Origin of the sequence: Streptomyces sp. 71268, from assembly GCF_029392895.1 — a bacterium.
Classification (GTDB): domain Bacteria; phylum Actinomycetota; class Actinomycetes; order Streptomycetales; family Streptomycetaceae; genus Streptomyces.
This window is the reverse complement of the sequence record NZ_CP114200.1, coordinates 3624815-3740157: the sequence shown is the minus strand read 5'-3', so window position 1 is coordinate 3740157 and position 115343 is coordinate 3624815. Positions and strand designations below refer to the sequence as shown.

The 115343-nt window shown below is 72.6% G+C and carries 89 protein-coding genes, 1 tRNA gene, 3 rRNA genes, 2 pseudogenes and 1 riboswitch (2 of these 96 running past the window's edge); of the genes and pseudogenes, 61 read left to right on the top strand and 34 right to left on the bottom strand.

Annotated elements, in window-relative coordinates; all coding sequences use genetic code 11:
* Positions 1-35, top strand: the final stretch of a protein-coding gene (locus OYE22_RS14255; protein ID WP_277320760.1) for a DEAD/DEAH box helicase. The gene continues 2440 nt to the left of window position 1, outside the view; 35 of the gene's 2475 nt are visible here — the last part of the coding sequence; its start codon lies off the left edge, out of view; its stop codon occupies positions 33-35.
* Between the two features lie 172 nt (positions 36-207).
* Positions 208-283: transfer RNA gene (locus tag OYE22_RS14250), tRNA-Lys, on the top strand.
* Between the two features lie 81 nt (positions 284-364).
* Here OYE22_RS14250 and OYE22_RS14245 read toward each other — a convergent pair.
* From OYE22_RS14245 to OYE22_RS14220, 6 genes are all read right to left on the bottom strand, one after another.
* Positions 365-907 (bottom strand): GNAT family N-acetyltransferase, encoded by a 543-nt coding sequence (locus tag OYE22_RS14245; RefSeq protein ID WP_277320759.1) that lies wholly within the window; start codon positions 905-907, stop codon positions 365-367.
* Between the two features lie 160 nt (positions 908-1067).
* Positions 1068-1709, bottom strand: a complete 642-nt coding sequence (locus OYE22_RS14240; protein ID WP_277320758.1) for an alkaline shock response membrane anchor protein AmaP — start codon at positions 1707-1709, stop codon at positions 1068-1070.
* Positions 1710-1846: 137 nt separating this feature from the next.
* The gene (locus tag OYE22_RS14235; protein ID WP_277320757.1) at positions 1847-2503 is read right to left on the bottom strand and encodes a DUF6286 domain-containing protein; all 657 of its coding nucleotides are present in this window, start codon (positions 2501-2503) and stop codon (positions 1847-1849) included.
* On the bottom strand, positions 2503-2841 hold the full coding sequence (locus OYE22_RS14230) for a hypothetical protein (protein WP_277320756.1): 339 nt from the start codon (positions 2839-2841) through the stop codon (positions 2503-2505). Before OYE22_RS14230 ends, OYE22_RS14235 begins: the two co-directional genes overlap by 1 nt.
* On the bottom strand, positions 2838-3074 hold the full coding sequence (locus OYE22_RS14225; RefSeq protein WP_277320755.1) for a hypothetical protein: 237 nt from the start codon (positions 3072-3074) through the stop codon (positions 2838-2840). The genes OYE22_RS14230 and OYE22_RS14225 overlap by 4 nt, the downstream gene beginning before the upstream one ends.
* Positions 3075-3170: 96 nt before the next feature.
* Positions 3171-3683 (bottom strand): Asp23/Gls24 family envelope stress response protein, encoded by a 513-nt coding sequence (locus OYE22_RS14220; protein ID WP_277320754.1) that lies wholly within the window; start codon positions 3681-3683, stop codon positions 3171-3173.
* A gap of 461 nt (positions 3684-4144) precedes the next feature.
* Here OYE22_RS14220 and OYE22_RS14215 point away from each other — a divergent pair, with 461 nt between their 5' ends.
* Positions 4145-4714 (top strand): GNAT family N-acetyltransferase, encoded by a 570-nt coding sequence (locus OYE22_RS14215; protein WP_277320753.1) that lies wholly within the window; start codon positions 4145-4147, stop codon positions 4712-4714.
* A 267-nt stretch (positions 4715-4981) separates the two neighbouring features.
* Here OYE22_RS14215 and OYE22_RS14210 read toward each other — a convergent pair whose 3' ends face one another.
* Positions 4982-5362, bottom strand: coding sequence for a helix-turn-helix domain-containing protein (locus OYE22_RS14210; protein ID WP_277320752.1), 381 nt, complete (start codon positions 5360-5362; stop codon positions 4982-4984).
* A gap of 144 nt (positions 5363-5506) precedes the next feature.
* On the opposite strand from OYE22_RS14210, the gene OYE22_RS14205 reads away from it, so the two are divergent.
* The 7 genes from OYE22_RS14205 to OYE22_RS14175 all read left to right on the top strand — a co-directional run bounded on the left by OYE22_RS14205 (position 5507) and on the right by OYE22_RS14175 (position 14402).
* Positions 5507-5908 (top strand): RidA family protein, encoded by a 402-nt coding sequence (locus OYE22_RS14205; RefSeq protein WP_277320751.1) that lies wholly within the window; start codon positions 5507-5509, stop codon positions 5906-5908.
* 167 nt (positions 5909-6075) lie between these two features.
* Positions 6076-7464: an SGNH/GDSL hydrolase family protein gene (locus tag OYE22_RS14200; RefSeq protein WP_277320750.1), complete on the top strand. Its 1389-nt coding sequence runs from the start codon at positions 6076-6078 to the stop codon at positions 7462-7464.
* Positions 7465-8093: 629 nt separating this feature from the next.
* Positions 8094-9023: a DUF6227 family protein gene (locus OYE22_RS14195; RefSeq protein ID WP_277320749.1), complete on the top strand. Its 930-nt coding sequence runs from the start codon at positions 8094-8096 to the stop codon at positions 9021-9023.
* A gap of 222 nt (positions 9024-9245) precedes the next feature.
* Positions 9246-10415 carry a PP2C family protein-serine/threonine phosphatase gene (locus tag OYE22_RS14190; RefSeq protein WP_277320748.1) on the top strand — a complete coding sequence of 390 codons (1170 nt, stop codon included), beginning with the start codon at positions 9246-9248 and terminating at the stop codon, positions 10413-10415.
* A 146-nt stretch (positions 10416-10561) separates the two neighbouring features.
* Positions 10562-10730, top strand: a riboswitch (cyclic di-AMP (ydaO/yuaA leader).
* An 11-nt stretch (positions 10731-10741) separates the two neighbouring features.
* Complete coding sequence (locus OYE22_RS14185; protein ID WP_277320747.1) at positions 10742-11863, top strand: M23 family metallopeptidase; 1122 nt, start codon at positions 10742-10744, stop codon at positions 11861-11863.
* 165 nt (positions 11864-12028) lie between these two features.
* The gene (locus OYE22_RS14180; RefSeq protein WP_277320746.1) at positions 12029-12994 is read left to right on the top strand and encodes an aldo/keto reductase; all 966 of its coding nucleotides are present in this window, start codon (positions 12029-12031) and stop codon (positions 12992-12994) included.
* A gap of 778 nt (positions 12995-13772) precedes the next feature.
* Positions 13773-14402, top strand: coding sequence for a response regulator transcription factor (locus OYE22_RS14175; RefSeq protein ID WP_277320745.1), 630 nt, complete (start codon positions 13773-13775; stop codon positions 14400-14402).
* 43 nt (positions 14403-14445) lie between these two features.
* Here the strand turns inward: OYE22_RS14175 and OYE22_RS14170 are convergent, their stop codons facing one another.
* The 3 genes from OYE22_RS14170 to OYE22_RS14160 are packed head-to-tail and all read right to left on the bottom strand — an operon-like array spanning position 14446 to position 20031.
* Complete coding sequence (locus tag OYE22_RS14170; protein WP_277320744.1) at positions 14446-17412, bottom strand: Z1 domain-containing protein; 2967 nt, start codon at positions 17410-17412, stop codon at positions 14446-14448.
* 1 nt (position 17413) lies between these two features.
* Complete coding sequence (locus tag OYE22_RS14165; RefSeq protein ID WP_277320743.1) at positions 17414-18508, bottom strand: PD-(D/E)XK motif protein; 1095 nt, start codon at positions 18506-18508, stop codon at positions 17414-17416.
* Entirely contained in the window at positions 18505-20031 is a 1527-nt protein-coding gene (locus tag OYE22_RS14160) for an ATP-binding protein (RefSeq protein ID WP_277320742.1), read from the bottom strand. Before OYE22_RS14160 ends, OYE22_RS14165 begins: the two co-directional genes overlap by 4 nt.
* A 310-nt stretch (positions 20032-20341) precedes the next feature.
* On the opposite strand from OYE22_RS14160, the gene OYE22_RS14155 reads away from it, so the two are divergent.
* A complete protein-coding gene (locus OYE22_RS14155) occupies positions 20342-20866 on the top strand; it encodes a ricin-type beta-trefoil lectin domain protein (RefSeq protein ID WP_277320741.1) in 525 nt (174 codons plus the stop codon).
* A 136-nt stretch (positions 20867-21002) separates the two neighbouring features.
* Here OYE22_RS14155 and OYE22_RS14150 read toward each other — a convergent pair whose 3' ends face one another.
* Positions 21003-21953, bottom strand: a complete 951-nt coding sequence (locus tag OYE22_RS14150) for a helix-turn-helix domain-containing protein (RefSeq protein ID WP_277320740.1) — start codon at positions 21951-21953, stop codon at positions 21003-21005.
* A gap of 266 nt (positions 21954-22219) precedes the next feature.
* On the opposite strand from OYE22_RS14150, the gene OYE22_RS14145 reads away from it, so the two are divergent.
* Positions 22220-22672, top strand: coding sequence for a DUF6010 family protein (locus OYE22_RS14145; RefSeq protein ID WP_277320739.1), 453 nt, complete (start codon positions 22220-22222; stop codon positions 22670-22672).
* Between the two features lie 145 nt (positions 22673-22817).
* Here OYE22_RS14145 and OYE22_RS14140 read toward each other — a convergent pair whose 3' ends face one another.
* Positions 22818-23957 (bottom strand): helix-turn-helix transcriptional regulator, encoded by a 1140-nt coding sequence (locus OYE22_RS14140; RefSeq protein WP_277320738.1) that lies wholly within the window; start codon positions 23955-23957, stop codon positions 22818-22820.
* Between the two features lie 254 nt (positions 23958-24211).
* Here OYE22_RS14140 and OYE22_RS14135 point away from each other — a divergent pair, with 254 nt between their 5' ends.
* Together OYE22_RS14135 and OYE22_RS14130 are read left to right on the top strand one after the other, a co-directional pair.
* Positions 24212-25666, top strand: coding sequence for an FAD/NAD(P)-binding protein (locus OYE22_RS14135; protein WP_277320737.1), 1455 nt, complete (start codon positions 24212-24214; stop codon positions 25664-25666).
* A gap of 263 nt (positions 25667-25929) precedes the next feature.
* Complete coding sequence (locus OYE22_RS14130) at positions 25930-26238, top strand: ABC transporter ATPase (RefSeq protein ID WP_277320736.1); 309 nt, start codon at positions 25930-25932, stop codon at positions 26236-26238.
* Between the two features lie 130 nt (positions 26239-26368).
* Here the strand turns inward: OYE22_RS14130 and OYE22_RS14125 are convergent, their stop codons facing one another.
* Positions 26369-26950 (bottom strand): HD domain-containing protein, encoded by a 582-nt coding sequence (locus OYE22_RS14125; protein WP_277320735.1) that lies wholly within the window; start codon positions 26948-26950, stop codon positions 26369-26371.
* A gap of 226 nt (positions 26951-27176) precedes the next feature.
* Between OYE22_RS14125 and OYE22_RS14120 the strand changes: the two genes are divergently transcribed.
* From OYE22_RS14120 to OYE22_RS14085, 8 genes are all read left to right on the top strand, one after another.
* A complete protein-coding gene (locus OYE22_RS14120) occupies positions 27177-28403 on the top strand; it encodes a helix-turn-helix transcriptional regulator (protein WP_277320734.1) in 1227 nt (408 codons plus the stop codon).
* Between the two features lie 146 nt (positions 28404-28549).
* A complete protein-coding gene (locus tag OYE22_RS14115; RefSeq protein WP_277320733.1) occupies positions 28550-29782 on the top strand; it encodes a helix-turn-helix transcriptional regulator in 1233 nt (410 codons plus the stop codon).
* A 245-nt stretch (positions 29783-30027) separates the two neighbouring features.
* Positions 30028-31245 (top strand): helix-turn-helix transcriptional regulator, encoded by a 1218-nt coding sequence (locus OYE22_RS14110; RefSeq protein ID WP_277320732.1) that lies wholly within the window; start codon positions 30028-30030, stop codon positions 31243-31245.
* A gap of 262 nt (positions 31246-31507) precedes the next feature.
* Complete coding sequence (locus OYE22_RS14105) at positions 31508-31795, top strand: hypothetical protein (protein ID WP_277320731.1); 288 nt, start codon at positions 31508-31510, stop codon at positions 31793-31795.
* A 272-nt stretch (positions 31796-32067) separates the two neighbouring features.
* Positions 32068-32376, top strand: a complete 309-nt coding sequence (locus OYE22_RS14100) for a hypothetical protein (RefSeq protein ID WP_277320730.1) — start codon at positions 32068-32070, stop codon at positions 32374-32376.
* A complete protein-coding gene (locus OYE22_RS14095; RefSeq protein ID WP_277320729.1) occupies positions 32373-32687 on the top strand; it encodes a hypothetical protein in 315 nt (104 codons plus the stop codon). Before OYE22_RS14100 ends, OYE22_RS14095 begins: the two co-directional genes overlap by 4 nt.
* 77 nt (positions 32688-32764) lie before the next feature.
* A complete protein-coding gene (locus tag OYE22_RS14090) occupies positions 32765-33208 on the top strand; it encodes a hypothetical protein (protein ID WP_277320728.1) in 444 nt (147 codons plus the stop codon).
* Between the two features lie 4 nt (positions 33209-33212).
* Positions 33213-33857 (top strand): hypothetical protein, encoded by a 645-nt coding sequence (locus OYE22_RS14085; RefSeq protein WP_277320727.1) that lies wholly within the window; start codon positions 33213-33215, stop codon positions 33855-33857.
* 33 nt (positions 33858-33890) lie between these two features.
* Here OYE22_RS14085 and OYE22_RS14080 read toward each other — a convergent pair whose 3' ends face one another.
* Together OYE22_RS14080 and trmB are read right to left on the bottom strand one after the other, a co-directional pair.
* Positions 33891-35540: a PrsW family glutamic-type intramembrane protease gene (locus tag OYE22_RS14080; RefSeq protein WP_277320726.1), complete on the bottom strand. Its 1650-nt coding sequence runs from the start codon at positions 35538-35540 to the stop codon at positions 33891-33893.
* 645 nt (positions 35541-36185) lie between these two features.
* A complete protein-coding gene (gene trmB, locus OYE22_RS14075) occupies positions 36186-37022 on the bottom strand; it encodes a tRNA (guanosine(46)-N7)-methyltransferase TrmB (protein ID WP_277320725.1) in 837 nt (278 codons plus the stop codon).
* A 437-nt stretch (positions 37023-37459) separates the two neighbouring features.
* Between trmB and OYE22_RS14070 the strand changes: the two genes are divergently transcribed.
* Positions 37460-37723, top strand: a complete 264-nt coding sequence (locus tag OYE22_RS14070; RefSeq protein WP_277320724.1) for a hypothetical protein — start codon at positions 37460-37462, stop codon at positions 37721-37723.
* A gap of 153 nt (positions 37724-37876) precedes the next feature.
* On the opposite strand, the gene lhgO is transcribed toward OYE22_RS14070, so the two are convergent.
* Positions 37877-39082, bottom strand: a complete 1206-nt coding sequence (lhgO, locus tag OYE22_RS14065) for an L-2-hydroxyglutarate oxidase (protein WP_277320723.1) — start codon at positions 39080-39082, stop codon at positions 37877-37879.
* Positions 39083-39387: 305 nt separating this feature from the next.
* On the bottom strand, positions 39388-41004 hold the full coding sequence (locus OYE22_RS14060; protein ID WP_277320722.1) for a sporulation protein: 1617 nt from the start codon (positions 41002-41004) through the stop codon (positions 39388-39390).
* A gap of 1273 nt (positions 41005-42277) precedes the next feature.
* On the opposite strand from OYE22_RS14060, the gene OYE22_RS14055 reads away from it, so the two are divergent.
* Together OYE22_RS14055 and OYE22_RS14050 are read left to right on the top strand one after the other, a co-directional pair.
* The gene (locus OYE22_RS14055; protein WP_277320721.1) at positions 42278-44590 is read left to right on the top strand and encodes an asparagine synthase-related protein; all 2313 of its coding nucleotides are present in this window, start codon (positions 42278-42280) and stop codon (positions 44588-44590) included.
* A gap of 322 nt (positions 44591-44912) precedes the next feature.
* Positions 44913-49181, top strand: coding sequence for a BTAD domain-containing putative transcriptional regulator (locus OYE22_RS14050; RefSeq protein WP_277320720.1), 4269 nt, complete (start codon positions 44913-44915; stop codon positions 49179-49181).
* 105 nt (positions 49182-49286) lie between these two features.
* Here the strand turns inward: OYE22_RS14050 and OYE22_RS14045 are convergent, their stop codons facing one another.
* The 3 genes and pseudogenes from OYE22_RS14045 to OYE22_RS14035 all read right to left on the bottom strand — a co-directional run bounded on the left by OYE22_RS14045 (position 49287) and on the right by OYE22_RS14035 (position 54709).
* The gene (locus OYE22_RS14045; protein ID WP_277320719.1) at positions 49287-50255 is read right to left on the bottom strand and encodes a glycerophosphodiester phosphodiesterase family protein; all 969 of its coding nucleotides are present in this window, start codon (positions 50253-50255) and stop codon (positions 49287-49289) included.
* Positions 50256-50501: 246 nt separating this feature from the next.
* Positions 50502-52347: pseudogene (locus OYE22_RS14040) on the bottom strand (sigma-70 family RNA polymerase sigma factor).
* 1489 nt (positions 52348-53836) lie between these two features.
* A complete protein-coding gene (locus OYE22_RS14035; protein WP_277320718.1) occupies positions 53837-54709 on the bottom strand; it encodes a helix-turn-helix domain-containing protein in 873 nt (290 codons plus the stop codon).
* A gap of 323 nt (positions 54710-55032) precedes the next feature.
* Between OYE22_RS14035 and OYE22_RS14030 the strand changes: the two genes are divergently transcribed.
* The 3 genes and pseudogenes from OYE22_RS14030 to OYE22_RS14020 all read left to right on the top strand — a co-directional run bounded on the left by OYE22_RS14030 (position 55033) and on the right by OYE22_RS14020 (position 60029).
* Entirely contained in the window at positions 55033-56376 is a 1344-nt protein-coding gene (locus tag OYE22_RS14030) for an NAD(P)/FAD-dependent oxidoreductase (RefSeq protein WP_277320717.1), read from the top strand.
* A gap of 240 nt (positions 56377-56616) precedes the next feature.
* Positions 56617-57055: pseudogene (locus OYE22_RS14025) on the top strand (PAS domain-containing protein); the annotation flags it as partial.
* Positions 57056-58205: 1150 nt separating this feature from the next.
* Complete coding sequence (locus tag OYE22_RS14020; RefSeq protein ID WP_277320716.1) at positions 58206-60029, top strand: SpoIIE family protein phosphatase; 1824 nt, start codon at positions 58206-58208, stop codon at positions 60027-60029.
* Between the two features lie 72 nt (positions 60030-60101).
* On the opposite strand, the gene OYE22_RS14015 is transcribed toward OYE22_RS14020, so the two are convergent.
* Entirely contained in the window at positions 60102-61442 is a 1341-nt protein-coding gene (locus tag OYE22_RS14015; RefSeq protein ID WP_277320715.1) for an MFS transporter, read from the bottom strand.
* A 138-nt stretch (positions 61443-61580) separates the two neighbouring features.
* Here OYE22_RS14015 and OYE22_RS14010 point away from each other — a divergent pair, with 138 nt between their 5' ends.
* From OYE22_RS14010 to OYE22_RS13960, 11 genes are all read left to right on the top strand, one after another.
* On the top strand, positions 61581-62141 hold the full coding sequence (locus tag OYE22_RS14010) for a MarR family transcriptional regulator (RefSeq protein ID WP_187062714.1): 561 nt from the start codon (positions 61581-61583) through the stop codon (positions 62139-62141).
* A gap of 569 nt (positions 62142-62710) precedes the next feature.
* Positions 62711-64237, top strand: a 16S ribosomal RNA gene (locus OYE22_RS14005).
* A 318-nt stretch (positions 64238-64555) separates the two neighbouring features.
* Positions 64556-67680: ribosomal RNA gene (locus tag OYE22_RS14000) — 23S ribosomal RNA — on the top strand.
* A gap of 73 nt (positions 67681-67753) precedes the next feature.
* Positions 67754-67870: ribosomal RNA gene (gene rrf, locus OYE22_RS13995) — 5S ribosomal RNA — on the top strand.
* The 16S, 23S and 5S rRNA genes sit together here, the layout of an rRNA operon.
* Before the next feature lie 70 nt (positions 67871-67940).
* Positions 67941-68585 carry an HAD family hydrolase gene (locus tag OYE22_RS13990; protein ID WP_277320714.1) on the top strand — a complete coding sequence of 215 codons (645 nt, stop codon included), beginning with the start codon at positions 67941-67943 and terminating at the stop codon, positions 68583-68585.
* A gap of 127 nt (positions 68586-68712) precedes the next feature.
* On the top strand, positions 68713-69885 hold the full coding sequence (locus OYE22_RS13985; RefSeq protein WP_277320713.1) for an acetoin utilization protein AcuC: 1173 nt from the start codon (positions 68713-68715) through the stop codon (positions 69883-69885).
* Between the two features lie 500 nt (positions 69886-70385).
* Positions 70386-71201 (top strand): phosphatase, encoded by an 816-nt coding sequence (locus tag OYE22_RS13980; RefSeq protein WP_277320712.1) that lies wholly within the window; start codon positions 70386-70388, stop codon positions 71199-71201.
* Positions 71202-71329: 128 nt separating this feature from the next.
* Positions 71330-71539 (top strand): helix-turn-helix domain-containing protein, encoded by a 210-nt coding sequence (locus OYE22_RS13975; protein WP_014053989.1) that lies wholly within the window; start codon positions 71330-71332, stop codon positions 71537-71539.
* Between the two features lie 212 nt (positions 71540-71751).
* The gene (locus OYE22_RS13970; RefSeq protein ID WP_003948845.1) at positions 71752-71850 is read left to right on the top strand and encodes an AURKAIP1/COX24 domain-containing protein; all 99 of its coding nucleotides are present in this window, start codon (positions 71752-71754) and stop codon (positions 71848-71850) included.
* A 206-nt stretch (positions 71851-72056) separates the two neighbouring features.
* Positions 72057-73106 carry an NAD-dependent epimerase/dehydratase family protein gene (locus OYE22_RS13965; RefSeq protein ID WP_277320711.1) on the top strand — a complete coding sequence of 350 codons (1050 nt, stop codon included), beginning with the start codon at positions 72057-72059 and terminating at the stop codon, positions 73104-73106.
* Between the two features lie 14 nt (positions 73107-73120).
* Positions 73121-74161 (top strand): 1-acyl-sn-glycerol-3-phosphate acyltransferase, encoded by a 1041-nt coding sequence (locus OYE22_RS13960; protein ID WP_277320709.1) that lies wholly within the window; start codon positions 73121-73123, stop codon positions 74159-74161.
* A 113-nt stretch (positions 74162-74274) separates the two neighbouring features.
* Here the strand turns inward: OYE22_RS13960 and OYE22_RS13955 are convergent, their stop codons facing one another.
* The 4 genes from OYE22_RS13955 to OYE22_RS13940 all read right to left on the bottom strand — a co-directional run bounded on the left by OYE22_RS13955 (position 74275) and on the right by OYE22_RS13940 (position 78758).
* Positions 74275-75540 carry a DUF5667 domain-containing protein gene (locus OYE22_RS13955; RefSeq protein WP_277320708.1) on the bottom strand — a complete coding sequence of 422 codons (1266 nt, stop codon included), beginning with the start codon at positions 75538-75540 and terminating at the stop codon, positions 74275-74277.
* Between the two features lie 323 nt (positions 75541-75863).
* Positions 75864-76655, bottom strand: a complete 792-nt coding sequence (locus tag OYE22_RS13950; RefSeq protein ID WP_277320707.1) for an ECF subfamily RNA polymerase sigma factor, BldN family — start codon at positions 76653-76655, stop codon at positions 75864-75866.
* A gap of 652 nt (positions 76656-77307) precedes the next feature.
* Positions 77308-78258, bottom strand: coding sequence for an HAD-IB family hydrolase (locus tag OYE22_RS13945; protein ID WP_277320706.1), 951 nt, complete (start codon positions 78256-78258; stop codon positions 77308-77310).
* A 221-nt stretch (positions 78259-78479) separates the two neighbouring features.
* Positions 78480-78758, bottom strand: coding sequence for a glutaredoxin family protein (locus OYE22_RS13940; RefSeq protein ID WP_187061101.1), 279 nt, complete (start codon positions 78756-78758; stop codon positions 78480-78482).
* A 363-nt stretch (positions 78759-79121) separates the two neighbouring features.
* Between OYE22_RS13940 and OYE22_RS13935 the strand changes: the two genes are divergently transcribed.
* The 8 genes from OYE22_RS13935 (at position 79122) to OYE22_RS13900 (ending at position 88035) form a co-directional block, all read left to right on the top strand.
* On the top strand, positions 79122-79997 hold the full coding sequence (locus tag OYE22_RS13935) for a redox-sensing transcriptional repressor Rex (protein WP_277320705.1): 876 nt from the start codon (positions 79122-79124) through the stop codon (positions 79995-79997).
* Complete coding sequence (gene hemA, locus OYE22_RS13930) at positions 79994-81604, top strand: glutamyl-tRNA reductase (RefSeq protein WP_277320704.1); 1611 nt, start codon at positions 79994-79996, stop codon at positions 81602-81604. The genes OYE22_RS13935 and hemA overlap by 4 nt, the downstream gene beginning before the upstream one ends.
* On the top strand, positions 81601-82695 hold the full coding sequence (hemC, locus tag OYE22_RS13925; RefSeq protein ID WP_277320703.1) for a hydroxymethylbilane synthase: 1095 nt from the start codon (positions 81601-81603) through the stop codon (positions 82693-82695). Before hemA ends, hemC begins: the two co-directional genes overlap by 4 nt.
* Entirely contained in the window at positions 82692-84356 is a 1665-nt protein-coding gene (locus OYE22_RS13920; protein ID WP_277320702.1) for a uroporphyrinogen-III synthase, read from the top strand. Before hemC ends, OYE22_RS13920 begins: the two co-directional genes overlap by 4 nt.
* On the top strand, positions 84356-85354 hold the full coding sequence (gene hemB / locus OYE22_RS13915) for a porphobilinogen synthase (protein WP_277320701.1): 999 nt from the start codon (positions 84356-84358) through the stop codon (positions 85352-85354). Before OYE22_RS13920 ends, hemB begins: the two co-directional genes overlap by 1 nt.
* Positions 85355-85706: 352 nt before the next feature.
* A complete protein-coding gene (locus OYE22_RS13910) occupies positions 85707-85988 on the top strand; it encodes a DUF6234 family protein (RefSeq protein WP_277320700.1) in 282 nt (93 codons plus the stop codon).
* 211 nt (positions 85989-86199) lie between these two features.
* The gene (locus tag OYE22_RS13905; RefSeq protein WP_277320699.1) at positions 86200-87261 is read left to right on the top strand and encodes an NAD-dependent epimerase/dehydratase family protein; all 1062 of its coding nucleotides are present in this window, start codon (positions 86200-86202) and stop codon (positions 87259-87261) included.
* Positions 87262-87330: 69 nt separating this feature from the next.
* A complete protein-coding gene (locus tag OYE22_RS13900) occupies positions 87331-88035 on the top strand; it encodes a class I SAM-dependent methyltransferase (RefSeq protein ID WP_277320698.1) in 705 nt (234 codons plus the stop codon).
* Between the two features lie 222 nt (positions 88036-88257).
* Here the strand turns inward: OYE22_RS13900 and OYE22_RS13895 are convergent, their stop codons facing one another.
* Positions 88258-88878 carry a hypothetical protein gene (locus tag OYE22_RS13895; RefSeq protein ID WP_277320697.1) on the bottom strand — a complete coding sequence of 207 codons (621 nt, stop codon included), beginning with the start codon at positions 88876-88878 and terminating at the stop codon, positions 88258-88260.
* 436 nt (positions 88879-89314) lie between these two features.
* On the opposite strand from OYE22_RS13895, the gene OYE22_RS13890 reads away from it, so the two are divergent.
* Together OYE22_RS13890 and OYE22_RS13885 are read left to right on the top strand one after the other, a co-directional pair.
* A complete protein-coding gene (locus OYE22_RS13890) occupies positions 89315-91084 on the top strand; it encodes an alpha/beta hydrolase (protein ID WP_277320696.1) in 1770 nt (589 codons plus the stop codon).
* 60 nt (positions 91085-91144) lie between these two features.
* Complete coding sequence (locus OYE22_RS13885; RefSeq protein WP_277320695.1) at positions 91145-91840, top strand: CatB-related O-acetyltransferase; 696 nt, start codon at positions 91145-91147, stop codon at positions 91838-91840.
* Between the two features lie 120 nt (positions 91841-91960).
* Here OYE22_RS13885 and OYE22_RS13880 read toward each other — a convergent pair whose 3' ends face one another.
* A complete protein-coding gene (locus tag OYE22_RS13880) occupies positions 91961-92728 on the bottom strand; it encodes a hypothetical protein (protein ID WP_277324128.1) in 768 nt (255 codons plus the stop codon).
* Positions 92729-92871: 143 nt separating this feature from the next.
* Positions 92872-94125, bottom strand: a complete 1254-nt coding sequence (locus OYE22_RS13875; RefSeq protein ID WP_277320694.1) for an amidohydrolase family protein — start codon at positions 94123-94125, stop codon at positions 92872-92874.
* A 232-nt stretch (positions 94126-94357) separates the two neighbouring features.
* Between OYE22_RS13875 and OYE22_RS13870 the strand changes: the two genes are divergently transcribed.
* From OYE22_RS13870 to OYE22_RS13840, 7 genes are all read left to right on the top strand, one after another.
* Entirely contained in the window at positions 94358-95365 is a 1008-nt protein-coding gene (locus tag OYE22_RS13870) for a sigma-70 family RNA polymerase sigma factor (protein WP_277320693.1), read from the top strand.
* A 119-nt stretch (positions 95366-95484) separates the two neighbouring features.
* Positions 95485-96810 (top strand): serine hydrolase domain-containing protein, encoded by a 1326-nt coding sequence (locus tag OYE22_RS13865; protein ID WP_277320692.1) that lies wholly within the window; start codon positions 95485-95487, stop codon positions 96808-96810.
* 174 nt (positions 96811-96984) lie between these two features.
* Complete coding sequence (locus OYE22_RS13860; protein ID WP_277320691.1) at positions 96985-97662, top strand: GNAT family protein; 678 nt, start codon at positions 96985-96987, stop codon at positions 97660-97662.
* A gap of 153 nt (positions 97663-97815) precedes the next feature.
* Positions 97816-98382, top strand: a complete 567-nt coding sequence (locus OYE22_RS13855) for a Uma2 family endonuclease (RefSeq protein WP_277320690.1) — start codon at positions 97816-97818, stop codon at positions 98380-98382.
* A gap of 202 nt (positions 98383-98584) precedes the next feature.
* Positions 98585-99052, top strand: coding sequence for a hypothetical protein (locus OYE22_RS13850; protein ID WP_277320689.1), 468 nt, complete (start codon positions 98585-98587; stop codon positions 99050-99052).
* Entirely contained in the window at positions 99046-100812 is a 1767-nt protein-coding gene (locus tag OYE22_RS13845) for an alpha/beta hydrolase (RefSeq protein ID WP_348652213.1), read from the top strand. Before OYE22_RS13850 ends, OYE22_RS13845 begins: the two co-directional genes overlap by 7 nt.
* A 98-nt stretch (positions 100813-100910) precedes the next feature.
* The gene (locus OYE22_RS13840; protein WP_277320688.1) at positions 100911-101366 is read left to right on the top strand and encodes a hypothetical protein; all 456 of its coding nucleotides are present in this window, start codon (positions 100911-100913) and stop codon (positions 101364-101366) included.
* A gap of 93 nt (positions 101367-101459) precedes the next feature.
* Here the strand turns inward: OYE22_RS13840 and argS are convergent, their stop codons facing one another.
* On the bottom strand, positions 101460-103247 hold the full coding sequence (gene argS, locus OYE22_RS13835; RefSeq protein ID WP_277320687.1) for an arginine--tRNA ligase: 1788 nt from the start codon (positions 103245-103247) through the stop codon (positions 101460-101462).
* Between the two features lie 192 nt (positions 103248-103439).
* Here argS and lysS point away from each other — a divergent pair, with 192 nt between their 5' ends.
* Both lysS and OYE22_RS13825 read left to right on the top strand, forming a co-directional pair.
* Positions 103440-105164: a lysine--tRNA ligase gene (gene lysS / locus OYE22_RS13830; RefSeq protein ID WP_277320686.1), complete on the top strand. Its 1725-nt coding sequence runs from the start codon at positions 103440-103442 to the stop codon at positions 105162-105164.
* 344 nt (positions 105165-105508) lie between these two features.
* A complete protein-coding gene (locus OYE22_RS13825; protein WP_277320685.1) occupies positions 105509-105715 on the top strand; it encodes a hypothetical protein in 207 nt (68 codons plus the stop codon).
* Between the two features lie 69 nt (positions 105716-105784).
* Here the strand turns inward: OYE22_RS13825 and OYE22_RS13820 are convergent, their stop codons facing one another.
* The 3 genes from OYE22_RS13820 to OYE22_RS13810 form a co-directional block, all read right to left on the bottom strand.
* Positions 105785-107884: a DUF2637 domain-containing protein gene (locus tag OYE22_RS13820; protein WP_277324126.1), complete on the bottom strand. Its 2100-nt coding sequence runs from the start codon at positions 107882-107884 to the stop codon at positions 105785-105787.
* Positions 107885-108278: 394 nt separating this feature from the next.
* A complete protein-coding gene (locus OYE22_RS13815; RefSeq protein ID WP_277320684.1) occupies positions 108279-109085 on the bottom strand; it encodes a hypothetical protein in 807 nt (268 codons plus the stop codon).
* 140 nt (positions 109086-109225) lie between these two features.
* Positions 109226-110590: a hypothetical protein gene (locus OYE22_RS13810; RefSeq protein ID WP_277320683.1), complete on the bottom strand. Its 1365-nt coding sequence runs from the start codon at positions 110588-110590 to the stop codon at positions 109226-109228.
* A 174-nt stretch (positions 110591-110764) separates the two neighbouring features.
* On the opposite strand from OYE22_RS13810, the gene OYE22_RS13805 reads away from it, so the two are divergent.
* Together OYE22_RS13805 and OYE22_RS13800 are read left to right on the top strand one after the other, a co-directional pair.
* Positions 110765-111958, top strand: a complete 1194-nt coding sequence (locus tag OYE22_RS13805) for an RtcB family protein (protein ID WP_277320682.1) — start codon at positions 110765-110767, stop codon at positions 111956-111958.
* A 175-nt stretch (positions 111959-112133) separates the two neighbouring features.
* On the top strand, positions 112134-112775 hold the full coding sequence (locus OYE22_RS13800) for a hypothetical protein (RefSeq protein ID WP_277320681.1): 642 nt from the start codon (positions 112134-112136) through the stop codon (positions 112773-112775).
* 351 nt (positions 112776-113126) lie between these two features.
* Here OYE22_RS13800 and OYE22_RS13795 read toward each other — a convergent pair whose 3' ends face one another.
* The gene (locus OYE22_RS13795) at positions 113127-113492 is read right to left on the bottom strand and encodes a helix-turn-helix domain-containing protein (protein ID WP_277320680.1); all 366 of its coding nucleotides are present in this window, start codon (positions 113490-113492) and stop codon (positions 113127-113129) included.
* A 50-nt stretch (positions 113493-113542) separates the two neighbouring features.
* On the opposite strand from OYE22_RS13795, the gene OYE22_RS13790 reads away from it, so the two are divergent.
* Complete coding sequence (locus OYE22_RS13790) at positions 113543-114442, top strand: NAD(P)-binding domain-containing protein (protein WP_277320679.1); 900 nt, start codon at positions 113543-113545, stop codon at positions 114440-114442.
* A 66-nt stretch (positions 114443-114508) separates the two neighbouring features.
* Here the strand turns inward: OYE22_RS13790 and OYE22_RS13785 are convergent, their stop codons facing one another.
* Positions 114509-115343, bottom strand: the 3' portion of a protein-coding gene (locus tag OYE22_RS13785; protein ID WP_277320678.1) for an amidinotransferase. The gene runs 290 nt beyond the window's last position; 835 of the gene's 1125 nt are visible here — the last part of the coding sequence; the start codon falls outside the window, past its right edge — the gene reads right to left on this strand; its stop codon occupies positions 114509-114511.

Here is a 115343-nt window from a genome sequence, read left to right as displayed (position 1 = left end):
GCGACGACAAGCCGCGCTGGAAGCGCAACGGCTGACCGGTGAGTGAGTGACGGGGCCCGTATGGCACGGTGGTGTGCTGTACGGGCCCCGTCGCTCGCGCCACGGGCGCGGCGGCGGTACGCGTACGAACCCCGCGCGGCCTCGTGCGGCGCCGAACTCCTTATGCGCTCGGGGCTCGGCAGACGGCCGGGCTATGCTGCGTGGTGCGGGCCATTAGCTCAATTGGCAGAGCAGTGGACTTTTAATCCATTGGTTCAGGGTTCGAGCCCCTGATGGCCCACCAGTCGGACCGCCCGGAACCCCGGTCAAGTAACCCTTGGCCGGGGTTTTTCGCGTCCTTCGCGCGGGGCGCGGGGGCGGGCCGTCACAGGGGGCTGAGCAGCATGAGGACCTCGTCGCGGTCGTCCGTGGGGGTCAGCCGCAGGGCGGCGGGCCAGCGGCCGATCTCCTGCCAGCCGAGCCGCCCGTAGAAGGTCTCCAAGCCGGCTCCGCCGCGTACGGCCAAACGCAGTTGTTCCAGGCTCATCTCGTCGCGGGCGATCCGACGGGTCTCTTTCATCAGCGCGCCGCCGATGCCGCGCCCGCGGACCTCGGGGCGGGTCTGGACGTGGTGCACGGTGCCCCAGTGCGCGATGAGGGGGAAGGTGTCGCGACGGATGGTCAGCCAGCCCGCCACCCGCCCGCCGTCCATGGCCACCAGGAGTCGGGAGGTTCGCGCGCCGAGGCCGTCGACGAGGGCGTCGAGGGCCGGGGCGGCGTGCTGGGCGTCGATGGACGGGAAGGGGAAACCGGCCGCCCCGCCGGCGTTGGTCACGTCCACCCAGCAGTTGACGAGTGCCCGCCGCAGGGCCGGTTCGACGTCGGTGGCGGTGGTTACCTGCCGTAGCCGCAGGGAGTCGGTGGTCATGGCGCCGCAGTCTCGCAGCGACCACTGACAGTCGGCCCGTGGGGCGAGTTTCCCGGGGCGTCCGGTCGGGCGAGTGGCGCGGGGCGGCAGCGCGCGCGGGCGGCAGTCCGCCCCGGGTGAGCGTGTGGCGCTCGCGGCCGGGGCTCGTACCCGCCAACCCTCACCGGGCCCGACGCGTTCCGGGGGGTGCGACGCGTAGGCGGAGGCCCGAGGGGAGGTGGGGGAGGCCGGTGCTGTGGCGGGCGTGGGTGAGGGGGCCGGCGCACAGGGCGGTCAGTACCGCGCGCGGGTCGGCGCCCGTGTCGAGCACCACCGTCACGCGGGCGCGCGGGCGGCGCGGGCCGCCGGTGAGGCGTACCCGTGCCCGGCGTACCCCGGGCAGGTCGGTCACCTGGGCGGCCATCACCCCGGACAGCGCGGAGGTGCGCAGCGTCGGGGCGTGCGGGGCGGGTTCGGCGCGGCCCGGCGCGCCGGGGGCGGGGTGGTGGAGGGGGAGGCGTCGCGGCTCGCGCGGGCCGGTCTGGGCGAGGAGCCAGCCCGCGAGGAGGAGCAGGCCGAGGGTCAGGCAGCCGAGGACGGCGGCCGGCCACCAGGCGTGGTCGCGCAACCCCGCCGCCTCCAGCCGGTCGGTGAGCGCGGCACGCGGGTGCCCGCTCGGCCACCACGAGGGGAGCGCGAACGGCAGTTGGCCGCGGGCGTCGAGCCCCGCCACCGCCACCCAGCACCCGGCGGCCAGGCCGGCGAGCCCGAGCAGGGCCAGCAGGGTCCTGTTCAGCCAGTGGCGTCCGCGACTGACCTCCATCGGCTCCTCCTCCTTCTTCCTTCTTTTTCCGTTTTTCCTTTTCTTTGGCGCCTTTCGGCGTCTTTCGGCGTTCTCCAGTGTTCTTCGGTGTTGTTCCGTGTTCTCCGTCCGCGTCCTTCGTTTCGTACGGGCGGCGCCTACCGCGCTTCGGGTGCCGGCGGTGCGCCGTGTGCGAGCGGATCGTTTCCGTGCCGGGCGGGGGCCGGGGTGGGGGCGGCGGTGAGGCGGAGGCGGATGCGGGGCGGGTCGGCCAGGCCGAGGCGGTCCGTGGCGGCGAGTAGTTCCTCGTGGAGCGCGGCGCGTACCGCCGCGACCTCGCCGTAGGCCACCGTCACCCGCACGCGGGCCCGGCGCCGGCCGCGTACGCGCACCCGGGCCGAGGTGACCCCGGGCGTGCGCAGGGCCGCCTCGCGCAGCAGGGTCGCGGCGCCGGCCCGGTCGAGCACGGCGCGTACGGAGGGCGCCGGGGGCGCCATCGGCAGCCGGCGGCGGCCACCGGGGGTGAGGGCGATGACCATGAGGTACACGCCGAGGACGGCCAGTATGGCGGCGGCGCCGATCACCCAGCCGCTGGTGCCGGGGGTGTCCGCCAGCCAGTCCTTGGTGTGCGTGCGCCAGGGTGCGGCGGGTTGGCCGTATCCCATGGCCACCTGGTCGTACAGGAGCATGCCGCAGGCGGCGGAGCCGAGCAGGGCGAGTACGGCGGCCGGGCCGCGCCGGGCCGACCAGGCGCGGTGGGGGGTCCGGCCGCGCGCCGGGCTCTTGGGCGGCTCGGGTTCGGACAGTGTGCTCACTACCGCACCTGCCTGCCGTCCGTGGTGGCGGCGCCGGGCAGGTGGAGGCGCTCCACGCGGATGCGGACGGTGCCGACGGGCAGGCCGATGAGGGCCGCGGTGCGGTGGCTGACGTGGTGGTGCACGGCGTCCGTGGTGGCGGGTATGTCGATGGGGTACGGCAGGTCGAGCGCGAGGGTGAGCCGGGCCGTGCCGCGCCGGGTGGTGCCGGTGGCGCGGGCGGTGGCCGTCGGGTGGGCCAGGTCGTGCAGGGCCTCGCGGGCCGCTGCGGTGGCGGTACGGGCGATGACGCGGTCGGCGATGATGGTGGCGCCGCGCTGGGCTGCGGGAATGGTCACTTGAGCCTGCTGCGATGGGTGCTTCGGGTCCGGTGGGCGGTGCGGTCCTGGGGCGTACGGTCACGGGTGGGGCGGGCGAACTGGCTCCAGTGCAGGTCACCGTCGGCCAGCTTGCCGATGATGAACCCGATGGCGCCGAGCGCGGCGACGAGCAGGAAGGCGGTGAACCCGCCGAAGTAGCCGGCGAATCCGAGCGCCATGCCGACCGCGAGGCCCACGATCGCTGTGCTCATGTCCTACCTCCTTGTGCGGCGTCGGGACGAGGGTGACGGGCCCGGCCCCCGGGCGCTGCCCGGGGGCGCGGGCCGGCGGTGCGGGGACGGCCGGGGCTACTGGACGCGGGCCTCGTCGTCGTTGTCCTCCTCGTCGAAGGGGAGGTGGACGTCGATGACGGCGATGTTGACCTCGACGACCTCAAGGCCGGTCATGCGCTCGACGGCGGCGATGACGTTCTCGCGGATGTCGGCGGCGACGTCGGTGATGGGGACGCCGTACTCGACGACGATGTCGAGGTCGATGGCGGTCTGGCGCTCGCCGACCTCGACCTTGACGCCGCTGGTGACGTTCGGGCGTCCGCCCGGGACGCGCTCGCGGACGGCGCCGAGGGTGCGGGCGAGGCCGCCGCCGAGTGCGTGGACGCCGGAGACCTCGCGGGCGGCCATGCCGGCGATCTTCTCGACGACGCCGTCGGCGATGGAGGTCTTGCCACGGGTGGCGGGCTGGCTGTCGGCGCCCGAGGAGTCCTTGAGGGTGGTGGTGCCGGAGGCGGAGCCGGCGGCGGGCTTGGTGGCGCCGGTGCGGGGCTCGTTGATGGCGGGGGTGGCCGTCTTCGGTGTCGTCATGGGGTCGGGTCCTCTCCTCGGTGTCTCGGTGCCGCCGCGGCGTGACCGTGCGGTGGTGGCGCGCTGCGGGGTGCCGGTCCCGCTGGCTGCCGCGGTCGTGGTTCCTTTGTCTGCCGCCCGTGGCGCGTGCCGGGGCTTCTTCGGTCCGTCGTCCTGCCGTGTTCGTGCCGTGTTCGTCTGACCGACGCCGGGTGTCGGTCTGGTGCCGGGTCGCGGTGACCCGGCGTCCCGACCGGTGGGCGGCTACGGTGACTTGGACCCCCCAATGCCCCGATCCTCACGCGGGAACCGGAATTTATCCGAATGGGGGTCACCGAGACCTGCCGACCCCGGGCCCCAGCGCCCCACCCGCCCCACCCGGCTCACGAGCGGAGCGGGCCGCCCCGGCCGCACCGCCCGGCCGCCCGCTCGCGTAACACGGCGTTACGCGGAGGAAACAGGCGCTCGGCACAATCCGCCCCATGAGCATCGAGTACCCCCTGAAACCCGCCCCGCGCGCCCCGGGCGGGCGGCCCGCGACGCCCGCCGGCCACCCGTGGCTGACGGAGGTCCCGTGGTCACATCCCGACGCGGAGGCGCTGCGCGCGCGGCAGCGGGCCGAGATCGCCGAGGTCTACGGCACCACGGAGAGCGAGCCCGGCCCCGCGCCGTCGGCGGCGGACTGCGCCGTGTTCGTGGTGGCGTACGCCGGGCCCAACGCGCGCGGTGCGGACCATGCGGCCGGCGGACGGCCGGGCGGCGGGGAGCCGGTCGGCTGCGGTGGGCTGCGTGAACTCGGCGGCGGGCTGGGCGAGGTGAAGCGGATGTACGTCGAACCGGCCTGGCGCGGTACGGGGGTTGCCGGGGACGTTCTCGGCGCGTTGGAGGAGTGGGCGCGGCGGCAGGGGTGGCACGCCCTCCGCCTGGAGACCGGCGACCGCCAGCCGGCCGCCGTGCGCTTCTACGCCCGCCGCGGGTACGCGCGGATACCGAACTTCGGCGCGTACGCCGGCCTGCCGGACTCCTGGTGCTTCGAGCGCGCGCTGACCTGAACTGACCTGACCCGGCCGGACCGCGCGGCGTACGGGTGTTGGCGTACGGCGGGTGGCGCACGGCGGTTGGTGTACGGGCGTCGGCGTACGGGGGTAAGCAGGCGGGGGCGGCGTACGACTGTTGACGTATGGGATGGCCGGTGGTGGGCGTACCAGGGGCGCACGAGCGGGTGGCGGGGCCGGTTGGGACCTGCTGGGGGCGATGAGGCCGGCTTGAGGCGGGTGGAGATGGATGGGGCCGGGTGGGCGAGGGGGAGTGGTGGGGCGTCAGGCGTCGAAGCGGTTGCGGGACGCCTCGATGTGGCCGAGGTAGCGGTGCGTCCAGCCGCACATGCCGTCGACCGTGGCGCGCAGGGCTCGGCCCGGCTCGGTGAGGGTGTACTCGACGCGCGGGGGCACGGTGGGGTGCACCGTGCGGTCGACGAGGCCGTACCGCTCCAGCATGCGCAGGTTCTGGGTGAGCATCTTGTGGCTGATGCCCTCGACCTCGTTGCGCAGGGCGCTGAAGCGCAGGGTGCCGTCGCCGAGGGCCTCGATGATCAGCAGGGCCCACTTGTTGGCGACGTCCGAGAAGATCTCCCGCGCCAGGGAGTCCACGCGTCGCAGGTCGGCATCCTCGGGCGAGCCCGTGAAGTGCTTGGTCACCATCAGGTTCCCCAGTCACGAATAAGTGCGTACTTCCAGGTCGGCCACCACTTTCCTACAGTTCCCGAGTAACCGCAAGAGAGCACGGGGCGCGCGGCGCCCCCGGCGGTGACCGACCATGCGGCACACGAGTGAGGGACCGACACTGTGACCACCAACGATGTCTTCGCGTACCAGATACCGGCCGAGCGCGAGTTCGGCTACGCACAGGCGATCAGGTCCGGCGAGCTGATCCACGTGTCGGGGCAGCTCTCGTTCGACGCGGCGGGCGAGTTCCGGCACGCGGGCGACTTCGCGGCCCAGCTCCGACAGACCCACGCCAACATCGACCGGGTCCTGGACCACTACGGCGCCACCCGCCGTCAGATCATCACGCAGACGCTGTACGTCGTGGACCTGGTGCGCAACGCCGCGGCGGTGGCGGCGGGCAACCTCGGCTACTTCGGCGACCACCGCCCGGTCAGCACCGCCGTCGGCGTCACCGAACTCACCTTCCCCGGCCAGGTCGTGGAGATCAGCTTCGTGGTGGACACCACGCTCCCGGCCTGAGCGCTGGGGCGGTGGTGCGGATGAGGGGGCCGGAGTAGACGGGGTAGTCGGGGTAGACGAGCCGGTGCATGGGGGTTGACCCGGGGCGATGTCCTTGCTTCCGGCGGTGGGGTGCGGTTTGGCTGGGGGCCGACGGTGGCGTGGACCCGGGAGAGGTGGGAGCGGCGGTGGGTACGTGGACGACGCGGGCGCTGGCCGGCGAGGGGCCCGTCGCCCTGCGCGGGGCCCTTGAGGTGGAGGCCACGGCGCGCGGCGTGCTCCCGCACCGGCTGCCCGCCGCGGCGCGGGCCCAGGTCTCCGACGGCTTCTGCGCGCTGGCCGAGGCCCAGCCGTCCGGGGTGCGGCTCGCGTTCCGTACCGAGGCGACCGTCGTGGAGCTGGACGTGGTGCCCTTCCCCGGGGCGCCCGCCGACGACCCGGCCGACGCGGACGACCCCGCCGGCGCGGACCCGGCGGCCGGCGTCTTCGGCCCGCCCGGCCCCCGCGCGGGCGTGTACGACCTCGTGGTGGACGGGCGCCTGACGGCCCGGATCGCCGCCCCGCTCGGCGCGCCCGAGGCCAGCTCCGAGACACCACCCGACGCTCCCACCGACGTACGCCCTGACGCGTCCACCGACGTACGACCCGACGCTCCCACCGACGTACGCCCTGACGCCCCCACCGGCGTACGGCCCGACGCCCGCCCCGGCGTGCGGCGGGGCCCCGGGGGTGGGGGCGACGGGGTGGTCGCCGTGCGGTTCGACGGGCTCTCCGGGCGGGAGCAGGACGTGGAGATCTGGCTGCCGCACGCGGCGATCGTGGAGCTGGTCGCGCTGCGCGCGGACGCGCCGCTGCGCCCGCCGCGCGCGCCGGGCGCCCCGCCGCCGCGCTGGGTGCACCACGGCAGCTCTATCAGCCAGGGCGCCGGCGCGGCCGGCCCGACCGGGGCCTGGCCGGCGGTCGCGGCCCGGCTCGCCGGCGCTGACCTGGTCAACCTGGGGCTGAGCGGCAACGCGCTGCTCGACCCGTTCACGGCCCGCGCCATCCGGGACACGCCGGCCGACCTGATCAGCGTGAAGGTGGGCATCAACATCGTCGCCCTCGACGCCTTCCGGCTGCGCACGCTCGGCCCGGCGCTGCACGGCTTCCTGGACACCGTGCGCGAGGGCCACCCCAAGGCGCCGCTGCTGGTCATCTCGCCGCTGCACGCGCCCGTGGTCGAGCGGGTGCCGGGCCCCATGTACCCGGACCCGGACGCCCCGGGCCCCGGCGTCAGCTACCGCGGCTTCGGCGACCCGGCCGAGGTCGCGAGCGGGGCGCTCACCCTCAGCACGATCCGGCGCGAGCTGGGCCGCGTCGTCGCCCAGCGCGCCGAGACCGACCGCGGCCTGTACTACCTCGACGGCCTGGCCCTGTACGGCGAGCGGGACTTCGCCGAGCTGCCGCTGCCCGATCAGCTCCACCCCGACGACGCGGCCCAGCGACGCATCGGCGAGCGCTTCGCCCGCCTCGCCTTCGGCCCCGGCGGCCCGTTCGACACCGTGGGCGCGGACGCGTCCTCACCCGGGCGCTCCTGACCCCGTACCAGGTGGGACCGCCGGAAAGCGGTGGGGCCCGGTAGTACGCGAAGGCGCCGCGCCGCGCCGCCGGTGTGCGCGTGCGTGAGTGCGCCCCGTGGTGCGGCCGGCCGTCCGTCGCCAAGTGTGCCCGCGCGCGGGAACCAGCGGGAACCAGTCTGTGTACGCCACCTCGCGACCGGTCGGCACGGGCCCGGCCAGCCCCGGGTGCCCCGGGCGGGGCCCGAGCGCCGCTGGGACACCTGGGATATCTGAGATGTTTGCGAAGCCTGGGGCTGGTGCGGTCCGGAGGTGAACGCCGATTTCGCGTCACAGTTGCGCGGCGCCCGGGCCCGGTGAGCCGCCGGGGATTTGCGGGTGAGTACGGGCAAATTCTTGGGGCGCACAGGGGGCGCATGACGGGCTGGAAGCGTGCGCCGGCGCATTCAGCGCTCGTCGCGGGGGCTTGCCGGCCGACCGTGGCGCCGCGCGCGCCGGGCGGCTCACGGGTGGCGCGGAACCGACGTACGAGCGCATCGCCCGCACCGCATCCGGGAAACCCGCCGCGCCCGCAGTATCCACTTCGCTACCGTAAGTGGCGAGGGGGTCGCTGGGGGGCGCGGCGTGGCAATGGTCGGGAGGAGAGGGACGTGGGGCACGCACAACCGGGCGGAGAACCTTCCGCCGCGCACCTCGACGGGCTGCTGACCCGGGCGCAGAACGGGTTCGAGATCGCCGACGCGCAGGTCGAGCGGCTGCGCGGCGCGTTGATGCACCAGTCTGAGCTGCGCTCTTGCCGCCAGTGCAACGGGCGCTCGGCCTCCGTGGGGTGCAACACCTACCGCCACGTCTTCCTGCTCCCGGACGGCAGCAGCGAGCTGTTGTGGGAGCTGGAGCACAACACGACACCGGCCGCCGGGCCGCGCCCGTCCGCCGCGCCGGGCGAGCCGTGCGCGGAGCGTGAGGCACCCGGCGAGCGGTGGATCGGCGCAGGCCAGGCCGGTGCGGGCGAGGCGGCAGGCCCGCCGGTCGGCCCCGGCGGCGGGCCGCGTGCCGACCGGGTCGCCGCGCGGCAGGTGTACTACGAGGTGTACGCGGACGAGCGCGCGTTGGAGATCGCCGAGCGCCGGGTGCACGAGCGCATCGGCGGCGCGCTCTGGGACGAGCTGGACAGCGCTCCTTTTTGGTTGCCGGAGCAACTACGTACGCCGGTGGGCCCCTTCGCGCCGCGGCGGACGTACGCCGTCGACGACTCCGCCGACCACGCGCGGCGCGTGCTGCGCCGGGCGGAGAACCCGGACCGGCCGGGCGACGACGTGCGCGCCCGGCTGAGCACCGCGTTCGCTCACGACATCGCGCTCGCGACCAAGCCCCGGCTGCGCACCGGCGGCCCCGACGCCACCTGGTGCCGGTTCTACGAGCACGCGTTCCTGCTGGCCGGTGGGGACGAGGTGGTGCTGTGGGAGCTGGAGCACAACCTGACGCCGGACGGCCGGCTGGTGTGCGAGGTGTACCTGGACGAGGCGGCGGCCGAGTGCGCCGCCGACCGCCACGCCCGCGCCCTGGGCGTCGAGCTGTAACAACGCACCGGGCCGGCCCCGCCCCGGCCCGCCCGGCCCAGCCGTCAAGCCAGAAGACCGGCCACCCGCCCCCGGCCCAGCCGCCCGCCCTACGGCGGGCGCGCGTACGCCCGCTTGGCCGCCTCCGGGTCGCTCGCCCGGCGCGCGAGCCCCAGGCTGGGACGGACGCACCTGGCGGGGCGCTGTGCCGGGTGCGGGCCAGCCGAGAGCGGGAGCGAACGCGTGGGGAGTCCTGGGTGGGCCGGTGCGGGCGCGGAGTCGCCGCGAGCCGCGTGGGCCCGGAGCGTCGCCCGCTGGCTGCCCGCGTTCCTGCTGGTCGGCGGCGTGGTCTTCGACCTCCTGATGCCGATGCACTACACCGCCTCGCCCTTCCTGTCCGCCGCCTCCCTGGTCGCCGCGCCGCTGTTCTCGCTGCGCGGCACGGCCGCGGTGGCCGCCACGGCCGCCGTGGCGTCGGTGCTGCTCGCGACCTTCCACAGCGGCGACGACCAGGCCCTGTCGGTGACCGAGGTCGTCACCGTGTGCACCGTCGCGCTGCTGGCGCTGGCGATCAACCGGGTGGTGCGGCGCAACTTCCGCCAACTCGCGACCGTACGCGTCGTCGCCGAGGCCGCGCAGCGCGCCGTGCTGCCCACGCCCCCGAGCCGCATCGGTTCGCTGCGGATCGCCGCGCGGTACGTCGCGGCGCAGACCGACGCGCGGATCGGCGGCGACCTGTTCGCCGTGCAGGAGTCGCCGCACGGCGTGCGGGCCATCATCGGCGACGTACGGGGCAAGGGGCTTGAGGCCGTGGAGGCCGTGGCCGTGGTGATCGGGGCCTTCCGGGAGGCCGCGGAGCAGGAGCGCACCCTGGAGGGGCTGGCCGACCGGCTGGAGCGTGCGCTCGACCGGGAGGGTGATCGGCGGGTGGGCCTCGACCAGTTCGAGGGGTTCACCACCGCCGTGCTGGCCGAGATCGGCGACGGGAGCGGCGGGCTGCGGCTGATCAACCGGGGCCACCCGCCGCCCCTGTTGCTGCTCCCCACGGGCCAGGTGCGTGAGCTGAGCCCCGAGGCCAACGCCCTGCCGCTCGGCATGCGGGACGTGGCGGCCTGGCGGGACACCGTGGAGGAGCTGCCGTTCCCGGCCGGGGCGGCGCTGCTGCTGTTGACGGACGGGGTGACGGAGGCGCGCGACGCGAGCGGGCGGTTCTACGAGCCGGCGCGGCGGCTGAGCGGCCGTCGCTTCGCCAGCCCGGACGCCCTCCTGGACGCGCTGATCGCCGACGTCATGCGGCACACCGAGGGCCAGCGCGCCGACGACATGGCACTGCTCGCGCTGCGCCGGGCCGGCGCGCCCGGCATGGTGGCCGTCCGACGCGGCCAGCGGGCGGCCGACGAACGCGCTGGGTAGCCGATCTTGACCACTGTGCTGACGATGTGCTGGCACCTCGTCAAAGCGGGGCCCTTATTCCCCGGAACGGCTTGGAATCACACCCGGCCCTCTATTAACGTTCGATAACGCAGCGCGGTCGTCACAGCCGTCGCCAGAGGCGGCACCGTGCGCCGTCGCCGAATCCCGTAGGCGCGTCATCGCAGATCAGGGCGGTGCCGCGGCGAGGGAACCGGGGAACCAACCCTTGGGGTGAATCGGATCGTGCGCGACCCGTAGGAGACCTTCCTGCTCCGAACCCGTCAGCTAACCCGGTAGGCGAGAAGGAAGGAAAGGAGCACGCCTCCGTGGCGTCCAACAGGTCTGCCCTCGACCAGGCTTCACCCGCGCACGACGGGGTCGACGACCTCGCCGGGCCTCCCTGGGGGGAGCCCCGGGACGACCTCCGCGAGGGCCCCTGGGAGGAGTGGAACCCCACCGCCGAATCCGTCGCCCCGGTCCGTGGCCGGCACCGCGTGGTCAAACAGCGCGGCACCACGATGGCCCGTGGCGGCGCCGTGCTCGGCGTGGGCGTCATCGCGGCGGTCGGCGCCGGCGGCATGGCGAGCGCCAAGGACCGCCCCAAGGCCCCGATATCGATGCCCGACCTCGGCCACGTCGCCGACGAGGTCACGCACTCCCTGCCCGACGTCGACGAGCTTCCCGGCGTCGGGTCCCTCATATCCGACGGCGGGAGCGGTGACCAGCGGTACGAGGCCGCGCCGCGGGCCGCCGGCCAGGCCCCGCTCAGTCAGGCCGGCCTGACGGCCGAGGAGTCCGCGAACGGCACGACCAACGCGGGCGAGGTGCTGCGCGCCCGCATCCTCCAGCAGGCCGAGACCCAGCAGAGCGCCGCCGACGAGGCCGAGCGCGAGGCCGCCGAGCGGGCGGCGGCGCGCAAGGCCGCGGACGAGGCGGCCCGCAAGAAGGCCGCCGAGGTCGAGAAGCAGCGGGCCGCGGAGGCGGAGGCCAAGCGCGAGGCGGAGGAGGAGGCCCGGCGTAAGGCCGAGGCCGAGCGCCGCGCGAAGCTGGCCGCGAGCTACGCGATGCCGCTCAGCTCGTACACGGTGACCTCCACGTTCGGCCAGGCCGGCGACATGTGGTCGGCGAACCACACCGGCCTCGACTTCGCCGCCCCGACCGGCACGCCGGTCAAGGCGGTGCACGGCGGGACCATCACGCAGGCCGGCTGGGCGGGTTCGTACGGCTACCGCATCGTGCTGACGCTCCCCGACGGCACCGAGGTCTGGTACTGCCACCTGTCGTCCATGACGCAGACCTCGGGCGAGGTCTCCACCGGTGACGTCATCGGCCGGGTGGGCGCGACCGGCAACGTGACCGGCGCGCACCTGCACCTCGAAGTGCGCCCGAGCGGCGGCGCGCCGGTCGACCCGATGGCGTGGCTGCGGGAGCACGGCCTCCAGCCGTAACGAGAGCGGCGGGCCCGGGTCCCGCGCCCGCCTGCCCCCCGCACGGCCCGCCCCCTCCGCACGACCCTCCGTCCGCCCGCACGCCGGGGGCGCGCTCCCCGGCGCGCTCCCGCCGTACGTGGCACGCGCGGAATAGCGCCCCGGGCCGGGCCGTTGGCTCTGCACATGGTCGAGAACGCACAGAGCACGCGGACGCGCCGGATCGGTGACGTCGAGGTCTTCCCCCTCTCGCTGGGGGGCAACGTCTTCGGGTGGGGCGCCGACGAGGCGCAGTCCTTCGCCATCCTGGACGCCTACACGGGGGCCGGCGGCAACTTCGTCGACACCGCCGACGTCTACTCGGCCTGGGTGCCGGGCAACTCGGGCGGTGAGTCGGAGACCATCATCGGCAACTGGCTCGCCGCGCGCGGCAGGCGGGACGACGTGGTCATCGCGACCAAGGTGGGCGGCGGCTCGCCGGAGCGGCGCGGGCTGCGCGCCGAGGTGATCAGGGCTGACGTGGAGGCCTCCCTGCGCCGCCTGCGCACCGACCACATCGACCTGTACTACACGCACTACGACGACGAGTCGCTGCCGGTCGAGGACTTCCTCACCACTCTGGACGGCCTGGTCCGGGAGGGCAAGGTCCGCCAGATCGCGGCCTCCAACATCACGGCCGCCCGGCTCACCGAGGCCCTGGACGCCTCCGAGCGGGAGGGCCTGGCGCGGTACGTGGCGCTCCAGCCGCACTACAACCTGGTCTCGCGGGACACCTACGAGGGCGACCTGTCCCGCGTCGCGGCCGAGCGGGGCCTGGCGACGGTCCCGTACTTCGCGCTGGCGGCCGGCTTCCTCACCGGCAAGTACCGGCCCGGCAGCACGCCGGAGGGCTCGGTGCGCGCCGAGTCGGTCCAGCGGTACCTGGACAGCGAGCGGGGGCCGCGAGTGCTCGCCGCCCTCGACGAGGTGGCCGCGGCGCACGGCGGCGTCGAGATCGCGACGGTGGCCCTGGCCTGGCTGGCCGCGCAGCCCACGGTGGTGGCCCCGATCGCCAGCGCCCGCACGCTGGAGCAACTGCCGCCGCTGCTGGCCGTGGCGGACCTGGAACTCACGGCCGCGGAGATCGCCGCGCTGACCGAGGCGTCGACCTGAGCCGGTAGCCGCCGGCGCCGCCGGGCCCCCGCGCCGGATCTCGTCGCTTGCGCCGAGCGAGCGGGCGCCGAACGGGACCTCGGCGGGCGTTGGACGGGATCTCGTCGGCGGGCGCCGAGCGGGATCTCCTGGCGGGCGCCGCGCGGGCCGGGCCTCAACTGCCGGACGGCCGGCTCCCGTTCGGTCAGCCCGACCTCCGCGCGCACCCGGTGGCGCCCGTCGGGCCGGCCGGGCGCCAGCGGGCTCGCCTACCTGCCCGGACGGGTGGCGGCGACGCCGCGCGCGCCCAACCCCGCGGACGCGGAGGGGAAAACGGCCGCCCCGGTTCTCAACTCCGGGCATTTTTCGGGCAAAGAGAAAGCGCCGAACCGGGCACCGTGGAAGGGGTCGCGACGCCCATCCATAACTCCGCCATTGCCTGGGCATTACCCGCCGCCGAACGCGGCCCGGGCGCGGGCGGAAACCCCCGCCGGGGCGTGAAGTATTACGCGTCATTGCCCGCGATTACGCATCCGCTACTCACCGACTACAGCGGGGGATTGTGCACGCGCACTAAGTCTCGTCAACCGGATGTGCTAAGTTCCGGCTACTCGATGGGGCTGCCGATGGCCGGCGCTGATCGACGTCTGACCAACGTCGAGCGGCTATTCACGCTGACTTCCCGGAAGCGTTCGACTACGAAAAGTATGCGCTCGCCGGGCGTTTCTGTCGGTTTGGTTGCCCTGTTCAGGCGCATCGGCGGCGCGGCCGTCGACCTGAATCCAGGCAAGGGGAAGCCATGGGTCGCATTGTTCTCGTCATCAGTTCTCCCTCGTTGCACCGGCGCGTGGGTGACGCGCTGACAGCGCCCGGCTGGGGTGTCGCCTCCTGGACCAAGACCCAGCGCGGCCGGCTCGCGCCCGCCGTGGACGTGGCCGTCGTGGAATCTCGCGCCCTCGCCGCCGAACCCTCCTTCGCCCGCATCGGGACGCGGGTGATCGCGCTGGTCAACGGCGTGAGCGACCCGTTCTGGCGCTCGCCGTCGCGGCAGTCGGTGGCCGGCGTCGTGAGCCGCGACGACCCCGACCACGGCTACGTCGCCGCGGTGCGCGAGGTGCTCAGCGGCCGGGGCTGGATCTCCCCGGAACTGGTGCCCTGCGTGCTCGCCGGCCCCGGCGCGGCCCAGCGCCCGCCGGCCCCGCAGCCGCCCACCGCCGGCCGGCTCACCGGCCGCGAGGAGGACGTCGCGGTGCTCGTCGCCGAGGGCCTGTCCAACCCCGAGATCGCCGACCGGCTGAGCGTCGAGCTGAGCACCGTGAAGTTCCACGTCTCCAACGTGCTGCGCAAGCTGGGCTGCCGCAGCCGCGCCCAACTGGCCGCCGTCTTCCACGCGTACGACAGGAACGCGCGCCCCACCGCGATGAAGTAGCCCGGGCGGGTGGTCCGCCCGGGCGGACCGGGGGGCGTTCGCGTCAGCGGTCGGCCGGTGCGCCGTGGACGTCCACGATGGGCGCGTCCCGCAGCGCGGAGATCTTCGCGCGGAAGTGCACCAGGCGCCGCTTGGTGTCGATGGCGCTGCGCGGCGGCAGCAGCGCGAACGCCATGATCACGCGGGAGGCGTCGGCCACGCCGTCGGTGATGGCGTCGTGTACGGGGCGGTCGCCGGTGATGTCGAGGACCGGGTAGAGCAGCGCCACCCCCTGCGACGGGCTCACCAGCGACCCGGCCCGACCCGCGTCGGCGATCAGCCGCTCGGCCGCCACCCGGTGCTCGAAGCCGGTGACGCGGCTGAACGAGTCGCGGAACGGGGCCTTGCTGCGCTGGGCCAGGGACAGCGGCGGCGAGTCGATGATGGTGGCCTGCAACCGGTCCCTGGCCACCAACTGCGGGGCGACCAGCAGCCAGTCGTCCACCCGCGCGAGCCTGCCGTCCAACTGCTTGAGGTAGGTCAGGTGCGGCTGGAACAGGTGGGGCCGGTCCCACTCCAGGCTCTCCAGGACGCCCACCAGCCTGCCGTGCTCGACCATCGTCGTACGGGCCGGGAAGCGGCGCACCAGCGCGCTGGAGCTGTCCGGTGGGTTGGTGAACGGCACGTCGTCGCCGCCGAGTTCGGCCAGCAGCGGCTGCCAGCGCTCGGCGTTGCGGCGTACGGACGCGGGCTGGCCCGCGTAGGCCGACGGCTCGATCCAGGTGCCGGGGGAGCGGATCTCGATGAGTTCGGCGTTGTACATCTTGTTGGCGCTCGTGGGCTTGAGCCACGGCAGGTGCTGCGCCACGAGCGGCGGCACCTGCGCCGGCGTGACCTGCGGCTTCCCGTCGATCAGCGGCGCGTACCGGTCCAGTTCGGCGCGGAAGCTCTCCTCGTCCCGGCAGACCGCCTCGAACGCGTCGTACAGGTCGATCTCCTTCTTGCCGTACGCCTCGCCACGGCTGATGTACAGCCGCACCAGGTCCCGGTAGCCCTTGCGGAAGCCGAACCAGCGGCCCATCTGCATCAGCGTGTCGGCCTGCGTCGTGGTGCGCCGGTAGTAGGAGATCGTCAGGCCCTCGACGGTGAAGCCACGGGACAGCTTCGCGCCGCCGACCAGGATCTTCCACAGGGACCGCTTGTCGAAGTCGGCGGTGCCCTGCTCGATGTCCTTGTCGCTGTTCACCACGAGTACGGGGTTCTCGTCGCCGCCGATGCGGATGTAGGCCGCGCCGATGTGCTCGGCCACCTCGGCGAAGCTGGCCGGCGTCGCGTATCCGGCGTGGCGGGCGGCGGAGACGGGCGCGAAGTCGGTCTCGAACAGGGCGCGCAACCGGGCGTGCCCGACCGGGCCCAGATAGCCGGCGGAATGCCACATCGCGGTCAGCCGTTCGGCCAGCGCCCGGTGGTCGGCGGTGCGCACCGACTCGTGCACGAGCATCGTGTGGTGCGGGTACGACACGTCGCGCGGGTCGTGTCGCTCCCGGTAGAGCTTGATGGCCGCGGAGAGCACGAACGCGTCCATGGCCTGCTGGAGCGAGGCGCCGTCCGCCTCGCCCGAGGTCGGCGGGATATCGCGCACGTGCGCCTTGCCCTGCGAATTGGCGTACGTGCGCTCCGACCACGGAATTCCGGAATCGAGGTCGTGGAAGGCCCGAATGCCCATGTAGTCCGGGGGTGCCGGCAGCGAGACGATGAAGTCCTTCGGGAAGATGTCGGCCGTGTCGCCGGGGTCGATGAAGACATTGGCGAACGGGGTCGCGGTGTACCCCACGTACTGCGCCCGTGGCAACTGCGCCAACAGGCTGGAGACCAGGCCGTTGATGGCGGTGCGTTCGGCCTTGCCCTCGCGGAGTTTCCGAGGGTCGGAGGTGTTGACGGACGCCTGGTCGGATTCGTCGTCGATGATGAGGACGGGGATCTCGGCGAGCGGCGTGCGGATCTTTTTCAGGTCCTTGAGAAGCTTCGTCAATACCGTCTTGTTCTTCTTCACCACCATCAGCCGGGCCGCGCTGCGGTGCAGGTTCCGCGGGTCGTACAGCGGCAGCGCGGGCTCCTGCTTCTCGAACTCCAGCGCCGTGATGCCCTGGAGGAGTCGCCGGTAGTCGTTGTCGCGCGTGGTCATCCGCATGATGTCGAAGGCGCCGAGCACCGACGGGAGCCCGCCGTGAGTGAGGAACCCGCCCCGGTGCCACTCCGGGTCGTCCGCGTAGTCCGACTCGGTCTCGTCGCCGCCGCGCAGGATGTTCTCGCGGCCGACCAGCTCCATGTCCAGCCGCCGCTGGGTCTGTTGGCGCAGCAGGTTCAGGGTGCCGGCGAGGACGATCACCAGCCGGTAGCCGGAGTCGATGGCCTTGGCGATGACGCCGGTGAAGTTCGCCGTCTTGCCCGACTGCACGTGCCCCACGACCAGCCCCTTGGACTGGTAGACGGTGCCGGTGGCCGGGTCCGCCAACCGCTCCACCACCCGGTCGGTGGCCTCGTCCAGGGCCGCCAGCGCCTCCGCGGGCCACCCCTTGCGCTCCAACACCCGCTCGTACGCCGGCCAGTACCAGTTGCGGCTCTGCTGCGCGGCCGGCGTGTACCAGGGGGTGAACTCGGTGCTGATGACGGTCGGCGCGTCGGCCACGGCCACCGGGACCAGCTCGGTCAGCACCTTGCGGGTCCGCTCGTCCAGCGCGAGCAGCGCGTAGATGTCCGCCCGGCGCGCGTCCGTGCACGGCGGGAACGTGGACCACGCCGGTGCCCCGGCGAAGTCCCACGCGGTGACCGCCCGCCGCCACAGCTCCACCAGCGGGTGGCCCGCGTACCCGCCGAGCAGCCGGTCCCGGAACCCCTCCTCGGTGGTGTCCGGCGCCGGCTCCACGCCCTGCGCCCAGTAGCCCAGCCCGCGCGCCAGCGGCTGAGGCCCGGCCTGGCGTAGCGCGGCGAGGACGATGGTGTGCAGCCGCAGGGTGGGGTCGTCGCTCATGTCAGGCGCTCCGGGTGGTACGGGGAGAGGCGGTGGCCAGCGGGGGGACGCCCGCCGGTGGCGGACTGGTGGGCGGACCGGCGAGCGGGGGCCCGTCGGCGGCGGGCAGTCGCAGCGCCTCGGGCGCGTCGGCCGCGCCCGGCAGGCCGGTCAGGTCCACGCCGTAGGTGAGGGCCACGATCCGCTGCCTGGCCTCGCCGGACAGCGCGGCCAGCGCCTCGGGGCCGAGCCTCGGCACCCGCTCGTCGGCGGCGCTCACGACCAGCGGCGCGCTGCGCAGCGACCACCGCTCCGGGTCGGGCGCCGCCGCCAGCGGGCCCAGCCACTCGCACCGGGCCAGCATCTCCGTCAGCCGTGGCCCGAGGTCCGGCGCGTGCTCGGCGACCTGGTCCCGTACGGAACGCACCCGCTCGGCCAGCGTGTGGCCGGCCGAGCCGCCCCGGGTGAACTGGAGGGAGAGCAGCCACAGCGGCCGGTCGCCGGTCGGCACGAGCTGCGTGGTGCCCCGCACGGTGTGCAGCCGGCGCTCGCTGGCCGTGCTCTTGACCTCGACGTCGTAGCCGGGCAGCCCGAAGTCGTGCTCCTCGCTCGCGGGGCCGCGCCAGGACGCGACCGCCACCGGCCAGCCGAAGTGGTGCGCGAACCACTCCAGCGCGTGCAGCTCGCCCAGCAGCCCGACGCGCTTCTCCTCGCTGATGCCCCGGTTGCGCGCGAGCAGCTCGGTCCACGAGGCCAGCGTCTCGGTGAACGCGCGGGCCGGGCTGTGCCCCGCCCGCCGCACCCGCTCGGCCACGCCCTGGAGCAGGTCGTGGAAGTCGCGGAACAGCGCCCGCTCCGCCGTGGCGATCTCCAGCATGCGCCGCCCCTGGGCCGCCACCGGCCGGACCACCACCGCCGTCAGGCTCGACAGCGGCACCCGGTCATTCGGCTCCAGCGCGATGCGCAGCCCGGTGCGCGCCCCGTACGCGTCCACGAAGAACTCGATGCGCGGCTCGCCCGCCAGCGGGATGACGGTCGGTGTGCCGTCGTCCACGTAACCGGCGACCGTGGGCCACTCGACGTGCGGGGTGCCGGGCGGTGGCGGCCCGCTCGTCACTGCTCGTCCATGCGGTCCAGCTCGGTGCGCGCGGCGGAGAGCAGGATGGACTGCCAGAGCTGGAGGTTGTCCTTCTCCCGCGAGCCGCTGTACTCCTTCTCGAAGACCTGGTGCAGCAGCAGGTAGAGCAGGGACTTGACCATGGGCGCGTCGTTGAGCCCGCCGCGCCGGCCGCCGAGCAGCGCGGGCCGGTACGTCTTGTTCAGCAGGATCGCCCGCTCCTCGCGGTCGATCGCGAAGAACACGTCGCTGCCCAGCTTCTCCCAGCGCAGCGCCACCGGCTCCTCGCCGGGGATGAGCGGCAGCTCCTCCTCGACGGTCCGCTTGACCTCGGCCGCCATGCCCTTGCCCGGCGCGATGACCGGCTTGCGGTCCACGCCGGCCCGCTTGCGCGCCTCGCGGTAGGTGGCCTCGGCCGCGTCCAGGTACTCCTTGAACGCGTAACCCTCCGCGTCCGTCGCCTCGCCCAGGGCCGCCGCGAACGCGGGCGACGCCTCCACGCCGGCCTTCTTCACGGTCAGCCGGAACGCGTCGCCGCCGTCCCCCGGCAGTTCGACCGCGACCCGGGCCAGCGCGAGGTGCGGCTCGGGCTGCCGGAACCCGTTCCAGCCGCCGGCCTGCACGAGCCGGTCGTTGCGGTAGAAGTAGAAACCCTGCTTGTCCAGGACGGTGCCGACCGCGCGGTACTCGTCCAGGTTCGACTTCGGCGTCCACACGTGCCCGGTCAGCGGTACGGCGCCGGCGCCCTCGACGTGGGCGGTGAACACCTTGGGGAAGCCGGCGGCGCCGGTGACCGGGTAGCCGAACGGGTCGAGGGGCTCCACGCCGAAGTCCATGTAGACGGTGCGCGTCTGAACGTCCTCGACGGCGATGGTGATGTTGAAGTCGTCGCGGGCCAGGAACCGGTGCAGGTACAGCCCGAGGTGCAGGCCGAGCTTGGGGATCATGCGGGTCAGGTAGCGGTCCGTCTGGCCGCCCCCGCCGTGCTTGGGGAAGTCCCGCACGCCGTCCCACCGCACGATGGTGCCCTGCCAGGTGATGGGCCGGTCGTAGTAGCGGTCCATGAGGTCCTGCGCGTAGCCGGACTCCACGATGTCGCACTGGAAGCTCTCCTTGGCCTGCGCGGTCACCCACCGCCGGCCCACCGCGCGGCTGCGCTTGGTCTTGCTGATGACCGTCACCGACTCGGCGTGGCTGAGCGAGGCCGACTTCAGGCCCGTACCGAAGATGCCGAGCGACTTCTCGCCGTACTCGCGCCGCCCGCCGACCGTCATGGCGACGTCGAGCGCCTCCTCGTCCATGCCGCGCCCGTCGTCCACGACGAGCAGGCTGACCAACTCGTCACCGTTGCGCAGCACGTGGATCACGACGTCCTTCGCGCCGGCGTCGATCGAGTTGTCGATCAGGTCGGCCAACGCGACCTCGAACCCGTATCCCTGACTGCTCAACGCGTCGATGAAGCGCGGGTCCGGCGGAAGCCGCTTGCTGCCGGTGGTGGGAACCTCGAAATGCCAGTCGCTCATGGCCTACCTGCCTCAGAAACACTGCTCGCAACGTTTCCCGCCCCGACGGAGGCGGTGGGGGGTGAAACGCGCGCCGGAGGGTTCCTGGGATCGAGGGAGATCGTACCCGTGCGGAGTGCCGAACAGGGAGGAGTCGGCGGAAGTCTGTTCTCTTCACCCAGGGCAGTGGCGTGTCCGACGTATCGGACCGCGACGCATACGGCGTGGACGACGGGGGACGTTCTCAACGCCCTCACTGACCCGGTCCGTTGGCCGGGCGCGCACCGCGCCCACGGTTTTCGCGGATCGGCCTACCCGAAGGACTCCCGTCATGACCCATGCGTTCCGCAAGCTGCCCGTGCCCGTGCTCCTCGCCCTCGCGTCCCTGGCGCTGCCGTCGACCGCCGTGGCGGCGACCGCGCCCGCCGCGCCCACGAACGTCGTACGAACCACGGCGCCCGCCGATCCGGTGTCGGCTGCCGCCGGCACCACCTGCCTGGCGCACGACTATCCGAGATCCCGCATCGTCAACGTGGAGTCGTGCAACCCTTCGGACGCACAGCACCGCTGGAGCAGAAGCGGCGAGTTAATCCGGCTCTCCGCGCACTGGGGCATGTGCCTGTCCAGCGACTATCCGCGTACCCGGGTGGTCAACGTCGAGTCGTGTGACTCCGGTTCGAGCAAGCAGCGGTGGACGGTCAGCGGCGAGTTGATCTCCCAGTCCGCGCACCCCGGCATGTGTCTGGCCACCGACTTCCCCCGGACCCGCATCGTCAACGTGGAGTCGTGCGCCTCCTCCGACCCGCAGCACCGTTGGACGGTTCAGGGCGAGCAGATCAGCCTGACCTCGCTGTGACCCCCTGACGCGGCCCCGCCCGTCCCGCCGGTGGGTGGGGCGGGTGCGGGGCTCGGTGACGTCGGGGGCGTCGGATACGTCGGTGACGTCGGTGACGTCGGTGACGTGGGCCGTCGTCGGAGTCCACGAGGCCGTCTCAGGTGGCCGTTGAACCGAACGTGCGCCGGTAGGTCTGCGGGCTGACGCCGGTGGTGCGCTTGAAGCGGTCACGGAAGGCGGTGGGTGAGCCGAACCCGACCTGGCCGCCGATGCGTTCCACGGAGTGCTCCGTGGTTTCCAGCAGGTGCTGTGCCTGGCGGACGCGGGCCCGGTGCAGCCACTGGAGCGGCGTGGTGCCGGTCTGTTCGCGAAAGCGCCGGATCAGGGTGCGGGTGCTGGTACCGGCCCGCTCGGCGATGTCGGCGAGGGTGAGGTCGCGGGCCAGGTTCTCCCGTAGCCAGGTGAGCAGCGCCTCCAGCTCGGAGCCCTGCGGTGTGGGCGCGTGGTCGTAGACGATGAACTGCGCCTGCCCGCCCTCCCGTTCGAGGGGCATGACGGACAGGCGGGCGGCATTGGCGGCGACGGCCGAGCCGTAGTCGCGGCGGATCATGTGCAGGCACAGGTCCGCGCCTGCGGCGGCGCCGGCCGAGGTGAGCAACTGGCCGTTGTCGACGTAGAGGACGTCCGGGTCGACGTCGAGGTCCGGGTGGGCGGCGGCCAGCAGGCCGGCCGCGCGCCAGTGGGTCGTCACGCGCAGCCCGTCGAGGAGCCCGGTGGCGGCCAGGGGGAAGGTGCCCACGCAGATGGAGGCGATCCGGGTGCCGTCGGCGGCGGCCGACCGCAGCGCGTCGCGCACGGCGGGAGGGAGCGAGGCGGCGATGTCGGCGACGCCCGGCACGATGATCGTGTCCGCGTCCCGAAGACCCTCCAGGCCCCAGGGGGCACGCAGGGTGAAGGCTCCGGCGTCGACCTCGTCGCGCTCGGCGCACACCCGTACCTGGTAGCCGGGCCGCCCGTCGGGCAGGCGGGCCCGCGAGAACACCTCGATCGGGGTGGACAGGTCGAACGGGATCACCTGGTCCAACGCGAGCACGGCAACCGTATGCATGGCCGGAACCTACCTCCCCACCCACGTGACGCACCTGGTCCGCTCACTGCGAAGGCCCATGTCATCGCGGTTCACAGGCGGTGGAAAGGCGTTGGCACTATCCCGTTGAAACCTGTCACTCGTGCCACTGGGAGACCACCCGGGGAGCCGGTTGACTTCGAAACCCGCCCACCCGGGACCGCGCACGGCGATGACGCCGGTGCACGCGCCGCGACAGCTCGTACGCGGCGGTTCGGCCCGCCCCAGGAGGAAGAAGTCACGCCCTCATGAGCCTTGTGTCACCAGTGATCGTCGGCATCGTCTACTGCCTGCTGATGTCCCTGATCAAGGAACCGCACCGACGCCACTTCAACGCGATCATGGTGGGCGGGGCCGGCGCCGCCTATCTGAGCGGGGGTGGCTTCGGCCCGTGGGAGTTCCCGTTCGTCGCCCTCGTGGCCTACGTTGCCTACCGTGGCCTGAACTCCTGGGCCTTCGTCGGCGTCGGCTGGCTGCTCCACACGGCCTGGGACGTGGCCCACCACCTCAAGGGCAACCCGATCCTGCCCTTCTACCACGACGCCTCTCTGGCATGTGCCATCTGCGATCCGGTCATCGCCCTGTGGTGCTTCCGTGGCGGGCCTTCCCTGATCGCGCTGGTCCGCCGCCGGTTCCGGCCCGACCGGACAACGGACCACGCGCACCTCACCGTTGCCGCAGGCGCCCGCTCCGGGGAGTGAGGGCCGCCGCTCGCGCTCCGCCCAGGCCGGCGAGCGCGGATGACGGCGGCCCGCCCGGACCGGCGGGCGCGGGTGACGGCGTACCGCCCACGGGCGTGGGTGGCGGCGTACCGGCCCCAGCGCGGGTGGCGGCGTACCGCCCAGGTCAGACGGCGCGGGCCCAGACGGACGGTTGCCCCGGGCGGCGGACCTCCGACGACTCGGGCATCGCGGGCCAGTAGTGGTCGGTGAACAGGCGGGCGACCAGCGCGCCCCGGCTGGCGACGCCGGTCTTGGCGAACACCGCCTTGAGATGGTCGCGCACGGTGTGCGGCGAGATGAACAGCGTCGTGGCGATCTCGGCCGTGGTCAGCCCGCGCGCGGTGAGCTGGGTGATCTCCAGCTCGCGAGGAGTGAGCCCGTACGCCTCGGCGACCAGCACCGCCAGGTCGGCGGGGGTCGCCGGCTCGATGACCAGGGCCACCGGGCCCGGCCCGCCGCCGGCGCCGGTGAGGGAGGAGGCGTGGCAGGTCAGCCAGCGGCCCTCGGTGGTCCTGATGCGCACGCGGGCGCCGCCTCGGTCGTGCCCGTCGCTGACGGCGCGCGCCTGGAGCGCCGCGCCGATCACCCAGATGGGCAGCTCAAGCCCCAACGCCGTGGGGAACGAGGGCCCGTTCGGCAACCGGGCGAGGTGGTGTCGCGCCTCGTCGTTGACCGAGGTGGCCTCGCCGTTCTCGTCGAAGAGGATCAGACCGGGCGCCGGCGAGTCGGTGCCACGCGCGGTCACGGTCGGCCGGGCGAACGTCCGCAGCCGCTCGGCCAACGGCAGCGACAGGCCGGCGAGCAGCGCGGTCTCCCGAGGCTCGAAGGAATCGGCCGTACGGAACAGGCTCAGCAGCCCCCAGGGCCGCTCGCCGATCTGGAACACCGCGCGCAACTCGTCGTGCATGCCCTGGTCCCGCAGCAGCCGCCGGAACCGGGAGCTGCGCGCGGGCAGGTCGCCGGTGGCCGCGCGCAACCCGGCCGCCGGCACGGCGGCGCGCGCCAGCTCGCGGAACGGGAGGACGTTCTCCTCCAGGAGTTCGCTGCGCCAGTAGGCGGCACAGCCCTCGCCCTGGCCCAGGTTCTCCACCAGCATCGGGGCGGTGATCAGGCCGGTGTCCGGGTCGGCCGCCGTCCACACGGCCGAGTCGAACGGCACCAGGCGGCGCAGCCGGGCCGAGACGCGGCCGAAGAGTTCCAGCGCGTCGGTCGCCTCGTCGGCGGCGGCCAGCACCGACTGGTGGTGCCGGTGGTGATCGTTCACGCGGACCCCCTCGCCTGTCTTCGGCCGCCCGCTGCCCGCTGCTCGCTACTTGTCGCCCGTCGCCTGGCGCCTGTCGCGGCCCCGCGTCGCGCCTGGTCCACGCCCCTCAGCCTGCCTCGTCACCCCACCGAACAGAACCCCTCATCTGAGGGGGGCGGCGTCCGCCGAACCCCCGGAGACGGGGGATGGGGCCGGCCGCGCCGGGCCGGCAGGGTCGGTGACGCACGAACACCGACCGCTCGGAGGGGAAGACCATGGACATCGCCATCGTCGGGGGAGGCGCGGCGGCCGTCGGACTGCTGGACACGCTGGCCACCCACCCGACCCACGCCACGGGCGTCACGGACGCCGCCGTGGGCCGCGTCGACACCATCACCGTCTTCGAACCGTCCCCGCACCTGTGGCGGGGCCGCCCGTACGGCCCGGACCTGGCGGCCGTGCTGGTCAACACGCCACCCGCGCTCATGTCGGTCCGCGCCGAGGACCGCGACCACTTCGCGGCCTGGCTCGGCCAGCGCGTCGCCGACCACCTCGATCCGCTCCTCGGCCAACCCCTCGTCCCACGGGCGCTCTACGGCGAGTACCTGGTCCACTCCGCCGAGAAGGCCGTGGCCGCGCTCGACGAACAGGGCCACCCGGTACGTGTCGTACGGGCGCGGGTGCGCGAGGTCGTCGTCAACACCGGCGCGCGGCTGGTGCTGCGCACGGACGACGGGCTGGAGTACGCGGCGGACCGCGTGGCGCTGTGCGTGGGCGGGGGCACGCCCCCCGACCCGTACGGGCTCGCCGGCGCGCCGGGCTTCACGGCCGACCCGTACCCGCTCGCCGACTCGCTCGACGCCGTCGCCGCGAGCGACGACGTGACGGTCCTCGGCAGCGGCCTGACCGCCGTCGACGTCGTCGTGGCGCTGGCCGCGCGCGGCTACCAGGGCCGGATCTCGCTCCTGTCGCGCGGCGGCGTGCTCCCGTACGTCTGGCAGCGCCCGACCGGCCGCCGGCCCACCCACGTGACCGTGGAACGGGTGGCGGAGCTGCGCGACACGCGGGGGCAGCTCGCGCTCACCGACCTCGCCGGACTGTTGCGCGCGGAGATGGCGGAGGCCGGCGAGGACTTCGACGCCCTCGCGGCCCACCTCCGCGCCACGCGTACGGACGACCCGGTGGCCCGCCTGCGGCAGCAGCTCGCCGAGGTCGGCGACGCCCGGATCGGGCGCCGCGTGTTGCAGGAGACGGCCCACTCCGTCGGCCCGTACGCCTGGCGCCTGCTGCGCGAGCCCGACCGCGCCTGGTTGCGGCGCCACCTGCGCACGGCCGCGAGCGTCGTCTCGCCCATGGTGCCGGTGAACGCGTCCGTCCTGCTGCGGCTCCTGGACTCCGGGCAACTCACCATCTCTTCCGGCGTGCGCGCCGTGGAGCCGGTGAACGGGCGGTTCCGCATACGCGACGCCGCCGGCGAGCGTACGGCGAGTGCCCTGGTCAACGCCGTGAACGCGGCCCCGCAGGCCGTCCCAGCCGGGGCCCGCGACCTGGCCCACTCCCTCACCCACGCCGGCCTGGCCACCCCCCACCCGGCGGGCGGCCTGGTCCCCACCGACCCCCGCCTCCACGTGGTCGGCGACCTGGCCGGCGGCGGCCCGTTCCTCACGTCGAGCATCGCGGGCGTCGCGGCGCAGGCCGCGCGGGTGGCGGGGGTGCTTGGGGAACGGTGAGCGCCGGCCACGGGCCTGCGGGCAGCCATGTGCGTGGCCTGCCTGACCCTGTCTGGCCTGGCTGATCAGGCTGGTTGACTGGCTGGGGAGTTGGGTGGCTGGGCGCGTCGCCGGGGCACGCCCGCCGTCCCGGCTGGCACCAGATCAGCGGCCGAGCAGTCGAACCAGCCAAGCCTGGTTAGGGTCAGGGGTGTTGGACAGTTCGGGTTCGATGCCGGGACGGCGTCTCGCGCGAGGTGGGGGCCGGGACCAGGAGGGCTGACATGGACGACCTTTCCACGGAAGCGGCGGAGGCGGCGCGCCGCGCCCACGAGTGGGCGGTGAAGGTGGACGGCGAGACGTCGGGCACGGGCCGCGACATGGCCCGGGCGCGGGCCCGGCTGTGGGCGCTGGTGGCACAGGCGTGCACGGCCGTCGCCGCCGCCCCGTCCCCGCTCGCCGTCCAGGCGGCGGAGCGGACACTCGACGCGGCGCGGCGACAGGAGGGGTCCTGGCACGCCGCCGACGCGCAGGACCAGGCATGGACGTGGGCCGAGGTGGCCCTGGCCTGCGCGGCCACCGGCGCCGAGTAGCCGCCACGGGCGGCGGGCGTGCGGTGTGGGGAGCGTGCGAGAGGGGCGCGCGGCCCTGGGCTACTGGGAGCGGGAGTGGCAGCGACTGTCGTTCGGGCCGAACACGGCCAGGCAGCGGCCCATCTCGGGTTCAGGGTTGCTCTTCGCCGAGGGCCGCGCGTAGCCAGTCCAGGGAGCCGGTCGCCAGGACCGCGTCGGCGAGTTCTCTGGCTGTGTCGGTGGTGAGCCGGCCGCGACTGTTGTCGATCCAACGCTGGGCGTTCTCGTAACCCTGTGCCTTGTACTCGACGCCCTGGATCAGGCACTCCAGTTTGTCGGCGTCCCGTGCGCAGATGGCCTCCGGGGATTCCTTGGCCTCGTACTCGGCGACGATGTCGCGCACAGCGGTGGCCAGGACCTCAGGCATGCCAGCGACCTGGTCGTCCGTGACGGCACGCGGGTCCGCCTGCGGGGCGTACTTCTTCCCCAGGTAGTTGACGTCCCCGGTGCGGGTCTCCTGCGAGTCGTGCCAGACCGCGAGGAAAGCGGCCCGCGCCGGGTCGGCACCTTCGAGCGTGGCGATGACCGTCGCGAGCAGGGCGGTGCGCCAGGAGTGCTCAGCCACCGACTCGGGGTCGCGGACGCCAGCCATCCACCAGCCGGTGCGCTTGGTCTGCTTCAGCGTCCCCGCCTCGTACAGGAAACGCGCGACCGCGGACAGGTCTTCGGACACCGTCGGACTCCTCTCACGCCTCAGCGAGGCGGATCGCATACCGAATGCTCTCCAGCTCCCGGCGCCCGCGCGCCGAAAGTTCTCGGCCGGCCGGCACGGTTCGCGAACGGGCCAGGTACGCGGTGCGGCACGAAGACGCCTGGCGCCCCAGTCTTCAGGGAAGACCGACTTCGGCCAACCCCGTCCGCCGTACGCTGGCCGCGTCGCCGAGCACGCTGGGAGCATCATGACGAGGCACATCGGGCAGAACATCACCGAGCTCCGCAAGGTTCGCAAGCTCTCCGTACGACAACTGGCCACGCGGGTCAACGTCTCCGTCTCCAGCATGGAGAAGTACGAGCGTGGCACCCGCACCGTCCCACCAGGCGTCATCGCCCAGTTGGCTAGCGCGCTGGCGGTGGGGCCCGAGCGGATCACCGGGCAGCCGTACCTCAACGGCGCGGAGGCAGACGAACAGATCCAGGCCGTCATCCCGGACCTGCGCCGCATCATGATCACGTGCGACAACCCGGACGCGCTGCCGAGCGCACCGCGCCCCCTGGCCGAACTCGCCGCTGAGGCGGGGGATGTGGCCCGGATGCGTCAGGACGGCCGGTACGTTCCCATGGGGCCGCTGCTGCCGGGGTTGCTGACCGAGCTGACGCACGTCGCGCTCAGCGCGCGCGGAGCGGAACAACAGCGGGCGTACTGGTGGCTGGCCCGCTGCTACCGGGCTTCCAACTCGCTGGCTCACAAGCTGGGCTACCACGATCTGAGCATGACGGCGATCGAGCGCGTGCAGTGGGCGGCCGACCGGTCGGCCGACCCGTTGATGCAGGTCACGGCCGCGTACCTGAAGGCCGGAGCGATGCTGAGGGTCGGCAGCTTTCCCTCCGCGCGGCGCGTGCTGGAGGGGTTGGAGGCCGAGGTCTCGCGGCTGGCGCCTGAGGAATCGCTGTCCGACCAGCAACTCGCCGTGCAAGGGGCCATTCTCCTCAAACTGGCGGTGGTGGAGGCCCGTGACGGCCGTCCGGAGCGGTCTGCGGAGCGTCTCGCCGACGCGCACGCCGTGGCGCTGTTCATGGGCGAACGCGACTCGGACCACTACGAGATGAGCTTCGGGCCGACGAACGTACGCATCCACGAGATCGCGGCACTGATCGACGGGGGCGACACGGAACAGGCGCTCGCCCGACTCGCGGAGTGGGGCGGTGAACGGGGCCGTGACGAGTGGCAACCCTCGCGCGCCATCGCCGCCGAGCGCGCGAGCCACCACCACATCGACGTGGCCTCGGCCCAGCTCTCCGAGGGCGACCGCGCCCGCTCCTTCGCCTCGCTACGCCGCGCACGCACGATCAGCCCCAACCACACCCGCTTCCACCCCACGGTCAGGTCCGTGTCCGGCACGTTGGTACGCCTCGACCGTTCCCGGGACGAGGAGTTGGCGGCGTTCGCGCGGTGGGCTGGGGCGTGAGGCCGGACCTGGAGCCTCAGCCGACTCAGTCCTGGCCTCTCGCCCCGTCGGCCCCACCAGTGCGGAGGCACCCGGAATGAACCGGACGGCGTCAACGCTCCCCCGTACGCTGGATATTGAGTGTTCGCACCCATCAAGGGGAAGACATGATCAATCCATCTGGCATGACCACCGGGGAGCGGATCGCGTATTACCGCACCAAGGCGGGGCGTACCCAGGCCGCTGTCGCCGGGTTGGTATCCCGTTCTGAGGACTGGCTGAGCAAGGTCGAGCGGGGTGTGCATCAGATCGACTCACTGAGCATGCTGACCCGGATCGCCCGCGAGCTGGGCCTCGACAACGTGGGCGACCTGGTCGGGCCCACCCTCGACGTGAGCCTGCGGAACGGCCCTGAACACCCGTCCGTGCCCTCGATCCGACAGGGGCTCAACACGCCACCCTCACTGCTCGGGCTCGGGCTGCCCGGCGACGCCCTCACCGCGCGGCAGTTGACCGAGCGCGTCGTGGAGGCGTGGGACATCTACGAGACCCAGACCGAGCGCTACGGTCCGGTCGGCGACATGCTGCCCGGACTGCTCGCCGAGGCGTACGCCACGCTCCGGCAGACGAGCGGCGATGACGACCTGTTGGCGACTCGGGCGCTGGTGTCACTGCTGCACCTGCATCAGGTGTTCCTGCGCCGGGTCGGCGAGCGCAAGCTGTCGCTGCGCGCGGCTGACCGTGCGATGCAGATCGCGGACGAAACGGGCGACCGCACCCTGATCGCCGCCGCCGCGTGGAACGTCTGCGGCATCCTCACCTCCAGCGGTGAGGTGGCCGAGTCGCTCGAACTCGCCCGTCAGACCATCGCGCACTGCCGCCCCGGTGATGACGCCACCCCCGAGCACCTGTCGGCGTACGGAGCCTTGCATCTCGCCGCCGTGATCGCCGCTGTCCGTGACAGTAAGGCACCCACCGCCTGGGATCTGCTCCGGTCGGCGGACTCGGTGGCTTCCCGACTGGGCGCCGACCGGAACGACTTCCACACGAGCTTCGGCCCGACCAACGTGCGGATGCACGGAGTACACCTGGCAACCGAGGAGGGGGACGTCAGCGAGGCGCTTCGGCTGGCAGACGACGTCGAGGTACCCGATCCGGGCGGCGTCCTCCCGCTGGAACGCACCACTCGCTACCAGGTCGAGGTCATGCACGCGCACCGGCTCAGCGGCGACGACTTCGGGGCCCTGTGGACGTTGCGCCAGATCATGGAACTGTCCCCCGAAGAGATCAAGTACTTCCCGCTCGTGCAGGGAACGCTGCAGACCCTGCTGAAGCGCTCGCGCCCGCAAATGCGCGCTGAGCTGCACCGGATCGCCGAGCACGTGGGCGTGCTGGCATAGGCACAGCCGGAACCACAAGCGACCCGTTGTCTTCTTTCGGTCGCTTCGCTACCGCTGCACGGTCAGTCGCGTGATCGTGACGCGGTGAAAACGGTGACGGAGTCACGTGACGGTGAACCCGTCAAAGGGCATGCGCATTGAGCGCTCCCGGGGGCGTCCTGGCGAACAGGGGGCGATGCCGGGTGCGTCTCGCTGTCGGGCGGCGGCGGTACCGTGCTCGGGAGACCTTCTCCCAGAGGTGCGCCATGACGAGTCAGAGCATCGGCCAACGAATCCGGCGACTACGCGAGTTCCGTAATCTCACCCAAGAAGAGCTATCGGCGAGAGCCAACGTAGCCGTAGCGACTGTGCGGAAACTGGAACAAGGCCAGCGGCAGTCGGCCCAGTTATCCACACTGCGGGCACTCGCGAGCGCACTGGACACCGAACTTGAACGGCTCGTCGGGCAACCCGCCGTGATGCGCCAGCAGTCCGAAAGCGGCGGATTGCTCGCCCTGCGTGACGCGATCCAGGACGTCAGTGACCTGACCGGCGTGCTGCCGGAAGAGGGCGTAGCGGAGCCGCGCACCGCAACCGCCTGGATGCTGTCCGTCCGGGAAGCGGTCACGGCCTACTGGCAGGGCCGGTATGGCGACCTCACGGACGATCTGCCCTTGTTGATCAGGGAAGGCAAGGCTGTTGCCCGCGAGGTGACCGGGCGGTCGGCGGAAGAGGTCTGGGGGCAGCTCGCCTTGGTGTACCAGTTGGCGGCGTCGCTGGCCACGCAGGCTGGTCATACGGATTGGGCGTTTGAGGCGGTGACGCATCAGTTGAGTGCTGCCCAACGCGCCAGCGACCCACTCATAGAGGGAATGGGCGTGTCCACGCTGTCGTGGGTGTTACTTCGGCAGGGTCGTTGGGACCAGGCCCATGCCGTCGCCGAACGTAAGGCAGCGGCACTGGAACCATCGTTCCGCAAGGGCACCAAGCGTCAGTTCGCCGTCTACGGCAACCTCCTCTTGGCTGCGGCGACTCCGCTGGCCCGCTTGAACAGGAGTGACGAGGCGGACGAACTGCTGAACGTCGCTGAGGCCGCAGCCACTCGTTCAGGGGCCGTGCGCGCTTACGGAACCGCTTTTGGCGTCCACGATGTCCGCACCCAGATGGTCAATGTGGCGCTGGCGGGCTCTACGAGTCGGCCGAGGGAGGCGCTCACGCGGGCTAGTCGAGTCTCCCCCAAGGCTATCTCCCGCCCGGTGCATGCCGCCTCCCATCGGCTGGACGTAGCACAGGCGCAGTATCAGGTTGGCGACCTGGAAGGCGCCTTGGAGACGTTGCTCTCCGTCGAGAAGGCTCAGCCTGAGTGGATCGCACATCAGGTGCACGCGGCTGTCACGGTGCGAGAAATGCTGGAGAGGGAGCGACGCCGCAACGGACGTCTACGCGCACTGGCAGCGCGCCTTGGTGTCGATCCGACCCTCTAGCGAGGTGGGACACGGTGTCCTAGTTCGCGTCCGCCGACCTCGGGAAGTGGGCGCCGCAGAAGCTGTTCGGTAGTGGCGTGAGTGCATAGCGTGATGGTCATTGAGCGATGACCCACTCACTGCTGGAGGAAGCGCCGTGCTAGACGTATCGCCCCCGCCCCCACCCCACGACTGGATTCCGCCTGGTGGTGGTGTTCGGTGGACGCGGGTGGGGGAGTTGGGGTGGCACAGCCTGACGTTGTCGTTGCATCTGGGTAACCGGGTGCTGACGGCGCTCGGTGAGGCGGGTGGGGCGGTGATTCAGGAGGATGTGGAGGAGCGGCTTACCTGGCTCGTCGAGCCGGACGCGGTGGCTGTGTGGCACCTGCGCGATCATCCTGAGGTCACCCTCGCCGGGGATGACGACAGTTACCTCTTCGTCCCCGGGATGGCGCGTGATCACACGGTGTGGTGGCGGGTCGCGCCTGCGTCCGACCGGTTGATCACCAGCGCTGAGTTGCTCGCGGACGTGTTCGCGGTGGTGCGGCCGAGGACGGGGGGTCGGCCGTGATCAAGTTGGGTTGGGCTCCGCCGGTGGGTGGGGATGTGGTGGTGTTGCCGGCGGGCTGTGAGTGGGATGTGGTGCGGGTCTCGACGGCTGTGGCGTCGGCCGCGTTTCCGATTCTGGATGGTACGGAGAACTGTGCGGCCATCGTGGATGGGCGGGCGGGGTGGGTGTATTGGTTGTTGCCGCCGGGGGAGCGGGGTGGGTTCGCGTACTGGGAGCGGTTGGGCCGGTACGTCACTCTGCTCACGGCGGGTAGCGGCACGCATTATGTGGGGGTGCCGCCTGCGCATTGGCGTGCGGGGCCGGGGTTGCACTGGCGGATCACGGGGGAGTGGTCGGGGCGGTATCTGGCGCAGCCGTACTACCTGGGTGCGGTGTTGACCTCGGCTGTCTGTCTGGCGCATGGGCCTGGGGCGTTGCCGGGGCAGTGTGCGTGGTGTGAGCGGGAGTTGGACCCGGCGTACGCGGTGACCGTGCACGACCACCGCGAGGGCGGTGATGGCGTGCCCCAGCCGTTGTCCGTGCACCCGGCCTGTGCCCGCGCGGCCCGCCTGCGCGCCGGCAGCCAGGAGCCGCGCGTATGAACCACCAGCCTCGCCCGGCCCGGCAGCACGGGCGGCGGCGTTACCGCTACGTTGAGATGACGTTGGCCCCCGACCCGGAGGCCACTCCGTACACCGTCCACGCCACCTGCACCACCTGCGGTGAGCAGTCACCCGTCCCCGAGCCGACCGAGACCATCACCGGCATGCACCACCAGGCGCAACGCTGGTGTACCTCCCACGCGGCCCGGGACCATCCCGACGGGCGGCATCTGCGCTACACGGCCACCGTCACCCTCCACTGGCACATCACACCCCACGAGGACATCGGGCCGGCGGCGCCGGCGGGGTGAGGTGTGGGAAACAACCGATAGGAGTAACGGGAGTGCAGCGAGACACCTCGCCCGCTGCGGGATGCGACGCTCATGCCATGAAGCACATCACTGAGCTCGCGTTGCCGGTCGGTGTGGCAACTACGCTCCTCATCGGCTTCGCCGCCCCGGCTCATGCTGGCCCGTACTGGAACAAAAGCACCAAGTGCAGCGCGACTGACCCTGACGGCCGCACGATCCCCACCCGTGTGGGCAACGGAGAGCTTGGTTGGAACCACTTCTCTGGCAAGCACAACATCAAGAAGTGCGCACTCGTCGACGTCCCACTCCAGGGCGATGTCGACAAGAAGAATGGCGCTGACTTGCAGTACTGGGGGTGGGTCTCCAATCGTGCGTACGGGCGAGTGAAAGTCGTCGTCAAGGCGCGGTACGCGCGTAAGACCGCAGACGGAAGGTACGACGCGGGGCCCGGCCAGGTGGTGGGTGTGATCACCGCGTACTGCAACGGTATGCAGAAGTGCCCACACTGGGTCAATGAGTAGTCCGGTGAGCGGAGAAGAGCACGAGATCGAGGACCTGCAACGGGAAGTAGCCAGCCTGCTGCTGGACCACGTATACGCCCCGTTGTTGGAAGACCAGCACGTCCGGGGCGTTCTACCCGCCCCTGCCGGGGCTCCGGCGGTTCGAGTGGCCCTCGGTGACAGGAACGAGTGCGAGCCATCGCGACTGACGGCGTACGAGATCCCGTTGGGCGCTGGCGACGAGCTGCGGACTTCTCACGACGTCGTCGGTCTGCTTCGCGCGGTGCACACCGGAACACATATCTACCCGTCGAACAGGGTCACTTCTGTCCTGGGTATGGACCTGTACCTGGTTGATCCGGCGCACGTGGAAGAGGCACCGTTCACCACGGACGACTGGGCCGCCACATTCCTGCGGTGCCTCGCCCATCCAGCGCAGGAGCGGGGGGCGGCGGGCCTGCGTGGGTTCCTGTTCAAGGAAGGGGGCGTGTTGCGGCTTTACCTGGACAGCGACGACGTACCCGGCGTGATCGCCGCCGACGTACGCCCCGGCGGTGCGCTGACCGCCCTCCTGGCAGCGCTGCCCTCGTTGCTCGGCGACGAATGGCGGATCTCGGACGCGGTCGAGGACCCGCACTGCCGGTACCTGGTAGACCTCACCGACTGGTGAGCCATTAACCGTACGCACCTGGGCTCCGTCGCCTCAGCCGCCCGGCTGGCGCCGTCCCGCGTCATCGCCGCTCGGCCGGCCCCGCGCAGAGCGTGAGCCTACGACTGCCCCGGCTGCTGCTGCCCGTTCCAGGCCGGCGGGTGCGCGGCCGGCGCGCCGCCGCCCGGGGCACCGTACGGCCCCTGCGGGCCGTATGTCCACGTTCCCCACGGCGGGCCCCCGTACGGCGGCGGGTACGGGTGCTGCTGCCACGGGCCCGGGGCGCCTGGGCCAGCCGGGCCAGTCGGGGTGTCGGGGGCGGCCTGTCCGCCCGGGGGCGGGGCCCAGCCGGGGACCGGTGCGGGGGCGCCGTGAGGCCAGGCCGGGGCGGGGTGGGGGGCCGGGCGTGGGCAGGGGCCAGCCGTACGCCGGGGCCGGGCCGTGGATCGGAGCCGGGCTGTGCACCGGGCCCGGGCCGTGCAGGGGGGCGGCCGGCAGGTAGGCGTAACCCGGTGGGAGGCCGTACGGGCACTGCCGTGGGGGTGGCGCGGTCGGGACGGAGAGGGCGGCGTGGGCCAGGGCCGGCTGGGCGATGTCGCGGTGTTGCCAGAGGCGGTCGAGGAGGGCCTGTTCCCGTGCGGGGAAGTCAGGGCCGGCCGTGCCACGGTAGGCGCGGTGGCGGAGGAACGCGAGGGAGGTGGCGCTCGCGATGTAGTCCGCCACCGCCCGCGCCGCCGCCGGACCCCGGGTGCGGCGGGCGAGGTCGCGGGCTATGGCCCGGGCCCGCATCGAGGACAGCGCGACCGGCTCCGGGGGCGTTATCCAACCCGTCGCCTGGTACGCGGGGAGCTGGGCCCGAATGGTGCGCAGTTCCTTGCCACGGGACCAGATGGTGAACCAGGTCAGCAGCGCGAACAGCGGCACCATGCACAGCCCGTACACCGCCAGGAAGCCGTAGCCACCCATGGAGGCCGAACCGTTCCACGCGCCGTGCAGCACCATCGACAGCAGCAGCCCGGCGATCGGGATCAGGACCCGGCGGGTGCGCTGCCGCAGCGGTCGGGCCGCCGCGATGCCGAAGCCGATGCCGGTCACGGCGGTGAAGAGGGGGTGCGCGAACGGCGACATCACGGCCCGGATGAAGAACGTGGCCGCCGTCGTCGACTGGAGCCCCGAGTAGCCGAACTCCTGGTCGCTGACGAAGGCGTTGCCCAGGTACAGGATGTTCTCGGTGAACGCGAAGCCCGTCGCCGTGATGCCGGCTATGACCACCCCGTCGACGACGCCGTTGAAGTCGCGCCGTCGGTAGAGGAAGAGCAGCAGTACGGCGGCGGCCTTGGCGGTCTCCTCGACCACGGGCGCGACCAGCGTCGCGCCCCAGGTATCTCGGTCGGCCGACGAGGACTCGACGACGGTTGTCATCAGCCAGTCGGTGGCCAGGCTGTTCGCGAGCAGCGCGACCAGCGTCGCGGCGCACGAACCCCAGGCGAACGCGAACAGCAGGTTGCGCCAGGGCTTGGGCTCCACGCCGTCCGCCCAGCGGAACGCCGCGACGAGCAGCGGTACGGGCAGGATGGCGAGGCCGAGGCCCACCAGGAAACCCTCGGTGCCCGTCTGCTCGCGGACGAGGGCCAGGATGACCAGGCCGGACAGGGAGAGCAGCACGATCAGCGCGGCCGCGCGCAGCGCCCGGCTGTGGCGCATCCGCTCCCACGTGTCCCGGCAGCCGGCCCACGTCCGCTGCCACCGGCCACCGCCGTGGCCGCCGTCACCGTGCGGCGGTGCCGCCGCCGTGCTCCCGAGCCCGTACCCGTACCCGTATCCGTATCCGTGACCGGCCCCGGGTTCGGTGCCGGGGCCGGTTCCGTACTCGGGTGCGTACGGAGGCGGGGCGGGGGCGTGCGGTGGTACTGGCGATGCTGGAGCTGGTGCTGGTGGTTCGGCTGCCGGGGCCGGAGCCGGTGCCGGTGTGGCAGGGGCGGCCGTCTGTTGCGGTTGCGGTTGCGTCTCAGGCCGCGGTCGCGGCTCGGGCTCTGGTTCCGGCCGTGCCGTCGCGGGCTGCGGCTGTTCCGCCGCCGGCGGCGGAGTTACGGGACGTGGCTCGGCGGGCGCGGGCTGTCGCGACCGGTCCTGTTCGGGCCGTGGCGCGCCGGTCTCGCGCGGGGCGGGTGGTTCGGCCCGTACCGCGTCGGACTGCTGCGCCCCCTCGGTCACCCCCTCCGGAGGGGCCGCGGCCGGGTGGTGGCTCGCGTGGTCCGGTGGAACGGGGTGATGCGGGGACGAGGACTCGTGCACTCGGCGACCCTAACGAAGGGGGCAGTGGTGGCTCTCCGGATTATGCCCGGCCCCTCACGGTCGTGCGGGGTCGTCTCCGGCGTCGGCGTGAACGGGCCGCCCGCCCTCGCCGGCGCGCTCGCCCGCGTGCCCGGCGTGCGCGTCGTCGGCGCCGGCCGGCAGGGCCTGGGCGCGCCGGAACAGCAGGTCGTGCACCGGGTGGCCCTTGTCGATGCCCTGGCCCTCGAACTTGGTCAGCGGCCGGAACTCGGGCCGCGGCGCGAATCCGCCGTCGGCCTGGGTGTTCTCGAAGTAGGGGCTGGCGGTCAGGACCTCCAGCATCTGCTCCGCGTACGGCTCCCAGTCGGTGGCGCAGTGCAGCACCGCGCCGGGGGCCATGCGGGACGCGGCGAGCGCGAGGAACTCCGGCTGGATGAGCCGCCGCTTGTGGTGCCGTTTCTTCGGCCACGGGTCCGGGAAGTACACGCGCAGCCCGGCCAGCGCCTCGGGCTCGATCATCTCGCGGAGCAGGATGATCGCGTCGCCGTTGGCCACCCGTACGTTGGTCAGGCCCGCGCGCTCGGCGAGGGCGAGCAGGTTGCCCTGGCCGGGGGTGTGCACGTCGGCGGCCAGGATGCCGGTGCCGGGGTCGGCCGCCGCCATCCGCGCCGTGGCCTCGCCCATGCCGAACCCGATCTCAAGGACCACCGGCAACTCGCGGTCGCCGAAGAGTTCACCCAGGTCAAGGCGGTGCATGCCGTCGATGTCGAGCCCCCACCGGGACCACAGCCGGCGCAGCGCCTCACCCTGGCCCGGGGTCACCCGGCCGCGGCGTGGCCGGAAGGAGCGGATGCGCCGCTCGTGGTGCGACCCGGCCGGATCGACGGCCGGGCCGTCGGGGAACCGCGACACCCGCGTGGCCCCCGCCGCGCCCCCGCTCGCGGCGCCGGCCGCATCGGGATCACCCGATGGGCGCGTGCTCCCTGGGACGTGTGGGGCATGCGGGGTGGGCTGCTGGGGGGCGGTGTGGTTCTCGGACACAGTGGTTCGATTCTACGGGGCACCTCGGCCCGCCCCGTCCGGCCACGGGGCCCGCTCCCCGTGCCCGCGGAACGTCGGAATCCGTACGGCCCGCTCACCGCCCCGCCTGTGCTGCCTAGCCGGTCCGCGCGTCCCCGTACACCCCGCGCCGAGCACGTCACGGGGCGGTGGTCCGGCCCACCCGTCCTACGAAACTCGCGTGACGGCTGTGACAAAAGTGGCCTCGTGAGGCGAACATAGACGGTGCACTTGTCAGGAACATGTGCGCCGGCGAGGCGGCCAGGGAAGCGAGCATACGGGGGCGAGGGATGGCCTGGGAGAGGCTTGACGTACCGGACGCGCCGGTGGGGGCCCGGCGTGGATCGCTGTGGTTCAGCCCGCCGCCGGAGCGCCGGCCCCTTCCCACCCTGTCGCCGTCCCGGCCGCGCTGGGCCCGCCTGCTGACCGGACTGATCACCGGGGCCATCGCCACCACGCTGCTGTGCGCCGCCGGGGACGCGTTCGGTGAGGAGCGCGAGGAGCGCCGCCCACGGGTGGGCGGCGACCACGTCCGGGAGACCTCGCCCCGCTGACCCGCCCGCTCCCGCACCTGCGCGCGTGCGCATGCCCTTACGCGTACCTGTGCCCGTACGCGCGACCGCGCTCGTACGCGTGCCTGTGCCCCTGCCGTACGCGTGCCCGTACACGCGACCGCACTCCGCCGAAGGGCCCCGCGCCCGCCCGCGTCAGAGGTGGCGCAGGGCGCGGCGGGCGACCTCGCGGCCGATGGCCAGGGAGGCCGTCGCGGCGGGGGAGGGGGCGTTGAGCACGTGGACCATGCGGGGCGACTCCTTGAACAGGAAGTCGTCGACGAGCGTGCCGTCCGGCAGCAGGGCCTGGGCCCGCACGCCCGCCGGGGCGGGTATCAGGTCGTCGGCCGTGACGTCGGGCAGCAACCGGCGCACCGCGCGGGTGAAGGCGCGGCGGGACAGCGAGCGGTGCAGCTCGCCCATCCCGTACCGCCAGTGGCGGCGGGCTATCTGCCAGGAGCCCGGGTACGCCAGCGTGCGGGCCAGCTCGCCGGGGCGCACGGTCAACCAGTCGTAACCCTCCCGGGCCAGCGCGGGCACCGCGTTGGGGCCGATGTGCACGCCGCCGTCGATGCCCCGGGTGAGGTGGACGCCGAGGAAGGGGAAGGCGGGGTCGGGCACCGGGTAGACCAGGCCGCGCACCAGGTCGGCGCGGGCCGGGCGCAGCTCGTAGTACTCGCCACGGAACGGGATGATCCGCATGCCCGGGTCGTCGCCCGCCAGGCGCGCGACCCGGTCGCTGTGCAGGCCGGCGCAGTTGACCAGAGCCCGCGCGCGCAGCACGTCGCCGGCCGCCGTGCGGACCGCGACCGCGCTCGCGCGCCGCCCGATGACCTCCACCCGCGCCCCGTACCGCACCGAGGTGCCCGCGTCCTGGGCGAGCTGCGCGAGCTGGGCCGAGACCGCCCCGAAGTCGCAGATCCCGGTCGTCCCGATGTGCAGCGCGGCGCGGCCCCGCACCCGCGGTTCGTACGCGGCTATCTGGGCGGGGCCCAGCTCGCGCACGGGGATGGCGTGCTGCCGGGCGCGCTGGGCCAGCGCGTGCAGCCGGGGCAGCTCGGAGCGGTCGGTGGCGACGATGAGCTTGCCGGTGACCTCGTGCGCGATGCCGTGCTCGGCGCAGAACTTCACCATCTCCGCCGAACCCTGTAGGGCGAAGGCGGCCTTGAGCGAGCCGGGCGGGTAGTAGACGCCGCTGTGGATGACGCCGCTGTTGTGGCCGGTCTGGTGGCGGGCCGGGCCGCCCTCCTTCTCCAGCACGACGACGCGGGTCCCCGGAGCGGCGCGCGTGATCGCGTACGCCGTCGACAGGCCGATGATCCCGCCCCCGATCACCAGCACGTCAGCGTCGTACCTCACCACGTCACCTCCCCTACGCGTCCGACCGTCGCCCCGCACGCCCGGCCCGCGCGGGCCGGGTGGCCCGAACAAACCAGGGCATCCGTACCAGCACGGAGCAAAACACCGCCGCGACATCCGCCCACTTCACCGACGCTCACCATCATGACCTGTGCCACTGACAACCGGCCGAAACCAAAGCGGCGCTTGAGTTCCGACCGGGTGTGCGAAAGGCGACGCGCACGTGACGGGGCCGTGTCCGATCCCCCCGCCGCGCGGGCCGCGGCGGGGCGGGCGGTCGGCGGCCTGGCGTGCGGCCGGACTCGGGCTCACGCCGGGGCGACCAACAGGGGCCGCGCCCGCTCGCGCAGCTCCACGACGCGCGGCTCGTCACCGTAGGGCTCCAGCCGGTGCAGCAGGTCCCGCACGTACTCGGTGGTGCGCGCCGACGAGATGCGGCCGGCGACCTCCACCGCGCGGGTGCCGGCCGCGCAGGCCGCGTCCAGGTTGCCGGACTCCAGTTCGGCGACGGCCGACACCACGAGCCGCAGCCCGTGCGAGCGCACGAACTCCTCGGTCGGGCAGGCCAGCGCGCGTTCGGTGAAGCGGCGCACCTGGCGGGGCAGCTTCAGGTCGCGGTAGCACTCGGCCGCGTCGGCGGCGAACCGCTCGTAGGAGTAGAAGTCCAACCAGGACGGGTCGGGGTCGCCGTCGCGGGAGCGTTCGAGCCAGCCCTCGGAGGCGCGCAGGGCGGCGCCGCACGCGGGACCGTCGCCCGCCTTGGCCTGGGCGCGGGCCTCGACCAGCCGGAAGAAGCTCATGGTGCGCGCCGTCGCCAGGCCACGGTTGCGCTCCAGGGCCGCCTGGGCGAGGTCGACGCCCTCGTCGGCGAAGCCCCGGTAGGTGGCCTGCAGGCTCATCGACGCGAGCACGTATCCGCCCAGCGGCACGTCGGCCGCGCCCCGGGCCAGCCGCAGCGCCTGGATGTAGTAGCGCTGCGCGGCCTCCTGTTGGCCGGTGTCGAACGCCATCCAGCCGGCCAGCCGGGTCAGCTCGGCCGCGGCGCCGAACAGCGCGCGGCCCACCTCGTCGGTGTACGCGCCGAGTAACAGCGGCGCCGCGTCCACCCGCAGGCACTCGGGCACCATCGAGGAGCGCCAGTCGCCGCCCCCGTACTTGGAGTCCCAGCGCCGGGCGTCCTCGGCGGCCTCGCGCAGCTTCCGCACGTCGCTGTGCCCGACCCGCTGCGGCGCGCCGTCCTGGCCCGGGACCGTGTGCTGGTGCTGCTGGGCGGGCTGCCGCGGGTGGTGCGCTTGGCCCGGTTGACCCTGTTGGGTGGGTTGGGCGCGGGCGGCGGGTGAGGTGGGCTGGGAGCGCGGCGTCGGTTGGGCGCGCGGGTTGGTTGGGACGGACTGGGTGGGTTGGGTGGGTTGGGTGGGTGCGGCGCGCGGGGTGGGCCGCTCGGGCTTCGGATCGCGGGCCACGGAACTGTCGGCCGGCGATATCAACCAGCGCGAGGCCGGTGTGGCGTAGGCGGTGACGGCGAACGATCCGGCCAGGCTCTGCCAGATGCCCCCACCGCCGCGCCGACCGGCGAGATCCAGCCGGTACAGGTCCGTCGCGGAGCGCACCGCCTGGCCGATATCGCGCGGAAAGGCCAGCCCCACCTCGGGCGCGGGATCGGCGTCGGCGAGGCCGATCTCGTGGAGTGGGACGGGGCGCCCGAGCTTGCTCGCGATGGCCGCCGCGATCAGGTGCGGGGCCGCGCCCTGCGGCACCATCCCCTTCGACACCCAACGGGCCACCGACGTCTTGTCGTAGCGAAGGGTCAAACCCCGTTGCGCGCCAAGGTCGTTGACCCGGCGTGCGAGCCCGGCATTGCTGATTCCCGCGAGGGCGAGAACCGTGCCGAGCTTCTCGTTCGGCCCGCGTAGCTCCCTGGACATGCGCACCCCTCGACAGCACCCGACGGCCGCCCCGGCATAGGCACGGGGCATTCGTAAACCCAGCGTAGTTCGCTGCATCCCGACCGTTAAGGGGCGATGTCTTGGATGGCGGGATTGTGGTCCGTTACGGCGTGCGAGGTCTGGCGTGTGCTCCTGTCATGTGTGGCCGTGCGCCCGGCCGTGCGCTCTGCCCGCTCCTGGGTGGGAGCGCTTCTCTTGGGGTGCGTGGGTCGGCCCGCTGTGCGCTGGCTGAGTGGGCTGGGGGACGCCGCCGCCTCATTCCCCGCGGGTGGCGGAGCGGTCCGGGAGGCGTGGTGCGCCTCTCGGGCCGCCGCGGCGGCCCCGTCGCGCGCCACGGTCGGCGGCGCGGCCCGGGCGGTTGGCCCGGCCGGGGCGCGGGACGCCCCGAACGCCGCGACGAGATTGGCCGATTCACATCCCCGGCTGCCCGGCCTCGCTCAAGGCGCCGGGCTCGCCGCCCCGGATTCCGCTTAGCGTCGACCCGGGGCCCAGGCCGCGCCGGTCAGGCGCTCGGGGGCGGCCGGTCGCCCGTCCTCCGCACCCGCCCGCGAAGGGCGCGGACTTCGGCCGGCACGGCCTCCGCTGGCATCGATGTCCGTGCGTCTCGGGCCATGGTCGCCTCGCCTGCCAGTCGCCGCCGGGACGCCCCCCGAGGCCCGGCCGGCCGCGTAGCCGCAAGGCTCCCCGGCTCCGGCCGCGCGGTCCGTACGCGGCGCGCCGCGCACCCCACCCCGGCGGCCGGCCTCGCCTTCGCGCCGGCCGCCCGGGCCCGTGTCGCGGTGGGGCCGCCCCTCGCGAATCGCCCTGCCGCGACGCCCCGTTGCCCCGCTCCGAGCGCGCGCCCGCATGCTCCGCGGTGCCTCCGCTTCGGTCCCGCCCGGCCCGCCAACGTGTACGCAGCGTGACGAAGAGGCCCCGCTGCGGGGTGGTGGCGGGCCCTCCAGATGGCGCATGAGTGACCGGATTCCGACGGGAGTTGGCCCCGTCGTGGTGGTGGCGTGGGCCCGGGTTCGCCTGTCGCTCGCTTCGCTGGGCTCGGCTGTGACGGCTCGTACCGCATCCCGACCGAACCGCGTGGACGTGGCAGCATTGCCCTCGACGGAGAGGCACCACGCGGTGGTGGCCGGCCCGTTGGGGGAGTGGCCGCGCGCTCCCGGTGCCCGCGTGTTGGCTCCGGCGATGCGGACAGCGCGGGCTTACTGTGCATGATGGCTGCTCCTTCTTAGTTGTCCACAGCCTGTGGGAGGCGGCGATGCGGTGGTTGGTGGGGTGGGGCAACATCGCCTCGGGGCCCTCCCTCGCCCAGGGAGGCGCCCTGCAACCGGTCGGCGCCCAGCTCATCTGGGGTGGCCCCGATCCGTTGTGGGCCGTCGGCGACTGGCGCCCCGACGAGGTGCGCGTCGTGCACGCCGACGGCGCGGCGCGGCTGGCCGTGCTCGGCTGCTGCGGCGCCAGCGACGACGAGCTGCGCACCGGACTCCTCGCGGCCCGGGGCGGAGCCCTGCGCCACCTCACCGCCTGGCCCGGCAGCTACACGGCCGTCGCGCAGATCGGCCGCCGCCTGACCATCGCCGGCGACCTGGCCGGCGCGCGCCCCGTCTTCTACACGCCCTGGGAGGGCGGCACGGCGTACGCGACGGCCGCGCTCCCGCTCGCCGACCTCATCGAGGCCCAACTCGACATCGGCCACCTCGCCGCCCTGCTGGCCTGCCCCGACTCACCCGAGGCGATCGGCGACGGCACCCCGTACCAGGGCGTGCGCCGGGTACCGCCCGGCCACGCGCTGGTGTTGCGCGGCGGCTCGGCCACCGACGGCTTCTCCGACCGGGACGGTCGGGCCTACGGCCGCGACGGGCCGGGCGGTCACGGGCCGGGTGGGTACGAGGCGAACGGCCCGTACGCCACCTCCAACCGGGCGGACGGCGCGTACGGCGCCGCCTACGGCGACGGCCCCTACCGCGACGCCGGCCACGGCGCCGGGCACACCGGCTCGCGCGGGGCGCGGCGCGGCGGCTCGCGCGACGTCATCGGCTATGAGCCCACCGCCTCGCTCGCCGTCGCCGCGCCCCAACTCGACCCCGGCCAGGCCGTGGAGGGCGTGCGCGAGGCGCTCATCGAGGCGGTACGGGTGCGCCTGGCCGCGCCCCGGTACGCCCCCGAGGCCGAGGGCCCCGGCCTGGACCCCGGGCCCGTGCCCGGCATGGGCCCCGCCGAGCGGCGCGCCGCCCGGGGCGCGCCCGCCGCCGGCGTCGGCGCCGACCTGTCCGGTGGCAGCGCCTCCGGCACCCTCGCGCTGCTCGCGGCCGGGCTGCCCGGCGTGCCCGGCACCCCGCTCGGGCACGGCACCGAGGCCGGCGAGCGGCTGCTCGCCGTCACCTTCAACGACCTGGCGACGGTTCCCGGCCGCGTCCGCGAGGCCGAACTCGAACGCGCCCGCGTCATCGCCGCCAACCCCCGCCTGCACCACGTCGTGGTCGCCGCCGGCGCCGAGGTCCTGCCGTACGCGGCCCTGGACCGTGGCCCGCTCACCGACGAACCGGGCCCCGCCCTGGTCAGCGCCGAACGGCACCGGCGCAGACTCTCCGCCGGCAGCGCCGACCACCTCGTCGGGCACGGCGCGCGGCAGGTCCTGGACGCCCACCCGGCCCGCCTCGCCGACCTGCTGCTCGACCGGCGCCGCCGGCACCTGTTGCGCCCGGCCACGGCCCTGGCCCGCGCCGACGGCCCCTCCGCGCACTCCTTCTTCGTCCCCTTCACCGTCTACCGCGCGGCCCGCAAGCTGGCCCGTACGCCCTACCGCGAGGGCGTCGAGGCGGTGGCCAGCAAGCTGCTCGACCGCCACTTCGCCGAGGCCGACGGCGCGGAGGGCGACGGCGTCGGCGGCGCCGTCGGGGCGTCGCTGGCTGCCCTCGCCTGGTGCCGCCCGGGGCCGGCCGCGCGCTGGCTGACCGGCGAGGCGCTCGCGGAAGTATCGGTTCGCCTGGAGACGGCCGCCGCCCGCCCGGTCCTCCTGCGTCGCCCCGGTGAGCGCCGGGCCGACGCCGCGCTGGCCCGGCACGCCGCCGACCACCGCGTCTTCGAGCAGGCCGCCGAGATCCGCAGCCAGCGGCTGCACGCGCCGTTCCTGGACAACCAGGTGGTACGAGCCTGCCGCGCGCTCCCCGAAGCGCTCCGGGTGCAGCCGGGGGCGCGGGCCTCGGTGCTGCGCGCCGTGTTGGCCGGCGCCGGCATCCGCGACCTGCCGCCCGGCTGGGGCACGCCCTCGCACGCCAGCCACACCGTCGCCGCACGCGCCGGCCTGCGGCACGCCATCGACGACCTGATCGCGCTCTTCGACGCCCCACTGCTCGCCGACGCGGGCCTGGTGGAGGCCCGCGTGGTGCGCAAGGCGCTGCGCGCCGCCGCCGACGGCGAACGTCTCCCGCTGGACGGCATCGCCGAACTCGTCTCCACCGAGGTGTGGCTGCGCCGCCTGCTGGCCCGCCGCGGCACCTGCTGGACCGGCAGCGCGGCCCCCCGCCAGCGCGCCGTGGCGGGCGGGGTCGTCCCGCGCCCCAGCCTCTGACCTGCCCTCAGCCTCTGACCTCACCTCAGCCTCCGGTCCGCCGCCGGCGCGCCCCGGCCCCGCCGCCGATCGACCGCCCACACGCCCTTGGCCCCGCAGCCGACCCGCAGCCGACCCGCCGCCGGCGGGCCGTGGCGTGGCCGGCGGGTCGCGCCGAGCCGACGTATGGTCAACGCCTCGTGGTCGTCGGGCCCGACCCGCCGCCACCGCCGGGCCCGGCCCGCGAGCGGTCCGGCATCGGCGCACGTCAGGCGGGTGGCGCCGGGGGCGACGGCGAGGGCGGAAGCGAAGGATCGACGAGCGATACGAGGACAATGGGCCAGTGCGGTATCTGATCCTGGGCACCACCGAGGCGTACGACCAGCGCGGGCAACCCCTGCCCGTCGGCGGCCCGCGCCTGCGCGCGCTGCTCACCTCACTCGCCGCACACGCCACCCGGCCGGCCACCGCGCTGGTCCCGGCCAGGGCCCTGATCGACGACGTGTGGGGCGACGAGCCGCCCCACGACGCCCCCGCCGCGCTCCAGGCGCTCGTCGGACGGCTGCGCCGCAACCTGGGCAAGCCCGCCGTCCAGTCCGCACCCGGCGGCTACCGGCTCGCCGCCGCGCCCGACGAGATCGACCTGGCCGTCTTCGAGCAGCGCGCGGGCGCCGGGCGGCGCGCCCTCGAAGCCGGCGACGCCGCGACGGCCGCCGCGCTGCTGCGCGACGCGCTGGCCCTGTGGCGCGGGCCGGCCCTCGCGGACCTGCCGGACCGCGCGGTGGCCGCGGCCCGCGCCGACGCGCTCCACCTCACCGCGCTGCACCAGCGGATCGACGCGGAACTCGCGCTCGGCCACGGCACCGACGTCATACCCGAGCTGCGCGAACTCATCGCCCAGCACCCGCTCGACGAGCCCTTCCGGGCCCAGCTCATCCGCGCCCTGCGGGCCGCCGACCGCTCGGCGGACGCCCTGGCCGCGTACGAGGAGGCCCGCCGCACCCTCGCCGACCGCCTCGGCACCGACCCGGGCAGCGAACTGCGCCACCTGCACGCCGAACTCCTCACGGCCCCACCACCCCCGACCGACCCACCCCACCGCCGGGGCACGCCACCGCCCCCTTTCGGCACCACCGAGCCCGACGAGCCGAACACGGCATCGGCCGCGGGGGTCGTACGAACGGATCAGTCCGTACGGGCGAATCCGCCTGTAGGGGCGGGGCAGTCAGCACGGGCGGGGCAGCCCGTACAAGCAGGGCAGCCCGAACAAGCAGGGCAGTCCGTACGGGCGGAGTGGCCCACGGCAGCGGAGCACGTATCCGCTGAGCAGGCCGTACGAGCCGGCCGGGGCGCCTCCGTCATGCCCGAGCCGCCGGTGGGGTCGGCCGGGCCGGCCACACCAGCGGAGGGTGCTCCGGGTGGCCCGCGCGCGGCGGGTGAGGTTGCAGAGGCGGCAGAGGCAGCCGAGGCAGGAGTGGGTGCCGGAGCGGGGGGCGGGTCCGCCGGGGTGCCACGGGGCAACCTGCGGTCCCGGCTCACGAGCTTCGTCGGGCGGCGGGCCGAGATCCGGTCGCTGCGGGCGGAGTTGGACGGGGCCCGGCTGGTCACGCTGACCGGACCCGGCGGTTCCGGGAAGACGCGGCTGTCGGAGGAGGCCGCCGCCACCGTCGCCGCCGCCTACCCCGACGGCGTGTGGATCGCCGAACTCGCCCCGCTGGACAGCCCCGCCGACGTGGCCGGCGCGGTGCTCAGTGCCGTCGGCCGCCGCGACACGACCCTGCACGCCGGGGGGCTCGAACCGCGCACCGCGCCGGAGAGCGCGTCACCCACCGCGCGCCTGGTCGAACACTGCGCGCACCGCCGGTTACTGCTGATCCTCGACAACTGCGAGCACGTCATCGAGGCGGCGGCCGAACTCGCCGAGACCCTGCTCACGCACTGCCCACAGGTCACGGTGCTCGCCACCAGCCGCGAGCCGCTCGGCGTGCCGGGCGAGGCGGTGCGCCCCGTGGAGCCGCTGGCGCCTGCGCCGGCGCACCAGTTGTTCGCCGAGCGCGCCGCGGCCGTGCGGCCGGGCTTCGACCCGGCGCGCGACCCGGAGACGGCCGGGGCGGTCGCCGAGATCTGCCGCAGGCTGGACGGGCTACCGCTGGCCATCGAACTCGCCGCGGCCCGGCTGCGGATGCTGTCGCCGCGCCAGATCGCCGACCGGCTCGACGACCGGTTCCGCCTGCTCACCAGCGGTAGCCGGACCGTACTGCCGCGCCAGCAGACGCTGCGCGCGGTGGTCGACTGGTCGTGGGACCTGCTCGACGAGCGCGAGCGCACCGTGCTGCTCCGCGCCTCGGTCTTCGCCGGCGGATGGGACCTGCCGGCGGCGGAGGCGGTCTGCTCGGACGCGCCGCCCGAACCGTCCGCGCCGCCCCCCGGCTCGGCCCACGCGCCCCGCTCCGCCGCCCCCGCATCCGCCCCCGCCCCGGTCATGGCGTCGGCCGACGCCATCGACCCCGCCGACGTGCTCGACCTGCTCGGCGCGCTGGTCGACAAGTCGCTCCTGGTCGTCACGCACACGCCGGTGGCCGCCGACGGCACCGGCGGTGACGCGCGGTACCGCATGTTGGAGACCATCCACGAGTACGTCAGCGAGCGCGTCACCGAACGCGCGCTGGCCAGCCCGCGTGGCCGGGCCGAGCGCACCGCGACCGCCCGCAGGCACGCCCGCTACTTCCGCGACCTGGCCCAGACCGCCGAACCCCGCCTCCGCTCCGCCGACCAGCTGCCCTGGCTACGCCGCGTGGAGACCGAACTCGACAACTTCCGCGCGGTGCTGCACCGCTGCCTCACCCCGACCGAGCACCCATCCACCACCGCCACCACGCGTCCCACCAGCCCATCCAGTTCCACCAGTCCTGGCCACCCGGCGAGCGGCAGCGTCAGCGACCCTCACGACCGCGACCACAGCGATCACGACCACAGCGACAACGGCCACGGCCACAGCCACAACAGTCACGACCACGACCGTGGCAACGGCGTCGCCGACGTGGAGATGGCGATCGACCTCGTCTTCGCCCTCGGCTGGTTCTGGTGGCTGCGTGACTACCGGGCCGAGGGCGCGGGATGGGTCCGCCGGGCCCTGGCCTTCGAGTCGGCGCACCACCGCTCGGCGCACGAGCCGCCCGCCACCCGAACACCCGGCCCCGGTGCGTACGCCTCCGACGCGTACGTCCCCGACACGTACGCCTCCGACGAGGACGCCCCCCACGGAACCGACGGCAACGAGCGCGACCCCGCCGGGCGCGATCCCGCCGAGTGCGCGGCCGTCCGGCCCCGTACCCGCGCCTGGCCCGCGATCCACGAGCCCGACTCGCCCGGCGGCTCCGGCGCGCAGCCCGAGTTCGACGGCGCGCCGTCGGCGGACGACCCGGCCGCCGTCGCGCGCTACTGGCGCCGCCTCGACCTGCAACTCCTCCTCTACCTCCTGCTGTCCGAGCACCGGTCGGCCGAGGTGCTGGGCGACCCGGAGGCGCTGGCCGCGGCCCGCACCATCCGCGACGCGTACGCCGGCCAGCGGGGGAAGGCCGGCACGCGGTTCCCCGGGCTGCTGTGGCCGTTCGCCGGGTACCTCATCGACGGGCACGCGGGCGTCGCGCCGCTGCTCGACCAGGCGGCGGAGAACTGCCGCAGCCACGGCGACGACTGGGCGCTCGGCGTCACGCTGATGTTCCGCACCCACCTGACCATCGACATGACCAGCGGCCTCCACCGCGTCAACCGCGACTGGGCCGAACTACAGGAGCTCAGCCGCCGGGTGGGCGACCGCTGGATGCTGATCCAGGTCAACGAGGCCAGCGGCGAGCTGGCGGCGGTGTACGGCCGGTACGCGGAGGCCCGCGCCCACTACCACGAGGCGCTGCGCCTCGCGCGCGAGCTGGGCGCGTACACGGAGACCCCGTTCCTCATCTCCCGCCTCGCCGAACTCACCTTCTCCTGCGGCGACCCCGCCGCGGCGACCGTGCTGCTCGACCAGTCGGACGCCGAGGCGGAGCGGTTCGGCGGGGTGGAGGCGCGAGCGTTCAACGGGTCGCTGCGCGCGTCCATCGAGCTGACGTACGGCGACGTCGCGAGCGCCCGCGCCCTGGCCGACCAGGCGCGAGTGGCGGCCCGGCACGCCTCTCCGCCCCCGCAGTTCGCGGTGGCGCTGAGCAGCCTGGAGGGGCGGATCGCCGCCGAGGAGGGCGACCCGCGCGGCGGGCTGTACCGGCTGCGGGACGCGCTGGCCGAGGGCAGTGCGGCGAACTGTACGGAGGTGCTGCTCGCCCACGCGGCCGAGACCACCGCGTACGTGCTGGTCAAACAGGGCGAGCAGCGCGCCGCGGCCCAGCTGCTCGGCGCCGCCGACGGCTGGCGCGACCGGTTGCCACGCACCCCGCTGGCCCAGGCCACGACGGACGGCACCGCCCGCGCGGTGGGGCAGGCCATCGGTGACGCGGAGTGCGCCGCCCTGCGCGCGGCGGGCCGTGGTCTGTCGGTCTCCGCGGCGGTCGCACTGGTCAGCGACGTCCTGGCGGCGTCCGACCCGCCACCGCCCGGGCCCACCCCGGCCGAGCCGTAACCCGTCCTGGTCCGTCCTGGCCCGTCCTGATGCGTCTTGGCTCGTCCTGACCTGTTCCGGCTCGTCCTGACCCGTTCCAGCTCGTCTTCGCCTGCCGAGCGGGGCTCAGCGGCCGTGCCGGGTCCCGACCATCTGCTGGGGCGAGTCGACGAGGACCGCGGTGGCGCCGAGCCGGGTGGCGGTGCGCAGGTCCTGCGGCGTGTTGATGCCGAGCATCACGATGGGCGTGCGGGCCTTGGTACGCGTACGCCCCTTGTCGGCCGAGCGGAAGCAGTCGACGGATTCGCGGGTCCACAGTTGGGCGGTGACGGCGGACTCCCCGGTGCCGAGGGTGAACTTCTCCTGGAGCGTCACCTGTCGCTTCAACTCGAACCCGGCCCACGAGCCCGCCGGCGGCGTGCTCTTGCACGCGTGCTCCAGGGCCACCTCGGCGAGCCGCTGCCGCGTCGCGTCCCGCGATTCGGCCACCCGCGCCCGGGGGTCCTTGGCCAGCAGCCCGGTGACCTCCGCGTCGGTCGAGTACAACCGCACCCGCCCCCACGCCCGCTTCTCGTCCAGCACCCGCGTCACCGCGTCCACGACGTGCCGGGCCGGCGCCTGCTTGAGGTCGAGGTAGACCTGCTTGCCCGCGGGGACGGCGTCCAACGCGGCGGCCAGCGTGGGTATGCGCACCGGACGCGCGCGGTACGGGTACCCGCCCCGCTCGTCCTTGAAGTGGTACCCCGCGTTCAACGGGGCCAGGTCGCGCAACCGGTGGTCCGCGACGGCCCCGGAACCGTCGGTGAGCGACGAGAGGTCCGTAGGCCGATAGAGCACGGGAACGCCGTCCCGGGTCGCCTGGACGCTCAACCACTGCCCGTCGGCCCCGGCCCGCAGCGAGGTACGGATGGCCTCCAGCGTGTTCTCCGGGGCGTCGGCCGTACCCGCGCGGTGCGCGATCACCAGCGGCTTCGACCGGGCGTGGCCGGGGGCCGCGTCGCCGGAGCGGGCGGTGGCCGGGCTGCTGCCGGTGAGCGCGGGGACGGCGGCGGCCAGCACGGCGGCGGCCACCGGCACGGAGAGATGACGGCGCATGGGAACTCCTGCGGGGACACGGGGGAGGGACGCCGCGACCCGGGGGTCGCGCTGCCGGGCAAGCTAACCCCCGTTGATGAACCAGACGGGTCTATCAGGCGAAAAGGTCGACAACCGGAAAGCCGGCCTCCCGCCGCCCGCACGGCTAAGGCCACGCACGGACACGGGCCGGTACTAGCGCGAACCGGCACAGCCACGGCCCCGCACGGCCACCAACCCGTACGTACGCCCGCGCCGCCTGCCGCCCTACCGGCATCCGATGCGCGACTGGGCCCAGTCCCCGAGCGCCACCCGGCCGAAGACCGAGTGCGGCTCCACCACCAATCGGATCGACTCCTGCCCGACCAGCGAGACGCGCACCGGAACGGCCGGCTGTCCCGCCCGCACGATGCCGGAGCGCCACAGCCTGGTCGGGCCGCCGTAGACGGCGAACCGCGCCGCGCCCACACCCTGCGTCAGGTCGTCGAGCCCGACGTGCGCCTCGTACGTCGTGCACGCGCGGTTCAGGTCGATCGTCACCGACGCCGGCGCGTGCATCGTGGCCCCGTGCGCGTACCGCCTGCCGCCGATCGACAGCCCCTCGCGCTGCCACAGCGGGCTGCTCTCGACGAGCCGCAGCTCCGGCTTGGTGCCGTCACCGACGCCCCCGTACTCCAACCGGTAGACCTGGTAGACCGTCGGCTCCGGGCTGGGGGTCGGCGTGGGCGTGGGTGTCGGGGTCGGCTTGAGTGGGGGAGTGGTCGCCGGTGGCGGCGTCGGGCTCGGCGGAGGTGGCTGCGGGGCCGGGGTGGTCGGCGTCGGCCGGGGCGCCGGCGTGGTCACCGTCGGCCTGGGCGTGGGCGTGGGCTTGGGGCTCGGGGCCGGAGTGGGCTTGGCCGCGGCCGGCGTCGGCCGTGGCGGAGCGGGCTCGGCCGGTGGGGGCGGCGGCGGGCTCGGCTCCGGCGGTGGGTTGTGCGGGGTGCCCGGTACCGCGATCGTCGGTTCCTTGGCCTGTGGTTCCGGCTTCGGCTCGGAACCGCCCGAGAGCGCGTACGCGAGGATCGCCCCCGCCACGACCACCACGCCCGCCGCGATGCCCACCTTGGCCGCGGCCCCGAGCCCCCTCCCCGGCGGCGCCGGCCCCGGCCCCCGCGCCGCCTCCCGCCGCGCCACCGCCGGAGGCCGCCGCACCGCCGGCGCCCGCCGCGCCCGAGCCGGCCAGACCGCCCGCCGCTCCGCCCGCCGACCCGCTCGCCGCCGCTGCCGCGCCGGTGGCCGCCCCGGCGCCCGCCGCGCCGGCCGCGACGCCCGCGGCCTTGGCCGCGTACCCGGCGGCGAACCAGCCGATGACCGCGACCGGCAGCACCGCCCGCAGCCGCGCGTTCACGTCCGCCACCTCAAGCGCCGCCATGCGGCACGCGGCGCACTCCTCAAGATGCTTGCGCAACCCGCGCTCGGCCCGCACCCGCAGCCCGCCCCTGGCGTACGCGCCCAGCCGGTCCGCGTACCGCGCGCACTCCCCGCTCGCCATCTGCGCCGTGTTGACGTGTGCCTGCAGATACGCCTGCTTGAGCTTCTCGCGCGCCCGGTGCGCGAGGACCGCGGTCGCGTTGTCCGTCAGCCCGAGCAGCGGCGCGACCTCGCGCAACGGCTCGTCCTCCACCGTGGTGTGCCACAGCACCGTCTGGTAGTGCTCGGGCAGGCTACGGAACGCCCGCACCGCCAACGTCCGCTCCGCCTCGTGCATCGCCCGTACGTCCGCGCCCGCGTCGAAGTCGAACCCCGGAGTCCCCTCGCCGCGTGCCGCCGCCCGGGCCGCCGCCGTCTCCGCGAACACCGCGAAGTCCTCGACCAGTTGCTCGCGCTTGGCGGTCTTCGTCCACGCCGCCGCCACCCGGCGCACCGTCGTCAGCAGGTACGCCCGCACCGCCGTCCGTGGCCCGGCCCCGCCCCGCACGGCCTGCAACGTACGGGCGAACACCTCGGCCGTCAGGTCGTCCGCGGTGTCCGCGTCCCGACAGCAGCTACGGGCGTACCGGCGCACCGCCGGCGCGTGGCGCCGGTACAGCTCCTCGTACGCGCTCCCGTACGCCTCACCCCCGCCGGCCCGCATCCGGTCCAGCAACTCCGTGTCGGCCAGCGGCGGATCGCCCGCCGAGCCACCATCGGATCCCTCACCCGCGACCCGCCCCTCGGCCCCGGCGGCCTCCCCGGTCCCCGAGGCGACCGCACCCGCCCCGGCCGCCGCGTCGGCCCCTGTCGACACACCGCTCCCGCCCGCCCCCTCGGCCCCGGTCGCCGCACCCGGCCCACCAGCCGCACCGGCTGCGCCACCCGCCGACTCGGCACCGTCCGAGTCCGGCCGCGCCCCACCGCGCCCCGTCCGCCCCTGCTGACCGGCCCTGGCCCGCTGCTGCGGAACGCTGGGCTCGGCCGGTCGCGGTTCGGGGGGCCGGGATTCGGGCCGGTGTTCGGTGGGACGGGGCTCGGCCGAGCGGTGTTCGGCGGGACGGGATTCGCTCGGTGAGGGTTCGGCCGGCCGGTTCCTGGGTGGCGGCGGACCGGGGACGGACTCGCGTCCGGACGGGCCGCCCTGACCGGGTATCTGGCCAGACGGGAGGCCGCCCCCGGAGGGGTGCGACTCGGCGTCGGTCACCCCGTCCTCTTCACGACCGCATCGTTCGTCCGGCCCCTCAACGCCCATGGACGTAGCCCCCGTACACACCTTCAGACCCGAACACGCGGCAAGCGTGCCACAGCCGTCGCTGACCTAGCCCTGTCCCTTCCAGCAACCACCCTCCCGGGGTTGCTTCGCAAGGCTGAGCCCCCACTCTTCACCCAAATGGGGAACCCTTTCTGCACTCCCCACGCCGCCCCACCCACCCCGCACCACCCTCCGTACGGCAATCCCTGGCCCACGCACGCCCCGTCAGATGGGTGCCTCGTCAGGTAGCCGGCGCGCGGAACGGCCAACGGACCAGATGTGTTGGCCACGGCAAGCGTTGCCGAAGCGAAGGGTTGCTCAGGCGCGGCGCTGACACCGTGCCGGGCTGGGCGTCACGACGAGTGGGCCTCGCGCGGGGTCGGTCCCGTGCGGAATTGGCCCCGTGCGGGGTTGGTCCGTGAGGGTGCGCCTCGCGCCGAGTCGGCCCCGGTGGCGGCGCCTCACGGCTGAGCGCGGCCCCGCAGCGGTGCTGGCCCTGCGGCGGGGATGGCCCCGCGGCAGGTTGGCCTCGCGGCGGGGCGGCTCTGCGCAGGGTTGGCCGCCCGTACGGCTGGCTCCGCCTACGGCTGGCTCGGCGCGGGCTGGCGAGCACAGGTTGGCCGAGCGCGTGCCGGGCGAGTGATGGCCGGCTGGCAAGGCCCTGCCCGGCGGTGGGTTGGCCGGCCCAGCGGCCCACGGGCACGAGCCGATGGAGAGCGCTGGCCCGCTCGCCCGACTGGCTGGCTGGTCCGTAGCCGGGTCAGGCGCCGGCCCACGGGCCCGCGTGCCGTCGGAACGGAACGCGGGCCCATGGGCGACCGTCGATCTCGCCGGGTACGGGCACAGGCACGTGCCCGTACCCGGCGGGTGCTCGTCGCGGTGGTGGGTGACGGTGCGGTCAGCCCACCGGCCGCGAGCGGAGCCCGTCCAGCAGGATGTCGAGCAGCCGGGCCGATGCCGCCGCCTGCTGTGCCGCGTCGGGCAGCGACGGGGCCGCCGTCGCTATCACCAACAGCACGTCCGCGACCGTGACATCCGCCCGCAGCTCACCCGCGGCCCGCGCGCGGTCCACGAGCTTGCCGACGACCTCGAGCAGCGCCGTGGCACCGCCGTCGTCCGGGCTTTGTTGCGCCGTTCCGTTGCTTGCCGTGCCGGGTACCGCCGTGGGCCCCGTCGGCGCGGCGGCCACCGGCGCTATCGCGCCCGAGCCGGCCCCCGTCGCGCCCGCTCCCGCCGCGACGTCGGGCCCGACGCCCTCCAGCGGGTCCGTTGTGCTGCTGCGCTGCTCCACGAGCCGCAACTCCGGTGCGGCCGGCGGCGACTGCCGCTGGTGCGGCACACGGGCCTCCTCGGCCTCCGCCTCCGCGTCGACGTCGACGCCTACCCGCAGTACCTGCGGCGGCAGCAGCCGGCCCGCGCCGGACGCCACCGAGGTCCGCAGGAAGCGCGAGAGCGCCGACCACGGCTCGTCCTCCTGGCGGAGCGCGGCGCGCGCCTGGTCAGTGAGGCGCGCCGTCTCCTCCTCGGCTATCCGACGGACCAGCACGTCCTTGCTGGGAAACCGCCGGTAGACCGTGCCGACCCCGACTCGGGCCCGGCGCGCCACGTCCTCCATCGGCGCCCCGTAACCCAGCTCCCCGAACACCTCACGGGCAGCTCGCAGCACGTGTTCGAGATTGCGCTGCGCGTCTACGCGCAGCGGCGTATTACGGCCATTGCCCCCGTCCGTCGTGGCAACGCTGGATGACCAATGCGAACTCTGAATGTGCATAACCGATCCCCCGGTAATGAACGTCTCCCCCCGGAGACTCCCCGCCCTGGCTGCCGGGGCTGTGTCGACACCCCGACGAAGTACGAACATAGTTGAGCCCAGGTCAAGAATGAAGGGGTAGTTCCGTCCAGAGCGCCCCCCGATCGGAGTACGCGGCCGATCTCTCCCGATTCGCCGCCGCTCCAATGCCCCGCGATCGCGCGCTGACCTGCACACCTTCCGGGCATGTGACCGAACCAAAGCCTCCACTTTCCTGGGACCCTCCGGTCATACATTTCGTCAGGGCTGTGGACAAAGTCCGGCCGGGGGTGCGTCATGGGAGGGTGAAGGAACCCGCGCGCATTCTTGTTGTCGGCGGTGGCTACGTCGGGATGTACACCGCGCTGCGCCTCCAGCGGAAGCTGAAGCGCAGCGAGGCGCAGGTCATCGTGGTCGACCCCGAGCCGTATATGACCTACCAGCCGTTTCTCCCCGAGGCGGCGGCCGGTTCGATCTCCCCGCGGCACGTAGTGGTGCCGCTGCGCCGGATCTTGCCGAGATGCCAGGTCGTCATTGGCGAGGTCACGACGATTGATCACGCCAAGCGCACCGCCGCCGTCCGCACTCTCGCGACCGCCGAGGAAGGCACCGGCGCGATCGAGATTCACTACGACGAGCTGGTACTCGCGCCCGGGTCCGTTTCCCGTACTCTCCCGATCCCCGGATTGGCCGAATTTGGAATCGGCTTCAAGACCGTCGAGGAGGCCATCGGGCTGCGTAATCACGTCTTGGAACAGCTCGACATCGCATCCTCCACCCGCGACCCCGAGGTCCGGGACGCGGCTCTCACCTTTGTTTTCGTGGGCGGCGGCTACGCCGGCGTCGAGGCGCTCGGCGAGCTTGAGGACATGGCGCGCTACGCCGCGCGCTATTACCACAACCTCTCACCAGATGACCTGAAATGGGTGCTGGTCGAGGCCACCGACCGCATCCTCCCGGAGGTCGGCGAGGAGATGGGCCAGTACGCCGTGCGCGAGCTGCGCGGCCGCAACATCGACGTGCGCCTGGAGACGCGGCTCGACTCGTGCGAGAACCGCGTGGTCGTCCTGAGCGACGGCACCCGGCTGCCCGCGCGCACGCTCGTGTGGACCGCGGGCGTCAAGCCACACCCGCTCCTGGCCGCCACCGACCTGCCCACCAACGGCCGAGGCCGGCTGCCGTGCACCCCGGCGCTGCGGTTGAAGGACGTCGACCACGCCTGGGCCGCGGGCGACGCCGCCGCCGTACCCGACGTCACCTCGGACGCGCCCGACGCGCTCTGCGCCCCCAACGCCCAACACGCCGTACGCCAGGCCAGGGTGCTCGCCGACAACATCGTCGCCGCCCTGCGCGACCAGCCACTCGCCGACTACGCGCACAAGTACGTCGGTTCGGTGGCCTCGCTCGGCCTCCACAAGGGCGTGGCGCACGTCTACGGCCGCAAGCTCAAGGGGTACCCCGCGTGGTTCATGCACCGGGCCTACCACCTCAGCCGAGTGCCGACCCTGAACCGCAAGGCCCGGGTGCTGGCCGAATGGACCCTGTCCGGGTTGTTCAAGCGGGAGATCGTGTCGCTCGGCTCGCTGGAACACCCACGCGCCGAGTTCGAACTCGCCGCCGGCACCGGCCGCCACCCGGAAGCCAGCTAACCGCCCGTCGCACCGCACACGGCGGAGCCGGGAACTCCCCCGGCGCGACTGGCGTCTGACGGATGTCAGTCCGGTCGGCCACACTGGACGTGTGACCATGGGTGGGCTCGTATCTGCGAAGAGTGACAAGCACGAGGATCTGGACGTTTGCCGCATCTCCCAGGGGCCACGCCCCCGCACTGCTGTCCGCCACCCCGCGTCGGTGCGCCGCTCTGCCACGACTCCGCGAGGTAATCCTCTGTGAACTTCACGCGTTGGAGCGTCCGATTCCCTGGTTCCCAGCGGCGCGCCGCCCGCGGTGACCGCGCAGCGCGCACCCCGTCGACGGGCGGCGGCTCCGTGCCGGCGGCCCGCGGCGAACGGGGTACCACCGGACCCGCCCCCGAAGCCCCCCGCCGGCTCCCACCCCGACCCGGGCGAGGTCCCCACCCTCGAAGAACTGTCGGCCCAGGCCCTGTTCACCCAGGTCCCGGCCCCGGTCGCGGTCGTCTACGGCCCCGACCACCGCATCGCGTACGTCAACGAGGCGTACGCGGCCCTCTTCGGCACCCGCACCCCCGGCCTGCCCGCCCGCGAGGCGCTCCCCGAGCTGCAGGAGATGGGGCTGCTGCCGCTGATGGACCAGGTGCTGCGCAGCGGCACGCCCCGTACGGTCAAGTCGCGTCGCGTCCCACGCGGCGGCCTGGCAACGCCACTCGAACCGGGCGCGCAGGACGCGGAACCCGCGCACGCGGGGCCCCGCGCCCCCGCCCAACCAACCCCGCGCCCCAACACGCCACCGACCGCACCCACCGGCCCGGCACCCACCCCCCACCACCGACGGCACCCCCACCACGGACGGCCCCCCGCCCCGCTCCACCGGCTCGCCGGCCCGCACCGACGGCCGACCGGCCCGCACCGGCGGCGGGGCGGTACGCATCGGCGGCACCGCCCTGCTCCGCAGCGTGCTCCGCGGCGCCAGCGGGTCACCCACCCCGCCCGCCGCCTCCCGCCCGACCCACCCGCCGACGCCATCCCCCGAACCGCACGCCCCCGTCCCACCCGCGCCCGGTCCGCCGGAATCCGGCCCGCGAGAGTCCGGTCCGCCCAACTCCACGCCGCGCGGCGAGGCGTCACCCGGTGACGAGGCGTCGCCCGGTGCCGTACCGGCCGACTTCGCCGCCACCGAGGCCGCGCCGACCGCGCTCGTGGCGACCGGCCCGGCCGCCACCGATCCCGCAACCGCCACGGACCCCGGCTCGGCCCCGGCACCTGCCCCAGCGACGGACGGCGGTCCGACGACGGAGGACGGCCTGGCCACGGGAAACGGCCCAGGGACGGACGGCGGCCCGGCCCCAGACGAGGGCCCGGCTACGGAAGGCGACGCCGCCACGAATCTGGGCTCGACCCGGGAACGCCACCCGGGCCCCAGCCCAACACCGACAGCGGCAGAGGCAGCGGAGCCCACACCGGCACCCGAACCACACCGCGCCCCGGACACCCCGCACGGCACGGACACCGCCCCCGAAACCGCCGACCACCGCAGCGCGGCCCCGACCCCGGACGCGCCGCGCGGCGGAGCCCGACGCACCGGCGCGCCCGGCGCCGCAACCACCCCCGCCGGGCCCGTCACAACCCCCCCCACGGCATACGCCCCGGACTCGACCGCGACACCGGCCCCAACCCCGGCGTCCGTCCCGGCCCCGGCGTCCGCCCCGTCCCCGGCGTCCGCCGCAGTTCCGGCGCAGGGCACCGACCTGACCGCCGATCCCATCTGCGAGGCGGTCGCCGACCCGCTCGCCGATCTGGCCACCGACCCGCTCCACCACGCCGACCCGGAGCCCCGCGCGGTGCCCGGCGCCCGAGGTTCCGGGGCCGAGCGCCCGACCCGTGGCTGGCACTGGCCGGGCGCCGCCCGCCTGGCCCCGCGCGCGGCCTCCTCCGCCGCACCGCCCGCCCCGCGCACCCGCGACAGCTACTACACCTTCACCTGCACCCCCATCCAGGTCGCGCCACCGCTCGCCGCCACCAGTCACCCCGACACCGCCCCGGACCCCGCCGCCGGAGCGACCCCCACCCCGCACGACGCTCCACTCCCGGCCCCTCACACCACCCCCGAGGCCAACCGGACCCCCGAGGCCCACCCGGCACCGACCCCCGCCGTCACCGATACCGCGCCCACCAGCGCCACGCCCACGGCCTCCAACACCAGCGGCGCCCCGACGAGCCCGCCCCGGGCGGCGCACAACGCCGCGACACCGGTGGCACCTGACGCGTCCCCGCCGTCACACACCGACCTGCCACACGACGCTTCCCAGGACGGGGACGCCCCGCCGCCCGCCCCACACCACGCGCCGCCCGACGACGCCCCGTCACCCGCCCGGCTGATCAACGGCACGCCGAGCCACCCGGCCCCGGCCATCTCCGCCACCGAAGCTCCGCCCGGCACCGCCCCACCGGCCCAGCAACCCACCACCTTCTACCGAGGCGTCCTCGTCTACGCCGCCGACGTCACCGACCAGGTCGAGGCGGTCGAGCGCCTCCGCGTCAGCGAGCGTCGCCAACGCGAGGCCGCCGTCACCCTCCAGCGCAGCCTCCTCCCTCAGAAGCTCGAACAACCCGACGACCTACGCGTCGCCGCCACCTATCAGCCCGGCGGCACGGAGGCGGCAGTCGGCGGTGACTGGTACGACGTGATCACCCTCGGCGCCGGCCGCACGGCCCTGGTCATCGGCGATGTCATGGGCCGCGGCCTGCGTGCGGCGGCCGTCATGGGCCAGTTGCGCACCGCCGTACGCGCCTACGCTCGTCTCGACCTCCCGCCCCACGAGGTGCTGCAACTCCTCGACGGCCTGGCCGCCGAGATCGACGCCAGCCAGATCGCCACCTGCGTCTACGCCGTCCACGACCCCAACGAGGGCCGGCTCATCTACGCCTCCGCCGGGCACCTGCCCATCCTGGTCCGCGACCCCGACGGCACGGTGCACCGCGCCGCCGAGCCCACCGGCCCGCCGCTGGGCACCGGCGGGTGGCTGCACGCCTCGGGCTCGGTGCCACTGAGCCCCGGCTCCAGCGCCGTCCTCTACACGGATGGCCTGGTCGAACGGCGGGACCGGGACATCGACGAGGGGGTGGCCGACCTGGAGCGCGCGTTCGCCGGCGCCGCCGGCTCGCCCCAGGTGATGTGCGACCGGCTGATCCGGTCGCTCGGCATCACCGCCGACCACGACGACGACGTCGCCGTCCTGGTGCTCCAGCACCCCGCGCGTACCGGGCACGACGCCGAGCTGTTCCACAACGCCGCGCTCGAACTGCTCGGCGGCGTCGAGGCCGCGCCCCGCGCCCGCGCCTTCGCCTCGGGCGTCCTCGCGAGCTGGCGGTTCCCGACCGAGCTCCGCGACCTCGGCGTCCTGGCCACCAGCGAACTCGTCGCCAACTCTCTGCAACACGGCACACCCCCCATGCGCCTGCGCCTCCGGCGCACCGATCGCCGACTGATCATCGAGGTGACGGACGGGGACGACCACCTGCCCCGGCGCCGCCGCGCCGAACCGGTCGACGAGGCCGGCCGCGGCATCTCGATCATCGCCACCATCGCCTCGTCCTGGGGCTCACGCCGCACCCCCGACGGAGGCAAGGCGGTGTGGTGCGAGTTCGCCCTGCCCCGCCACTGACCCCCGGCCTACGTCAGCCGGGGTGTCGCCGCGGGGCAGGGCTCGGCCCACCCGCCGCCGAAGCCTCCGGGCTCAGGCCGCCGTGGTCACTGCCCCCTGCCGGGGCTCGGCTATCGGCCCCCCGGCCTCGGCCTCCGCGCGCGGAGTGGGGCCGGGAACGGTCGCGGGGGCCAGCACCGCGTGCAGCGGGTTGTCCTGAAGCGGCGTGAGCCGCCGCCCCATCCGCAGCGCCAGCGCCGTGATGCCGAGCGAGCAACCGATGAGCATCACGATGTACGCCACGTACAGACCACCGCCCGCCATCAGTCCACCCACCGCCGGCCCCACAGCCAGCGCGAGCTGTTTGACCAGCGCGAACGCCGAGTTGTACTGCCCCACCCGCGAACCGGGCGCGAGGTCGGCCACCAGCGGTGCCACGGTCGGCGACAGCATCGCCTCGCCGAGTCCGAAGAGCGCGTACGTCGAGATGATCGCCGCCGTGGCCATCGCCTGGCTGCCGTGGATCAGACCGGAAGCCCCGGCGACCACCCAGGCCACCGTCCATATGAGCCCGACCAGAGCGATCACCCGGCTGCGTCGCCGCCCCTCGACCAGCTTGAGAACCACGAACTGCGCGATCACGATGACCGCCGTGTTGGCCGCCAGCGCCACACCCAACGTCGCGGGTGAGATGCGGGTGACCTCCACCGCGAACGCCGAGAGTCCCGACTCGAACTGCCCGTAGCAGGCGAAGAACATCACGAAGCCCAGCACGCAGAGCTGGACCATCGCCCGGTCAGCGAGCAGCACACGCCACCCGCCCTTGGCACCCTCGTCAGCCGGTATCGCGTCCTCGACCTTAGGGACCTGGGGCAACCGCACGGTGGCGATCGCCGCGCCCAGCACCAGGAACATCGCGGACTCGATCGCGAAGAGGCGAACGAAGCTCGACGGGTGCGCCGTGTCCACGAGCAGCCCGCCCAGCAGGCCACCGAGACCGAGGCCCAGGTTGTTGAGGAAGAACTGCGTCGCGAAGGCACGCGAGCGCGTCGCCGGCGTCGAGCACCACACGATCATCGTGGCCAGCGCGGGCTGGATCACCGCGATGCCCGCACCGAGCATGCCGGCCGCCGCGATCACCGCCGGCTCACTGGACGCGAGCCCGAGCCCTATGGACCCGATGGCCGCGGCGACCGTTCCCGCGATGGCGACGGGCAGCGGCCCTCGCCGGTCGATGACCCGACCGGTAAAGGGGAGCACGACAAGCGCGGCCACCGCGAACGTCGCGAGCACCACGCCCGCGGTGCTCGCACCAAGATCGCGAACCTGTGCCACGTAGATGAACAGGAACGGGACGGTGAAGCCGTTGCCGAACGCGCTCAGCGCGTTGCCCAGCTGGATACGGCGCAACGCGGCGCCCATCGCGGTGGTCACACTCACCTGCCTAGGTAGAAGAAGAGACGGAACAGAGAGGAGAGCTGAGTCTCGAAGACTTCAGCCCTAAAGTTCGACGCTTAAGAGTACACACAGAAGGACTTCAATGCCAAGGTGGCCCGTGTCATACTGCCCGGCATGCCCGAGACACCCACGCCGAGCGAGAGCGCGAGCGAGCCGACCCTCGAGGAACAGATCGCGGCCTACCAGCGCGAGTTCCGTGACCTCGACCCGCAGGTCGAGCAGGTCGTCTCCGCTCTCCAGCGCCTCAACCGGCGCATGAACGTCGCGTACGGCCGCCAGACCACGACCCTCGGCATCAGCAACGCCGAGTGGGAGGTCCTCAAGGCCCTGGTCCTCTCCGGTGCCCCCTACCGGCTCGGCCCTGGCGAACTCGCCAAGCGACTCGGGCTGACGCCCGCCGCCATGACGCACCGGATCGACCGCATGGCCGCCGAGGGGCTCGTGACGCGGGAGCGGGACGAGAACAACCGCGTCCGGGTGATCGTGGAGCTGACGGACGAGGGCCGGGAGCAGTGGCTCGCGGCGATGCGGCTGGCGACGGTCTTCGAAGAAGACCTGTTGCAGGACCTCAGTACGGCCGAACGTCACCTCCTCGGCGAGCTGCTCACCCGGCTGCTGCGCCGCGTGGAAGAGGCTCAGCCCGATGCTGGCGGCCGGCTCACCGACCTCGACTGACCCAAGTTGACACACCCTGGGCCCGTCCGTAGTGTTCTCCGAGTTGCCACGGCGCCGTAACGGTTCTGTAGCAGCGCCTCGCGCCGCACCGGCGGCATACCACTACCGCACGACTCTCCCAATCCGGGATGGATTTCGGCATGCCGGAATTCGTTTCGAAAGCTTCGATTATGAAGCCCGGGGGAAATCCGCTAAAGTAGTGACCACGCCGGAAGGCGCGAAACAAACCCCGCTCCAACAGGGGACCGGAAACAAATTCCGACCGGAAACGGCAGGAAAAAGGATCTGGTAAGGTTGGAAACACCGAAGGGAAGCGCCCGGAGGGCCCGGTGAAACGGGACCGAAGGAAGCGTCCGTTCCTTGAGAACTCAACAGCGTGCCAAAAGTCAACGCCAAATATGTTGATACCCCGTCTCCCACGCACTGTGGGGGCGAGGTTCCTTTGAAAAGTCCTCCCGATCCTGTGATGGGGTTGGGGGGCGACACAGCGAGGACGCTGTGAACACCGATCTTATTCCGGTCGGTGTTCCGCTCTTATCGTGTGTGTTCGCCGGGATATCCCGGAGGCATTCATGGAGAGTTTGATCCTGGCTCAGGACGAACGCTGGCGGCGTGCTTAACACATGCAAGTCGAACGATGAAGCCGCTTCGGTGGTGGATTAGTGGCGAACGGGTGAGTAACACGTGGGCAATCTGCCCTGCACTCTGGGACAAGCCCTGGAAACGGGGTCTAATACCGGATATGACTACCGATCGCATGGTTGGTGGTGGAAAGCTCCGGCGGTGCAGGATGAGCCCGCGGCCTATCAGCTTGTTGGTGGGGTGATGGCCTACCAAGGCGACGACGGGTAGCCGGCCTGAGAGGGCGACCGGCCACACTGGGACTGAGACACGGCCCAGACTCCTACGGGAGGCAGCAGTGGGGAATATTGCACAATGGGCGAAAGCCTGATGCAGCGACGCCGCGTGAGGGATGACGGCCTTCGGGTTGTAAACCTCTTTCAGCAGGGAAGAAGCGAGAGTGACGGTACCTGCAGAAGAAGCGCCGGCTAACTACGTGCCAGCAGCCGCGGTAATACGTAGGGCGCGAGCGTTGTCCGGAATTATTGGGCGTAAAGAGCTCGTAGGCGGCTTGTCGCGTCGGATGTGAAAGCCCGGGGCTTAACCCCGGGTCTGCATTCGATACGGGCAGGCTAGAGTTCGGTAGGGGAGATCGGAATTCCTGGTGTAGCGGTGAAATGCGCAGATATCAGGAGGAACACCGGTGGCGAAGGCGGATCTCTGGGCCGATACTGACGCTGAGGAGCGAAAGCGTGGGGAGCGAACAGGATTAGATACCCTGGTAGTCCACGCCGTAAACGTTGGGAACTAGGTGTGGGCGACATTCCACGTCGTCCGTGCCGCAGCTAACGCATTAAGTTCCCCGCCTGGGGAGTACGGCCGCAAGGCTAAAACTCAAAGGAATTGACGGGGGCCCGCACAAGCGGCGGAGCATGTGGCTTAATTCGACGCAACGCGAAGAACCTTACCAAGGCTTGACATACACCGGAAACGGCCAGAGATGGTCGCCCCCTTGTGGTCGGTGTACAGGTGGTGCATGGCTGTCGTCAGCTCGTGTCGTGAGATGTTGGGTTAAGTCCCGCAACGAGCGCAACCCTTGTTCTGTGTTGCCAGCATGCCTTTCGGGGTGATGGGGACTCACAGGAGACTGCCGGGGTCAACTCGGAGGAAGGTGGGGACGACGTCAAGTCATCATGCCCCTTATGTCTTGGGCTGCACACGTGCTACAATGGCCGGTACAATGAGCTGCGATACCGTGAGGTGGAGCGAATCTCAAAAAGCCGGTCTCAGTTCGGATTGGGGTCTGCAACTCGACCCCATGAAGTCGGAGTCGCTAGTAATCGCAGATCAGCATTGCTGCGGTGAATACGTTCCCGGGCCTTGTACACACCGCCCGTCACGTCACGAAAGTCGGTAACACCCGAAGCCGGTGGCCCAACCCCTTGGGGAGGGAGCTGTCGAAGGTGGGACTGGCGATTGGGACGAAGTCGTAACAAGGTAGCCGTACCGGAAGGTGCGGCTGGATCACCTCCTTTCTAAGGAGCACTTTGGCTGCCAGGTCTTACCTGGTGGTCCAAGAGCCAGTTCGTCGGCGAGTGTTCGACGCTGGTTGCTCATGGGTGGAACGTTGACTATTCGGCACGATAAGCCTGTGAAGGTTGTGAGTACTGCTCCTCGGAGCGTGGAAAGCGACTTTCCAAGGTGAGTCGTGCCGGGCGCGCTGTTGGGTGTCTGAGGGCACGGCCGTGAGGTTGTGTCTTCGGTTGCCGGCCCCAGTGAACTCGCTCGTGAAGAGCGGGGTGGTGGGTGGCTGGTCGTTGTTTGAGAACTGCACAGTGAACGCGAGCATCTGTGGCCAAGTTTTTAAGGGCGCACGGTGGATGCCTTGGCACCAGGAACCGATGAAGGACGTGGGAGGCCGCGATAGGCCCCGGGGAGCTGTCAACCGAGCTTTGATCCGGGGGTGTCCGAATGGGGAAACCCGGCAGTCGTCATGGGCTGTCACCCGTACCTGAATATATAGGGTATGTGGAGGGAACGCGGGGAAGTGAAACATCTCAGTACCCGCAGGAAGAGAAAACAACCGTGATTCCGGGAGTAGTGGCGAGCGAAACTGGATGAGGCTAAACCAGTCATGTGTGATACCCGGCAGGGGTTGCGTGGTTGGGGTTGTGGGATCGTACTTCGATGATCTGCCGGTCGTCGGGTGAGTCAGAAACCGTAGGTGTAGGCGAAGGGCATGCGAAAGGCCCGGCGTAGAGGGTAAGACCCCCGTAGCTGAAACATCTATGGCTTGCTTGTACGACTCCCAAGTAGCACGGGGCCCGAGAAATCCCGTGTGAATCTGGCGGGACCACCCGCTAAGCCTAAATATTCCCTGGTGACCGATAGCGGATAGTACCGTGAGGGAATGGTGAAAAGTACCGCGGGAGCGGAGTGAAATAGTACCTGAAACCGTGTGCCTACAAGCCGTGGGAGCGTCGCCATGTGTGTTTACATGCATGGTCGTGACTGCGTGCCTTTTGAAGAATGAGCCTGCGAGTTTGCGGTGTGTTGCGAGGTTAACCCGTGTGGGGGAGCCGTAGCGAAAGCGAGTCCGAATAGGGCGTTGGAGTAGCACGCTCAAGACCCGAAGCGGAGTGATCTAGCCATGGGCAGGTTGAAGCGCGGGTAAGACCGTGTGGAGGACCGAACCCACCAGGGTTGAAAACCTGGGGGATGACCTGTGGTTAGGGGTGAAAGGCCAATCAAACTCCGTGATAGCTGGTTCTCCCCGAAATGCATTTAGGTGCAGCGTCGTGTGTTTCTTGCCGGAGGTAGAGCACTGGATAGGCGATGGGCCCTACCGGGTTACTGACCTTAGCCAAACTCCGAATGCCGGTAAGTGAGAGCGCGGCAGTGAGACTGTGGGGGATAAGCTCCATGGTCGAGAGGGAAACAGCCCAGAGCATCGACTAAGGCCCCTAAGCGTACGCTAAGTGGGAAAGGATGTGGAGTCGCAGAGACAACCAGGAGGTTGGCTTAGAAGCAGCCACCCTTGAAAGAGTGCGTAATAGCTCACTGGTCAAGTGATTCCGCGCCGACAATGTAGCGGGGCTCAAGCGTACCGCCGAAGTCGTGTCAATCCAGCATGTACTCCTAACGGAGGTTGGGTTGGGTAGGGGAGCGTCGTGTGCCGGGTGAAGCAGCCGCGTAAGCGAGTTGTGGATGGTTCACGAGTGAGAATGCAGGCATGAGTAGCGATTCACACGTGGGAAACGTGTGCGCCGATTGACTAAGGGTTCCTGGGTCAAGCTGATCTGCCCAGGGTAAGTCGGGACCTAAGGCGAGGCCGACAGGCGTAGTCGATGGACAACCGGTTGATATTCCGGTACCCGCTTTGAAGCGCCCAATACTGAATCTTCTGATGCTAAGGCCGTGAAGCCGCCCTGGAGCCTTCGGGCAAAGGGGAGTGGTGGAGCCGCTGACCCAAGGGGGTAGTAGGTAAGTGATGGGGTGACGCAGGAAGGTAGTCCAGCCCGGGCGGTGGTTGTCCCGGGGTAAGGGTGTAGCCCGTCATCTAGGTAAATCCGGATGGCATATGAGGGTGAGACCTGATGCCGAGCCGATTGTGGTGAAGTGGATGATCCTATGCTGTCGAGAAAAGCCTCTAGCGAGTTTCATGGCGGCCCGTACCCTAAACCGACTCAGGTGGTCAGGTAGAGAATACCGAGGCGTTCGGGTGAACTATGGTTAAGGAACTCGGCAAAATGCCCCCGTAACTTCGGGAGAAGGGGGGCCATTTCTGGTGATGGGCTTTGCGCCTTGAGCTGGGGGTGGCCGCAGAGACCAGCGAGAAGCGACTGTTTACTAAAAACACAGGTCCGTGCGAAGCCGTAAGGCGATGTATACGGACTGACGCCTGCCCGGTGCTGGAACGTTAAGGGGACCGGTTAGCTGACTTTCGGGTTGGCGAAGCTGAGAACTTAAGCGCCAGTAAACGGCGGTGGTAACTATAACCATCCTAAGGTAGCGAAATTCCTTGTCGGGTAAGTTCCGACCTGCACGAATGGCGTAACGACTTCTCGACTGTCTCAACCATAGGCCCGGTGAAATTGCATTACGAGTAAAGATGCTCGTTTCGCGCAGCAGGACGGAAAGACCCCGGGACCTTTACTATAGCTTGATATTGGTGTTCGGTTCGGCTTGTGTAGGATAGGTGGGAGACTGTGAAGCATGCACGCCAGTGTGTGTGGAGTCGTTGTTGAAATACCACTCTGGTCGTGCTGGATGTCTAACCTGGGTCCGTGATCCGGATCAGGGACAGTGTCTGGTGGGTAGTTTAACTGGGGCGGTTGCCTCCTAAAGGGTAACGGAGGCGCCCAAAGGTTCCCTCAGCCTGGTTGGCAATCAGGTGTTGAGTGTAAGTGCACAAGGGAGCTTGACTGTGAGACTGACGGGTCGAGCAGGGACGAAAGTCGGGACTAGTGATCCGGCGGTGGCTTGTGGAAGCGCCGTCGCTCAACGGATAAAAGGTACCCCGGGGATAACAGGCTGATCTTCCCCAAGAGTCCATATCGACGGGATGGTTTGGCACCTCGATGTCGGCTCGTCGCATCCTGGGGCTGGAGTCGGTCCCAAGGGTTGGGCTGTTCGCCCATTAAAGCGGTACGCGAGCTGGGTTTAGAACGTCGTGAGACAGTTCGGTCCCTATCCGCTGTGCGCGTAGGAGTCTTGAGAAGGGCTGTCCCTAGTACGAGAGGACCGGGACGGACGAACCTCTGGTGTGCCAGTTGTTCTGCCAAGGGCATGGCTGGTTGGCTACGTTCGGGAGGGATAACCGCTGAAAGCATCTAAGCGGGAAGCCTGCTTCGAGATGAGGGCTCCCACCCACTTGATGGGGTAAGGCTCCCAGTAGACGACTGGGTTGATAGGCCAGATATGGAAGCCTCGTAAGGGGTGGAGTTGACTGGTACTAATAGGCCGAGGGCTTGTCCTCAGTTGCTCGCGTTCACTGTGTTAGTTCTGAAATAACGACCGTGTCATTGTCTGGTTGGTTTATTTCATAGTGTTTCGGTGGTTATTGCGTTAGGGAAACGCCCGGTTACATTCCGAACCCGGAAGCTAAGCCTTTCAGCGCCGATGGTACTGCAGGGGGGACCCTGTGGGAGAGTAGGACGCCGCCGAACTCCTTTTGAGAAGAGCCTTGTTGGGACCCTGGTCCCAGCAAGGCTCTTTTTGTTTTTGTAGGGTGGCCCCATGCGCTATGACCTCGTCATCTTCGACAACGACGGAGTGCTCGTCGACAGCGAGCCGATCTCGAATCGCTTGCTCGCCGCGTACCTCACGGAGTTGGGCCACCCGACCACGTACGACGAGGCGATACGCGACTACATGGGTTCCGCCATGCATCGCATTCACGACCTCGTGCTGGAACGTTACGGCCGGCAGTTGCCCTCCGAGTTCGACGCCACGTTCCACGAGCGGGTCTTCGCGGCCTTCGGCGCGGAGTTGGAGGCCGTGGTCGGGGCGGCCGAGGTGGTTGAGGGTCTGCGCGCCGAGGGCGTGCCGTACTGCCTGGCGTCCTCGGGGAGTCACGAGCGCATACGGGTCGCGCTCAAGAAGACCGAGCTGTACGGGCTTTTCGGGGAAGAACGAATCTTCAGCTCGCAGGACGTGGGCCGTGGCAAACCCGCGCCCGACCTCTTCCTGCACGCCGCCTCCGTCATGGGTGTCGCACCCGAGCGGTGTGCCGTCGTGGAGGACAGCCCGCTCGGCGTCCAGGCGGCCCGCGCAGCCGGCATGGACGTCTACGGATTCACCGCGATGACGCCGGCCACCAAGCTCGCGGACGCCACCGAGCGCTTCGCCTCCATGCGCGAACTTCCCCACCTGCTGCGCTGACCCCCGTACCCTCCGTACCCGGACCCTGTCCCCCGGGTTCGAAAGCGCCCACGGAGGTGCCGGTGTTCGCGAGGCCGTCCGACGCCCGTTCCCTCCGGGCGGAGTGTCGACCGATACGGTGACGGGCATGAACATCCGCACGCATCTCATGTGGGATGACGCCGTCACGGGCTACGACTTCGGCCCCGGGCATCCGATGGACCCGGTGCGGCTGGGGCTGACGATGCGGTTGGTCGAGGCGTTCGGCCTCGACGGCCAGGTGAAGGTGGTCGCCGCGCGGGCCGCCGGCGAGTCCACGCTGCGGCTCGTACACCGGCAGGACTACGTGGAAGCGGTCCGTCGGGTCTCGGCCGATCCCACGGTCGCGGACGGTTCGTACGGTCTCGGGACGCCGGACGATCCGGCGTTCGCGGGCATGCATGAGGCGTCAGCATTGATCGCTGGGCAGTCAGTAGGAGCGGCGGAAGCGGTCTGGAACGGTCAGGCTCTGCGCGCGGTGAACTTCACGGGGGGCCTGCACCATGCCATGGCCGGCAGCGCGGCCGGTTTCTGCGTGTACAACGACGCCGCGCTGGCCATCGCGCGACTCCTCGAACTGGGCGCGCGGCGGGTCGCGTACGTCGACGTGGACGTGCACCACGGAGACGGCGTCCAGGCGGCGTTCTGGGACGACCCGCGGGTCCTGACGATCTCGCTGCACGAGCACCCGCGGACGCTCTTCCCGCAGACCGGCTGGCCGACGGAGACGGGTGGGCCGGAGGCCGAGGGCAGTGCGGTCAACGTGGCGCTGCCGGCGGGGACCGGGGACGAGGGGTGGCTGCGTGCCTTCCACGCCGTGGTGCCCGAGCTGCTCGCGGCCTTCCGGCCGGAGGTCCTGGTCACCCAGCACGGGGCGGACACGCACATCGAGGACCCGCTGGCGCACCTCGCGGTGACGGTGGACGCCCAGCGGGCCGTCGCCGAGAGCTGCCGACAGTTGGCGGACGAGCACGCCGAAGGGCGCTGGATCGCGCTGGGCGGCGGCGGGTACGCGGTGGTGGACGTCGTTCCCCGGACGTGGACGCACCTGGTGGGCATCGCCGCGGGGCACCCCGTCGACCCGCAGGCCGCGACGCCGGAGTCGTGGCGGCACGAGGTGTACGCGCGGACCCGGCAGCAGGCTCCTTTGCGCATGACCGACGGCCGCCAACCGCGCTGGCGCGACTGGGACGAGTGGGGGTACGACCCGGCCGACGCGCTCGACCGCGCGGTGGTCGCCACCCGACGGGCGAGCTTTCCCGCGCTCGGCCTGCTGCCCTGACCGGGGGACGCGCCGACGGGCTGTGACGGGAGGGAGCACCGGGGCCACAGGGGCGACGGAGAGCGATCCAGCATGGCTCGCGTGGCTTGTTGTGTGCGGTCACCGGCCAACTGGCCTCCGGGCTGTCCGACAGGGCTCGGAGGGCGGGCGCGGGGTCGAGTGGCCGGCCGGCGGCGGTTGGCGGTCCGTATGTCCGGTTGGCCAACTGGCCGCGGAGCTGGCCGAACGGGGCGTCCGGGGTGCGAGCGCGGGGGCTGGGCCGCTGCCCGGACGCGGCCAGCCTCGAGTGACGCCCTCGAAGGGGCTGGCGTGCGGCGCGTGGGCACGGTGCCTCGGGCTCTCACTGTGAGGCGTGCTCGAGAGGCGCACGTACGTCAACGGGACGCCGTGTCATGGATGTTGCGTATGCGCTGCGCCACCGAGCCGCCACATCAGGCCAACTATGGCGCGTATCCGAGTTTCTGAGCGGATGGCCTGGACCATCGGACACCATCGTCGGTGTGTTGAGCGCCTCCGAGTTGCGGGCCCACCTCCTGGTCTCGCGGCTCGCCGGCTCCGTGGCCACCAGCCGCGAGGGCAGTCTGCGGAGATACCGGTTGTTCGCGGCCGGTGATCCGCGTGCGCTGATCGGTCTTGTGCCCGAACGTGGCTGGTCTTTCGGCGAGTTGCTTGGGCTTATGAGCGCTCAGTGCGGGGTTTCGAGCAACCCTGAATGCGTTTCAGGCCAGGATGTGATCGACCCTGACCGTACGGTGGCGGCGCTCAACGCCTTCGCGGACCGGCTGGGGGATGTGGCGCGGCGACGGGCTCCTGTGCTGCTCGGGACCGGTCACCCGCACCGATTGCTGGGCTTCTACGCCGATTTGGCGGCTGCCCTGTCGGCGGCGGGATGTCCCGTTCTCACCCCCGCGTGGGGCCATCGTGTCGACATGGCGACCCGGTTCGGGGTACGTACGCACAACCTTGAGTACGCGCGGGGAGTCGCGCTGATGCGCGAACCCGGCGCGCGGACGACGAACAATGGAACCGGCGTGCACACACACTCCCCGCTTCCCATCCGCGTCGCCCTGGGGGCCGCGGCCGACTCCGGCGGGCCGCTCCCCGAGCTGGTCATCGGGGATCACGGATGGGTCTGCGGGGCAGGTCAGCTGGGGGTTGCGGCCATCGGGCTCGCCGACAGCGACGACCCCGCGCCGTTCGTCGGGGAGGCCGAGGGCAGGTTATCGGTCGTCGTTCCGCTTGATGACGCTGTGCGGCCTGATTACTACCGGCCGCTTACTCGCTATGTACTCAATCGAGCGTGTCTGTCACAGTAGGCGGCCGATCGCTACTCCTCTTCCCCACTCGTATCACCCGCCCCTAGTCTGGTGAGTGAGCGCGCAGCGACGAGGAGTCACCGGAGGGGAAGCCGGTGCCCGTCATGTGCGGAAGGTTCAGGTGTGTCATGGCTGCTGGCGAGAGGCCTCTGAACGAGGTCCAGTTTCTGACCGTGGCGGAAGTCGCCTCGGTAATGCGAGTCTCGAAGATGACCGTGTACCGGCTGGTGCACAGCGGTCATCTGCCCGCGATCCGGGTGGGCAGGTCCTTCCGGGTCCCCGAGCAGGCGGTGCACGAGTACCTCCGCGAGTCGTACGTGGGGGTGGAGTCCGCCTAGATCGTTTCCGGTGGTCCGGCCCGGTGGGGCCGTGGCGGTGTCGCCTCGCGAGGGCGCTGTGGCGGGCGTGACGGGTGCGGTTCGCCGGGCCGGTGGTTCACGTTGACCCTCGGATTACGCTGTTCGCTCGGTGCCGGGTAGGCTGGCCCGATGTAGGTCGTGTGGGCTCGGACGCCCCGCACCGAGTGAATACGAAGTGAGCGAGGGTAGTCGTGGGCTCTGTTATCAAGAAGCGGCGTAAGCGGATGGCCAAGAAGAAGCACCGCAAGCTGCTCAAGCGCACGCGCGTCCAGCGTCGTAACAAGAAGTAAGCGACGCTGTGCGACGTTCCGCAGCCCTTCCACCGCACGGTGGGAGGGCTGCGGTGCGTTTGCCGTGGAACGGGTGGTGCTCGCCGCGACGCGCGGCGACGGCCGGCGTGGTGTCACACCCGGCGGATACGGTGAGTACCGGGTCCGTCGGACGGGCCAGGCACGGGGGCCTGGCTCCTCGCGCGGTGGGAAGGTAGGCGCTGATCGTGGGCAGGGTCGTGCTCGTCACCGGGGTCGCACGCCAGCTCGGGGGCCGTTTTGTCCGGCGCGTGCTGCGTGAACCCGACGTGGACCGGGTGATCGGCGTGGACGCCGTCACGCCCGAGCACCACCTGGGCGGCGCCGAATTCGTGCGGGCCGACATCCGGCAGCCCACGATCGGCAAGCTGCTGGCGGAGTACGACGTCGACACCGTGGTCCACATGGACATCAACGGCACCCCGCTGGGCTCCCGGGGCAGCCGGACCTCGGTCAAGGAGACCAACGTCATCGGCACCATGCAGCTCCTCGGCGCCTGCCAGAAGGCGCCGCGGGTGGCCCGCCTGGTGGTGAAGTCCAGCACGAGCGGGTACGGGGCGGCCCCGCGCGACCCGGCCGTCTTCAGCGAGACCACCCAGCCCAAGACGCTGCCCAGCGGCGGCTTCGCCAAGGACGTCATCGAGGTCGAGGGGTACGTGCGCGGCTTCGCGCGGCGGCGCCCGGACGTGGCGGTGTGCGTCCTGCGGTTCGCCAACGTGCTCGGGCCGTGCGCGGACTCGCCGTTGGCCGAGTACTTCGCGCTGCCCGTGCTGCCCACCATCATCGGCTTCGACCCGCGGCTCCAGTTCGTACACGAGGACGACGCGATCGAGGTGCTGCGGATCGGCGCGGGCGAGCCCCGGCGCGCCACGCTGAACAGCGGCACCTTCAACATCGCGGGCGACGGGGTGCTGCTGCTCTCGCAGGCCGCGCGGCGCCTCGGCCGCCCGACGCTGCCCCTCCTGTCGCCGACCCTCACGTGGTTCAGCTCGGTGCTGCGCTCCGTGGGGATGACCGACTTCTCGCCGGAGCAGATCCGGCTGCTCACCCACGGGCGTGTCGTGGACACCACGCAGATGCGCGAGACACTGGGATTCCAGCCCAAGCACAGCACCGCGGCGGCCTTCGCGGACTACGTGCGCAGCCGCGGGCCGGGGCTGTTGCCCCCCGAGGTCCTGGCCCGAACCGTCGACCGGCTCGCCGCGGCGCTGCCCGCCCGCGCCGCCGGCCAGAACTGAGGAGCGCAGCCACGATGGCGGACGCCAAGGTCATCCCGTTCGGCGAGGAGCCCCGGGCCCGGCGCAGGGACGGCAAGCGGACCCCGCGTACGCGGCGGGACCAGGCCCCACTCCAGCCGGTGCCGCCGCCGCGCGCCGAGAACGAGCCGGCCGTGCGGCCACCGGCGGCCGACGCGGGCGGGGACGGCGACCCGGGTGCGAGGCCGGCGGCGGCCGGGAGCTGGGAGGAGCGGCTGGCGGGCGGCCTGAACTTCCTGCGCCGCCGCATCACCGGCGACTACGAGGTGGACGACTTCGGCTTCGACGAGGAGCTGACCGACCAGGTCCTGATGTCGCTGCTGCGGCCGGTGTACGAGTCGTACTTCCGGGTCGAGGTGCGCGGCATCGAGCACGTGCCCAGTACCGGGGGCGCGCTGATCGTGGCCAACCACTCCGGGACGGTGCCGCTGGACGGGCTGATGCTCCAGGTCGCGGTGCACGACAACCATCCGGCCGACCGCCATCTGCGCCTGCTGGCCGCCGATCTCGTCTTCAAGCTGCCGGTCATCAGCGAGCTGGCGCGCAAGGCCGGGCACACGCTCGCGTGCGCCGAGGACGCGCAGCGGCTCCTGGAGCGCGGTGAGCTGGTCGGCGTGATGCCGGAGGGGTTCAAGGGGATAGGGAAGCCGTTCTCCGAGCGGTACAAGCTGCAGCGCTTCGGCCGCGGTGGCTTCGTCTCGACGGCGCTGCGGGCCCAGGTGCCGATCGTGCCCTGCTCGATCGTCGGCGCCGAGGAGATCTATCCCATGATCGGCAACTCCAAGACGCTGGCCCGGCTGCTCGGCTTCCCGTACTTCCCGATCACGCCGACGTTCCCGCTGCTCGGCCCGCTCGGCGCGGTGCCGCTGCCGACGAAGTGGACGATCCAGTTCGGCGAGCCGATCGCGACCGACGAGTACTCGCCGGAGGCCGCCGACGACCCGATGTTGATGTTCAACCTGACCGACCAGGTGCGCGAGACGATTCAGCACACCCTGTACAAGCTGCTCGTACGACGGCGCTCCGTCTTCTTCTGAGCCCTCTGGGCCGACGTACGAGCTGGGCCGTCGTACGAGCGTGTCGGCCCGGCGGGTGAAGACGGAGCGCCGGGGTGGTGATCGGTGTGGGCTCGCTGCGGGTTGGCGGGGTGTCAGTCGCGGGGGGACGGGGGCGGCTCGGACGGCTGCTGGGTGTCGAGCCCGAGCCCTGGGAACAGGTCGGGCGGCAGCAGCGGTGGGACCGTGATGTCCGGCGTGGGTGTCGCGCTGGGGCTCTGCTCGGGCGCCGGCTGGATGCTCTCGTCCACCGGCAGCTTCAACAGGCTGGGCCCGTCGAGCAGGCCGGGGCTCTTCTCGGCCGGAGTGGCGGAGGAGGTGGGAGCCTCCTCGTGCCGCCGCTCGGCGCGGTCCGGCTGCCTGGGTTTGGCGTGCCGTGGCGCGGGGCGCTCCGGTGTCGTGGTGGGGGCGGCGCTGGGCGCGGTGGGCGCGCGCTCGGCCTCCTCGGGCTCCACGTCCCGGGTCTGCGGCGTGAGCAGCGATCGCAGCGGCTCGACGTCCTGGTCCATGGCCTCAAGGACCAGGCTCACCTGGTCACCCATGTCCTGGAGGGGGGCCGGGAGGCGTTCCCGGAGGGCGCTCCAGCTCTGCCGGTTGCCGCTGGTGAACGTGGACAGGTCGCGGATCGGGCCCAGCGAGCCGTCGCGCTGGTGGACGTCGTGCAGCAGCCGGTGGCCCTCCGACGCCGCGTGTCGCATGCCCGAGAGGGCCTTGCGCACCTCGCTGAGCGATTCCTGGTCCATCTCGCCGGCGCGGCCGCGCTCCATGAGGCGGCGCGCCTCCTGGAGCCGGGTGGACGCCTGGTCGAGGTAGATCCGGCCGCGGTCGGCGTCGTCGTCGGCCATGCCGCGCTTGAGATCCTCTATGCCCCGCTTGAGGCCGTAGAGCGAGTCGCCGGGCAGCGCGTCGGAGCTGGCCGTGGCCACTCCGCCGAACGCGCCCGCCGCGACACCGACCGTCAGGCCCCCCGCTGCCAGCCCTTTCGACCATCGCGAGCGGGGGCGGAGTCTGCTGAGCGGGCTGGCCCGGTGGCTCCCCTTACCGGCCCTTCCGGCCTTGGCGGCGCTGGCGCCCTTACGGGCGGAGCGCGCCGAGCGCTGCTCGGGCACCCGGGCGTCCCCGTCAGCGAAGGCCGACTCCATCGCGGCGATCAACTGGGCCCGCTGAACGGTTTTCGCCGCTGGGTCCATCTCCGGTGCTGGCAGTTGGCCGAGCTCGTTGGTCAGGGCCAGCATGCGTTGGCGCTCGGCGCTTTCGGCCGTGCGCTCGGCTTGGTCGGTTGCCGTGCCCTGGTGTTCCTGCTCTTCCAGGGCCTGGGCGAAGGCGTGAGCCCGCCGGTGCGCCGATACGTTCGCGATCACGGGCGGCACCTCCTCTCGTCATGATGGTCGACTCCTCAGGGCGCCTTGGAGGTTGCACGCCTTGAGCGCCGCCACTCGATCGAGTGAGTAGTTGCGGGCATGGCGTGACCGCAGGGAGCCTGCATCCCGCACAACGAGCAGCGCGGCAGCCGGGTTACGCGGCCACGATGATCGGACCGCCGACTGGAGCAGGGGAGGACGACCTGCCGGTCCGCGGGTGCGGGGTGAGGGGAGTCGAGGAGGGTGCCGCCGAAACTGGGTGGGCGGCTCCGCTGGGACAGCGGTGATGGGGGGACGAGGAGCGCCGTCGGGCGCCGGGTGGGTCAGCGGGCGTCGTCGGGGAGCAGCCGGGCGAGGGTGCGCACCGCGCGGTACTGGAGGGTCTTGATGGCCCCTTCGTTCTTGCCCATCACGCGGGCGGTCTCGGCGACCGAGAGCCCTTGCAGAAAGCGCAGCGTGACGCATTCCTGCTGTTGGGGGTTAAGTCTGCGGACCGCCTGGAGGAGGGCAGCGTTGGAGAGCGATTCGAGAACGGAGTCCTCGGGGCTGCGCTCGACCTCGTTGGCGTCGAGCATCTCGCCCGTGGTGACCTCGAGGCGGAAGCGGCTTGATTTGAAGTGATCGGCGACGAGATTGCGGGCGATGGTCACCAGCCAGGCGCCGAAGTCGCGACCCTGCCAGGTGAAGGTGCCGATGCGGCGCAGGGCTCGCAGGAAGGTCTCGCTGGTGAGGTCCTCGGCGGTGGCTCGGCCGCCGACGCGGTAGTAGATGTACCGGTAGACCGTGTCGGAGTACTGGTCGTAGAGGCGGCCGAAGGCTTCGGACTCGCCGGACTGGGCGCGCTCGACCAGTTCCATCATGCGGTGGCTGTCGCTGTCGGCGCTGGGACGGCGGGTGGTCGCGGGGGAGGCGTTGCCGCGGGCTCGTCTTCCGACGGTCGCGCTTCCGTTGGCGACGGTGTAGCAGGGTGCTGCTGAGGCGGCGGGGACGGGTGTGGCGAATGCGGGGACAGCGGGTACGGCGTACGCGGTGGGGACGTAGCCGCGAAGGCGGTCGACGACCGTTTCGCGGAGCGTAGCCAGGCCCGAGGCGTCAACCCCGACGTGTGGGTACACGGGACTCCCAGAGGCAGAGCTTCCATCACGTGCAGTGCGGGACCGTTCACTCGTCGTAGGGACGTGTGGGTACCGGTTGCGTCTGAGGAGAATAACGCTTCGTATAGGTGACGCTACACCCAGTTGCTTAAATCGCCGTTTCCGTCCGCTCTGTGGTGCGTTGACGGCCGATCAAGAGTCGAACACTGATCGGTTGTTGATCGAAAAGCTTCGTAATCTGTTTAATTGCGGGGCGTGTTGTGGTAATCCGGGCACAACGGGACTGGCGGGAGGGGCGCGGGGGTAAGCAGTTTGGATTGGTCGAACTCGGCCGCCGGTGACGGTTGGTGCCGTTCGCGGCCTGACGACGAGGTCAGGCGCGTGGTCAGCGGGTGAGCGGGGGCGGGCGGGACGTGTGGTGGCCGGTCGGTACGGGCGCGTCGTGGCCGCCGGGTCGCGGCCTGGGGGCGGTGATCGCTCTCCGTGACCGGGGATGGGGTGAGGCGGCGCGTTGACCCCGTCGCACGCCGACGGTCACACCCGCACCCCGGCGGTCGGGTGGTGCGACGCCGGACGGGGCCTTACGCCGCGAGGGGCCCTCGGTACGCCCGTACGGGCTGTCGGGCCGGGGCGGGCCCTCCGGGGTCGGCGGGTCGGGGCGGGGCCTCCCGGATCAGCGGCGGCGGCGGTGCAGGGCGACGGCGGCGGCCGTGCCGCCCGCGACGGCGCCGAGGCCCGCCGCGGCCGGGATGCCGATCTTGGCGGCCTTGCGGCCGGTGCGGTAGTCGCGCAACCGCCAGCCGCGCTCGCGGGCGTACTTGCTCAGCCGGGCGTCCGGGTTGACGGCGTACGGGTGGCCGACGAGCGAGAGCATCGGGATGTCGTTGGCCGAGTCGCTGTAGGCCGCGCAGCGCGCGAGGTCCAGGCCCTCGGCCGCGGCCAGGGCGCGGACGGCCTCGGCCTTGGCCGGGCCGTGCAGCGGCTCGCCGACCAGCTTGCCGGTGTAGACGCCGCCGACGGACTCCGCGACGGTGCCGAGCGCGCCGGTCAGGCCGAGACGCCTGGCGATGATCGTGGCCGTCTCCACGGGGGCGGCGGTCACCAGCCAGACCTTCTGGCCCGCGTCCAGGTGGGCCTGGGCGAGCGCGCGGGTGCCGGGCCAGATCCTTTCGGCCATGTACTCGTCGTAGATTTCCTCGCCGATGGACATCAGTTCCGAGACACGGTGGCCCTTGACGATGGACAGGGCGCTGTTGCGGGCGTCCTCCATGTGCGCGGGGTCCTCGACGCCCGCGAGTCGGAACCAGGTCTGCTGCCAGGCGAAGCGGGCGAGTTCGCGCTTGCGGAAGAAGTGGCGCTTATAGAGGCCGCGCCCGAAGTGAAAGAGCGCGGCGCCCTGCATCACCGTGTTGTCGAGGTCGAAGAAGGCGGCGGCGCGGTGATCTCCGGGGACGGGGAATTCGGGTTCCGCGGCCACCGGGGGCGCTTCTACGGCCTCGCTCGTGGGCGCTTCGCCGAGTTCCGACGCGCTTTTTCGTGCTGCCTCCGCCGCGGCTTCGCCGGCCAGCACACTGCGTGCGGTAGCCGAGCGCCTGCGGGGAGTGAGCCATCCTAGAGCCGCCATAGCGCGAGCATAGCCAGATGGGTCGGTCCATCCGGAGTCGGGACGATTCGCGGAGCGTGAACATTCCGCTACGGGAATTACCGCGCGGCGGGTCCGTTTCGGCGTTTCGTGGGGGGGCCGGCCTTCGGGCGTGACCCCTGCTCAGCGCGGGTGGGGGCGGCGCCGCTCGGCCGCTGGCGGCCTCGCGGCGCCTTCGCCGAGCGCCCGGTGTCGGGCGGGGTTCAGCCGCCGAGCGCCTTGCGGAGGCGGTCCGGCTGGACGCGCCAGAAATCGTGCTGGGCGCCGTCGACGAGGATGACCGGGATCTGTTCCCAGTACTTCCGGTACAGCTCCTCGTCCTGGGTGATGTCTTTCTTTTCCCACGCGGCGCCGAGTTCGGCGCAGACTTTCTCGATCACCTGTTGTGCGTCATCGCACAGATGGCAGCCGGGTTTGCCGATCAGCGTCACGGTGCTCTCGGCGGGGTTCTTGCGGCCTGATCGGCGTAGCAGCGGGCTCATGTTCGCCATTGTGCCGCCGTTCGCCGGGTGCGTATGCGCGCTGTGCGACGGGTTCGAAGTCGGCGCGCGGTGGATTACCATCGTGGGCGATTTGTTGGCATCCGGGGGCATAGCGGTGAGGAGTGTGGGCGCGTGCTCCCGTTGTCGACCCCGCGGGCCCTTCGGGAAAGCGGTGAACGGTGTGAACGGCGTGGCGTGGGTGGCGGTTCCGGAATCGGCTCGAAAGGGCGCGTGACACCGGTCACTTTGCTCGGACAAAGCGGACACCATCTTTGTGCACGCGTTCACAAAGGCATAGCCTGCACTTCACGGGGCGGTCCTGGGACGGGCCGTCCGCAGCCCCGCTCTACCCGCAGGAGCACCGTGGCAACTGGCCGAACTCACCGACCGGCGACCCGAAGCCGAGGGATTCCCGAGGCCACCGTCGCCCGGCTTCCGCTGTATCTGCGCGCGTTGACCGCGCTGTCCGAGCGCTCGGTTCCCACGGTCTCCTCCGAGGAGTTGGCCGCCGCCGCCGGGGTCAACTCGGCGAAGCTGCGTAAGGATTTCAGCTACCTGGGCTCGTACGGCACCCGCGGGGTCGGCTACGACGTGGAGTACCTCGTCTACCAGATCTCCCGCGAGCTCGGCCTCACCCAGGACTGGCCGGTCGTCATCGTCGGCATCGGTAACCTCGGCGCCGCGCTCGCCAACTACGGCGGGTTCGCCTCCCGTGGGTTCCGGGTCGCCGCGCTCATCGACGCGGACCCGGCGATGGCGGGCAAGCCCGTCGCGGGCATCGCCGTGCAGCACACCGACGAGCTTGAGTCGATCATCAGCGACAACGGGGTCTCCATCGGCGTGATCGCCACCCCGGCCGGAGCCGCCCAGCAGGTCTGCGAGCGCCTGGTCGCCGCCGGCGTGACCTCCATCCTCAACTTCGCGCCGACCGTGCTGTCCGTGCCGGACGGCGTGGACGTGCGCAAGGTCGACCTCTCCATCGAACTCCAGATCCTCGCCTTCCACGAGCAGCGCAAGGCGGGCGAGGAGGCGGCCCAGGACGCCGCGCAGGCCGGCGCCACGGCGCCGGCGCCCGCGCGCCCCGGCCGCGTGCTGCCCGACGCCGCCGCGAGCCCCGCGACGGCCGGCGCCACCACCGGCCCCGCGCCGGCCGGCGCCGCCGCCGCGCCCGTGACCAGCGCCGACGTACGGGACAACCAGGGACCTGACGGGGACGTGCCCGCCGTGATGCCGGCATGAGCCTGCTGGTCGTCGGACTGAGCCACCGCAGCGCCCCGGTGAGCGCGCTGGAGCGCGCCGCCCTCCAGGGTGAGCAGCGCGCCAAGCTGGCGCAGGACGCGCTCGTCGCCGAGCCCGCGGTGGAGGCGGCGGTGCTGTCCACCTGCAACCGCGTGGAGCTGTACGCCGACGTGGACAAGTTCCACGCGGGCGTCGCCGAGCTGTCCACGCTGCTCGCGCGACACACCGGCGTGCCGTTGGACGAGCTGACGCCGTACCTGTACGTGCACTACGAGGACCGGGCCGTGCACCACCTGTTCACGGTGGCCTGCGGGCTCGACTCGATGGTGGTCGGCGAGGGGCAGATCCTCGCCCAGATCAAGGACGCGCTCGCGCTCGGGCAGGAGCTGCACACCGCGGGCCGGCTGCTCAACGACCTGTTCCAGCAGGCGCTGCGGGTGGGCAAGCGGGCGCACAGCGAGACCGGCATCGACAAGGCCGGGCAGTCGCTGGTCACCTTCGGGCTCGAACAGCTCGCCGGGGACGCGTCGGTGGAGCACTGGGCGGCGGGCAAGCGCGCCCTGGTGATTGGCGCGGGCTCGATGTCCTCGCTGGCCGCCACCACGCTGGCGCGCGCCGGGGTCGCCGAGGTCGCGGTGGCCAACCGCACCCTGGAGCGGGCCCAGCGGCTCGCGACCTCGCTGACCGAGCAGGCCCGTGGCCATGGCATGGACCTGGCCAATGGTTCGGTCAATGGCCGGGACAACGATCTTCCCGGAGTCGGGGCCGAGGCCCCCTCGACGGGGCACGGCAGCGCGTTCGGGCCCGCCGCCACGGGGGTTGCCGGGCTGGTGGCCGTACCGGACCAGCCGCACCACGCGTGCGTCGCCGGCGTGCCCACGCCGGACGGCGCCTGCGCCGCGCGGCCGGCCGACGCCGACGAGGCCGGGGCCGTGGCGCCGGCGCGCGGCGCCTGGCGGGCCGGCCTGGTGGCCCGCGCGGTGCCGATGAGCGAGGTCGCGGCCGAACTCGCCGCGGCTGACATCGTCGTCTCGTGCACCGGCGCGACCGGGCTCGTGCTGGACGCCGAGGCGCTGCGCGCGGCGGTCGCCCAGCGCCCCGACCGGCCGCTGGCCCTGCTCGACCTGGCCATGCCACGGGACATCGACGCCGCGGCGCACCGGCTGGACGGCGTACGCCTGGTGGATATCGAGTCGCTCGCCGAGGCGTCCGCCGACGCCCCGATGGCCGCCGACGTGGACCAGGTCCGGGCGATCGTCTCGGCCGAGGTCACCGCGTTCGGCGCCGCCCAGCGTGCCGCGCACATCACGCCCACCGTGGTCGCGCTGCGCACGATGGCGGCCTCCGTGGTGGCCAGCGAGATCTCCAGGCTGGACGGGCGACTGCCCGATCTTGACGACAAGCAACGCGCGGAGATCACCCAGACCGTCCGCCGTGTGGTCGACAAGCTGCTTCACGCGCCGACGGTGCGGGTCAAGCAGCTCGCGGCCACCCCGGGCGGGGCCGGCTACGCCGACGCCCTGCGCGAGCTCTTCGACCTCGACCCGGAGGCGGTCGCGGCCGTCAGCCGGGCCGATGGGAACCACCCGAAGCGAGGACGGGCATGACCGACAGCACACTCCCCACCCCCGATCGCGCGGCGGGCCCACCCGGTTCGGCCGCCGACGGCAGCGGTGACGTCGGCTCCGGCGCCCCGCTGCGACTCGGCACCCGGCGCAGCGCGCTGGCCATGGCGCAGTCGGGCCAGGTCGCCGCGGCCGTGGAGCGGGTCACCGGCCGCCCGGTCGAGCTGGTGGAGATCACCACGTACGGCGACACCTCGCGCGAGCACCTGGCGCAGATCGGTGGCACCGGCGTGTTCGTCTCCGCGCTGCGCGACGCGCTGCTCGGCGGCGCGATCGACTTCGCCGTGCACTCCCTCAAGGACCTGCCGACCGCCGCCGCCCCCGGCCTGGTGCTGGCGGCCGTGCCGCCGCGCGAGGACCCGCGCGACGCGCTGGTGGCGCGCGACGGCCTCGGGTTCGAGGCGCTGGCCGCCGACTGCGCCGCGGCCGGTCGCGTCGCGCGCGTCGGCACCGGCTCGCCGCGCCGGATGGCCCAGCTCAACGCGTGGGCCCGGGCGCACGGGCTGGCCGTGGAGACGGTCCCGATCCGCGGCAACATCGACACCCGGATCGGCTTCGTCCGCTCCGGTGAGCTGGACGCCGTGGTGTTGGCCGCGGCTGGCCTGAACCGTGTCGGACGGATCGGGGAGGCGACCGAGATCATCGACGCCGACACGATTCTGCCCGCCCCCGGCCAGGGGGCGCTGGCGATCGAGTGTGCCGCCTCGCACCCCGTGCACGGCACCGCGCTCGTCGCCCAACTCGCCGAACTCGACGATCCGCTCACGCGGGCCGCCGTGACCGCCGAGCGATCTCTGCTCGCCGCCCTGGAGGCCGGCTGTAGCGCACCCGTGGGGGCGCTGGCCGACTTGTTGGGCGACGGGCAGGCTATGACCGAAATGCGCCTGCGGGGCGTCGTCGGCACGACCGACGGCTCCGCGCTGGTGCAGTTGTCCACCACTGGTCCCGTACCCACCTCTTCTTCTCGCAGCGCGACGGACGACGCCGTGACCCCCGCGACACTGGGGCGCGAACTTGCCGCTGACATGCTCGCGAAGGGTGCGGCCGGTCTTATGGGGGAGCGAGCACTTTGAACCCCACCGCCCCGAACCACCCCGGCTGCGGGCACGTCACCTTCCTCGGTGCCGGGCCAGGCGATCCGGGCCTGCTGACGCTGCGCGCCGTGGAGGCACTGGCCACAGCCGATGTGCTGATCGCCGACGCGCAGGTGCTCGATGTGGTGCGTCCGCACGTACGGCCGAATGTCGCGGCCGACGCGCAGAGCGCACTACGGCAGACCGAGGCTGACGGCGCGTCAGTGGCCGCCGGAGTCCCGGTGCTTAGGGATACCGCCAATCTTGTCATGGTGGCCGCGCGCGGCGGCAAGCGGGTCGTCCGTGCGGTCGCCGGCGACCCGGGGCTCGACGGCGACGCCGCCGACGAGATGCTGGCCTGCGCCGCCGAGTCCATCGCCTTCGAGGTGGTGCCCGGCGTCGCGGCGGCGGTCGGCGTGCCCGCGTACGCCGGGGTGCCGCTGCGCGACGCGCAGGGCACGGACGTCCGGTTCGTCGACGCCCGGCACGCCGACGAGCGCTGCTGGGGCGAGGTCGGCGCGAGCGACGGCACCGTCGTGGTCACCGCCACGCTGGAGACGGTCGCCGCCGCCGCCGGCGAGCTGGTGGCCGCGGGCCGCAAGCCGGACACGCCGCTCGCGGTGACCGTCGCGGGCACCACCACGCGGCAGCGCACCTGGACGGCGACGCTCGGCACGATCGCGCAGGTCTTCAAGTCGGGCAAGGTGCTGCCGTCGGCCGACGGCGGGCAGCCCGTGATAGCCGTGGTCGGCGAGCGCGGCGCGGCCGAGCGGCGCGACCGACTGTCGTGGTTCGAGTCCAAGCCGCTGTTCGGCTGGAACGTGCTCGTGCCGCGCACCAAGGAACAGGCCGCCTCGCTCTCCGACCAACTGCGCTCCTACGGGGCGGTGCCCAGCGAGGTGCCGACCATCGCCGTGGAGCCGCCGCGCACCCCCCAGCAGATGGAGCGCGCCGTCAAGGGCCTGGTCACCGGGCGCTACGAGTGGATCGCGTTCACCTCGGTCAACGCGGTCAAGGCGGTGCGCGAGAAGTTCGAGGAGTACGGGCTCGACGCGCGTGCCTTCGCCGGCATCAAGGTCGCCGCGGTCGGCGAGCAGACGGCGAAGTCGCTGGTCGAGTTCGGCGTCAAGCCGGACCTGGTGCCCAGCGGCGAGCAGTCGGCGGCCGGCCTCCTGGAGGACTGGCCGCCGTACGACCCGGTCTTCGACCCGATCGACCGCGTCTTCCTGCCGCGGGCCGACATCGCCACCGAGACGCTGGTGGCCGGACTGATCGAGCTGGGCTGGGAGGTGGACGACGTCACCGCGTACCGGACGGTGCGCGCGTCGCCGCCGCCGGCCGAGACCCGCGAGGCCATCAAGGGCGGCGGCTTCGACGCGGTGCTGTTCACCTCGTCGTCGACCGTGCGGAACCTCGTCGGCATCGCGGGCAAGCCGCACAATGTCACCGTCATCGCCTGCATCGGCCCGGCCACCGCGAAGACCGCGGAGGAGCACGGGCTGCGGGTGGACGTGCTGTCGCCCGAGCCCTCGGTGCACAAGCTGGCCGAGGCGCTCGCCGAGTTCGGGGCGGCGCGGCGGGCAGCCGCCATCGAGGCCGGGGACCCGGTCACGCGCCCGAGCGAGCGACGGCCCGGATCGCGTAGGAGGGCACGCTCTTGATGGACCACGGCAGCTTCCCCGGGGTCAGGCCCCGCCGGTTGCGTACGACCGCCGCCATGCGCCGCATGGTGGCCGAGACCCGGCTGGACCCGGCCGAGCTGATCCTGCCGGCGTTCGTCCGCGAGGGCGTGAGCGAGCCGGTGCCGATCGCGTCGATGCCGGGCGTCGTGCAGCACACCCGGGACACCTTGCGTAAGGCCGCCGCCGAGGCGGTGGCCGCCGGGGTCGGCGGGATCATGCTGTTCGGCGTGCCGGAGGACGCGAAGAAGGACGCCGTCGGCACGCCCGGCACCGACCCGGACGGCATCCTGCAGGTCGCGCTGCGGGACGTGCGGGCCGAGGTCGGCGACGACCTGGTGATCATGTCGGACCTGTGCCTGGACGAGCACACCGACCACGGCCACTGCGGCGTCCTGGACGCGCAGGGCCGGGTGGACAACGACGCGACCCTGGAGCGGTACGCGCAGATGGCCCGCGCCCAGGCGGACGCGGGCGCGCACACGGTCGGGCCCAGCGGCATGATGGACGGCCAGGTCCGGGTGATCCGCGAGGCGCTGGACGGCGCGGGCCACCAGGACGTGTCGATCCTGGCGTACACCGCCAAGTACTCCTCGGCCTTCTACGGGCCGTTCCGGGAGGCGGTCGGCTCCTCGCTCCAGGGGGACCGCAAGACCTACCAGCAGGACCCGGCCAACGCCCGCGAGGCGCTGCGCGAGCTGGCCCTGGACGTCGCCGAGGGCGCGGACATGGTGATGGTCAAGCCGGCACTGCCGTACCTGGACATCCTGCGGCAGATCGCGGACGCGTCGCAGGTGCCGGTCGCGGCGTACCAGATCTCCGGCGAGTACGCGATGATCGAGGCCGCCGCCGCCAACGGGTGGATCGAGCGGGACCGGGCGATCATGGAGACGCTGACGTCCGTGCGGCGGGCCGGCGCGGACATGATCCTCACCTACTGGGCCTCGGAGGTCGCCGGCTGGCTGCGCGGCGGGCGCTGACGGCCCGACCGCTGATCTCCTGACCGGGGGCGGCCACCTGGAACCGCCCCCGAACCGGCTCACGCTGGGCCCCGACCCACTCGGTACGTCCGAGGGGTCGGGGCCTTCGTCGTGGGCGGCGGCAAGGTGGCGGCAAGGTGGGGAGTAGGCCGGGCGGGGCGGGCGGGGTGGTCCGTGGGTGACGTCTGGGGACGCGATCCGGACAACCCGCGCCTAGCACGCGCCATTGGCGCGCCCCTGAGTACGCGTACTCAGGCGCCCCCGTGACCGGCTGGACAGTCTGCTTCCCGTGACGAACACCTCTTCGAAAGTGTGGCGTTGGCGTCCCTGGTCGCGGCCGATGTCGCGGAGCGTGGACATCCTTCTGGCGATCGTGCTGTTCCTGGTGGAGGTCGGGCGGCTCGCGTTGGACGCGGTACTCGGGGTGGGTCTTGAGGTGTGGGCGGCGCAGGGCGAGGAGACGCAGATCGCCGCGGCCGAGCGCGCCTACCTCGGGCGACTGCGCACGCACCTGACCGTCGCGCTCTGCGCGGTGGTGCTCGCGGCGGTCTTCCGCGCCCGGCGGACGGCGTACGCCCATGTCTGGGTGGCCCTCATCATCGGCGTGCTGTTGTTGAACGAGCGGGACCTGTGAGGCGTCGCGAGCGCGCAGCGCCGGGGCGGGTTCCCGCACGGTGGCCGCGCGTGACGGCCGGGGCGCGGGGCCGGCAGGGCGCGCCGGGGGCGGGTTGCCGCGTGGTGGGTGGGTGTTCGGTGGCCGGGCGCGCGGGCGTTGCGCTGTGGGCGATTGCGCTGTGGGCGTGCGGGGCTTTCGCGGGGGCGCGGGGGCGGGCAGGGTCGGACGCATGAGACTGCTGATGCTGGGCGGGACGGAGTTCGTGGGGCGCGCCGTGACGGAGGCGGCGCTGGCGCGGGGTTGGGAGGTCACGGTCTTCCACCGGGGGCGCCACGCCGCGCCGCCCGGGACCGAGGTGCTGCTCGGCGACCGGACGGCCGAGGGCGGGCTCGCGGCCCTGACCGAGGGGGCGGGGGCGGGGCGCGGCTGGGACTTGGTGGTGGACACCTGGTCCAAGGCGCCGACCGCGGTGCGGGACACGGCCGGGGTGCTGGCCGGCCGGGTGGGGCGGTACGTGTACGTCTCCAGCGGCTCGGTGTACCGGTACCCGTCGGCGGCCGGGCACGACGAGAGCTGGCCGGTGGTGGACGCCTCGCCCGACGACGGTGACGACGTGGACTACGCGCGCGCCAAGCGGGGCGGGGAGCTGGCCGCGCTCGACGCGTTCGGCGAGCGGGCGCTGCTGGTGCGGGCCGGGCTGATCCTCGGCCCGTACGAGAACATCGGGCGGCTGCCGTGGTGGCTGGGGCGGATGGCGCGGGGCGGGACCGTGTTGGCGCCGGGCCCGCGGGAGTTGGCCCTGCAGTACGTGGACGTGCGCGACCTGGCCGCCTGGTGCCTGGACGCGGGCGCGGCCGGGCTCGGCGGCCCGTACAACGTGATCAGCCCCTCGGGGCACGCCACCATGGGCGAGCTGCTGGTGGCGTGCGCGCGGGTGACCGGCGGTGGGGCGACGCTGCGCTGGCTGGACGCGGGGGCGGTGTTGGCCGCGGGCATCGAGCCGTGGACGGAGCTGCCGGTGTGGGCGGCGGCGGGCGAGCTGTACGACGCGCTGCACCGTACGGACGTCTCCCGGGCGGTGGCGGCGGGGCTGCGTTGCCGGCCCGTGGAGCAGACGGTGGTCGACACCTGGCGTTGGCTCCAGGGCATCGGCGGGGTCGCCCCGCACCGCCCGGACCGCTCCCGGGTGGGCCTGGACCCGGCGAAGGAGGCGTTGGCGCTGCGCGCGGCGGCGGGCGAGGGCGGCGCGCGTGCGGGCCAGGCCCAGGGTCAGGTCCAGCGGCCGGGCTGAGCGGACGCCAGGGCCGGGGTCGGTGGGGGTGGGCGGGGAATGTCAGAGGCGGGGGTTAGGGTCCCGCCCGTGACCGAACCTTCGTACCTCCAGACCACCCGGGCCGGTTACGACGCGATAGCCGTCCCCTACGAGGAGTTCGCCCGCGACGCCCTGGCGAACAAGCCCTTCGACGCGGCGATGCTGGCGGCGTTCGCGCACGTGGTGCGGGCCGGCGGGGGCGGCCTCGTGGCGGAGGTGGGGACCGGGCCGGGGCGGGTGGCGGCGCACCTGCACGGGCTCGGGCTCGACGTGTTCGGCGTCGACCTGTCCCCGGAGATGGTCGCGTTGGCCCGGCGTACCTACCCGGAGCTGCGGTTCGTCGAGGGGCAGATGGCCGAACTCGACCTGGCGGACGGCGCGTTGGTCGGCCTGGTCGCCTGGTACTCGGTCATCCACACGCCGCCCGAGCTGGTGCCCACGGTGCTCGCCGAGTTCCACCGGGTGTTGGCGCCGGGCGGCCACGCGCTGCTCGCCTTCCAGGTGGGCGACGAGCCGTTGCACCTGTCGGAGGCGTTCGACCGGGAGATCGCGCTCGACTTCCACCGCTTCCAGCCGGACCGCATGAGCGCGCTGCTGGCCGACGCGGGGCTGGACGTGCAGGCCACGCTGGTGCGCGAGGCCGAGCCGACCGAGCGCACCCTGCAGGCGTACCTGCTGGCGCGCAAGGCGGCGGGCGGGTCGGGGGAAGGACCGGCGGGCGGGCCGGGGGAGGGGGCCGGTGCGGCGGGCTAGCGAGCGGTGAGGGGGCCGAGGGCGGATCGCTAGCCCGGGCGTGGGACGTACGGGCCGACCGGCGGGCGTCAGCGGTCGGGCGTGGTCTGGCCCCGGCCCGAGGAGGGGCCGGGGCCAGATGGATCAGCCGCGACGGGGCTGGCCCGTGGTGCCTGCCCGCCGGTCGCGGTGCCGTGTCCGGGGCGACCGTGTCCCCGGGCGGCAGCGGGTGGCGGGCAGGCGTCAGCGGGTGGCGGTCCAGGAGTGGGCGACGTCCACGACCAGGTGGTTGGCGGTCTGCGTCACCCGGAACGGGAGCCTGGCGCGGACGCCGAGGCCGATCTGCGTGTCGCCCTCGAAGCTGCTGCCGAAGCGGGCGTCCTTGAAGGTCTTGAAGCCGGTCAGGTTCACGCCGGGCAGCGGCTGGCCGGCCCGGCCCTGGTAGGTGGCGCTGCCGGTCTCCGGGTCGTAGCTCGGTGCCGCGGCGCGCACCTCCAGTATCGCGCCGCCGCCGACCTTGATCAGGTCGCCGGAGCCGTCCTGGCGCAGCTCGTCGACGTAGCCGACGCGGTAGCCGATCGGCTGGTCACCGGTGCCTCGAACATCGAAGACCAGGCGGTCGAAGCACGCGTGCTGACCGGCCCTGATGTTCTCCAGCGGGCGGTAGTCCGTCGGCTCGGCGGTCTTGTCGCCGCTGCCCCAGATCGGGTCGCAGGGCGCGTCCGTGCCGCTGCCCCAGATCGGGTCGCGGTCGGTGCTCGCCGTCGTCGCCGGTGGCGTGGCAGCGTTGGCCGTAGTGACGGTCGCCGCCAGACCGGCGCTCGCCAGCACGATCGCGGCCAGTGCAGTGCCCCACCGTCGCATGTGGTTACCCCCATATAGATGTTGATCACGCGCGCGTTGTGCGTTCGCGCCTTTGGATAAGTGACGAGTCGACCGCCCAAAAGGTTGCCCGCGAGGCCCTGGCCACATGGCGCGTTCGGCTCCCAACGTGGCGCGCGCGAAGCGGAATTGGCAAGTCGACGGTCAGCGCGCGCTGACCCGCGTACGCCGTCCCGGGCGCGCCCGACCGGCGGCCCCGTACCCGACCTGCGGCCCGTACCCGTTCGCCCGATGGCCAACCTGCCGCCCGTAGCGCGGTGTTGAGTGCGACCGAACGCGGTGCCGGAGCGGTCGCCGGGCGCTCGGGAACGCCCGTCTACTGGGCAACTGTGCTGGCCCGCAAGGGGGGTAGCCACCCCGGTCTTCGACGACCTGGTCCCACTGGCTGAGCCTCCCGTTCCGGGAGAGTGTCGACGGCATGGCACATCGACACAGTGAGAACGACCAGTCCCGGTACGGCGCGGACGGGCGGCCCGACCGTCCGGCGCGCGGCACGGGCGGACACACCGCACCCGAGCCCGCGGCCGGAGCCGAAACCCCACCGGCGACCAGGGCGGCGCCCGCGGCCCCGCACCCGCGGGCCCGGCGCCGCGCGCCGCGCGGGAGGGCGGCCCGGCTGTCCGTGCCGGCGCTCGGGCTGGTGCTGGCCGCCTCCCTGCTCGGGGCCGCGAACCCGGCCGAGGCGGCGCGGTCGACGGGCGGGCCCGGCACATCCAGCGCGCCCGGCGGGCCCGGCGCATCCGGTGAGCCCGGCGCGCGGGGCGAGGCGCTGGACTGGCAGCGGTGCGCGGTCGAGGGCGCGGACCCGCGACAGGAGTGCGCCACGGTCAAGGTGCCGCTCGACTACGCCCGCCCGAACGGCCGGCAGATCGACATCGCCGTCTCCCGCATCCGCAGCGAGCGGCCGGCGGACCGGCGCGGCGCCCTGTTGCTGATCCCGGGCGGCCCCGGCAACTCCGGCCTGAACGGGCCGTCCGGCAAGGGGCAGCGGCTGCCGAGCAGCGTGCGCGGCGCGTACGACCTGATCGGGTTCGACCCGCGCGGCGTGGGCAGCAGCACGCCGGTGACCTGCGACCTCTCGCATGAGCAGCTCGCCACCGTCAACCTGCGCGCCTGGCCCGACGCGGACGGCGGGCTCACCGGGCCGGTGACCCGCGCCCGCACCGTCGCCGAGACCTGCGCCCGCGACGGCGGTGAGCTGGTCCGCCACATCAGCACCCGCAACGAGGCCAGGGACATCGACCGCGTCCGGCAGGCGCTGGGCGAGGACAGGCTCTCCGCGTGGGGCCACTCGTACGGCACGTACGCCGGGTCCGTCTACGCGCGGATGTTCCCCGACCGCACCGACCGCTGGGTGCTCGACAGCAACGACGACCCGAACCCCCGGCGGGTGGCGCGGCAGTGGCAGGCCAACTACGCGGTCGGCGTCGAGGACACCTTCCCCGCCTTCGCCGCCTGGGCCACCGACCCCGCCAACGGGCCCGTCGTGGCCGACCGGCCCGAACAGGTGCGCCCGTTGTTCCTGCGGCTCGCCGCCGAGCTGGACCGCGACCCGCTGCCGTGGCCGGGCGCCAACCCCGACCGGCTCACCGGCAACCACCTGCGCCAGGTGATGCTGGACAGCCTGGGCAGCCCGGCGCGGTTCCCCTTCCTCGCCCAGGTGATCAACGCGGTGCGCACCGGCGGGGCGCTGCCCGCGCCGGGGACGCAGCCGTCCGACGCGTTCCTGCGCAACAACATCGCGGTGGCCGTCGCCACCATCTGCAACGACGTCTCGTGGCCGCGCTCGCTGCCCACCTACGAGCGGAACGTGGCCCGCGACCGGGCCCGGCACCCGCTCACGGCCGGCATGCCGGCCAGCGTCATGCCGTGCGCGTTCTGGCCGTACGCGCCGCGCGAGCCCGCGACGCGGATCACCGACAGCGGCCCGTCCAACGTGCTGCTCGTACAGAACCTGCGCGACGCGTCGACGCCGCACTCCGGCGCGCTGCGGCTGCGGAGCGCGTTCGGCGACCGGGCGCGCATGGTGTCGGTGGACGCGACCGGGCACGGCGCGTACATGGCGGTCGACGGCAACGCCTGCGGCGACCGGCTCGTGACCGACTTCCTGGTCACGGGGCGGCGGCCGGCGCACGACGTGACCTGCGCGGACGCGGCGGATATTCCCTCGAACCGGAGGGCCGGCTGAGGCAGGATGAGGCGCGGCCACGCGCCGACAGCCCGCCACCCCCGCCCGAAGGACGTGCCCATGCCCGAGCAGAACCCGCGACAGGCCGAGCGGCAGCCGGAGGAGGTGCGGGTCCCCGACCCCACCGTGCTGCACCCGCTGCCCGAGCACGAGCGGGTGGTGCTGCTGAAGCCGCTGGTGACCGACCCGCGCATCGAGGTCGGGGAGTTCACGTACTACGACGACCCCGAGCACGCGGAGTCCTTCCAGGAACGCAACGTGCTCTACGCGTACGGGCCCGAGCGGCTGGTCATCGGCAGGTACTGCGCGATCGCCACCGACACGAGGTTCATCATGGCGGGCGCGAACCACGCCACGCACGGCGTGTCCACCTTCCCGTTCACCATCTTCGGCGGGACGTGGGCGGAGCGCACGGCCCACGTGTTCGGGGAGATCGAGAGCCGGGGTGACACCGTGGTCGGCAACGACGTGTGGTTCGGGCGGGGCGTGACGGTGATGCCGGGCGTGACCATCGGCGACGGCGCGATCGTCGCCACCGGTTCCGTGGTCGTCTCCGACGTGCCCCCGTACACGATCGTCGGCGGCAACCCGGCCCGTACCGTCAAGCAGCGGTACGCGGACGAGGACGTCGAGCGGCTGCTGCGGGCGGCCTGGTGGAACTGGCCGCTGGAGACGGTCACGGAGCACGTGCTCACGATCATGACCGGCAGCCCGGCCGACATCGAGGCCATCGCGGCCGGACTCCCCACGGCCTGAGCGGCGGGGGCGCGCTCGCCACGGTCCACCCGGGCGGGCGCGCCCCTCCCCGCCGCCCCCGACCCATCCGCGCCCCCGAGCCGTGACCGGGTCGGGGCAGCGGCCGGTGGCGTGGCCCGGTCACGGGCCGGGGAGCGGGCCGGCGGTGTACGTCGCGAGGCGGAAACGCTGGCGGTTGTGGGGGAGTTGCACGGCAGTCGGGTCCAGCAGGTCCACCAGCTGGACCAGGGCGTTCTGTAGCGCCTCAAGCCGGGCCAGGGCCGGGGTGGGGTCGACGGCGAGCCGGTCCACGTCGGCCAGCAGGTGCGTGAACCACGCGCGGAACACCTCGTCCTGGTCCAGGCGGCGGCAGAACTCCGCGTACCCCAGGCACCAGCGCTGCCCGGGAACGCTGTCCGGGTGCACCATCAACTCGCCGATCGCGCGCTGGTGGGCACGGAAGACCCGCAGCTCGTTGCTGGTCTCGGAGATCCTGCCGACGAGCGTGCTGATCTCGCCCAACTGCCGCATGATCCGCCGGTTGGTGCGGTTGCCGCCCAGGTTGAGGAACTGGATGTCCCGGCGCAGCGTCTCCGCCCACCCCAGGTACTCCGCGAGCACGAACACGGTGCTGCGCCGCGCGTACTCGGCCTCCGCCGGCGTGCCGTGGGTCAGGAAGGCCGTCAGGTAGCCGGAGTAGCCGAGGGCGGGGGTGTGGTCGACGACGTGGCCGCGCAGGATGTTGTACAGCCGGCTCTGTAGGTCGTAGGCGGCGAGCGCGAGCGACGAGCCGTACCGCTCCATGTAGTTGCGCTCCGTTCGCGCGTTCAGCCGGCGTTGCTGCCAGTAGCCGAGGAAACCCGTCAGGGCCGCCCCGACCACGGCGACGACCGCCGACACCATGGACACCGAGTCCAACGCCGCCTCCCCCCGCGCCCGCTGGCCGCGCGCCTCGCCCTTTTCCCGCCCGCGCCCGCTCGCCACGGTACGACGCGCGGCCGGTTCGCACCCCGATCATGCCGCCCGCCCCTCGGGGGAGGATCGCGGATGGCTCAGGGCGCGGGGTGTGCGTGGCGTACGCCACGGCGCCAGACGTCGGTGAGGGCGGTGATCGTGGCGATGTCCCGGGTGGGGTCGCCCTCCACGAGCACCAGGTCGGCGCGGAGGCCGGGGGCGATCCGGCCGCGGTCGGTCAGGGCGAAGTGGCGCGCGGGCAGGCTGGTCGCGGCGGCCAGCGCCGCGCGGGGGCTCAGGCCGGCCCGGCGGAGCAGGAGCAGCTCGCGGTGCATGCCGCTGCCGTGGCCCGGATCGTACGGGGTCGCGTCGGTCCCGGCGAGCAGAGGGGCCCCGGCCTCGCGCAGGGCCCGTACGGCGCCCACGGCGTTGCCGAGGCTGCCCGGGCGGGCGCAGACCGGGGCCCGGCTTCCCCGTTCGGTGATCGCCTCGAAGTAGGCGAGCGTGGTGACGGTGAAGACCCCCGCCGAGCGGACCCGTTCGGCCAGCCGCCGCGAGGCCGGGTCGCCCGGCGCGAGGTCGGTCCACACGTGGGCCAGGCCGTCCACGCCGGCGTCGAGGGCCGTCACCACCTCGGCCCCGGTGATGGCGTGCGCGATGACCCGCAGCCCGACGGCGTGCGCCGCCGAGGTGAGCGCCGTGGCCAGCTCCGGCGTCATGGCCGGCAGGTCGGTGCCGTGCACGGAGCCGTCATCGATGACGATCTTGAGGTAGTCGGCCCCCTCGGCCTGTCGGGCCCGTACGAACTCCGTCGCCCGGGCCGGGTCGTCGATGACGTCGATGGCCACCGGCCCGTCGGGGACCCCGGGCAGGTGCGGCAGCAGTTGCGTCGGGTGACCGCCGGGGACCGTCGCCAGCGTGCCCGCGCTACGCAGGTCGGCCACGTCGTCCCGGTCGGCGGCCAACCGCCGCTGGCCGGGCAGCACGTGCGGCAGGCAGAACATGTCGAGTTCGGTGGTGACCCCGTACCGCAGCGCCTGGCTCAGGCTGCCGTCGAAGACGTGGGTGTGCGCGTCGATCAGCCCCGGCAGCAGGGTCTTTCCCCGGCCGTCGACCTCCTCGACGGCCCCGTCGACGGCGTCTTCGTCGACCGCGTCGGCGCCGGGTGCGGTGGCCGGGGTGCCGGCCGGCGCGGCGGTCGGGGTGTCGGCCGGTGCGGCAGACCGCGCGTCGGTCGCGCCCGCCCGTTCCGGTCGTACGGAGGTGATCAGACCGTTCGTCAGCTCCACGGTGACGTGCGCGGTGGTGCGCTCGCCGTCGAAGACCGTGACATCGCGGATCAGTGTGCGCATCGGGATCTCCTGCCAGTCGTGTTGTCCCGGATGCCAGCGTTGAGCGGCCGGGGCCGTCGGCTGTGACATCGGCGGCCGGCGAGGTGACGTGCGCCATAACGGGGCTTCCGCGTGTCACACGTGCGGGGCGGCGGGTCTCTACGGTCGTGACCGGCGTGATGACCGGTGTGATGACTGATGCCGTGACCGGTGTCGTGACCGGACGTCGTCACTGACGAAGGAGGAGGCGGACATGACGGTGACCCCGATCCAGGCGGCCGTGGCGAACGAGGCGTTGGCGGCGGCCGAAACGGTGGCAGAGGGGGAAGTGACGGAGGTGACGGAGACGACGGCGGGGGACGGGGCGACCGACGAGGCCGTGACCGAACGGTTCCTGCGCCTGCGGCGCCTGCTGTTCTCGGTGATCTACAACATGCTGGGCAGCGTCGCCGACACGGAGGACGCCCTCCAGGAGGTGTGGCTCGCCTGGGCCGCCCGACACCGGGCGCCGACCGCCGGGCCCGTCGTCAACGACCGGGCCTACCTGGTGCGCGCGGCGGTGCACCAGGCGTTGGCCCGCCGCGCCGACCTGCGGCGCCGCCAGGAGACGTACGTGGGGTGCTGGCTGCCGGAGCCGCTGTTCGTGACCGAGGACGACGCCAGCGGACCCGTCGAACGCGCCGAGGCCGTGTCGATGGCGCTGCTGGTGGTCCTGGAGACGCTGTCGCCGTTGGAGCGGGCGGTGTTCGTACTGCACGAGGTCTTCGGTTTCGGCCACCCGGAGATCGCGGACGCCCTCGACCGGTCCCCCGCGGCGGTGCGCCAACTCGCGGTCCGTGCGCGCCGCCACGTCCACGCGCGCCACCCCCGCCACCGGCCCGAACCCGGCCGTCAGGCCGAGGCGACGGCGCGGTTCGCCGAGGCCGCTCTCGGCGGCGACCTCCAGGCGCTGCTGCGGGTCCTGGCGCCGGACGTCACGCTGTGGACCGACGGCGGGGGCAAGGGACCCGCGGTCAGCGCCCGGCCCGTACGCGGCCGCGAACGGGTGGTGGCGCTGTTCCTGGCGATCGCCGGCGCGCTGCCCCCGAACCCGCCGCGCCTGCGCCCGTGTCGGGCGGCCGGCGACCCGTGCGTGCTCGTCGTCACCGACGCCGGCCCGCTCGCCGTGCTCATCGTGGACCTCGCGCCTGACGACGGCCGGATCACCGCCGTTTACTCCATAACGAACCCCGACAAACTCATCGGGGCACGTGGGCTGTAGGAGCAGGGTCCCAGTCGCGCGTGTCGACAGATACACCAGGGTGAATTCGGGTTATTCCCCGGCGCGTTGGGGCGCTCTCCGCATGGCCGCGCGCCGGCCCGGCCGGGACGCTGGAGGCCATGAACCCACGCATCAAAGCGCCCCGCGTACGCCTGACCGCCGCCGTCGCGCTGACCGCGACGATGGCCGGACTCGCGGCCTCCGCGCCCGCGATCGCCGCCGACGACTCCCGCGCACCGTCCTCCCAACAGGCCACCAGCACGGGGATCGCGGAGCCCGGAGCGGGCACGGGAACCACCTCGTCCGACACCGCCGGCACCAACGAGGCGACGCGCAAGCCGCTCACCCAGGGACAACTGCGACGGGCCGTGGAGCGCACGCTGCGCGAGGCCGGGTACGTCAACGTGTCGGTGGACGTACGCGACGGCACCCGGCACACCACCGCCCGGGCCGGCGAGGCGAAGCTGAACACGGGCCGCCCCGTGCCGGCCGGGGCCTCCTTCCGTGGCGGGAGCACCACCAAGTCGTTCGTCGCCGTGGTCGTCCTGCAACTCGTCGCCGAGGGCGAGCTGTCACTCGACGACACCGTCCACGACTGGCTGCCCGGCCTGATCACCGGGAACGGCAACGACGGCCGGCGCATCACCATCCGACACCTGCTCCAGCACACCAGCGGTCTGTACAACTACGACCGCACCGAGGACACCGGGAACACCGCCGCCGACTTCGAGCGGACGAGGTTGGAGCACCTGGAGCCGGAGCAGCTCATCGCCGGCGCCCTGCGCCACAAGCCGGACTTCGACCCGGCCGACCCCGACGACCCCACGCCCAACTGGAACTACTCCAACCCCGGTTACGTGCTCCTCGGAATGATCATCGAGAAGGTCACGGGGCGGCCGTGGGGCGAGGAGGTCAGGCAGCGGATCGTGAAGCCGCTCGGCCTGAAGGGCACCTACGCACCCGGCGACGACCCGTACCTGCGGGGCCCGCACGCTCACATCTACCAGCAGTTCCCCGGCTCGCAGCGACTCACGGACACCACGGTGCGCAACATGTCGTGGGGCGACGCGGCGGGCGCGCTGGTGACCACCGAACGCGACCTGGACCGCTTCTACACCGCTTTGCTGACCGGCGACCTGCTGCCGGCCGAGCAGCTCAGGGAGATGCGCGAGGTCGTCCCCGTGTCGGCGGACTTCGACCAGGTCATGCCGGGGCTGCGGTACGGGCTCGGGCTGATGCGCCAGCCGCTGGCCTGCGGCGGGTACCGCTGGGGTCACGGCGGCGACGTCGAGGGCGGCACCGTACGCACCGGCTTCACCGCCGACGGCAAGCGCGGCGTGGTGATCGCGGCCAGCGGCAAGGCGTCCGACGACGCGTGGCTGATGAAGGCCGAGCGCTCCCTCCAGAGCCTGCTCGACCAGACCCTGTGCGGCACGCGGCGCTGACCTGCCCACCCGCGTCGGCCCGGCCCAGTCCGCCCCAGCCCGCGTCGGCCTGTGCCATGCGGGCCGGGGCGGGGCGGGCATTGGGGTGCTGGGGTGCTGGGGGCACGCACCGGGCTTATTGTTCTAGGGCAAAAACCCCTTGCAGCTAGTACGTAAGCGGGCTAGCCTTTTCGCATGCTCTCCGTGAAGCCCGTCCCCAGGATTCTTGAGGGTCGCACCGTGCGGCTGGAGCCGCTGACCCTCGACCACGTGCCGGATCTCTTCCGCGCCGGCGGCGGTGACGAGGAGGTCTGGCGCTGGCTCAACCACCCCATGCCGCGCACGGAGGCCGAGCTGCGCGAGATCGTCGCGGGGCAGCTCGCCGACGAGGCCAAGGAAGCCATTTTGTGGGCGGCCGTGTTGCGCGAGACGGGGCGCGCCGTCGGCCAGACGTCCTACCTCGACATCAGCGTGCGCGACGAGCGGCTGGAGATAGGCGGCACCTGGTACGGCCGACAGGTCTGGCGCACGGCGGTGAACACCGAGGCCAAGCTGCTCCTGCTCACCCACGCCTTCGAGGAGTTGGGCGTCGGCCGCGTGCAGTGGAAGACCCATCACCTCAACGCGCGTTCCCAGGAGGCGATAGCCCGCCTCGGCGCCCACCGCGAGGGCCTGCTCCGCCGCCACATGGCCATGCCGGACGGCACCTGGCGGGACAGCGTGTACTACTCGATGCTCGCCGACGAGTGGCCGCCGGCCCGGGACCGACTGAAGCGCCGCCTGGCGGCAGGCGGGCAGGCGGAGGCCGACGCGGCGGGCGTTGGTTCACCCGGCAGCATGTCGGCGGAGCACGGCTCCCACGCTGCCGCGTAGGTGGTGGCGGACGGGGCGGGCTGAGGGTTCCCCGGGAGGGGGCTCTCCGCGCGTGGCGGGGGCATGGTGAGGTCGGCCCCGTGGTGTGCTCAAGCCTCCAGCTCACGCACGGTACCGCCACTACTGTTTCCGCAGGAGAGGAGAGTGCCGGCTATGGCCCTTTCGCCCGCCGAGCGGGCCATGACACCGCTGCGCCGCGCCGCTGAGGCCGTGGAGGAGGCCAGCGCTCTGCGCGTCGAGATCATCAGGGGGGTGCTTGTGACCGCCCCGCCCCCGTGCGGCAAGCACGCGGGCATCATCAACGCGGTCGCCAAGCAACTGCTGGGCAGCCTGCCCGCCCACCTGGACGCCTTCCAGGTCGCCTCCGTCTCCCTCCCGGACGATGCCGACGACTACGCCACCCCCGACCTCATGGTCTGCGATGCCGCATTCGGTGAGTCGGACGACTGGTTGGCTGACCCGGCGGATGTAGAACTGGTCGTGGAGGTCGTTTCCAAGGGCAACAGCACCAAGGACACGCGGTCCATGGTCACCTGGTACGCGGACGCCGGCATCCCGGCCTACCTGCTGATCGATCCGCGCGACGGCACCTGGACTCTGCGCACCACGCCCCGCGACGGCGAGTTCCTAGGCAGCCTGCGCGGGCGGTTCGGCGAGGGTGTCGAACTGGCGGCCCTGGGCTTGAAGATCGCTACCGACGGGTTCGTGCGGTACGCCTGATGCCCGGGTCCCCCGAACGATCCTGTGCGCCAGCGGGCTTCTGTTGTGGCAGCCGCCCCCGCAGGTGCCTCCCGTAACCAGCGGTCTCGCCGTCCGGCGCCGAATTCGAGCCCACCCACCCCCGAGCTTGCACAGCCTGTTACGTTCATGCTCCAAGGAGTCAACGGTGCATGCCGTGGCACGGGGGCCTGGGGGGAGACACGTGACGTTCGATCAGGAATGGGCGGAACTCAAGGGGGAGGCGTCGACCCGGTTGCGGTTGGCGAGCGCCGACGGGCCGGGCGGAGGCGAGGCCCAGGGGCGGTTGCGGCAGTCCAAGCGCGCCTGGAGCCAGGCGTCTGAGGGCGTACGGGCCGTGCGCGGTGACCTGCGTACGGCGGTGAGCGGACTCTCCGAGGGGCAGCGCGGCACCGGCAGCGGTGACGCTGGCGTGACGGGTCTGCTCAGCGCGACGGCACAGCGCAGCGTCTTCCAGTCGTGGAAACGCAAGGTCGAACTCATGCAGCGGGAGTGCGACGACGTGCAGGGGAAAATGGAGAAGGCCGCCCAGTCGTACTACCGCACCGACGACGCGGTCAAAGACGCGTTCAAGAGCCGGGACGCCGCTCCGGACGGCCAGCCCGGGGTCGGCCGGCCCACGCCGGGCGAAGGGGGCCAGTCCCGGTGGTGACGTTCGACCAGCTCAGGGACTTACGCCCGGCTGAACTGGAGGACGCGGCCGACGGATGGCACCGCCTCAGCAGCGCGGCGGGCGCGGCCAAGGGGCGCGTGACGGACGAGATCGCCACGCGGTTACAGCTCGCCGTGACGGGGGAGGGCGTGGACGCCGCCGTCGAGCGGTTGCACGAGCTCGCGCGGAGCTGCCACCACGCCCAGGTGGAGACCGGGCTGATCCGTACGGCCCTCAACGGCCTGGCCGGCGAGCTGCGTTCCGCGCAGCAGAAGCTGGCCGACGCCGTGGCGGACGCCGAGGCCGAACAGTTCACCGTGGAGTCGGACGGTTCGGTGCACTGGGTCGACAAGGACCCGGCGGCGCCCCTCGCGCCCCACCAGAGCGTGCGGGGCAGCAGGCCCAGCGTGGTCATCGGATCGGACCCGGACCCCAAGCGGGCCAAGGCACAGGAGTACGTCGACCGCATCGGAACCGCGCTCAGGGAGGCCACCGAGGCGGACGCCCGGTACGCACGGGCGCTGGGCCGGCTGCACGCCGACAGCGACCTGAACGTCTCCGACGCGGAGTGGGTGGACGCCCAGCGGGACATGGCCGCGGTGCGCGGCGCGGCCGATCACGTAACCGCGGGGGACATTCCGAAGGACAAGTCCCCCAAGGAGAACGCGGATTGGTGGAAGGGCCTCTCGCAGGACGAGCAGGCGGACTACATCGCGCTCCACCCGGCCAGCGTCGGCGCCCTGGACGGCCTCCCGGCCACGGTCCGCGACGAGGCCAACCGCGCGGTCCTCGCCGAGAAGCGCGCCGACTACCAGACGCAGCTCAACGCGATACCTCCGGAGCCGATCAAGATCCAGCCCGGCCGGGTGGGCAGCCCCATCGCGACCAGGACGGCCGAGTGGATCGCCTGGGACAAGAAGTGGGGCGACAAGAGGTCCCAACTCGAAGCGTCACTCAAGGGGATGGGGGACATCCAGAACCGTTTCGCGCGCAACGATCTGGGGCCAGAAGACGACCGCTTCCCGCGCGCCTACCTGCTGGCCTTCTCCTCGGAGGGCCGGGGGCGCGCCGTCATCGCCAACGGCAACCCGGACACCGCCGACCACACGGCGGTGTACGTGCCGGGTACGGATGCTGGCTTGGGGAACTTCGCGCACGACATCAAACGCATGACGAACCTGTGGGTCGCCGCCGATTCCACAGCAGACGGGAAGAGCGTGTCCACGATCACCTGGCTCGGCTACGATGCGCCCCAGGGTGTCAAACAAGCCGCCTATTCGAAGTACGCGGATCACGGCGCTTCGGACCTGAATAGATTCGTCGACGGCATCCACGCATCACGTGCGACGGATTCCCCCGGGCATCTCACCGTCGCGGGTCACAGCTACGGCAGTACGCTGACCGGCACCGCTGCCCGCCAGGGCGACCTCCATGCGGACGACGTCATCCTGACCGGCAGTCCGGGCGTGCGAGTGGGGCGGGCGACGGACCTGGATGTGCCCGAGGGGCACGTCTGGAACGAGGAGGCGCAGGGGGACTGGATTCCCGAGGCCGGACGCGTAGCGCATGGGCACAAGGAATACCACTGGGATTCGGGACTCGACTCCGTCATACCGAGCGACGACCGTTTCGGCGCGCATCAGATGCGGACAGACACCGATGGGCATAGCGGCTACTGGGACGAGGATTCCGAGAGCTTGAAGAACCAGGCACGGGTTGTCGTCGGAGAGTACAGCCGAGTCAAAAAGGAAACTTGGTGAAGGCGTCGCGTCGGGTGTCACGTCATACGGCTCGTCCAGTACTTACCTTCATGGCTGCGGTACTTGCTCTGGTGATTGGAGTTTCGGGGTGCTCGGGAATGAATGAAGAAGAGCCTGCTGTGAAGAGCACAGATGACGTGAAGGTTCGGTCAAATGCCTTGTCGCGCGGTCTGCTAAGGATTGTGGACCTGCGGGGCGACCTGAGGCCGCCGGGAAATGTGGTGGGGCTGTGCGGCGACCGTGATGCGGACAAGTTCTACCGCATCAACAACTTCTGGTCACTTGCGGGACCATCAGCGACCGAGTCGCATAGCGCAATGGATCGGCTCGTGGCCGAGATGCCAAAGCACGGATGGGAGATCGCCGAACACGGACGGGAGGAAACTGAAGCCAGGGACCGCTATCTCAAGGGAAACAACAAGCTGGATAAGTTTTCCGTTTATGTAGCGCTACTCGAACCGGCGCCCAACTCCCAGTTGGAAAGGCCCCTTCTCTCGGTAAGCCTCACCTCCGCCTGCTACCAGGTCCCCGACGGGGAGGAGACGGGCTACTGACCCCCCACACACCACCGCCCCGCCTCCCACGCGGTCGCGTGGCAGACGGGGCGGCGGGGCGGGCCAGGCCGGAGCGGGGCCGGGCCCGGAGGGTCAGAGGCGTTCCGGGGTGCGGATGCCGAGGAGGGCCATGCCCTGGTGAAGGGTGCGGGCGGTGAGGTCGCACAGGAAGAGGCGGTTCTCTACCTGGGCGGGGGTCTCGGCCTTCAGGACCGGGCACTCCGAGTAGAACGTGGTGTAGTGCGAGGCCAGTTGGTAGAGGTAGGCGGCGAGCTTGTGCGGCTCGTACGCCTCCGCCACCTCGGCCAGCGTCTCCGCGAACTGGTCCAGGTGCAGGCCGAGCGCGCGCTCGGCGGGGGCGAGGGTCAGCTCCGGGTGGGCGGCGGGGCGGGTGTCGCCGGCCTTGCGGAGGATGGACTGGATACGGGCGTACGCGTACTGGAGGTAGACGCTCGTGTCGCCGTTGAGCGAGACCATCTGGTCCAGGTCGAACTTGTAGTCCCGGGCGGCCGACGTGGACAGGTCCGCGTACTTGATCGCGCCGATGCCGACCTGGGCCGCGCGCTCGGCGATCTCCTCCTCGGTGAGGTCCTGGGCCTTCTCGCGGACCACGACCGCCGCCCGGTCGACCGCCTCGTCGAGCAGGTCGACCAGCCGTACGGTCTCGCCCTCCCGGGTCTTGAACGGCTTGCCGTCCTTGCCGAGCACCGTGCCGAACGCCAACTGCACCGCCCGCACGTCCTCGCCCAGCCAGCCGGCCCGGCGCGCGGTCTCGAAGACCATCCGGAAGTGCAGCGACTGCCGGGCGTCCACGACGTACAGCAGCGTGTTCGCCTTGAGGCTGTGGACGCGGTCGCGGATGGCCGACAGGTCGGTGGCCGCGTAGCCGTAACCGCCGTTGGACTTCTTCACGATCAGCGGGGTCGGCTTGCCGTCCGGGCCCTTGAACTCGTCGAAGAACACGCACAGCGCGCCTTCCGAGCGGACCGCGACGCCCGACTCCTCAAGGAGCCGGCAGGTCTCGTCGAGCATGTCGTTGTAGCCGGACTCGCCGACCACGTCCGGGTCCCGGATCTCCATGTCGAGCTTGTCGAAGACGGAGTAGAAGTAGATCTTCGACTCGTCCACGAAGCGCTGCCACAGCGCGAGCGTCTCCTCGTCACCCGACTGCAGGGCCACGACCCGGTCCCGGGACCTGGCCTTGAACTCCTCGTCGGAGTCGAACAGCACCCGCGACGCCTTGTAGAGCCGGTTCAGGTTGGACATCGCCTCCTCGCCGGAGACCTCGCCGTCGCCACCGTGGTCGAGCTCGTGCGGGTGCTCGATCAGGTACTGGATGAGCATGCCGAACTGGGTGCCCCAGTCGCCGATGTGGTGCCGGCGGACCACCTGCTCGCCCGAGAACTCCAGGATGCGCACCACGGCGTCGCCGATCACGGCCGAGCGCAGGTGGCCGACGTGCATCTCCTTGGCCACGTTGGGCTGCGCGTAGTCGATCACGGTGGTGCCCGGGTGCTCCGCGTACGGGACGCCGAGCCGGGCGTCGGCGGCGCGGGCGGCCAGCGTGCGCCCGATGGCCTGGTCGCTGATGGTGATGTTGAGGAAGCCGGGCCCGGAGACCTCGACCTCCCGGACCACGTCGTCCGCGGGGCGCTCGGTGCCCTCGGCGGTGCCCTCGAGCACGCCCACGACCTGGGCCGCCAGCTCGCGCGGGTTGCCCTTCAGCTTCTTCGCGAGGGCGAGCAGCCCGTTGGCCTGGAAGTCGGCCCGGTCGCTTCGTCGCAGCAGCGGGTCGACGGAACCGACCTCCGGCAGGGCTGCCGAGAGGGCGTTCGCGACGCGCTGGTGGACCGTAGCGGCAAGGGAAGGGACCGAGGCCATAACAGGGGTGCCATTCCTTTAGAGGTGCGAAGGGTCAGTCAAGTATTCCACGCCGGGGCCGCTCGGTTTTCTGTTAAACCGCGCTCCGGTCCGTGGCGGTGGGTGGCGAAGCGCCCCGGGGGCGCCGGGCGACCCCGGGTCCGACCCCCGCCGTCTGGGAGAATGGTCACCGCCAGGACCGCAAGGAAGGAAGTGCCGACCGTGGCTCAGAGCATCGAGGCCGACTGGGTCTCCCGTTTCGCTGACGAGGTCATTGCCGAGGCGGAGCGTCGCGCCCCGGGCAAACCCGTCGTCTGCGCCTCGGGCCTCAGCCCCTCCGGCCCGATCCACCTCGGCAACCTGCGGGAGGTCATGACCCCGCACCTGGTGGCGGACGAGATCCGGCGCCGCGGCCACGCGGTGCGCCACCTGATCTCGTGGGACGACTACGACCGGTTCCGCAAGGTGCCCGCGGGCGTACCCGGCGTGGACGAGTCGTGGGCCGAGCACATCGGCCGCCCGCTCACCGCCGTCCCGGCCCCGGCCGGCTCCCCGCACCCGAACTGGGCCGAGCACTTCAAGGCCGCGATGGCCGACGCGCTGGCCGAGCTGGGCGTGGAGTACGACGGGATCAGCCAGACCGAGCAGTACACCTCGGGCGTCTACCGCGACCAGGTGCTGCACGCCATGAAGCACCGTGGGGACATCGACGCGATCCTCGCGCAGTACCGCACGAAGAAGGCGCCGCCGAAGAAGTCGCAGAAGCCGGTGGACGAGGCGGAGCTGGAGGCCGCCGAGGGCTCCGGCGCCGCGGCCGAGGACGACGGGGCCACCACGGCCGGGTACTTCCCGTACAAGCCGTACTGCGGGGACTGCGGCAAGGACCTGACCACCGTCACGGCGTACGACGACGAGACCACCGAGCTGACGTACACCTGCTCGGCGTGTGGCTTCGGCGAGACCGTGCGGCTGAGCGAGTTCCACCGCGGCAAGCTGGTCTGGAAGGTGGACTGGCCGATGCGGTGGGCGTACGAGAGCGTCGTCTTCGAGCCCTCGGGCGTCGACCACTCGTCGCCCGGCTCGTCGTTCCAGGTCGGCGGGCAGATCGTGGGCATCTTCGGCGGCGAGCAGCCGATCGGGCCGATGTACGCGTTCGTCGGCATCTCCGGGATGGCCAAGATGTCCTCCTCGCGTGGCGGCGTGCCGACCCCGGCCGACGCGCTGCGGATCATGGAGGCACCGCTGCTGCGCTGGCTGTACGCGCGCCGCAGGCCCAACCAGTCCTTCAAGATCGCCTTCGACCAGGAGATCCAGCGGCTGTACGACGAGTGGGACAAGCTGGAGGCCAAGGTGGCGGACGGTACGGCGCTGCCGGCCGACGCCGCCGCGCACTCCCGCGCGGCCCGCACGGCGGCCGGCGAGCTGCCGCGCACGCCGCGCCCGTTGCCGTACCGCACGCTCGCCTCGGTCGTGGACGTCACGGCGGGCGCCGAGGACCAGACCCTGCGCATCCTCAGCGAACTGGACCCGGCCAACCCGATCGCCAGCCTGGACGAGGTGCGACCCCGGCTCGACCGCGCCGAGAGCTGGATCTCCACGCACGTCCCGGCCGACCAGCGCACCCTCGTCCGCGACGAGCCGGACAAGGAACTGCTCGGCTCGCTGGACGAGCAGGGCCGCGAGTCGCTGCGGCTGCTGCTCGACGGCCTCGACACGCACTGGTCGCTCGACGGCCTGACCACCCTGGTCTACGGCGTGCCCAAGGTGCAGGCCGGCCTGGAACCGGACGCGAAGCCGACGCCGGAGCTGAAGGTGGCCCAGCGGACGTTCTTCGCCCTGCTGTACCGGCTGCTGGTCAGCCGCGACACGGGCCCGCGACTGCCGACGCTGCTGCTCGCCGTGGGCGCGGACCGGGTGCGTCGCCTGCTGGGCGCGTAGCGGCCGGCCACCGGCTGGGGTTCCGGGTCGTCCCGGCTGGCCCGGCGGGTCCGACCGGGGCCGGGCGGCTCGCACAGGTGAGCGCGGGGCGGCGGCCCGTGGGGTTTCCCACGGGCCGCCGCCCCGCGTCCGTTCGGCCTGTTGCCCTGTCCGGCCTGCCGGCCTGCCGGTCTGTCGGCCTGTTGGCCTGTTGGCCTGTCGGCCTGTTGGTCGGTGGGGGCCGAGGTCAGCCCGTGGCCGGGGTGTGGGGGAGTGGGGCGGGCGGGTACTGCACCCTTCGGCTGACCTCGGCTTCGGCCGCCGGGAGGACGCGGGGGCGGGGGTGGGCCGGGGACGCTTGGGCCATGCGAGAGATTGTGGGCATCGTCGGAATAGTCGTCGCCATCCAAGGCACGCTCGGTGTGGTCGGGCGCGTCGTCGGCGAGAAGCCGTGGGGCGTACTCCAGCAGTGGTTCGACATCCCGTCCGGTGGCTATGTGGCCCTCGTCGTGGTCGGCCTCGTGCTCGCCGCGTGGGGCGAGTCCGGGCGCGCCTCCCGCAAACGGGCCTGAACCCGGGCCCGGGCCGCCGGGGCTCAGGCCCCGGCCCCAAGGGAGCCGGGGTCGCGGGCAGCCGGGGGGCTACGGGATGTGCTCGGTCTCCATCTCCATGCGGTAGCGCTCGCGCAGCTCGCGGATCTCGCGGCGGAGGCCGTGGGCGGGCATCGGGCCGCCGCCCACGCCGGCGATGCCGTAGTGGTCGAGCAGGTAGCGGCTGAACTGGCGGGAGTCGGGGAACGCCCCGTGCTCCGTCACGAACCGCCGGAAGGCCCCGTAGAACGCCTCGTCGCGCGGCACGTCCTCGGGCAGCGTGGAGAGTTCGGGCAGCGCTGACAGCGCGATCTCCTGCGTGGCGTCCGGCGGGAACTCGGGGGCCTGGGCCGGGCGCCGCCCGTCGCGCTGGTCGCGGGCCGCCGCGTCCCGCGCCCGGTCGCCGGCGCCGTCCGGACGCCGCCCGTCGCCCGCGCGCTGCTGGTCGTGCGGGTGGCCGGACTGCTGGCCGGGCTGCTGGCGCTGGTCGGGGTGGCGGTCGTCGGGGTGGCGGTCGTCGTACGGGGCGGGGCGCTCGGCGCGCCGCGCGGCGGCGGCCTGCGCGGCGGCGACGGCCTGGGGATCGGCGCTGGCCTGCGGGTCGGCGGTGTACGGCCGCTCGTCCGCATACCCGCCCGCCACGGCCGGGTAGCCCACGTACTGGGCGTTGCCCAGCGCGCGGCGCCGTCCGCCGGAGCCGACCGGGACCGTCACGGGCCCACCGTCGGGCCCGACGCCCTCCGCGGCCACGCCCGCCTCCGGGCCGCCGGCACCGCCACCCGCTTCCCGCCCCGGCTCGGTCGCCGGGCTGGCGGCCGCTGCCTCGCGACCCGCTCCGGCCTCCGGGCGCGCGCCGGCCTCCGGGTGAGCCCCGGCGTGCGCCGCGCGCGGGGCGGGGATGGTGGCGGACGGCTGCGCCGCCGAGGGCGCGCCCGTGGCCTGCGCGGCGCGCGCGACCTCACCGGCGCCCGTGGCCTGCGGCGCGGCGGGGGCCTGCGGCGCGGCCGCCGCCCGCGACCCGTTCGCCCTGTCCGTACCGTTCGCCGGGCCGGCCGCGCCGCTCTCGTTCTTACGCGTGCTCACACCGTTGACCGGGCCAGGGCCAGGGCCCGTCGCCTTCGCCGCACCCCCGTGCCGCGCGTCCGGCGCCCCCTGGGCGTCCGGTGCGTCCTGCGCCGCCGGCGCGTCCTGCCCCGCCCGCGCGTCCCGCGTCGCCTGGGCGGCGTGGGCCGCGTGCGCCTCGTCCGATGCCTTCGGCGCCTTCGACGCGTCGGCTGCCGGCGCTAACGCCGCGGGCGCCGTGGCCCCCGAGGTGCGCCCGCGCTGGCCCGCGCCGCCGGCCGTGGCCGCGCCGGCGTCGGCCTTGGCGGCGGCGTCGGCGCGCTCCACGGTGCCCGCCGCCTCGATGGCGGCGACCGGCTCCGCCGCGCCGCTGATCGCCTCGCCCGTGGCCAGCGCCATCTCCGGCGGGATGACGATCCCGGCGGCGGCGAGCCCGGCCGGGGCCGTCTGCGAGATGGGGACGCCGTAGCGGGCCAGCCGCAGCGGCATCAGGGACTCCACGGGTGCCTTGCGGCGCCAGGCCCGGCCGAAGCGGGCGCGCAACCGGGCGCGGTAGACCAGGCGGTCCTGCTCCAGCCGGATGACCTCGTTGTACGAGCGCAGTTCCCACAGCTTCATCCGGCGCCACAGCCGGAAGGTGGGGACGGGGGCGAGCAGCCAGCGGGCGACGCGGACCGACTCCATGTGCCGGTCGGCGGTGATGTCCGCGATGCGGCCGATGGCGTGCCGGGCGGCCTCGACGGCGACGACGAACAGGACGGGGATGACCGCGTGCATCCCGACGCCCAGCGGGTCGGGCCAGGCGGCGGCGCCGTTGAAGGCGATGGTGGCGGCGGTCAGCAGCCACGCCGTCTGCCGCAGCAGCGGGAACGGGATGCGAATCCACGTCAGCAGCAGGTCGAGGGCGAGCAGGACGACGATTCCGGCGTCGATGCCGATCGGGAAGACGTTGGCGAAGCTGCCGAACCCCTTGTCCTGCGCGAGGTCACGGACCGCGGCGTAGGAACCCACGAACCCGATCGCGGCGATCACCGCCGCACCGGCGATGATCACCCCGATAAGTATTCGGTGTGTGCGCGTCAATTGCATCGCGGCCACCCGCGATCCCTCCCCGCCCTCGGCAACTAGCGCGCCAAGCCTGGCATACGCGTCAAGCCAGGAGTGCGACCAGGGCCGAACAGACGTACGGAGGCGCCCCGTTCCGCTTCCTTATCGCCCGCGTCCACCCCGTATGAGACCCGCGTGGTCACGCGCCCGGTCAGCACGCTTCCACCCCTGACCGCGCACGCCGGAACCCGGCCTCGTCCCCCTGCGGCACGGGGACGAGGCGGGGCGGGGTGGGCCCCGGTGCCGGCGTACCGGGGCGGGCATGGCGCGACCACCCGCCCGGCGGCCGGGCGCGCGGTGCCTGGCCCACACCCACACCGGAACCCGCGCCCGCCCGCGGGAACGCGCCGGCGGCCGGCCTCCCGGCTCGCGGAGGTCAGTTGCCCGCCGGGCGCGCGCCCTTGCCCGCGTCGGCCTTGTCGCCGTTCTTCGCGTCGTCGGCCTTCTCGTCGGCCTCGTCGGCCTTGTCATCGGTCTTTCCGTCGCCGGTGTCGCCGCCCGTGGCGCCCTCGTCGGGGGCCACGGCGCCGTTCGCGTCGGCGACCTTGAGCACCACCTCCTTGGTGGCCTTCTGGGCGCCCTTCGCCAGGTCCTCGGGCTTCGGCGGCTTCGCGTCCTCGTAGCCGGCGCCGCGGTACTCGACCGTGACGACCACGTTGGCCGTGCGGGAGACGACGGTCTCGTTCTTGAACTCGTCGCCGTCCTTCTTCGTGGTCGTCGCCACGGTCTGCGCCTCGTCGCCGATACCGCTGGTCGCACCGGTCTTGGCGCCCTTGGCGCCGTCGGCCGTGCCGGCCTTCTCGACCTGCTGCTTGGCGTACGCGGCGGCGCGCTTGTCACCCGTGCCGAGGCCGACATCGGAGGGGAAGAGCTTCAGCGAGACGGTGAGCTGGCGGTACTGGAACCCGTCGAGGCCGGACCACAGGCAGCTCGCGGACTCGTTGATGTTGGCCGAGGGCAGCGTCTTGCCCTTCTCGTCCTTCGCGTGCGGGACGAGGTCGCCCACCATCTTCTTCGGCAGCGTCTTGCAGACCTCGGGGAGCTTGGCGAACTTCGCGGGGGCCACGGTCGGCGACGGGCTGGTGGTGGCCGACTTCGACGCGTCGTCCTTCGGGTCCTTGTCACCCGAGTCGGACGAGCAGCCTGCGACGAGCATCGCCGGTACGGCTGCGCAGGCGAGCATTCGGGCGAGTCTCGGTGCTGTTCGGGGCATGGTCCTTCGCTCATTCTCTGTCGGTGGGCGGCCGTCCCGCCGCGTGACTCGTTCGGCACGGTACGCGGTCGCGGTGTCCGGTCGGCCGAACCGTGACGGTACTCGCCGGGCTAGTCGCCGAAGTGCCCGGGGAGCTTGCGGGCCAGGTCCTGGGCCTTGTCCTGTAGCTCGGCGCTGCTGGGCACGTGCCGTGGGTCGGTGGACCACTGGTCGTACTCGAGCGTGACGATGACGTTCGAGGATCGGAAGACGATCGTGATGTCGCGGTGGACGCCGGAGTCGCCGGTGCTGAACTCGTCGTTCAGGAACGCCTCGTCGCCGATCCCGTCGAGTCGCCGGGGGGACAGGTCGACCGCCTCCTCGCCCGCGTCCCCTTCCTCACCCTCGTCGCCCTGCCCGTCACCCTGTTCGTCGCCCGACTCGCCACCGTCGCCCTGCTCCTCGCCGCCCGGGGTCGCGCTGGCGCCGGGGGCGGAGGGGGTGGCGGGTGTCTGGGCGGGGGGCGTGGGCGAGTCGGCGGCGTCCTGGTCGGAGCCTGCGGCGGGCTTCTCGGCCGGTTCGGTGTCCGCCGCGGGGGCCACGACGGCGTCCTCGCGCACCCGGTCGGCCCGCAGCTCCGCCGTACCGGCCGCGCCCGTGGTGCCCGCCGGGTCGGCCGGCCCCGCCGGGTCGGCGGGGCTGACGTCATGGGCGCGGGTGAGCCCGGCGCGGACGGCACCGCCACGAACGCCGTCACCGTCACCGTCGTCGTCGCCAACACCGCTGCCGCCGTCGACCGTGGAGGCCAGGCGCCAGGAGGCCACGTCCGCCGTGCGCTCCGGGTCCGTACGGGGGTCGCCGTCCGGGGCGTCGCCCGAGCCCCGCACGATCTCCGGCCCGTCCTCTTCCGCGTCTCCGTCCGCGCCCTCGTCTTCGCCGCGCGGCGACGCGCCGCCCGTCCCGCCGGGCTCGGACGCCCCGGGCGCCGGCGTCTCGGTGCCCGTCCCGCCGGGTCCGCTCTGGCCGGGGCTCGGGCTCGCGGTCTCCAGCGGGATCTTCGCCGCCGCCGCCTTCTTCGCGTACGCGGCGGCGGCCCGGTCGTCGTCGCCCTCCTGCGGGTCGTAGGAGACGATGCGCTCGAAGTCGAGCGTCAGGTGCCGGGAGCCCTCCGGGGTCGTCAGCTTCCAGCGGCAGCCGACGCGCCGGTCGGTGTCGTACGTGACGGCCGGCTGGCCCTCGAACACCGTCTTCTGGGTCGCCTCGTCCTGGTCCTCAAGGCCGGGCAGCAGGGAGCGCAGGCTGTCCCCGCCGACCGTGCCGCAGGGCTCGGGAAGGGTGCGGAACTTGCCCGGCCGGACGTTGGCCGTGGAGCTGTAACCCCCGGTCTTGCCGTCGTCGGCGCCTTGGGCGCTGGTCTCGCCGCTGCATCCGGCGAGCCCCGTGACGAGCACGGCGGCGGTCAGCGCGGTGCCTGGAACGTACGGCCTTCGCTGCACTGTCCGCGGCTCCCTTCCCCGGAAAACTGGTTGCCGCGCCAGGGCGGCCGATGGAGACAATGTTTACCTCAACCGCTAGCGCGTTCGCCGGTTCGCGGCCATGAATGTGACGCCAGGTCCGGCTTTTGACTTTTCTGTCTTTTTTCTGTCTTTCGCGGGGGAATGGAGTATGTCGTGACGTACACAGAGGTATCGGGCGCCCACGTGCCGATTCGCATGTGGGCTGACCCTGCCACCGTGGAGGGCGTCGCGATGCAGCAGCTTCGCAACGTCGCGACGCTCCCGTGGATCAAGGGCCTGGCCGTCATGCCCGACGTGCACTACGGCAAGGGGGCCACGGTCGGCTCCGTCATCGCCATGCGGGGCGCGGTGTGCCCGGCGGCGGTCGGGGTGGACATCGGCTGCGGCATGAGTGCCGTCAGGACGTCGCTGACCGACCGCGACCTGCCGGACGACCTGTCGCGGCTGCGCTCCAAGATCGAGCAGGCCATCCCGGTGGGCCGGGGCATGCACGACGCGCCGGTGGAGCCGGGGAAGCTGTACGGGCTGCCGACGGCGGGCTGGGACGACTTCTGGTCCCGGTTCGACGACGTGGCCGACGCGGTGAAGTTCCGCCAGGAGCGGGCGACCAAGCAGATGGGGACGCTCGGCGGCGGCAACCACTTCGTGGAGGTCTGCGTGGACGGCGAGGGCGCGGTGTGGCTGATGCTGCACTCGGGCTCCCGCAACATCGGCAAGGAGCTCGCCGAGTACCACATCGGCGAGGCCCAGAAGCTGCCGCACAACCAGGGGCTGGTCGACCGTGACCTGGCCGTCTTCGTCTCGGACACCCCGCAGATGGCGGCGTACCGCAACGACCTGTTCTGGGCGCAGGAGTACGCCAAGCACAACCGGTCGATCATGATGGCGCTCCTCCAGGAGGTGCTGCGGCGCGAGTTCCGCAAGGCCAGGGTCACCTTCGACGACGTCATCTCCTGCCACCACAACTACGTCAGCGAGGAGCGCTACGACGGCATGGACCTGCTGGTCACCCGCAAGGGCGCGATCCGGGCCGGCGCGGGTGAGTACGGCATCATCCCGGGCTCGATGGGCACCGGCTCGTACATCGTGAAGGGCCTCGGCAACGCCGCGTCCTTCAACTCGGCCTCGCACGGCGCGGGCCGGAAGATGAGCCGCAACGCCGCGAAGAAGCGCTTCTCGACGCGGGACCTGGAGGAGCAGACGCGCGGCGTGGAGTGCCGGAAGGACTCCGGCGTGGTGGACGAGATCCCGGGCGCGTACAAGCCGATCGAGAAGGTCATCGACCAGCAGCGGGACCTGGTCGAGGTGGTGGCCAAGCTGAAGCAGGTCGTCTGCGTGAAGGGCTGACGGCCCGTGGCCCGCGTGTCCGCGCCTCCGCTCGTGACGGCGTGACGGCGTGGCGGCGTGGCGGCGTGACGGGGGCGCGGGCCCGGGCGTCGGGGTGCCGGGCCTGCTGGTCGCCGGCCTCGGTGCCCGGCCCCCGTCGGCGGTCAGCCTCACGCGCCGTGCATGATGTGGCCGCATGAACGGGCCGCACCCCCTGCTGACGTACTTCCTCGACGCCGCCGACGGGCGCTTCCCCCCAGCGGACGGGCAGGTGACGGTCCTGCCGCCGCTGGCGCACGGGCTGGAGTGCTCGGCCGCCTTCACCGCGCACGCCGTCGTCGCCACCGCTCTGCCCGCCGCCGAGGTCCACGCCCAGGGGCCCGACGGTTACGGCGGCTCCATGGCGCCCGACTTCCTGCGCCACCTGGCCGGCCCGAAGGGGTGGGTCGGGGTGACGGACGCCGTACTCGTCGCGCGCGGGCTCCCCGGCCCACCCCGGCTGCCCCCACGCCTGGACGCCGACGACCATCCGCGCGTCCGCTACGCCAGGGAACTCCGTACCGACGTCGCCGTCCACGGCGACGAACGCGGCCTCGTCACGTTGGCGCGCGGGCTGGCCGGCCGCCGCGAGCTGAGCATCGAACTCGACAGCCCGGACAGCCCCAGCGCGGGAGCGGGCCGCTCTCTCCTGCGCGCCGCGCTCACCCTCGTTCCCGCTGGTGAGCCGGTGTTCGCCGCCGTCTCCCCAGGCAACGCGCGCTCCCTCCGGGCGTTCCTCGCCGTGGGGTTCACACCGATCGGCAGCGAGGCCATCCTCCGGCCCGGACGGCCGGGGTGAGACGGGCGGCGGGGCCGCCCCCAGGCAGCGCCGCGCCCGCCCCCGTTCCCGTACGCGACGCCTTCGGCTCGTTCCGCCCCCGCTGGGCCCAGGCCAGCGGGGGCGGAACGCTGTGCGGGGGCCGGACGGTGGCCGGGCCGTGCTGAGCGGGCGCGCCGACGGGGCGGCCCGGGCCGTGGACCGGCGAGCGGCGGTAGCCACCTTTTTGTGGGTACTAGGCGGCGGGCCGCGTACGGGGGAACCTGGTGGCACGGCCGGACGGCCGGACGGTCGAAGCCGGCGGTCGTACGGCCGTGAGGCCGGCCGTTGCCACGGAGGCGAGAAGGTGTGATGGGTTGATGGCTTGACGGGTCAGGAGACCGCGTGTTCGTCAGCGGACTGTTGCGCGGCGAGGATGTCCAGCCGGCGGTGGCCCCAGTCGGAGACCGGTGCCAGGGCCTTGGAGAGGTCCCTGCCGAACTCCGTCAGGGTGTACACCGTCTTGAGCGGCAGGACGTCGTGCACCTCGCGGTGGACCAGGCCGTCGGTCTCCATCTCGCGTAGCGCCTGAGTCAGCACCTTCTCGGACAGCCCTGGCAGCTTCCGACGCAACTCGCCCGGTCGACGCGGACCGGTTTCGAGTGCCCAGAGCAAGGCCGTCTTCCACTTGCCGTCGATCACCGCGATCGCGGCGGTCACCCCGCACACGTTCGGGTCCTGCGCCCGCATGCGTGCCATCGCCACCACCTTCCTCATCGAGATCTCTCATCCTGCACGGGAGCTGAAGCATGTCTGCACACACCCCCTCCACCCCCCAGTCTGCCGTCACGGTGATCGGTCTCGGCCCGATGGGGCGGGCTCTGGCCGGCGCCTTCCTGGCGGCCGGGGTGGCCACGACGGTCTGGAACCGCACGCCGGGCCGGGACCAGGAGCTGGTCGAACGCGGCGCGGTCGGCGCCGGGTCCGCCGAAGAGGCGGTCGCGGCGAGCCCGTTGGTCGTCGTGTGCGTGGTCAACTACGACGCTGCGGACTCCGTGCTGCGCCGCCCCGAGGTCACGGCCGCGCTCAAGGGCCGCGCCCTGGTCAACCTCTCGGCCGACGTCCCCGACCGGGCTCGGGAGGCCGCGACGTGGGCGGCCGAGCACGGCGTCGACTACCTCGAAGGCGCGATCATGACGCCGGCCCCCACCATCGGCACGCCGGACGCCGTGTTCCTGCACAGCGGCCCGCAGGAGCTGTACGGCGAGCACAAGCCGGTCCTGGACGCGCTGGGCGGCACCCACACCCACCTCGGCGAGGACATCGGCCGGGCGGCCGCGTTCGACATCGCCCTGCTCGACATCTGGTGGACCGCGATGACCGGCTACACGCACGCCCTGGCCATCGCCCGGGCCGAGGGCATCAGCGGCCAGGAACTGGCGCCGTTCGCCAAGGGCATCGCGGCCATCCTGCCGCCGGCCTTCGACGAGGCCGCCGCCGAGGTCGACAACGGCACCTTCACCGCCAAGATCAACCCGCTCACGTCGGCCGCGTCGACGATGACCCACATCGTCCACGCCTCCGAGGCGCACGGCATCGACGCGAGCGTCATGCGCGCGGCGGAGGGCCTGACCCGCCGGGCCATCGGCCTGGGCCACGGCGGCGACGAGCTGTCCCGTCTGGCGGAGTTGATGGGTCGCCACGTCTGAGCGGTGGCGCCGGCCCCCGCGCGGCCACGGGCCGCCCCGTCCGCGCGGGGGCCGGCGGCCGAGGGCTCAGGAGCAGTAGCTCTCCAGGGTTCCCCGGCGCCGGATGTCGAGTGTCGCGCAGTGGAACGAGCCGCCGAACGGCGCGTAGTGGAGCAGGTCGCACGGGACGGGCTCGAAGCCCCAGCGCTCCAGGGCGCGCAGCATGCCGGTGTGGTGCCGCTCGGCGATCACCCGCTTCTCGTCGAGCATGAGGACGTTCATGCTGAGCCACTTGCCGCACAGCGAGGTCGTCCGCAACAGGGGCTCGCGCAGCGGGTCGGGCTCGGGGGCGACCAGCACGTCCCACGAGCGCAGGGCGTCGGGCAGCCGGTCGACGTTCACGTACTCCGGGTTGACCAGCACCCTGCCCGGCGCGAGCGGCAGGAACGTGGTGTCGATGTGCATCGGCGTGCGGCAGCGGCTCTCCACCTCGTGGACGCGGTAGCCGGGGCCGAGGTGGCGGCGCAGCCAGTCGATGCCCATCCGGTTGGTGACGTTGCTGCGGGTGACGAACAGGTCGCGGCCGGCGCGTACGAAGTCAGCCGCGTCGAAGACCGGTTCGAACTCGGTCAGGATGTAGCGCATCGGCTCGCCGGGGCCCGGCGGCCGGAAGCCCTCCTCGTACAGCGCGTCGGTGAGCTGTGGTCTCGGCGCCGCCGTCCAGCGCGCGCCGCGCCGGAAGTAGTCCTTCAGAAGCGTGCGGTACGAGTGTGTCTCGAAGTACCGGCACGGCCAGGCCATCGGGGTCTCGATGATCTCGTCGCCGACCACGAGCATGCTGTCGCGCGGGCAGGTGTTGCAGAAGCCGCGTGAGGTCCAGTCGGGGGTGCCGAAGCGCCTCCGGTGCTCGACCGGGTCCGGC

Excerpts from the sequence above, each read along its gene's own strand:
- OYE22_RS13860 (WP_277320691.1), top strand. The coding sequence starts at position 96,985 with ATGCTCTCCGTGAAGCCCGTCCCCAGGATTCTTGAGGGTCGCACCGTG.
- OYE22_RS14060 (WP_277320722.1), bottom strand. The coding sequence starts at position 41,004 with ATGTCCAGGGAGCTACGCGGGCCGAACGAGAAGCTCGGCACGGTTCTC.
- OYE22_RS13875 (WP_277320694.1), bottom strand. The coding sequence starts at position 94,125 with ATGCGCACACTGATCCGCGATGTCACGGTCTTCGACGGCGAGCGCACC.
- argS (WP_277320687.1), bottom strand. The coding sequence starts at position 103,247 with ATGGCCTCGGTCCCTTCCCTTGCCGCTACGGTCCACCAGCGCGTCGCG.
- OYE22_RS13960 (WP_277320709.1), top strand. The coding sequence starts at position 73,121 with ATGGCGGACGCCAAGGTCATCCCGTTCGGCGAGGAGCCCCGGGCCCGG.
- OYE22_RS14070 (WP_277320724.1), top strand. The coding sequence starts at position 37,460 with ATGGCCTGGGAGAGGCTTGACGTACCGGACGCGCCGGTGGGGGCCCGG.
- OYE22_RS14155 (WP_277320741.1), top strand. The coding sequence starts at position 20,342 with ATGACCCATGCGTTCCGCAAGCTGCCCGTGCCCGTGCTCCTCGCCCTC.
- OYE22_RS14225 (WP_277320755.1), bottom strand. The coding sequence starts at position 3,074 with ATGAGCACAGCGATCGTGGGCCTCGCGGTCGGCATGGCGCTCGGATTC.
- OYE22_RS13790 (WP_277320679.1), top strand. The coding sequence starts at position 113,543 with ATGTCTGCACACACCCCCTCCACCCCCCAGTCTGCCGTCACGGTGATC.
- OYE22_RS13800 (WP_277320681.1), top strand. The coding sequence starts at position 112,134 with ATGAACGGGCCGCACCCCCTGCTGACGTACTTCCTCGACGCCGCCGAC.
- OYE22_RS13825 (WP_277320685.1), top strand. The coding sequence starts at position 105,509 with ATGCGAGAGATTGTGGGCATCGTCGGAATAGTCGTCGCCATCCAAGGC.
- OYE22_RS14090 (WP_277320728.1), top strand. The coding sequence starts at position 32,765 with ATGAAGCACATCACTGAGCTCGCGTTGCCGGTCGGTGTGGCAACTACG.
- OYE22_RS14045 (WP_277320719.1), bottom strand. The coding sequence starts at position 50,255 with ATGCGCCGTCATCTCTCCGTGCCGGTGGCCGCCGCCGTGCTGGCCGCC.
- OYE22_RS14150 (WP_277320740.1), bottom strand. The coding sequence starts at position 21,953 with ATGCATACGGTTGCCGTGCTCGCGTTGGACCAGGTGATCCCGTTCGAC.
- hemC (WP_277320703.1), top strand. The coding sequence starts at position 81,601 with ATGACCGACAGCACACTCCCCACCCCCGATCGCGCGGCGGGCCCACCC.
- OYE22_RS13975 (WP_014053989.1), top strand. The coding sequence starts at position 71,330 with ATGGCTGCTGGCGAGAGGCCTCTGAACGAGGTCCAGTTTCTGACCGTG.
- OYE22_RS14245 (WP_277320759.1), bottom strand. The coding sequence starts at position 907 with ATGACCACCGACTCCCTGCGGCTACGGCAGGTAACCACCGCCACCGAC.
- hemA (WP_277320704.1), top strand. The coding sequence starts at position 79,994 with ATGAGCCTGCTGGTCGTCGGACTGAGCCACCGCAGCGCCCCGGTGAGC.
- OYE22_RS14170 (WP_277320744.1), bottom strand. The coding sequence starts at position 17,412 with ATGAGCGACGACCCCACCCTGCGGCTGCACACCATCGTCCTCGCCGCG.
- OYE22_RS14035 (WP_277320718.1), bottom strand. The coding sequence starts at position 54,709 with ATGCACATTCAGAGTTCGCATTGGTCATCCAGCGTTGCCACGACGGAC.
- OYE22_RS14110 (WP_277320732.1), top strand. The coding sequence starts at position 30,028 with ATGACGAGTCAGAGCATCGGCCAACGAATCCGGCGACTACGCGAGTTC.
- OYE22_RS13945 (WP_277320706.1), bottom strand. The coding sequence starts at position 78,258 with ATGGCGGCTCTAGGATGGCTCACTCCCCGCAGGCGCTCGGCTACCGCA.
- OYE22_RS14135 (WP_277320737.1), top strand. The coding sequence starts at position 24,212 with ATGGACATCGCCATCGTCGGGGGAGGCGCGGCGGCCGTCGGACTGCTG.
- OYE22_RS13895 (WP_277320697.1), bottom strand. The coding sequence starts at position 88,878 with ATGCGACGGTGGGGCACTGCACTGGCCGCGATCGTGCTGGCGAGCGCC.
- OYE22_RS14145 (WP_277320739.1), top strand. The coding sequence starts at position 22,220 with ATGAGCCTTGTGTCACCAGTGATCGTCGGCATCGTCTACTGCCTGCTG.
- OYE22_RS13815 (WP_277320684.1), bottom strand. The coding sequence starts at position 109,085 with ATGCTCGCCTGCGCAGCCGTACCGGCGATGCTCGTCGCAGGCTGCTCG.
- OYE22_RS13855 (WP_277320690.1), top strand. The coding sequence starts at position 97,816 with ATGGCCCTTTCGCCCGCCGAGCGGGCCATGACACCGCTGCGCCGCGCC.
- OYE22_RS14010 (WP_187062714.1), top strand. The coding sequence starts at position 61,581 with ATGCCCGAGACACCCACGCCGAGCGAGAGCGCGAGCGAGCCGACCCTC.
- OYE22_RS13890 (WP_277320696.1), top strand. The coding sequence starts at position 89,315 with ATGGCACATCGACACAGTGAGAACGACCAGTCCCGGTACGGCGCGGAC.
- OYE22_RS13990 (WP_277320714.1), top strand. The coding sequence starts at position 67,941 with ATGCGCTATGACCTCGTCATCTTCGACAACGACGGAGTGCTCGTCGAC.
- OYE22_RS14180 (WP_277320746.1), top strand. The coding sequence starts at position 12,029 with ATGGTCGAGAACGCACAGAGCACGCGGACGCGCCGGATCGGTGACGTC.
- OYE22_RS14080 (WP_277320726.1), bottom strand. The coding sequence starts at position 35,540 with ATGCGCCACAGCCGGGCGCTGCGCGCGGCCGCGCTGATCGTGCTGCTC.
- OYE22_RS14055 (WP_277320721.1), top strand. The coding sequence starts at position 42,278 with ATGCGGTGGTTGGTGGGGTGGGGCAACATCGCCTCGGGGCCCTCCCTC.
- OYE22_RS13940 (WP_187061101.1), bottom strand. The coding sequence starts at position 78,758 with ATGAGCCCGCTGCTACGCCGATCAGGCCGCAAGAACCCCGCCGAGAGC.
- OYE22_RS14175 (WP_277320745.1), top strand. The coding sequence starts at position 13,773 with ATGGGTCGCATTGTTCTCGTCATCAGTTCTCCCTCGTTGCACCGGCGC.
- OYE22_RS14240 (WP_277320758.1), bottom strand. The coding sequence starts at position 1,709 with ATGGAGGTCAGTCGCGGACGCCACTGGCTGAACAGGACCCTGCTGGCC.
- OYE22_RS13865 (WP_277320692.1), top strand. The coding sequence starts at position 95,485 with ATGAACCCACGCATCAAAGCGCCCCGCGTACGCCTGACCGCCGCCGTC.
- OYE22_RS13795 (WP_277320680.1), bottom strand. The coding sequence starts at position 113,492 with ATGGCACGCATGCGGGCGCAGGACCCGAACGTGTGCGGGGTGACCGCC.
- OYE22_RS13885 (WP_277320695.1), top strand. The coding sequence starts at position 91,145 with ATGCCCGAGCAGAACCCGCGACAGGCCGAGCGGCAGCCGGAGGAGGTG.
- OYE22_RS13870 (WP_277320693.1), top strand. The coding sequence starts at position 94,358 with ATGACGGTGACCCCGATCCAGGCGGCCGTGGCGAACGAGGCGTTGGCG.
- OYE22_RS14215 (WP_277320753.1), top strand. The coding sequence starts at position 4,145 with ATGAGCATCGAGTACCCCCTGAAACCCGCCCCGCGCGCCCCGGGCGGG.
- OYE22_RS14130 (WP_277320736.1), top strand. The coding sequence starts at position 25,930 with ATGGACGACCTTTCCACGGAAGCGGCGGAGGCGGCGCGCCGCGCCCAC.
- OYE22_RS13820 (WP_277324126.1), bottom strand. The coding sequence starts at position 107,884 with ATGCAATTGACGCGCACACACCGAATACTTATCGGGGTGATCATCGCC.
- OYE22_RS14120 (WP_277320734.1), top strand. The coding sequence starts at position 27,177 with ATGACGAGGCACATCGGGCAGAACATCACCGAGCTCCGCAAGGTTCGC.
- OYE22_RS14115 (WP_277320733.1), top strand. The coding sequence starts at position 28,550 with ATGATCAATCCATCTGGCATGACCACCGGGGAGCGGATCGCGTATTAC.
- OYE22_RS13985 (WP_277320713.1), top strand. The coding sequence starts at position 68,713 with ATGAACATCCGCACGCATCTCATGTGGGATGACGCCGTCACGGGCTAC.
- OYE22_RS14095 (WP_277320729.1), top strand. The coding sequence starts at position 32,373 with ATGAACCACCAGCCTCGCCCGGCCCGGCAGCACGGGCGGCGGCGTTAC.
- OYE22_RS14220 (WP_277320754.1), bottom strand. The coding sequence starts at position 3,683 with ATGACGACACCGAAGACGGCCACCCCCGCCATCAACGAGCCCCGCACC.
- hemB (WP_277320701.1), top strand. The coding sequence starts at position 84,356 with ATGGACCACGGCAGCTTCCCCGGGGTCAGGCCCCGCCGGTTGCGTACG.
- OYE22_RS13840 (WP_277320688.1), top strand. The coding sequence starts at position 100,911 with ATGAATGAAGAAGAGCCTGCTGTGAAGAGCACAGATGACGTGAAGGTT.
- OYE22_RS13905 (WP_277320699.1), top strand. The coding sequence starts at position 86,200 with ATGAGACTGCTGATGCTGGGCGGGACGGAGTTCGTGGGGCGCGCCGTG.
- OYE22_RS14210 (WP_277320752.1), bottom strand. The coding sequence starts at position 5,362 with ATGGTGACCAAGCACTTCACGGGCTCGCCCGAGGATGCCGACCTGCGA.
- OYE22_RS14160 (WP_277320742.1), bottom strand. The coding sequence starts at position 20,031 with ATGAGCGACTGGCATTTCGAGGTTCCCACCACCGGCAGCAAGCGGCTT.